Genomic DNA, 102,834 nt, shown 5'->3' with positions numbered 1-102,834 from the left:
CCTCTCCGGCAGCGACGTGGAGCTCCAGAAGTCGAATATCCTCCTGATCGGGCCGACGGGGTCCGGCAAGACCCTCCTGGCCCAGACCCTGGCGCGGATTCTCGATGTCCCGTTCACCATCGCCGATGCCACCTGCCTCACCGAGGCCGGCTACGTGGGCGAGGATGTCGAAAACATCGTCCTGCGCCTCCTGCAAAACGCCGAAATGGACGTTAAACGCGCCCAGCGCGGCATCATTTACATTGATGAGATTGATAAAATTGCCCGCAAAACCGAGAACGTCTCCATCACCCGCGACGTCTCCGGCGAAGGCGTGCAGCAGGCGCTCCTGAAAATCCTCGAAGGCACCATTTGCAACGTCCCGCCCCAGGGCGGCCGCAAGCACCCCCAACAGGAATACATCCGGGTGGACACCACCAACATCCTCTTCATCTGCGGCGGCGCCTTTGTGGGCCTGGAAAAAATCATCCAGCGCCGCCTCGGCCATCGGGTCATGGGCTTCGGCGCCCCCTCCGGCCAGGGCGACGCCGCCCCGCCCGGCTCCGAGCGCGATGCCATCCTCAAACAGGTGGAGCCGGAGGATTTGATCACCTTTGGGTTCATCCCCGAATTCACCGGCCGCCTCCCCATGGTCACGGTGTTGGAGGAGCTGACCGAGGATCAACTGGTTGCCATCCTCACCACCACCCGCAACGCCCTGATCAAGCAGTACACCAAGCTCCTCGCCATGGAAAATGTGGAGCTGGAGTTCACCCCCGACGCCCTCCGCGAGCTGGCCGCCCAGGCCATCAAAAAAGGCACCGGCGCCCGCGCCCTTCGCAGCCTCCTCGAGCGGCTGATGCTCGATGTCATGTTCGAGGTCCCCGGCAACCGCGAAATTGCCTCCGTTAAAATCAACCGCGCCGTCGTGCGGGGCGAATGTCCGCCCCTCATCCAGTCCCGCGCCAGCAAGGCCGCCGCGTAATTCCGGCCCGCCATCTCCCCCGGCGCCGCGGGGCCTCACAGCCACCGCCCCAGGCTGAGCCACACCTCCCCCGTGCTCCGCAGCCACCATCCCAGCGCGCGCAACACGCTCTGGCCCGCCAACAGCGGCAGCGCCATCAGCAGCACCAGCGCATTCCCCAGAAAAATCACCACCGCACTGAAGAAATAACCTTGCGAGGTGATGTCCGTCTGCCGCGTGTGCAGCACGTGGCCCGTCAAGGTGACATGAAAGGCGTATGCCGCGCCCAGCAGCAGGTGAAACCACGCCCGCGCCCCGCTCCAGTCCCACACCAGATGGCCGGCCGTGTACACCAGCGCCACCAGCGCGGCGTACAGAGGAAAGAAATACGGCGCCAGCACAATGAGAAAATTGTGTTTGGTCACCAGCACATGGCCCCCCTGCGCGCTGGCCTTGAACCGCTTCACCCGCCCGCCAAACAGCCACGTCCACAACGCATGCGTCAGCTCATGGCCAAACACATACAACCACATCGGCCGCGGCAGCAGCAGATAGATCACCACCCAGCAGGCCGCCCCCGCCAGCATCGGCACCCAGACCGTGTCCGCCCCGCCCGCCGCCCGCGCCACCCGCCACAACGCTGCCGCCGCCCCCCAACAAAAGGGCAGCAACAGCCACGCCAGCATGAATTTGGCCCACTTGGGCATGACCCGGTATCATCAGCCCCATCGCCCGGCCCTCACGGCTCCGCCTGCAGCCGCTCCAGCACCGCCCGCGGCACCCGCAACACCGTCCCGTGCCGGTGATCTTTGGGAAAACGCACCTTGTCCGATTCATCCGTCCACGTCCGCAAATCGGTGGATGTCACCAGCCCATAGCGGTGCTCGGTGTAACGATCAAAATACACAAACCATTTGCCCTGGATCCGCAGGATGGTGGGGCCTTCCGCCCAGTAGTTGCCCGTGATCGGCGCCGAGGCCGGCCCATACGGCCCCGTCGCCCGCTCGCTGAACGCCACCCGCAGATTCTTGGCCGGCGGATGCCGCGTCTCGTCCTTCAAAATCATCCCGTACCGCGCTCCGTCCTGAAACAACACCGCATCAATGCAGTTGAATCCCGGATCATACAACAGCCGCGTGGGCGCCAGCGTCTGAAAATCCCGCGTGGTGGTGTAATACAGCCGGTGATTGTAGCCGTCATCCCCCGCCTTCTCCGTTTGGGGAAACCGCCCCGGAATGGTGCTCGACCACACAATCAGCCACTGCTGCTGCGCCGCATCATAGAATAGCTCCGGCGCCCACACATTCCGCGTCTGCGGCTCGTGCGCCATCACATCCAACAACCGCTGCTCCGACCAGTGAATCAAATCTTTCGACGACGCATACCCCGCCCCGTGCTTGTTCCAGGCCGTTGTCCACACCAGATGAAACGTGCCGTCCGGCCCCAGCGCCAGCGAGGGATCCCGCATCAATTTGCCCCCCACCTCCGGCCGCAAAAAGGACCGGTCATTCTTGAGGGCCGTCCACGTGTAACCATCCTTGCTGTGCAGCAAGTGCAGGCCGTCCTCCCCGTTCTTGCGGAAGGAGGTGAACAACAGCTCCCCCGGCTCCTCCGCCGCCGGAATCGTCACGGCCCCCAGCAACACCGCCCCCCACACCAGGGCCAATACCCGCCACCAAATTTGCATTTTCATGGCTCACGGATTTACGCCGAAATCACCGCCCCGAAAAGCCAAATCGCCGCGCCCTCCTTCTCCTTCCCCCAAAATGTCCTCCCCTCGCCTCCGAACCACCGGTTTTGCACTTTGCACTTTGCACTTTGCACTTTGCACTTTGCACTTTGCACTTTGCATTTTGCATTTTGCATTTTGCACTTTGCACTTTGCACTTTGCACTTTGCACTTCCCAATCCCCCCTCCGCTCTTTCCCGCCAGCAGGCTGGCCTTGAACATTCCCCCTGCTGGCAACGTCCATTTAACGTGAATCCCATGCCCACATTTTCCAGCCGCCTGCGGGCGCTGGCGGGATGTCTGGTGATGGCGGCGGGCGGTTTCCTGCCCGCGGCGCCGGCGCCCTTGGTGCTTGATCCAGACGAACTCTCCCGCCCCGGCGCTGATTTGTTCACCAACGGCCCCATCCCCTTCATTCAAATTGAAGTCAGCCGCGAAGCCTACGAAAGCCTCCGGCGCAATCCCCGCCAGAACGTCACCGCCACCGTCCGCGAAGGCGGCAAAACGTATGTCAATGTGGCCCTGCACCTCAAAGGGGCGGCGGGCAGTTTCCGGCCGGTGGACAACAAACCGGGCATGATGCTGCATTTTGGCCGGCACACCCCGGATCAACGCTTCCATGGCCTCCGCAAGATCATGCTCAACAATTCCGTCCAGGACCCCAGCTACCTCAACGAAAAAATCTGCGGCTACCTCTTTCGCCTGGCCGGCGTGCCCTCCCCGCGCACCGGCCATGCCGTGGTGGAATTAAACGGCCGCAGGCTGGGCCTCTACGTGCTCAAAGAGGATTTCCATGAGGATTTTCTCAAGCGCCACTTCCGCCCCGCCACCGGCAATCTTTACGACATCAAGCCCGGCCGCGACATCAACGAGGAGCTGACCCTGGACTTCGGCGAGGGCCTGCCCGACCGGGCCGATTTGAAGGCCGCCGTGGCCGCCTGCCAGGAGCGCAACCCGGAGCTCCGCTGGCAAAAACTCCAGGCCGCACTCGATGTGGAGCGTTTCGTCTCCATGATGGCCATCGAGGCCCTGGCCTCCCACTGGGACGGCTACAGCCGCAACCGCAACAATTTCCGCATCTACGCCGCGCCGGACACCGGCCGGCTGGTGTTCATGCCCAACGACTTGGATCAGTTGTTTCGCGATCCGGGCCATTCCATCTTTGATCCGGGCGAAAACGGCCTGGTCACCAAAACCATCCTCCAAACCCCGCCCGCCCGCCAGATGTTCCTGCGCCGCTCCTGTTTCATTGCCACCAATATTTTCAATTACACCGACCTCTCCAATCGCGTGAACCAAACCGCCTTTCGCCTCAAAGAAGCCCTCAAGTCCATCAATGACACCTCCACCCTCCGCGATGTCGAAAACCGGCAGCGCGAGCTGCTGCGCGCCCTGGCTGTGCGCGCCGAAACCGCCCGCAAACAAACCCTGGAGCTGGCCCAGCGGCTGGCGCGCTTTGACCAGGACGGCGCCTGCCCCCTGCCGCAATGGATGCCCATCTACGAAGGCGGCGCGGATTTGAAAATCCAGCGCCAGCCCCACGCCCTCTACATCCGCGCCGGCCACGGCGGCGCGCCCTCTTTCCGCGCCCGTCTCATGCTCCCGGTCGGGCGTTATCGCTTCGAGGGCCGCGTGCGCACCGCCGCCGTCCAGGCCCTCAAATCCCCCCTCGGCGCCGGCGCCGGCCTCTGGGCGGTGGGCAAACCCGCGCGCGACCAGGGCATGGACGGCACCGCCGACTGGCAGGTTTTGGCTTATAATTTTGAAGTCACCCTCGACTGGGAGGAAGTCGAGCTTGTCTGCGAGCTGCGCGCCAAGGGCGGCGAAGCATGGTTTGACGTGCCCAGCCTGCGGTTGCTGAGGAAGAAATAATCACGGCACGGGGGGGAGGCTGCCGCGCCGCTCTGCGATGCCTCTGGGCCGCACCCTGCCAACCCACCCGGATGAAGCATGGCACAAAAGGAAAAGGCCCGGTTTCCCGGGCCTTTTGACCTGTTGTTGAAAGTGAAAGCCTTAGGCGGCCTTCTGGGCAGCGCGACGCCGGCGCAGGAACTCGCCCACGCCCAGCATCCCCAGCAACGCCCCGCCCATCAACCACCCCCGCGGCTCAGGGACGGCCGACATGTCAAAAACTGCAAATCCGGCACCCCCGCTATGAGAAACTGTCTTCTGAGCGCTAAGATAAAAAGTGAAAGCGCCAGTGCTTGGGGCCGTGAAGGAATATGTCTGCCATGATGTGGCTGTTGTAGTGGCACTACCGACAAGATTATCGCCCACGTCATATACTTCGATAGTGGCATTACCAGCCCTTGTACCGGGCTGGTATCCATACCAAATCTGTACGGTGTCACCCATACTCATATTGACGGTTTGAGACACAGATTGACTGCCAGTACCAGTTCCCGATGGCGCTGTAATCTGCAAAAATTTGGCATTGGGAGCCAAAGGATCGGGATACGGGTTAAATGACCCCGCCGAGGTTACCACCGTTGCGGAAGGTGCATAGGTGGTATCCCACCCGGTTAATGACCCACTTTCAAAATCCGGATTGGTGAATACATTCCGAGGCCACACTATTGCCGCTTGCACGCCGAGGGCGGCGCACAGACCAAGAGCGGTTAAAATCTTTTTCATAGGTCGTTACCCTTATGTTTGCTGGCTATTTCACTTTCAACGGCGACAACTTCGCACAAAAACTCCTGAGCGTCAACATCTTTTTTGCAAAAATTTTCGACTACCTTTCGGCCCCCAAAAACCATGAAATCTGCATAATCATGCCCATCTCCGCCGCGCGGCAGCGTCCTTCCATTATTTCATGTCTGCCCGGGTTCATTCGTGTCCCTGGATGTTCATGCGTGGTCCCCCTGCGCACCCCAGCCCCGCAAACCATTGCAATCCGGGGCCGCCTCCCCGATAATGCCCCCCGGTGAAGTTTCTGCTTATCAAACTGAATCATCTGGGCGACACGCTCCTCCTGACGCCCACGCTGCGTTTTCTGGCGCAGCGTTTCCCGGGCGCGGCCATGGATGTCCTGGTGCGTGGCGGGTGCGAGGTGATGCTGCAGGGACACCCCGCCATCCGCCACTTGCTGGCCCTCGGCCGGCCCGACCGGGAGCGGCGCCCGTGGCGCACGGTGTGGGCCGAAAACCGCCGCGCCTGGCAGGCCCTGGCCGGCCAGCGTTATGATTACGCCTTCGCGCTGTCCGTGTCCGACCGCGCCTGCCTCTGGGCCTGGCTCAGCCGGGCGCGGGTGCGCGTGGCCAACGATGCCTATGGCGAATGGGGCTGGCGGCGGCGCCTGTTTCATCAACTTTCCCCCTTCGCCTGGGCGCCGCACCATCAGGTGCTCAAAGATTTTCGCACGGTGGCCGATTGTTTCGACCCCCAGGCCCAGCCGGGGCCGCTCGAGTTTTTTCCCGGCGTGCCGCCCGCGGCCTTCGCGCAGCGTTTTCCCGGCCTGGACCAGGGCCCGCCGCTGGCCGTCATCCACGTCACCAGCCGCTGGCGTTTCAAGCAATGGCTGCCCGAGCGCTGGGCCGCCGTGGCCGATGCCCTGCAGGAGCAGCACGGCTTGCGCGTGGCCTTCACTGCCGGCCCCGGACCGGTGGAGGCCGCCGACGTGCAACAAATCCTGAGCCGCATGCAGCGCCCGGCCCTCAACCTCGCCGGGCGCACCACCATGGCCGAGCTGGCCTGCCTGCTGGGCCGCGCCCGCCTGTTTCTGGGCGTGGACACGGTGGCCATGCACCTGGCCGCCGCCATGCAAACGCCCATTGTCGCCCTGTTTGGCCCCAGCTCGGAAACCAGTTGGCGCCCCTGGCAATGCCCGCATGAGCTGGTGCTCGGAGAATGTCCCTGCAAAGTCACCCGCCAGTTTGTCTGCGACAAATCGCGCCCCTATCCCTGCATGGAGCGGATTCAGGTGCCGGCGGTGCTGGCGGCGGCGGCGCGCCTGCTGCAGACCCCCGCGGCCAAGGCCCCGCTTCAGGGCGAAGGCCGGTAAAACCAGCCCACCCGCCGCGGCGGGGTGAAACGATGCAACCACAACGGCTCCTCCGGCGGCGGTTGATACGGCAGCGCCAAAACTTCCGCGCCCGTCCACCAGACCAGCGCCGCAAAACCCAGGTTGGGGCCGTCCAGCGGCTGCCAGCGATCCGCCGCGTAATCATACATCGCATAGCGGCTCGGATCACTCACCCGCACCATCAGCAACGCCTCCGGCAGGGGCACCCATTGCGGCACCGGCCCGATCACCGAGACCGGCGCCGCCGGATTCATCGGCCGCCACTGGTCAACCGCCGGATCATAGCGCGCCGAATAACAAGCCTCCCCCGCGCCGCTCACCGAAAGGTTCACCAGGCAAAGCTCCCGCCCATTCCACAAACATTGCGTCGCCTCATGAAACAGAGGGGCGGAATCGGCAGGCAGAGCACGCCATTGGCCGCTGCCCGCCTCATAACGCAGCCCCTGCCAGCGCCCCGCCTGCGGAGCCAGCCAGTACCAATCAGCGCCGCTCCACACCGCCCGCAGGCTGCTGCTCCACGGCAGGGTGAAACCAGCGGCCTCCAGGCGTTGCCAGCCAGCCGGCTCCAAGGTGTAACGATAAAGTTGCGCCGACCCAGCCGCCTGCCCCAACGCCAGCCAGCCATTGGTCAGGGGCGCCATCTGCGCCGTGGCCCAATCCAGCGCCGGCACGCCATTGGTGGCCACAGCCACCCAATGATTGGACCGCGCATCGAACCACACGCCGCCCCACGCGGTTTCGGCGGCCGCCCAAATCAGCGGCCCTTCCGGCAGGGACAACACCCCCACCGTGGCCGGCCACGGCAGGCTCGGCAGGGACACGGGCGCATCCCACGCCCCTTGCTGCCGCCGATACCGCGCCGCCCGCCAACCCCCATCTTGGACGCCCGCCACCCACAGATCGCCCGCGCAAGTCATAAACCAAGTGCGGCCGGCTTCCAAGGCAGGTGCCGCCGGCTGGGGCAGCAGTTGCCAGCGCCCGCTGGCAGGCTCATAACGTGCCCCCTGGCCGGCCGCCCCCGGCTGGGGCCAGCGCCACAACCACAAGCTGGCGCCGTCCCATAAGTTGGTCCCCGGCGCGCTGAGAAAGGACGGCGTCAACCGCGGATCCAAATACTCCGTTTGCCAGGCCGCCTGCGCCACGGGCATGGGATAAGGCGCAAATCCCAGTTGCGCGAGGTTGCTCGCCTGCGCCAGCGAAGCCAGCACCAACGTGTTCTCCACCAGCCCGGCCGGGGCATTGGACCCGCCCAGCCGTGTCTGCAACGCCGGGGAGAAATGCTCCCAGCCGATGGACTGCGGCGGCACCCGCCCCGCCTGCAGGGCATACGGCACGGCGCCCAGCCGCAAGTCCGGCGCCAACTGCGCCCACCCATGCCGGCCATCGCTGAACCACACCCGCACCCGCACCTCCGACATTTCCTCCCACGCAGCCGGCAGCGGCGCCATGCCGGCCAGGGTGGTGTCCCCCAAACCCACGGCAAACAGGCCGTTGCTCACCCCCAACCGCAGCGGTGTGGCGGGCTGCTCCTGCGCCGCCTCCGTGCCGTCATGATGCCACCACACCCGCCCCGCCCCCATGCCGGCCACCAGCGCAAACTTGAACCAGCCCTCCCCCTGCAAAGGTTGTCCCTCCACCAGCACCCGGCCCTGGAAACACAGCCAGCCGGGCGTTTGCGCAGCAAGGGTGGCGGTAAATAGCAGGAGAGCCAGCAGGAAGACGCGGTGGATTCTAGGCATGAGGCCTCATACCACAGGACTCGAGGCCGCCGCAAATCCGATTTTTCACGCAGGCGCGCCAGACCCCGCCCCGCCGGAGAATGCCGCCGGCTTTCAGTCCCGTGGCCCCGGCTCTGCCGGCGGCTGTTGTTTGAATTGCTCCAGCACGCGCACCAGCTCGGCGTGGTGTTGCTGCAGTTGTTGCCACAACGCGGCCGCGCCGGCGCCGGCCTGTCCCTCGCGGCCCAACTTCTCCAGCTCGCTGCACAGCGCGGCCAGGCGGACCGCCCCCATGTTGCGGGCGCTGCCTTTGAGGCTGTGCGCGGCGGCCTTCAGAGCGGCGGCATCCTGGCGTTGGACGGCATCGCCAATGAGCTGCAGCCGCCGCGGCAGATCCTGCAAAAACAGGTCTATCATTTCCACCACCGGATCCGGCTGGCCGGGCTGTTGCAACTGCCGCAACCGCAGCAGGGCCTGCTGGTCCACGAGAGGCGGAGCCTCCTCCTCGCGTCCTGCCGGCGCGGGCGTTTCCGCGGCCACCGGCGGCTGGGCCGGCCGAATCTGCACCCCCGCGCGGCCGAGGGCGGCCATCAAATCCGCCAGCTCCACCGGTTTTTCCACGTAATCATCCATGCCGGCGGCCAGGCAGCGCTCGCGATCGCCCCGCAGGGCGTTGGCGGTGATGGCAATGAGATAGGGCCGCGAGCGCAACGGCGGCTGGGCCTGCGGATCCTGCAGCCGCCGTTTGATCTCCCGCGCGGCGGTGTAGCCGTCCATCTCCGGCATATTGCAATCCAACAGCACCACATCGTAGGGAATGCGCTCCAGGGCTTCGAGCGCCTCCTTGCCATTGGCCACCGCATCGGCGCGCAAACCGAGTTTGGCCAACTGCCGCAGGGCCACCTTCTGGTTGACCGGATTATCCTCCGCCACCAGCACGCGCACGGTGCGGGAGGGATCCATCGGGCGCAACACGGTTTCCGGCAGAAGCGGCCGCAGCAGGTCCTCGCGCCCGGTGGCCAGGCCGATGAGACATTCGATCAGCCGGGTCTGTTTGAGCGGTTTGAACAGGCACAACGCAATGCCCGCCCCGTGCAACACCTCCGCATCCGGCCGCTGGCCCACCTGGCTGAACAGCACCAGATGCGCATGCCCCTCCAGTTGCTCGGCCTTGATTTGCCGCGCCAGGGCCAGGCCGGAAACGTCGGGCATCTGCATGTCCAGCAGGATAAAATCAAAACCCAGCCCGGCCGCCTTGCGGGCGCGCAATTTCTCCAGCGCCTCGGCGCTGCGGGAGGCCGTCTCGACGCGCATGCCCCAGTACCCCAGCAGGTACTCCACCAGCTCGCGGGTGGCCTGATGATCATCCACCAGCAACACCGACAGGCCGGCCAGCGCCTGCACGTGCTGCAGCCGCCCCGGCATCCCGGCCTCGCCGGGCGCCTTTTCCAGCGGCACCTCAAACCAGAAGGTCGAGCCCTGCCCCGGCGTGGAATGCACCCCGATGCGCCCGCCCATGAGCTCCACCAGTTGCTTGGAGATGGCCAGGCCCAGGCCGGGGCCGCCGTAGCGCCGCGTGGTGCTGCCGTCGGCCTGCACAAAGCTCTGAAAAATGCGCCCCTGCACTTCGGGCGGAATGCCGATGCCGGTATCGCGCACTTCGCAACGCACTTTCACCTGATGCTCCGTCTCCTCCAGCTTCGCCACGTGCACCAGCACCTCCCCCCGCTCCGTGAACTTGACCGCGTTGCCCACCAGATTGAGCAGCACCTGCCGCAACCGGCCGGCATCGCCCAGCAGCCGCGGGGGCAGATCACAGTTCACCCATGACACCAGCTCGAGATTCTTCTGATGGGCGCGCTCGGCCAGCACCTCCAGCGTGGTCTCCGTCAGATCGCGCACGTTGAACGGCTCCTTCTCCAGGGCCATCCGCCCCGCCTCGATCTTGGAAAGATCCAGCAGCTCGCTGATCAGCTCCTGCAGGGCGCTGGCGCTGGAGCGGATGATTTCCACATACTCCCGCTGCTCCTCCGTAAGCTGGGTCTCCGCCAGCAGCCCGGCAATCCCCACGATCCCGTTCATCGGCGTGCGGATCTCGTGGCTCACATTGGTCAGAAACTCCGTCTTCAGCCGCGCCGATTCCACCGCCGCCCGCCGCGCGTTCTCGCTCTCCAGCTCCGCCTTCTTGCGCGCGGTGATCTCCTCCACCGTGCCCTCGTAATAAGCCACCTCCCCGTTCTCATCGTGCACCGCCCGCGCATTCTCCGAAATCCAGATCGTGCTGCCGTCCCGCCGGTACACCTCCGATTCAAACCCGGTGACCGTCCCTTTCTCCCGCATCAACCGGATGAACTCCTCCCGCCGGTGCGGGTTGACGTAAAGCTGATGCTCAATGTCCGTCAACGCCCGGATCAATTCCTCCCGCGACTCATAGCCGTACATCCGCGCCAGGGCCGGGTTGGCATCCAGATAATGCCCGTCCGGCGTGGTCTGGAAAATGCCCTCCACCGCCCGCTCGAAAATGGTGCGGTATTTTTCCTGCGCGGTGCGCAGTGCCTTCTCCGTCTCCAGCAGCCGGGTCACCTCCGTGGAAATGCCAATCAACCCCCGCAGGCTGCCGGTGGCGCTGTAGAGGGGCACCTTGTTGGTGATGACCGAGTGCGCCACCCCCTCGGCGTCCACAATCTCCTCCAGCTTGTCCAGCACCGGCTTGCCGGTGAGCAGCAGTTGTTGCTCCTCCTCATACCGCCGCTGCGCCACCTCCCGCGGCAGAAAATCAAAGTCCGTCCGCCCGATGGCCTGCTCGGGGCTGGCCAGCCCCAGCCAGCGGGCCATGCTGGCGCTGCAGCGCAATATCCGCAGCTCCACGTCCTTGAAGTAAATCAAATCCGGCGTGTTGGCCAGCAGCGCCCGCAACAAATCCCGCTCGTACGCCAGCGCCTCCTCCATCTGCTTCCGCTCGGTCACATCCCAGAAGATCCCCTGCACGCCAATCACGCGGTTGAAGGCGTCAAACACCGGCGTCTTGATCACGTGCACATACCGCTTCTGCCCGTCCTTGGTTTGATTGGCCTCAATCAAATCCAGCGGCTGGCGGCTCTCCATCACCATCTGATCATCCCGCCGGAATTTCTCCGCCATCTCCGCCGGAAAGAAATCAAAGTCCGTCCGCCCCAGAATCTCCTCCGGCTGCCGGTTGAGCATCTGGCAGAACCGCTGGTTGGCAAAGGTGAACCGCCCGGCGCTGTCCTTGCGGATGATGTGCTGCGGCAGGCTCTCCACCAGCGAATGATAAAACGCCTCCGATTCCTCCAGCGCCTGCATGGCGCGATAGTAATCCTGCGCCGTCTGCTCCAGCGCCCGTAAATTCAGCCGCAGCTCCAGATGATTCATCACCTGGTGGGCCAGAATCCGCAGCGCCTCCAACTGCTCCCACGGCAGCTCCCGCGGCACCACATCCATCACGCACAACGTCCCCAGCGCGTGCTCCTCGTGATTGATCAGCGGCGCCCCCGCGTAAAACCGGATCGCCCGCCCGTCCAGCACCGGCGCCCGCCCCCCCCGCCGCGCCTCCGCCAGGCTGTCCGTCACCATCATCACCCGCTGGCTCAAGATGGCCTCGGTGCAAAAACTGCCCTCCCGCGGCGCCTCCGTCACGTTCACCCCCACCCGCGACTTGAAATAGAGCCGCGCGGCATCCACCAGCGTGATCAGCGCGATGGGCGTGCCGGTGATCTGCGCCGCCAGCCGCGCCAGCTCGTCCAGCGCCTCCTCCGGCGGGGTGTCCAGCACTTCATACCGGCGGAGCGACTCCAGCCGTTGGGTTTCATTGGGCGGCATGGGCGTGGTCATGGTCATGCTTCTGCCTTACCGTATCGTGTTCCGCCCCGCCCGTCCAGTCCGCCCCCGCCCCCCCGGGGGGGCCGGCAGAATTTCCACTTGCGCCGGCGACCGGGATTGTTACATTCCGGGCATGGGAATGGGCCACCGGCAAGGTGGTCTTTTGTTTTGCGGGAACCCAGGAACACAGCAACCGTGAAAATTTTTAGCGGTAATTCCAATCCCAAACTGGCGCGGGCCATCTGCGACTCCATTGGCGTCGAGCTGGGCCGCTGCACCGTCAGCGCGTTTCCCGACGGCGAAACCTTCGTGAAGATCGAGGAAAACGTGCGGGGCGAGGATGTCTTCGTCGTCCAGAGCACCTCGCCGCCCACCAACCACAACCTGATGGAGATGTTCATCATGATGGACGCCCTCCGCCGGGCCAGCGCCGACCGCATCACCGCCGTGCTCCCCTTCTACGGCTACGCCCGCCAGGACCGCAAAGACCAGCCCCGCGTCCCCATCACCGCCAAACTGGTGGCCAACCTCCTGGTCGCCTCCGGCGCCAACCGCGTCCTCACCATGGACCTCCACGCCCAGCAGATCCAGGGCTTCTTTGACATCCCCGTGGACCACCTCTACGCCGCGCCGGTGATGTACAAATACCTCAAGGAAAAGGGCCTCCCCAACCTCGTCGTTGTCAGCCCCGATGTGGGCGGCATCAAAATGGCCTACGCCTACGCCCAGGTGCTCGGCGCCGAGCTTGCCATCGTCGCCAAACGCCGCAAAAGCCCCCACGAAGTCGAGTCCATGGCCGTCATCGGCCACGTCCGCAACAAAAACGTGCTGCTGGTGGATGACCTGACCGAGACCGCCGGCACCCTGACCGCCGCGGCCACCCTGCTGCGCCAGCGCGGCGCCCGGCAAATCCTGGCCTGCGTCTCCCATGCCATCCTCAACAAAACCGGCATCGAACGGCTCAAAAATTCTTGTATTGACGAATTGATAACCACTGATAGTGTATGCCGCCCTGTGATACGGGGCGTGAACATCACGACCCTGTCCGTCGCAGGACTGCTCGGCGAAGCGATCAAGCGGATAGCCAACAATCTGTCCGTCAATTCGCTGTTCGAGTTCAGAGGCGGGCGGACCAGTTGACGCGGCGTCAACCGGCCACCCGAAGGTAACTTGAATATAGATATACGATGAAAACGGTAGCTTTGACGGCTTATCCGCGCACGCTGGCCAGGCGTGGCGGCGTGAAAAAACTCCGCGATGCCGGCCGCGTGCCGGCGGTCATTTACGGGCGGCAGGCGCCCCCCCAGAACCTCGAGGTCCAGGCCAAACAAATCAAGGATTTGCTGCACCACGCGGCCTCCGAAAACCTGCTCCTCGACCTCGTCGTCGAAGGCGATGCCCGGCCCCGGCGCCTGGCCCTCCTGCGCGAGGTCCAGCACCACCCCCTCACCGGCCAGGTGCTGCATGTGGATTTCCACGAAGTCAGCGAAACCGAAAAAGTCACCGTCCAGGTGCCCATCGAGACGGTCGGCGAGGCCAAGGGCGTCAAGGAAGGCGGCGTGCTCGAGCACGTCCTCTTCAAGGTCAAGGTCCGCGCCCTGCCCAAGGATTTGCCCGAACAGGTCATCATTGACGTCAGCCATCTGGCCATCGGCCAGGCCGTGCACATTGGGGACATCCAGCCCCCGCCCGGCGTCGAAATCCTCGGCGACAAACACATCTCCGTGGTCGCCGTGGCCGCCCCGCTCACCGAAGAGCAGGAGGCCGCCGCCGCGGCCGAGGAGGCCGTGACCGCCGGCGAGGTCGAGATGATCAAGGAAAAGAAAGAGGAAGCCGGCGAAGGCGCCGCCGCCGAGAAGGACAAAGGCGAAAAAGCGGCCGCCAAGCCCGCGGCCGACAAGGCTGCGGCCAAACCGGGCGCCGAAAAAGCGGCCGAAAAAGCCCCGGCCGCCGAAAAGAAGAAGTAACCGCCGCCCGGCCCCTGCCTGCCGCTGGGTGGCCCATCCGCCCTTATGGACGCGCCTTTTCTGGTGGCTGGCCTGGGAAACCCCGGGGCCGAGTATGCCCAGACCCGGCACAACATCGGTTTTATGGTGGCCGACTGCCTCGCCCGACGCTGGGGCTGCGCGTGGGAAGAATCCCGCCGGCTGCGGGCGCGCCTGGCCCGGGCGGTGTTTGCCGGCCAGCGGGGCTGGTTGTGCCAGCCGCTGACGTTTATGAATCTCAGCGGCGAAGCGGTCGGAGCGGCACTCGAGTACTATCAAGTGCCCTTGACAAGGCTGCTGGTCATCGTGGACGATGCCGATTTGCCGCTGGGCGTCCTTCGGCTGCGCCCCGAAGGCAGCTCCGGCGGCCATCACGGGCTGGAGTCCATCCAGACCCGGGTGGGCTCCACGGCGTTTGCCCGGCTGCGGGTGGGCATCGGGCGCCAGGCCGGGCAGCCCCGCGAGCTGGCCAGCCATGTGCTGAGCCGCTTCGGGGCCGGGGAAATCAGTGTGGCGGAGCAGGCGGTCGAGCGCGCCGCCAGCCAGGTGGAATGTTGGCTCACCGCCGGCGTGCAGGCCGCCATGAATCAGTTTAACGGGCCCCTGGAACGGCCCACAAGTCAGGAGAGTGCGGAGTGAAAAAGTACGAAGGTCTGTTTATTTTGAACCTGGCCGGACGCGAGGAAGGCGTCAAGGAAGCCATTGACAAAGTCGTGGCCGAAATCACCGCCGCCGGCGGCAAGGTCGAAACCATCCAGAAGATGGACAAACGCAACTTTGCCCGCGTGCGCAACAAAAAGATGGCTTCCGGCTTCTACGTCAACATCATCTTTGACGCGCCGGAGGCCGCCATCGCCGCCCTGCGCTCCAAGTTTGCCCTCAACGAAGAGGTCTTCCGGGTCATGTTCACCGTGGCGCCCAAGGTGGCCGCCCCGGCCGCCCCGGCCACCGCCTAGTTGAGCCTCAACCGCCTCCGTCTATGGCCAGTTACAACAAAGTCCTGCTCATCGGGAACCTCACCCGGGACCCGGAGCTGAAGTACACCCCCAAAGGCACCGCCGTGGCCCGCCTCGGCCTCGCCGTCAACCGCCGCTGGCGCTCCGAAACCGGCGAGGAAAAAGAGGAGGTCACCTTCGTGGACATTGACGCCTTTGGCCGCCAGGCGGAGGTGCTGGCCCAGTACCTCAGAAAAGGCCGTCCCCTCTTTGTCGAAGGCCGCCTGCGGCTCGACACCTGGGAGGACAAAAACACCCATCAGAAACGCTCCCAACTGCGCGTCGTCCTCGAAGGCTTCAGCTTCCTGGACAGCGCCGGCGGCCGCACCGAAGCCCCGGCCAATGGCAACGCCGCCGCCCGGCCCGCCCCGGCCGCCGCGCCGGCCGCGCCGCCGCCGCCCGAGGACGCGCCGCCCCTGGACGACGACGATGTGCCCTTCTAAACCATGGCGATCGCTTCATTAACCCCTTACCATCACGGAGTCTCATTTTATGGCTAAGACAGAAGTCATCCTCACCAGCAACATCCCCGGCCTCGGCGCCGAATCCGATCAGGTCAAAGTCGCCGCCGGTTATGCCCGCAATTATCTCTTTCCGCAGGGTCTGGCGATCCCCCTGAGCGCCGGCAACAAAAAACGGCTCGAAGCCCTGCGCCGCCGCCGCGCCGAACGCGAGGCCCAGGAGTACAACACCATGACCGAGCTGGCCCGCAGCCTCCAGAAACTCATCTGCGTCATCACCGTCAAAACCGGCGAGGACGGCAAAATGTTCGGCAACGTCACCAGCGGCACCATCGCCGACGCCCTCAAAACCCAGTTCGACATCGCGCTCGACCGCAAGAAAATCCATCTCGACAAACCCATCCACACCCTGGGCGAGCACGAAGTCGAAATGCGCCTCCATCCCGAAGTCCGCGCCACCCTGAAAATCCGCGTCGAGAGCAGCACCCCGCTGCCCATCCCGGCCCCGGAGGCCGCCGCCGAGGGCGACAAACGCGATAAAAAAGCCGAACGCGGCGCCCGCAAGGACAAGGCCGAGAAAACTGAAAAAACCGACAAGGCGGAAAAAGCCGAGAAAAGCAAATAATCCGCCCCCCACCTTTTTTGGGCACAACGCGGGCCGTCAAGGCCCGCGTTTTTTTTGCGCCCCCTCCCGCGGCGGAGGCCTCCGCCAGCGCCCGCCCTGTTTTTTGCTTATGCCGGCCCCGATTTGGTGCTAGGGTACCCCTGGCATGGCTGAGGAAGCCCAACTGGTGCAACGCTGCCTGCAAGGCGATTCCCGGGCGTGGGATGAATTGTTCACCCGCCATTATGACGCCACCAGCCGCTTCATCTTCAAGCTCTCCCATGACCTGACCCGCGAGGATGTGGAGGAAATCTGCCAGGAGGTCTTCCTCTCCGTCGTCCGCCATCTGGCCGAGTTTAACGGCCGCAGCCAGTTGCAAACCTGGATTTTTCGCATCGCCGTCAATAAAACCCGCGACTTTGTGGACAAACGCCAGACCGCCAAGCGCGGCGGCGGTGTGGCCCCGCTCTCCCTCCAGGAGCCGGACCCCGAAACCGGCCTGACCCTCGACCTGCCCGCCCCCACTCCCGGCCCCGATGGTTCGCTCATGGCCGCCGAGGATGCCAGCCTGGTGGTGCAGGCCCTGCACCAGCTCGAAGACCCCTGCCGCGAAATCATTGAACTCCGTTACTTTGCTGACCTGAGCTACGAGGAAATCGCCGCCGCCCTCCGCCTCAACCCCAAAACCGTCAGCTCCCGCCTCAGCAAGTGCCTGGATAAACTGGCCGCCGTGGCCCGCAAACTTTTTCCGCAGCATTCACCCCGGAATCCCGTCCAATCCACCGAGCGGGAACGCTAGTTGTCTGTATGACGCCGGAACACACACCGCACCCGATGGAAGGCTGGCTGCGCCGGTACGCGCAATCGCGCCGGCAGCAGGCGGGCGCGCCTTTCGAGCTGTCTCCCGCCGACCGGGAGGCCCTGCTGGCGGAAGCCCGCCGGGTGCACGCGGCACAACCTGCCCCGCGGCGGCCCGTGCTCTGGGCCTGGTGGACGGCCTGGTCCGGCCCGCGCTGGGCCATGGCCGCCGCCCTGTTCGTGACCCTGGGCCTGGCCGTGTTTGCCCTCTGGCGCACCGACCGGCCCGTCACCGGCGCACCCGAGAAAACCCTCGTCCTGCATAAACCGCCGGAAGGCACCGTGGCCCGCACCGAACCGGCCCCGAACGTCGCCACCGCCCATGTCGCCTCACCCCCCTCCGCCGAGATGCAGGCCGCCCCCACCGTCGCGGCCAAAGCGGCAGACCACGCCCCGACCGCCGCAGCCCCCGAGGGCACGCCATTGACCACACGCCGCGCCACCTCTCCACCCGCCGAAACGGAAAGGCTGGCCCCCCAGCGTGAAGCCCAAAACGCCATTTTGGCGGCAATCCCCCTGGATGCCCACCAGGCCGAAGCAACAGCCACCCCTGCCCGCCGGGGCACCACGGACATCGCCGCCGTCAGAACCCTGCCCCCCTCCCGGGGAGAAGCAGGCCCGGCCCAACGTTCCACCCCGCCGCCACCACCGCAGGAAGTGCTGGGCGCGCCCCCTCCCGCCGCAGCCCTGCGCGGGGCACCCGGCGCCGTCGGCGCGACCTACGCCGCCCGCTCCGCCGCCCCGCAGGCGGTTGCCGCCCCCGCCCCGGAGGTTGCAACGGCCCCGCCAGCCCCCGAGGCCAAGCCCGCGCAAGGCCTGGCCGAGTTTTACCTGGCGCAACAAGCCGCCAGCCAGGACCGCGTTGCCATGCCGCTCACGGACGCGCGCCGTGCCTTTGAAGCCGGCCGTAGCACCGTTCCGCCCGCCGCGCCCGCCACGCCGCAAGCCACCACGCCGAAGCCGGCCCTGGCCCGGCAGGCTGCTCCTCTGGCCCCCAGCGCATTGCCCACGGCCGGCAACGTCCCGGAGGCCGGCCGGCGTTATGTCCTCCTCAGCGGCGCGCCCCAAGAACAACCGCCCGCCATCTTCTATTTCTGGTCCAGCAACCAACTGGTGCGCGTGGTGGATGCCGATGGCACGGTGTATGAAGGCCGCTTCCTTTCCACCGATGCGGCCCCACCCCCCGCCGCCAGCCCCGCCCGCCGTCAAACTTCCGAAAAAACCGGCGCGCGCGAGCTGCTCACCGCTCCTTCGCGCAAGACCGGAGGCGCCCCGGCAGCCCAGGACGGCGCGGCTCAGGCGCCACGCCGTTTTGAAGCCACCGGCCGCCATCCGCACCTCCAGCAGGAAATCCGCCTCTCAGGCGACTGGCCGCCGGACGCCGAAGGCGTCTTGCGCCTGCAGCTCCGCGTGGGCGACGGCCCCGTTCAAACCTTCCTCGCACGGCCCGCAGAGAACTGAGCCGCCAGCGCGGCAGCCGCTTCGGCCACCCAGAACGCCGCCCGCGCCTGCGCCTCTTCCGGCGGGGTCAGACTGCTCAGGGCCACGGCCGCCTCCAGCCAGCGCCGCCAGTGCCGCTCCGGCAGCGCCACCACGCCGGCCACCCCCAAACACGGCCGCCGGTGCCGCGCACACAACCGCGCCAGCTCCCCCACCCCTTTGCCCATGAGCGAAGAAGCATCGAGCGCCCCCTCCCCCGTCACCACCACCTCCGCCCACCGCACGGCCCCGGCCAGGCGGGTGTGGCGGGCCAGCAACTCAAACCCCGGCGCCAGCCGCGCCCCCAGAAAGGCCATCAAACCAAACCCCAGCCCCCCCGCCGCGCCACTGCCGGGCAGTAGATGCAATGCCCGCCCGCGCTCCCGCTGCATCACCTGCGCCAGCCGCCGCAACGCCGCCTCCGCCGGCGCAAAATCGGCCGCCGTCAGCCCTTTTTGCGGGCCGTAAATCCGCGTGCAACCCCGCGCCCCCAGCAGCCGGTTCTGCACATCCACCGCCACCGTGACGCGCAAGGGAAGACGCCGGGCGGGCGGCTCAACGCGCCGGAGCCGCGCCAGCCCGGTCCACGATGGAATGGGCCGCTCCTGCGCGTCCCAAAACGTCCATCCCAGCGCGCGCGCCAGACCAAATCCGCCATCATTGGTGGCGCTCCCGCCAATGCCCAGCACGCACCGGCGCGCCCCCTGGGCCGCCGCCGCCTCCAGGGCCGCCCCCAGCCCCCAGGTGTCCAGCTCCCGCGGATGAAACCGGCCGCGCGGCAGCAGCGCCAGCCCAATGATCCGCGCCGATTCAATGATCGCCAGCCTTTGCCGCGGCTCCCACCACCACGCGGCGCGCAACGGACGATGCGCCGCATCCACCGTCTCCACCTCCCGCGCCGCCGCCCCCAGCGCGGCGCTCAACACCTCGCCAAAACCGTCTCCGCCATCGCTGATGGGCCGGCAGCGCACCTCGTCATCGGGCCGCACCCGCCGCCAGCCCTCCGCCAGCGCAGCGGCGGCGGCGGCGGCGGTCAGCGTGCCTTTGAACTTGTCCGGGGCCATTAATACGCGCAGGGGCATGGCGCATCATGGGCGCAAAACGGCCCCGGTGTCGAATGGAAATGACCCCAACCCCGGACGGCTCCGGTTCAACCCACCACCAGGTTGACCATCTTGCGCGGGACGTAGATGACCTTGCGCACGGTCTTGCCCGCCAGAAACGGCTGCACACTTTCACACGCGCGGGCGGCCTTTTCCACCTCCTCCTGGCTGGCCTGGGCGGACACCACCACCCGGCCGCGCAACCGGCCGTTGACCTGCACCGGCACCTCGAGGGTGTCCTCCTGGAGCAGGGCCGGATCAAACTCCGGCCAGGGCGTGTAAGCCAGCGCCGGCGCCGTCCAGCCCAGGTGTTGATGCAGCCGCGCCCACAGCTCCTCGGCCAGATGCGGCGCAAACGGCTGCAGCAGCACCAGAAAATCCCGCAGCACGGCCCCCGGGCGCACCGGCCATTCCAAGGCCTCGTTCACCAGCACCATCATGGCGGAGATCGCCGTGTTGAACCGCAGGCCTTCGAGATCTTCGGTGACCTTCTTGATGCAGGCATGCAGGCTCTTGCGCTGGGCCGGCGTGGGCGGCACATCCTGGATGCTCGCCTGCAACTTCACCAGCTCCAGCAATTCCGGCCCCGGCCGGGCGGTGGTGGTGCGCGCCTGGTCCAGGGCCACCTTGCTCTCCTCGTCCACAAACAACCGCCACACCCGGCCCAGGAAACGGTACACCCCCTCCACCCCGCGCGTGCTCCACGGCTTGCTCATCTCCAGCGGCCCCATGAACATCTCATACAGCCGGAAGGCGTCCGCCCCGTATTGCGCCAGGATGTGATCGGGATTCACCACGTTGCCGCGCGATTTGGACATCTTGAAGCTGCGGGCGTCCACCTGGATGTGCGGCTGCTCCTTGAGCACAAAGGCGGCCCCCTGTTTTTCCACCGCCTCCTCGTCCACCTTTTCGCCCGTCACCTTCTCCCCGGTGCTCTTAAGATACCCCACCATGCGCGGGCCGGTGGCGGTTGCCTCTTCGCTGATGTCGCGCAAGTCGGCCGCGCTCACCAACTGCCCGGCGGCGTCGCGAAAGACGGTGTACTCCATCTCCCCCAGGATCAGCCCCTGGTTGACCAGTTTGAAGAACGGCTCCGGCGTGGACACATGGCCCAGATCATACAACACCTTGTGCCAGAACCGCGCATACAGCAGGTGCAACACTGCGTGCTCCGTGCCCCCCACATACAAATCCACCCCCGGCGTGGCCCGCTGGCCCGCCGGGCTGGCGGTGCCCATCCAGTAACGCTCGGCGGTGCGGGAGCAAAATTCGCGGTCATTCCGCGCATCCAGGTAGCGCAGGTAATACCAGCAGCTTCCCGCCCATTGCGGCATGGTGTTGGTTTCGCGCACCGCGCCATCCGGCAGATTCACCCATTCCGTGGCCCGCGCCAGCGGCGGCTGGCCGTCCTTGGTGGGCTTGAAGTCTTCCAGCGGCGGGGGCAGCACCGGCAGCGCGCTTTCCGGCAGCGCCTCGTGATGCCCCTGGCGCCAGACAATCGGAAACGGCTCGCCCCAATAACGCTGCCGGCTGAACAACCAGTCGCGCAGTTTGTAATTCACCACCTTCTTCCCCAGTCCCTTGCTCTCCAGCCACGCGATGATCTTCTGCTTGGCCTCCGGCGTCGGCAGCCCTGTGATGGACACCTCCGGCCCGGTGGAGTTGACCGAAATCCCGTCGTCCACAAACCCGCGCCAGTCGGTGGCCGGGTCCGGCGGCTGCACCACCTGCACAATGGGCAGATGGAACTTGGTGGCAAACTCCAAATCCCGCGTGTCATGCGCCGGCACCGCCATGATCGCGCCGGTGCCGTAACTGATGAGCACATAATCCGCAATCCAGATGGGGATTTTCTCCCCGTTCACCGGATTGATCGCATACGCCCCAATAAACACCCCCGTCTTCTCCTTCGCCAGCTCGGTGCGCTCCAGATCGCTCCGGGTGGCCGCGTAGGCCTGGTACGCCTCCACCGCCGCCCGCTGCGCGGGCGTGGTGAGCACGTCCACCAGCGGATGCTCCGGCGCCAGCACCATGTACGTGGCCCCAAACAACGTGTCCGGCCGGGTGGTGAACACCCGCAGTTTCCGCTGCTCCGCCGGCAGCTCCGGCGGCGGATCCGCCAGCGCAAAATCCACCTCCGCCCCTTCGCTGCGCCCGATCCAGTTGCGCTGCATTTCCTTGAGCGAATCGCTCCAGTCAATGGTGTCCAGATCGCGCAGCAGCCGCTCCGCATAGGCGGTGATGCGCAACATCCACTGGCGCATCGGTTTCCGGATCACTGGAAAGCCCCCCACCTCGCTGCGCCCGTTGATCACCTCTTCATTGGCCAGCACCGTCCCCAGTTCCGGACACCAGTTCACCGGCGCTTCGCTCACGTACGCCAGCCGCTTGGAGTCCCGATACGCCCGCCGCTCCTCCTCCGTCCGCAGCTCCGGCGGATAGGTCAGCGTGCTGATCGGCTCGGCCCGCTGCGTCTCCGGGTTGAACCAGGCATGGTAAAGCTGCAAAAAAATCCACTGCGTCCACTTCACATAGCCCGGATCCGTCGTGTCCACCTCCCGGCTCCAGTCATAACTGAACCCCAGCGCCTGAATCTGCCGCTTGAAATTCGCTATGTTCTGCTCCGTCGTCACCCGTGGATGCTGCCCGGTCTTGATCGCGTATTGCTCCGCCGGCAGCCCAAAGGCGTCCCACCCCATCGGATGCAGCACATGAAACCCCCGCGCCCGCTTGTACCGCGCCAGGATGTCCGTGGCCGTGTAGCCCTCCGGATGCCCCACATGCAGCCCCGCCCCGGAGGGATAGGGAAACATGTCCAAAATGTAAAACTTCGGCGGCAGTTGCCCGGCCGCCAGGGTGGCCGCATGCCGCTGCGCAAAGGGGTGCGTCGGCGGCACAGCCTCCCCAGGATTCCAGGCCCGGAAGGTCTCCTCCTCCAGCCACCGCCGCTGCCATTTCGGCTCAATTAAATCAAACGGATATTGCGGACGAACACTCGCCATAAGGCTGCAAATAATGCGGAAACCCGCCGGGGGTGACAATCGGGAAATTATGCCGGCCGCCCCCCCTCCCACCCCGCCCGCCGCCCCCCGGCCTGGGCCACAACTTTTTCCCCCCGCTGGTGTATATTAAGGCGGGACTGATGTATCAACCGTGAGTGCCCGGCGAACAACGATCTGGATGGCCGCCGCCCTGCTGTTGGCCGGCGGCCTGACCCTCCCGGCCGCCAACGATCCGGTCATGGACCGTTTCGCCGGCATTCCCGATCGCAACGCCTTCGGTCTGCGGCCCCCGCCCCCACCCCCGCCGCCCCCCAAGCCGGAGCCGCCGCCCCCTGCAATCAAAGTCCAAATCACCGGTTTGCTCGACTTCAAAGTGCGCAAAACCGCCATTCTGCTCGTCAGCGAACTGGGCAAAAACCCGGTGTCCATCGTCCTGGGCGAAAACGAGTCCGAGGGTCCGGTAACCGTCAAAAGCATTGACGCGGAAAATGGCAAAATCCGCATCGCCCTCAACAACACGGATACCGAGCTGGACATCGAGAAGGACGGCGTCAAACCCCTGGCCGGCAGCGGCAAGGCGGACTTCCAAATCGGCGGGCCGGTGGAGCAAACCCCGCGGCCCTCGGCCTCCCAGCTCTTCGCCGGCGTGGCCTCCGCCGGCGCCCCGGCAGTGCCCGCCGTGGACCGGAACAATCTGGCCGCTTATTTGCGGCAGGCCTCTGAAGGCGCCAGCAAAAGCGCGGCCAGCGCCCCCGCCCCCCTCTTCGGCGGCGCAGGCGGCTCGCCCTATGGCGGACTGGCCGGCTCCCACACCTTCCGTTTTGACGGCCCTCCCACCTCCGGCCCCACCCAGCCCAACTGGCCGCCCGAGCAGCCGGTCAGCTATGAGGAGTCCATCATTCACATGGAACTCCTCCGCACCATCAAGGATACCGGCAAAGTGGAGCTGCCGCCCCTGCCTCCCACCATTTTGACCCCCGGTCACGAGGAAGAAATGCCGCCCGTCCCCGGCGGCCAGCCCCAATACGGCCCCCCGGGCCTGCCGCCGCTGCCGCCCTTCCCGCGCTAATTCCTTGCTCCAGCCTGGCCGCCCCGCTCAAGCGGGGGTGGGGGGCGCCTCGGCTGTGGCCGGCAGGGCGGGCTTTTCCATAAAATGCCCAAACGCCCGGAATTTCTCGTAGCGTTTTTTCAACAGCTCGCTGGTGGGCAGTTTTAACAGCTCCTCCAGATTGGCCACCAGCCGCTCCTTCAACGCGCCGGCCGTGGCCGGCCAGTCATTGTGCGCCCCGCCCAGCGGCTCGGGCACAATTTCATCCACCAGCTTCAGCTCGTAAAGATCCTTGGCGGTGATTTTGAGCGCCTCCGCCGCCTTGGCCGCCGCCGAGCGATCCTTCCACAAGATGGCCGCGCACCCCTCCGGGCTGATCACCGAGTAATAGGCGTTTTCCAAAATCAACACCCGATCCGCCACGCCAATCCCCAGCGCCCCGCCCGAGCCCCCCTCCCCAATCACCGCCGCAATGATCGGCACTTCCAACAGCATCATCTCCCGCAAATTCACCGCAATCGCCTCCGCAATGTGCCGCTCCTCCGCCCCAATGCCGGGATAGGCGCCCGCCGTGTCAATCAACGTGATGATCGGCAGCCCAAACTTGTGCGCCAGCCGCATCAACCGCAGCGCCTTCCGGTAGCCCTCCGGGTGCGCGCAGCCAAAGTTGCGCCGGATGTTTTCCTTGGTGTCCCGCCCCTTCTGGGTGCCGATGACCATGACCCGGTGCCCCTGAATCCGCGCAAAACCGCCCACCACCGCCCGATCCTCCGCATACAGGCGATCCCCGTGCAGCTCGCTGAAGTCCGTAAAGGCCAGTTGAATGTAGTCCAGCGTGTAGGGACGCTTGGGATGCCGCGCCAGTTGCACCCGCTGCCACGGCGTCAGCGAGCTGAACACCTGCCGGCGGCTCTCCTCCAGCTTCTTCTCCATCCGCTCAATCTCCTCCTTGAAAGAGTGAGCCTCCGGATGCTGCTTGAGTTCATCCAGTTTGCGCTGCAACTCCGCGATGGGCTTCTCGAAATCGAGCTGGTGCTTCATAAAGCGACCGGCATCCTAGCCGTTTTTCCCCCCTCCGGCAATGCCGTTTTGGGCGGGCCAGAAGCATCCTCCCGCCCCCGCCCCCCTCACTTCCGGCCCGGCGGCCAGGCCAGACCCAGCACCACCGCCCACGCCTTCACAAACGCCCGCTGCTCCGCCGGCGGCATCCCGTCCAGCCGCTGCCGCCGCAGCTCGCGCCAGAACCGCTCCAGCTCGTCCTCCGGCGGCGCGGCCGCCACGGCCTCCACCGACCCCTCCACCCCCTGCCGCGCCGCCGTCAGCCGCAGCAACTGCAGCATCGCCGCGCTCGGCTCGGCCTTGCCGCGCACAATCTGATTGATGTGACTGGGCGTCACCAACAACTGCCGGGCCGTCTCCGACTGGCTCCAGCCCAGCCGGCGCATCCACTCCACAAATTCATGGGCTGCCGGACTCATGCTGTAAATAATTTAATTTTTCCCCTTGACGGGGTATTAAATAACTTATATATCTTCCCTGTAAATTAGTTAATTATGAAAACCATGACAAGCCCAAAATCCTCCAAAAACAAAACCCCCGCCGTCCCCGTCCCCCGCTCCCGCCGCGCCCTCGAGGCCCTGGTGGCGGAAATCGCCGCCCTCAAGCTCGAGGAGGTGCGGCTCGCCGCCGAGCTGGACGCCCGCCTGCGCCTGGCTCGCGAGCAGCTTGAACCGGCCCTTGCAAACCTTCGGGCGCAGCTCACCGCCCAAACCGCCGCTGTCCGCGCCTGGGCCGAGGCGCATCCCGACGCCTTCGCCGGCCGCCGCACCCTCGAGCTGCCCGTGGCGCTGCTGGGCTGGCGCGCCTCCCCGCCGGCCCTCAAGCCGTGCGCCGGCTGGACGTGGGAGCGCGTCACCGCCGCCCTCAAGGCCGCCCCCGCCTGGCAGGCCTATCTGCGCGTCCGCGAGGAGCCCAACAAAATCCGCCTGCTGGCCGATCGCGTGGCCCTGGGCGACGCGGCCCTGGCCACGGTGGGCCTGTGGGTGACGCAGGAGGAGCTGTTCTTTGTCGAGCCGCGCCTCGAAGCCACCGGCGTGCCGGCCCGGGAATCCACCGCCGCCTGAGGCCATGCACCCCGGCTCCCTCCCCGTCCGCCCCGCGCCCGCGCCCGCGCCGGCCGCGGCCCTGGCGGTGCGCCCCCTGTGGACCATCAGCGGGGCCACCGCCTGGCTGCGGCGGCATCCCGACGACATCCTGCGCATGATTGAAGACGGCCGCCTCGAATGGGCCTGGGACATCGCCGCCGGCCCCTGCCGCCGCCGCCGAGAAATCCGCATCTGGTTTGAATCGCTCGAATGGGCGCGCCGCAATCTGAGCCGGCCGGCGCAGGATCTCCTCCTGCCCCCCACTTACACGCCGGCGCAGGTCTTCGAGCGCATTGTGGGGCACCACCGCCCTTGGCTGCGCGGCAGCGAGGTGCAGGCCCTGCTCAACTGTGATCGCAACCTGGTCTTTCGTCATCTCCGCGCCGGCGCCCTCCGCCTGGCTAGCAGCCAGGCCTCCCTCACCAGCCGCACTCCGCTCATCCTGCGCACCAGTCTGGAACAATTCCTCCTCGCCCGCCGCATTCAATAACTTCCTGCCCGCCCCTCGTCCTTCAGCCCAGGCAAAGGCTTTTTTTCACTTTGCACTTTGCATTTTGCACTTTGCATTTCCCCCCTCCCCCTCAATACCCCTGCACCAGCCCTTGCACCATGTTGCGCCGGAATTTCTCGCGGTTCACCGCATCATAAAATTCCACCGGGTTGAAATCATCGGTGAGCACCCGGATCCGATGCCGGCTGGGGGGCGAGGTCACCACATTGTCCATGGCCATGCGCGTGGCGCCCAGGGCGCGGGGGTGCACCTGGGATAGATCGGGCTGCCGCACAAAGGCGAGGTTGGGCGTGTCCGAAGCCACCAGCAGCACATTGCCGCCAAACGCCGTGTGAATGCGCACGGACTTGAACACGGCCTGCAGGGTGCGCTCCAGCGAGGCGGTGAAGAAATTGTTGGCCGGGTCCAGCTCGCCAAAGCTGTTGATCACCAGCGTGCCGCCGGGGCGCAGGATTTTTTGCATGGCCACAAACGCCTCGCGGCTCATCAAGTGGGAGGGGGAAGAGTCGCCCAGGAAGGCGTCCAAAATGATCGTGTCATAACGCGGGCCGTCCGGCCGGGCGGCGGCGTTCAGGTAATGCCGGCCGTCGTCAATGAACAGCCGGACCTGGGCGGGATCAAAATCAAAATGCCGCTGCGCCACGCCGGGCATTTCGGGGTTGATTTCCACCACATCCACCTGCACCCCCTCGCGGGCCAGTTGCATCGGCACGATGCCCACCCCCAGGCCGATGCACAGGGCGCGCTCAATCCGCGGCGTGTACGCCACCGCCAGCCCGTGCAGCATCCAGGTGAACATCGAGGTGCTTTTCTTCTCCAGGGGATCGTACGTGTTCTGCGTCAGCCAGTCATTGAGATACACCCGGTGCGGCAGGTTGGTATGCTGGATCACCAGCATCTGGCCAAAGTTGGAATTGCGCCGCTCCAATTCCTCATAGCCCGGCACGTTCAGCTCCAGCTCCCGCCGCACGCCGCTGTAACCCGCCGCCAGCCCGATCAGCAACCCCGCCACCACGCTCACCTGGGCCGGCGCCCGCAGGGATTTGGGGCTTAACAGGAAAAAATACCCCAGCGCCACCGCCATCAGTGCCACCGCGGTCAGATACATGCTCAACGAATTGGGCAGATACGGAATGACCGCATAGCCGATCAACAGCGTGCCGGCCACGCTGCCCAGGGTGCTCAAGGCGGAGACCCGCCCCACCTGCCCCCCCACCGTCTGCAGGTTTTGCGTGAAGTGCCGCACCAGAAATGGCCCCACCATCGCCAGCAGGGTCAGCGGCGGGAAAAACAAAAACAGCGAGGCCAGCAGCGAGCCCACCGCCAGTTTTTGCTTGAGACAGGCAAAGGCCACCGGCGCGCACAGCGGCACCGACACCGCCAGGTACACCGCCGCCGCCAGGATGGCGGTGTACATCCGCCGCAAATCCGGCGAGCGATCCGCCAGCCAGCCCCCCGCGTAATAACCGGCGGCCAGCGACAGCAGCGTCACCGTGATCTGGGCCGTCCACACAAAATGCGACGTGCCAAAGTACGGCGAGAGCATCTTGGCGCCGAGGATTTCGACAATCAATATCGCCGCGCCCGTGCACGCCGCCGTAAAGTATAAATACCGCCGCAAACCCCTGGCCCCGCCGCCGGCGGCCGCGGCCGCCGCCGCCGGGGGTGGCCCAGGGGAAGACTCGGGAGCTGATGGATTTTTTTTCACACGAAACAACGGGGGCATGCTCGTTTCACCCTGCCTCCCTCCCCGCATGGGAAAGCCTGGCCCGGCCGCCTCATTCCGCCGGCGTGACGGTCACGGTATGGCGCACCGGCACCAGCGCCTTGCGCACCGCGGCATCCAGCGCCTCCTGCCGGGCCATCAACCGCGCCGTGACCTGGCGAAACGCCTCGGCCAGGGCCGGATCGGCCGCCGTCTCGCGGCCAAACAGCCGGTACTTGGTGACCATTTCCTTGATCATCAGCGTTTCAAAGTTTTGCTTCTGCCCCACCGCGTCCATCACCTTCCGAAACGCCTCGTCAAAGGGCGTGGCCGGAAACGCCGCCGCCAGGTTGACGCCCTCGGCCAACTGCTCGCGGGTGAACTCGACGGACGCCTCGCCCCAGGTCACGCGCGCCCGCGGCGCCGCCAGATTGCGCACCTTCAACACAAACCGGTTCAGCTCCTCATTGAACGGGAAAAACGGCACAATGCTGCGCGTGCTCGACGAGGCTTTGGGATCGGGATCGAAGCAGAACGGATACCGCGTGCTTTCAAAACTCACCGTGCCCCGCTGGCCCTCGACCACCTTGTGCCCCGCCGAGGCGGCCGGCGCGCCCTGCAGATCCACCGTCAGCTCCGCCAGCCGGCCATCGCAGCCCAGCGCGCGCAAAAAGGCATACGCCATGATCAAATGCCCGTTGGGGCCGGGATGAAAACCGTCGCGCCCGCACACATCATAATCATTCCCCAGCGCCGCCTTGGCCTTGGCCATGGCGTCGAGCATGGGCTGATGCACATCGGCAAAGGCCACGCCCAGCTCCCCCGCCAGCCGGCGGTTGATGTCCCGCAGCCGGCCCAGGTTTTGATTGTAGCCGTCCGCCCCGGACAGCGGGGCAAAATTGGGCCGCACAAAATAGCGCGTGTCCACCGCCCCGGGCGAGCCGAGCACAATATGCTGCACCCCCATGCCTTTGAGAATCTCCACGTAACGGCGGGTGTTGGCCTCGTACGCCCGGCCAATGTCGTCGGCATACGGGCGATACTGGCCGTCGTTCATCCCGTAACACGTCGTCACCACCGTGGGCTGGAAGACCCCCAAATCATTCGCCGCGCGGGCCGCAAAACCATCCGCCCGCTCGCCGCCCCACCCAAATTGAAACACCTTCATATCCGTCCGCCCGGCGCAGGCCAGGAGGTACGTCTCCATGTATTTGGAGTAAAGTTTCTGCTCGGTGATGGAGTCGCCCACAATCGCCAGCCGCGCCCCTGGCGGAAGCAAATTCGCCGCTGTCGCCACCGCCGCGCTCAGGGCCAAACCCAAAACCGCCAGTCCCAATTTCACATGCTTTTTCATGCGCCCCAGCCTAAGCCAACAGGTCCGCTTTGTCACTGGCAAATCAGGCGCCCGGCACCGTCAGCGGCTTGCCGTTGTCCCGTCCGTTGAGCTCCAGCATGAACGGCACCGCCCGCCGCGCCCATTTCTCCGGCGAGGGATACAGCGCCGCCGCATCCCCAAAACAGCTCCGCAGCATGTCCGTGTCAATGATGCCCGGATTCAGCGGCACCGCCGCCAGCCCCGGCGGCAGCTCCTGCGCCAGCGCCTGCGTCAGCCCCTCGATGGCAAACTTGCTGGCGCAGTACGGCGCCACCTCCGCATCGGTGGTGCGGCCCCACCCGGAACTGATATTGATGATCACGCCCTCCCCGCGCGCCACCATCGCCGGCACAAAATGGCGCAGCACATGAAACACCCCCTTGATGTTCACATCCACCAGGGCGGAAAATTCCTCCGCCGGCACCTTCCACAGCGGGGCCTTCCGGTTGATCAGCGCCGCGTTGTTCACCAGCAAATCCGGCGCCTTGAACCGGTGCAGCACATGCCGCGCCCAGCGCCCCACCGCGGCCTCGTCCGCCACATCCACCACGTCCACTTCATGCGACGCGCCCAACTGCGCTTTCAGCGCTTCCACGGCCTCCCGCGACCGCGCACACCCCACCACCTTGTGCCCCAGCCGCGCAAACTCCAGCGCCATGGCCCGGCCCAGGCCACGGCTCACCCCCGTCAAAACCACTGTCTTTGCTTTTGCCATACTCTTGCGCTTGGTTGCTGTTGCCCAAAACGTTGACCCATTGCTGCAGGTTAGGCAAGTGTGAACGAAGTGCCGCCCAGGTTACAGTACGATAACATCGCCCGAAGCCGCCACCGCTCCCGCGCCGCCGCCGGGCGCCCGCCTCGCGCCCCGCGCCAACAGCCTCGCCCGCCCGGGAAAACACTGTTGCACAGGGCCGCCGCGCCGCCTTAAGCTGCCCGCCGCATGAGTGACGCGGCTTTACCCCGACCCTCGGTGCTGCCTTTCCTGATTGGCGACCTGCTGTTGCTGGCCGTCGCGGGCGGCATTGTTTATCAGAGCGACTGGCCCCTGAGCACGGCCAACATGGCGCTGTGCACCGCCGCCGTCGCCGCCGGCGCGTGGCTGCTGGTCACGCCCTTCATCCTGCAACATCGCGCCGCCTTGAAACTGGCCGAGGCGGACACCCTCCGCTCGACCGTCGCCCAAATCCAGAATCTCGAGCAGATCAAACAACAAATCGCCGAGGCCACCGCCAACTGGATGAACATCCAGGGCGAGTGCGCCCGCACCGTGCAGACCGCCCGCGAAGTGGCCGACGGCATGGCGGCGGAGGCCAGGGCGTTCACGGACTTTTTGCGCCAGGCCAATGACACGGAAAAAGCCACCCTGCGGCTGGAGGCCGACAAGTTGCGGCGCCAGGAACAGGACTGGCTGCAACTGACCCTGCGCCTGTTGGACCAAATCTTTGCCCTGTACACCGCCGCCTGCCAGTCCGGCCAGCCGCATTTGGTGGAGCAAATTGGCCTGTTTCAAAATGTCTGCCGCGACCTCGCGCGCCGCGTGGGCGTGAACGCCTTTGCGCCGGAGCCGGGCGCCGCCTTCGATCCGCAAATGCACCAGGCCCATCAGGCTGCCGGCCCCGTGCCCGCGGGCGCACCCATTCAAAAAACCCTGGCCCCCGGCTACACCTACCAAGGCCGCGTGTTGCGCCCCGCGCTGGTGCAGCTCGCCACCCCTGCACCGGCAGGCCCGGCCGCCGCTGCCGAGGCCCCGGCCGCCTCCGGCCCCGAGGCCCCCACTGCCCAACCGGATCTGCCCATTTAACCATAAACACGGCAAAAACGGGCCTCCCTTTGCCGTCCGATCCGGGACACCCCCGGTTTTGCCCTTTGCCTTTTGCACTTTCCCTTCCGCCCTTCGCTTTTCCCCCTCCCGGCTCGCGCACCTCTCCGTCGAAACAGCGCCCCCGCTCCGCCTCGTTAAAAGTCGGTTTCGCGGCTTGAAAAGCGGCGGGCGGAATGTCAGGCTTGCGGGCTGAGTTGCGGCCGCCGTGCGCGGCTCCAACCGGCAATCCCCGTATGGAATATCGAGCCTGGTTTCAATGCATCAATGAGGGATGTGGCGCCACCTATCCCCTGAATCAAATCATTTACCGCTGCGAGCGTTGCCAGTCGCTGCTGGAGGTGCGGCATGATCTGGAGGCCCTGCGGCACCGCAGCGCCGCCGCCTGGATGAAGCTCTTTGATGACCGCTACCGCAGCAACCAGTGGCCCTACGGCTCGGGCATCTGGGGCAAAAAGGAGTGGGTCCTGCCCAACATCAAGGATGAAAACATCGTCTCCCTCTACGAAGGCTGCACCAATTTGTTCTGGGCCGAGCGCCTGGGCAAGCTCCTCGGCTTGAGCGAGCTGTGGGTCAAACTCTGCGGCAACACCCACAGCGGCTCCTTCAAGGACCTCGGCATGACCGTCCTGGTCTCCCAGGTCAAACAAATGATCAGCGAGGGCGCCCCCATCAAGGCCGTGGCCTGCGCCTCCACCGGCGACACCTCCGCCGCGCTGGCCACCTATTGCGCCGCCGCCGGCATCCAGTCCATCGTGCTCCTGCCCCGCGGCAAAATCTCCACCGCCCAGCTCGTCCAGCCCATCGCCAACGGCGCGCTGGTGCTCTCGCTGGACACCGACTTTGACGGCTGCATGAAGGTGGTCCAGGAAATCACCCAGGACCCCACCCTCTACCTGGCCAACTCCATGAACTCCCTCCGCGTCGAGGGCCAGAAAACCGTGGGCATCGAAATCGTGCAGCAATTCGACTGGGAAGTGCCCGATGTCTTCATCATCCCCGGCGGCAACCTCGGCAACGTCTCCGCCCTGGGCAGCGGCCTGTTGATGATGCGGGACCTGGGCCTGATCCACCGCCTGCCCCGCATCGTTGTGGCCCAGGCCCAAAAGGCCAATCCCCTCTACCGCTCGTACCAAAAAGGTTTTGCCGAGTTCACCCCCGTCCAGGCCGAAAAAACCCTGGCCAGCGCCATTCAAATTGGCAACCCCGTCAGCGTCCAGAAGGCCATCCGCGTCCTCAAGCAATTTGAAGGCGTGGTGGAAGAGGCCACCGAGGAGGAGCTGGCCGATGCCGCCGCGCTGGGCGATCGCACCGGCATGTTCAACTGCCCCCATACCGGCGTGGCCCTGGCCGCCCTCATCAAGCTCGTCCGGCGTGGCGTCATCCAAAAAAACCACCGCGTGGTGGTCATCAGCACCGCCCACGGCCTGAAGTTCACCGACTTCAAAGTGCGCTACCACGAAAAGGCGCTCGAGTTCCCCTGCCGCCACGCCAACCCGCCCATGGAACTGCCCCCGCGCGTGGACGCGGTGAAGGCCGCCCTGGACAAGGCGCTCAAAGAGCGGGTGGTCTGACACCCCATCCCCCGCTTCCATCACCCCAGCGCCCCACCCCTTCCCCGGCGCGCCCACCCGGCCGCTCCGGCGGGCATGCCTGGCTGAAAAGCTGGACAGGCGGCCTTGCAGGAATTATGACGAGGGCCATGAAACCCCTGCTCGCTGTGGCTTTGGCGCTGGCCACCCTTTCCGCGCCGCTCTGCCCGGCCGCCGCAGCCCCCGCCGCCCGCCCCAACATCCTCTGGCTGGTGGCCGAGGATATCAACCCCCACCTGGGTTGCTACGGCGACACTTACGCCCGCACGCCCCACCTCGACAAACTGGCCGCCCGGGGCACCGTCTATTGGAATGCCTGGTCCACCGCGCCCGTTTGCGCCCCGGCCCGCACCGCCCTAATCGCCGGCATGTACCCCCCCACCCTCGGCGCCGAGCACATGCGCAGCCTCGTCCCCGTGCCCCCGGCCATCCGCATGTACCCGGACTACCTGCGCGAAGCCGGCTATTACTGCTGCAACAATGCCAAAACCGATTACAACCTCCAGGGGGCCGAAAAATCCTGGCAGGAAAGCTCCAACAAGGCCCACTACCACAAACGCGCCCCAGGCCAGCCGTTCATGGCGGTGTTCAATCACGAAATCACCCACGAAAGCCGCATCCGCACCCGCCCGCACGTCCTCATCCACGATCCCGCCCGCGCGCCCATCCCCCCCTATCATCCAGACACGCCGGAGGTCAGGCAGGACTGGGCCCAGTACTACGACAACCTCACCACCATGGATGCGCAGATCGGCAAACGCCTGGCCGAGCTGGAAGAGGCCGGGCTGGCCGGGGACACCATCATTTTCTTCTACGGGGACAACGGCTCCGGCATGCCCCGCCACAAACGCTGGCTGTGGCAGAGCGGGTTGCGCGTGCCGCTCATCGTCTATATCCCGCCCAAGTTCCGCCATCTTGCCCCGCCCGATTACCAGCCCGGCGGGCGCTCGGACCGGCTGGTCAATTTCGTGGACTTCGCCCCCACCCTGCTGAGCCTGGCCGGCATCCGCCCCCCGCCGCACATGCACGGCAAGGCCTTCCTGGGCCCTTATGCCGCGCCGCCCCCGCCCTATCTCTTCGGCCTGCGCAGCCGGATGGATGAAAACCTGGATTTATCCCGTTGCGTGCGCGACTCCCGGTTTTTGTACATCCGCAATTACCTGCCCCACCTGCCCTACGGCCAGTTCCTGGACTACATGTTTCAAACCCCCACCACACGGGTGTGGTTTAATCTCTTCCAGCAGGGCCGCCTCAATGACGTTCAAGCTCATTTCTGGAAACCCAAACCCCCGGAGGAGCTTTACGATTTGGAGAATGATCCCCATCAAATCCACAACCTCGCCGGCTCCGCCGCCTACGCCTCCACCCTTCAACGGCTGCGGCAGGCCCTCCGCCAGCACCTGCTCGCCACGCGGGACCTCGGTTTCCTGCCCGAAAGCGAACTGCACCGCCGCGCCCTGGCCGCCCGGCGCACGCCTTATGAAATGGGGCAGGACGAATCCCTCTATCCCGTGGGCAAAATCCTCGCCGCCGCCGAGCTGGCCTCCAGTTTGCGGCCCGAGGCCCTGCCCGCCCTCCGCCAGGCCCTGCGCGACCAGGACAGCGCGGTGCGCTATTGGGGCGTCATGGGCCTCCTCATGCGCGGCGCGCCGGCCGTGGCCAAAACCCGAGAGGACCTCCTCCGCGCCCTCCAGGATGAGGCGCCCTGCGTGCGCATTGCCGCCGCCGAGGCCCTGGGCCGGCACAGCCACGCGGCTGATCGCCAGGCCGCCCGCGCGGTATTGCTCGACCTCGCCCCGCAACCCAAAACCGGCCCCTACGTTGCCGTGCACGCCCTCAACGCGCTCATCGCGCTGGGGCCTCCCGCCGCGGCGGATTTGGACCGCTTGAGCGGCGCCGGCGGCAAACACCCGGATTATCCCGCCCGCGCCCTGGAATACGCGCCGCGGCTGATGGAGGTGTTGACCAACCGCCTGGCCGCCCCGGCCCCTCAGTAGCGCCGGCTCCGCCGCACCTCGTACACGTTCACCCTCCCCCCGGCAAAATACTCCGTCGGCGGATAATAAAACTGCCGCTCCGTCTTGTGATACCACAGGAGAAGCGGGCGCCCGGGCATGTTGGGATCGTAGGCCTTGAAGTACACGGCCTCCGGCAACGGCTCCAGCGCGAAGGCTCCTTCCCTCACCTCCTCCGGCGTGGCGGTGGCCGTCAAAATGATTGTGTGATTGAGCGTCAGCCGCGGAAAAGTCACCACGTGCACCAGCGGCGGATAGTGGCGCGCCAGGGCCGTCTCCCAGCGCCGCGCCAGCTCCGTCTGGCCCCGGCGGCTGAAGGGAAACACCATCCGCAAGTTGCCCGTGTTCAAATAGCTCTGCCACGCCCCGCCCAGGGCCTTCTTCAACAGCGCCTCGTGCGCCAGACTGAACTCATACAGGTGGGCGTAACCGGGAATGACGATCATCTCGCCGGGCGGCGAGGGCGCGCGCGCGCTGCGGGAGAGCACCGCCTTCACCCGCCGCGCATACTCCCGCTCGTCCACCGCCGGCTGCTGCGGCTCAAACCGGGCGTGGAAGAAAAATTTGCGCGCCGCCACCGCCATGGGCACGCACCGGTGGGCAAACGCCGGCGGCGGCTCGCGCCGCTGATGCTCCATGCGGCCGGTGGCGGGGTTGTTGGTGTAGGCCCATTTCAGCTCGTTGGCGAAGGCGAACGTGTCCCGTCCCACCGTCATCGTCCGCTCCAAACGCCCCGGCAGGGAGCTGGCGCATCCCAGCGCCAGCAGCCCCAGCAGCAGCAGCAGAAGCAGCGGCCCTCCCGCGCCGGCGCCGCGCGGCCGTGCCCGCCAAAACATGCCGTTCACTCCGGCCACGCGTGAGGAATAAGGCGGGAAGGCGGGGACGCCAAGATTAAAAACCGGAATCCGCCGGGGGCCTCGGTGTCCCCCCCGTCCCCGCACCGGCGACAGCCGCATGCCGCAACGGATTATTTCTTCGGCTTCCGCGGCTGCAACTGCTTCAGCGTCTCCTTCATCCATTGCACGCTGGCGGCGGTGTTCTCGTCCGAGCCGTGGCATTCAATGGACACGGCGCCGTCCCAGCCGGTCTCCTGCAGATAGGCCAGACAACGGCGGATGTTTTCCGCATTGACGCCGCCGCCCACCGGCACGATGGAGCTGCCGATGCCGGTTTCCTCGCCGCGCACGGCGGCGGCCAGCTCGGCGCTGACATCCTTGATGTGGCAGTGCGTGCAGTACTTGCGCAAGGCCTTGAGATAATTCAGGGGATCGTGGCCGGCGATGAAGGTGTTGCCGGTGTCGAAGTTCATCTGCAGATACTCGCTCTCAAAATGCGCAAACAGCTTCTGCATGAACTCGATGTCATTGGTGTAGGGCCCGTGCGGCTCCACATTGATGATCACCCGGTAATCCTCCGCCCACGAAAGACACTGCCGGTAGTTATCGCACGTCACGCGAAACACCTCTTTGCGCGTCAGGCCCGGCGTCTCAAACGCCCCGTCCACCGTGTCCACCATCGGACAGCCCAGCTCGGCGGCAAAACGGATGCTCTGCTGCACATACTGCACGCCGTACGCCGAGCCGTTGGGGCCCATCATGGGATAGGAGCCGTCAATCTGGGAGACCGCGAGGCCCTTGCTTTCCAGAAAACGCCGCAAGGCGCGGGGATTGGATTGCAGCGACACCCCCGGATCATAGCCCAGCGCCTGAATGAAGTTTTGCCCGTGAATGACGGCAAACTCGACGTGCTTCAAACCCGTGGCGGCGATCTTCTCAATGGCGGTCTCGAAACTCGCGCTCAACGGGCGCCAATTATCCGTGTGCAGGCCCAGGTGGATCATGCCGTGGATATAAACGGCGGCGGACGGCCGGTCAAGCCGCAATCCAGACAAACCCGCGGGAGATTCAATATCCCCGCCCCCGCCGGACGCTTCAGGGAAGGCGGACTTCAGTGACCCGCAGATCATCAAAGCGGATGGGCTTGCCCGAAACCGGCGCCCCCCACACCGAGGCGCGCCCGGCCGGCGGCGGCTGGGGAAGATCAGCGCCCACGCTCCATTCCGGCGGCTCCTGCTCCCCCTCAAGCCACAACTTGCCTTCGGCGCGCCAGCCCTGCGGCGTGGCCACACAACGCAGCTTGAGCTGCGTCCACACCCCGGACTTCCAGCGCAACGGTTGCGCGACCAGCAGGCGCTCCCCCAGATGCAGCTCCAGTTGCTCGCGCCCCGGCGCCACCCACAATTTCAACCCGCCAATGCCGCCCAGCCCCACGGCGAACAGGGGATGCCGCCGGCCGGTGCTCTCCCCCCAAAGGCGGGCCTCCACACAGACGTTGGAGCTGGCGGGCGGGCCAAACAGGATGCCGTAGTTTTCCAGCGGATGCCCCGGCAGCTCGAGGAAGCGCGCGCCGTGGTCCTCCCGCACCGCAAAACCGCCGTCCACCACCATGAAGTTGGTGGACGGCTTGCCCGCCGGCGCCTGCTCGAAGTTTTCCTCGAACAACGGCGCGGGAGCGGCCGGGGCGGCAAATCCCGCCAGACAGAGAACCGCCAGCCCAAGGGTTTTCACGCGATGATTTATCCCAGAATGCGATGGCCGGTGGAGAGGAAGATGCCGCGGAAGTTCATCTCCAGCGCCTGCGGGTTGCTGGCCTTGGAGAGGGCCTCCTTCTCCGTGACGCGCCCCTCCTGCACCAGTTGCAGCAGGTGCTGGTTGAAATTCTGCATGCCGTCCTCGGTGCCGGTTTCAATGGCGGCGGGCAGGGTTTCGAGGCGGTCCTCCTCGATGAGCTTCTTCACCGTGGGGGTGTTGATGAGGATTTCCACCGCCGGGGTCATCTTGCCGTCCACGGTGTTCACCATGCGCTGGCAGATCACCGCCTTGAGGGTCGAGGCCAGTTGCCGCCGGATGGTGTCGCGCTCCTCCGGCTTGAAAAAGTCCAGCACGCGGCCCACCGACTGCGCCGCATTGGTGGTGTGCAGCGTCGAGAGCACCAGATGGCCGGTGTCGGCCGCGCTCATCGCGGCGGTGAAGCTGGTGGCGTCGCGCATTTCGCCCACCATGATGATGTCCGGGTCCTGGCGCAGCATGTGTTTGAGGCCGGTGGCAAAGGCCTTGGTGTCCAGCCCGATCTCCCGCTGCTCGATCACCGACTGGTTGTCCTCAAACACATATTCAATGGGGTCCTCCAGCGTGACGATGTGCTTTTTGAAATTCTCGTTGATGTGCTCGATCATGGCCGCCAGCGTGGTGGACTTGCCGCAACCGGTGGTGCCGGCCACCAGCACGATGCCCCGGGGCGCCTCGGCAATGCGCTTGATCACCTCCGGCAGGCCCAGCTCCGGGAAGCTGGGCACCTTGGTTTTGACATAGCGCATCGCAATGGCAAAGGTGCCGCGCTGTTGATACACATTGGTGCGGAAACGCCCCACCCCGGGCAGGTGGTAGGAAAAGTCAATTTCCCGATCCTCCTCAAACCGCGCCCGCGCATGCGGCGGCACAATGTGCCTGAGCACCTCGTCCATCCATTCCTCGGTGGGCAGCGGGCACTCAATGGGCACCAGTTGCCGGTTGATGCGGAGAATGACGGGAGATTCCAGCTTGATGTGAATATCTGAAGCCCCCGCCTCCACGGCGGCGGCGCAAATCTTCTTGAACAGTTCCATGCCCCGATCCTAGCCGGGAAGCGCGGTCAGGCCAAGGCGGAAAAGGCCATTTCCCCCAGCCGGGAGCGGGCCTGCCGGTTCATGCCGGTGAACACCAGCGCGACCGTATAACCCTGATGCCGCGACCCGTCACAGGCCACCACCACCCCCGTGCACTTCACCCGGCAGCCGTCGTGCGGAGATTCCAGCTCCACCGTCATCTCCACCCATGGCGACACCGGCACCGGGGAATGAAATTCCAGACCATTCTTGCGGAAACGCACCGTGCCCGGCGCCAGGGCCAGATGATATTGTCGGTTGGCAATAATGACCGGCTTGAAACCAGACTTGTCCAGTTTGCCAGAGCTCATAAAACAGACGGCGGCTGGTTCAGCCAGCACGCTCGTTTGAACTAATCTACCACACTCCCCGGGGCCGTCAAATGGCCCCCGCCCGCCGCTCACCATTCAATCACGGCCGCCGCCCAGGTGAAGCCCGCGCCAAACACCACCAGCAGCACCAGATCCCCGCGCTGAATGCGCCCCTGTTGCACCGCCTCATCCAGCGCAATCGCCACCGACGCCGCCGAGGTGTTGCCGTACTTGTCCAGGTTCATGAACACCTGTTCCGGCCCGGCCCCCAGCCGCTCGGCCACGGCGTCCAGGATGCGCCGGTTGGCCTGATGCGGGATGATGCACTTGATCTGCTTGATGTCCAGCTCGCAGCGGCGCAGGGCCTCCTGCCCCGCCTGCACCATGGCGGTGACGGCGTTCTTGAAGGTCTCCTTGCCGTCCATCTTCAGGTAGTGCAGCCGCGCCTGCACGCTCTCCGGCGTGGCCGGCTGGCGGCTGCCGCCGCCGGGCATGCACAAGAGGCTGCCCTTGCTGCCGTCGGCCCCCATGCAGGTGGTCAGCAACCCGTGGCTGTTGGGCCGGCTTTGCAGCACGGCCGCGCCCGCGCCATCCCCAAACAGCACGCAGGTGTTGCGATCCTGCCAGTCGGTGATGGTGGAGAGCTTTTCCGCGCCGATCACCAGCACCGTCTCGTAGGTGCGGGACATGATGAACTGCTGGCCGATCTCCAGCGCGTAGATGAATCCCGAGCAGGCCGCCTCAATGTCAAACGCCGCCGCGCGCGTCGCCCCGATCTTCTGCTGCACCAGGCAGGCCGTGTTGGGAAACGGCATGTCGGGCGTGATCGTGGCCACGATGATCAAATCCACCTGCTCCGGCCCCAGCCCGGCGTTGGCCAGCGCCCGCCGGGCGGCTTCGGCCGCCAGGTCCGAGGTGTATTGATCCGGCGCCGCGATGCGCCGCTCCTTGATGCCCGTGCGCGTGATGATCCATTCATCGGTGGTCTCCACCATCCGCATCAAATCCGCGTTGGTGAGCACCCGCTCGGGCACATAGGAGCCGACGCCGATGATGGAGCAGGGACGCCCGGCGTAATTATGCCGGGCCCGCGGATTGACAAACCGCTTCGGAGCCGGGGAATTCATGCCGTGAAACTCCCGGAATCAGCGCGGCGGGGCGGCCGGCCGGCCGCCGGCACCGCCGCCCGACCCGGGGCTGCCTCAACCCTGCACCTTCACGGTCACCACCTGGCGCCCGCGGTAGAAGCCGCACGCCGGGCACACCCGGTGGGGCACGTACGGCGCCGCGCACTGCGGGCACACGCTCAACTGCGGAAGCGTCAACACACTGTTGTAGGCGCGCCGCATTCGCTGCCGGCTGCGCGAGGGTTTGCGTTTCGGTACACCCATATTTGCCTTTCCTGCCTGGCGGCAGTCACGATTCCAATTTCAATTGATCCAGCACCGACCACGGGGAATTCACGCCCCCCGCCGCCGGCGGACTGGCTTGCATCTGTTTCCACTGCGGCAACCCGCCGCACCCCGGTTCACACAACGGATGTTGCGGAAAGATCAATAGCATATCTTCCCGCAGGACCGGCGTCAAGTCCACAACATCCTTTGCCACCGGCACCGCCTCCTCCCCGCTCAACGGCAGCAGCCGGGACCACCCGGCCAGCTCCAGCTCCAGCTCAAATTCCTTCAGGCACCGCACGCAGCAGCAGTGCAGCCGCAGCGCCAGCCGCCCGTGCGCGTACACCCCCGCCTCCACCTTCTCCACCTCCAGCTCGTACACCAGCGGCTGCCGCACCTGCACCATCGCATCCCCGGTGTCCATGTCCAGCTCCTCCACCGCCACCTCGCCCGCCAGCCGCAGGTTGCGCAACTCCAACTGGCTCAAACTGATCTGCACCGCCATGTTGCACCTCGCTTTCTGCGCCTTTATCGCCGCCGGCGCTGCCGCAGTTTGCGCGTCAACGCCGCCTTCACATGCGCCGGCACAAACGGCCCCACATCCCCCCCCAGCGTGGCAATCTCCTTCACCAGCCGGCTGCTCACAAACGTGTAGGCCTCCTTGGGCATCATGAAGATCGTTTCCACCCGCGGGTTGAGCTTGCGGTTCATCAACGCCAGTTGAAACTCAAACTCAAAGTCCGACACCGCCCGCAACCCCCGGATCACCGCCTGCCCGTTCTGCTTCTCCACATAATCAATCAGCAGGCCCGTGAACGAGTCCACCTCCACATTGGGCATCGTCATCACCGCCCGCCGGATCAGCGACACCCGCTCCTCCAGATCAAACAACGGCCCCTTCCCCTCGCTCACCGCCACCGCCACAATCACCCGGTCAAACAACCGCGCCGCCCGCTGCACAATGTCCAGATGGCCATTGGTCAACGGATCAAAACTCCCCGGATAAATCACGGTGCGCACCATGCTGCCTGGGATTGTGGTCGCCCCCGCCGCCCCCCGCCGGGGAAGGCCCGGGCGGCCGCTTACACCGCCTTGTCCCCGCTTTCCTCCGTCCGGATGCGCACCGCATTCTCCAGCGGCAGGATGAACACCTTGCCGTCCCCAATCTTGCCGGTGCGCGCCGATTTCACGATCGCCTCCACCGCCGGCTGGACCAGCGAGTCCGGCAGCACAATCTCAATTTTCACCTTCGGCAGAAAATCCACCGTGTACTCGCTGCCGCGGTAAATCTCCGTATGGCCTTTCTGCCGGCCAAAGCCTTTGACCTCGCTGACGGTCATCCCCTCAATGCCCAGGGCCGTCAAGGCTTCCTTGACGTCCTCCAGCTTGAAGGGCTTGATGATCGCTTCAATCTTTTTCATCCATGCCTGCCTTTCCGGGGCCAGACGCGCCATCTGACCCTCCGCATCCTAGCAGCCCCCCGCCCGGGGGCCAACCGGAAATTTTTACCGCCCCCGCCCGCTCCCCCTCCCCCCCGCGCCCGCGGACGGGGGCCGGACGCAAGCGGCGGGCAAAGATTGAACAAAAAACGTAAAAAACTTTTACTTGGCAAAATTGGGTTAGCTACTGCAATAATGCGCGGATTATGATTAACTTTAATAATAAGAAATTGGCTTGGACATTGGTCCTAACGGGCCTCGGCGCGGCGACTGCTGCCGCGAGCGAGGCATCACTGGTGCTGCCGGATTTGCGGACGGTGAGCTTCCCCGCGCTGGGAGGCGCCACCGGGTACAGCCTGATGCTTGCGGGCATTCTGGTCTGCGCGCTGGCAGCGGTGTTTGGCATCTGGCAATACCTGCGCACCAAGGCCCTGCCGGTGCATGACTCCATGCGCAACGTCTCCAACATCATCTGGGAGACGTGCAAGAGCTACCTGATTCAGCAGGGCAAATTCCTGGCCATCCTCTGGGTGCTGATCGGCATTTGCATCGCCTATTACTTCGGCTTCCTCACCGAGCACAAGGACGCCGCCGGCCAGGTCCACAAGGGCATGGGCGCGGGCAAGGTCATCGTCATCCTCCTGGCCTCCATCCTGGGCATCCTTGGCAGCTACGGCGTCGCCTGGTTTGGCATGCGCATCAACACCCAGGCCAACAGCCGCTCGGCCTTCGCCGCCCTCCGCGGCCTCCCCTGGGCGCCCCTGGCCATCCCCATGCGCTCGGGCATGAGCGTCGGCCTGCTGCTCATCACCGTCGAGCTGTTCTTCATGATCAGCATCCTCATCTTCCTCCCCGCCGACCTCACCGGCCCCTGCTTCATCGGGTTCGCCATCGGCGAATCCCTGGGCGCCTCCGCCCTGCGTATCTGCGGCGGCATCTTCACCAAGATCGCCGACATCGGCTCCGACCTCATGAAGATCGTCTTCAAGCTGCCCGAAGACGACCCGAAGAACCCGGGCGTGATTGCCGACTGCACCGGCGACAACGCCGGCGACTCCGTGGGGCCGACGGCCGATGGTTTCGAGACCTACGGCGTGACGGGCGTGGCGCTGATCACCTTCCTGGCGCTGACCCTGGGCCTCACCCCGGCCTGCGCCGTGCTGATCACCTGGATTTTCGTCATGCGCATCATGATGATCATCACCTCGCTGGTGGCCTACTTCATCAATGACGCCATCTTCACCAGCAAATACAGCGAATCCAAGGACTTCCACCCCGAGAAGCCGCTCACCTGGCTGGTGTGGCTCACCTCGGCCATCTCCATCGCGCTGACCTTCCTCATCAGCAAGCTCATGCTGGGCAACTTCGCCATCGAGGGCAAACCCCTGCCCGACCTCTGGTGGGTGCTCTCGGTGATCATCTCCTGCGGCACCGCCGCCGGCGCCCTGATTCCGGAGTTCACCAAGATCTTCACCAGCACCGAGGCGCGGCACACCAAGGAAATCGTCACCGCCTCCCGGCAGGGCGGCAGCTCGCTCAACATCCTCTCCGGCTTTGTGGCGGGCAATTTCTCCGCCTTCTGGGAGGGCCTGCTCATGCTGGTGCTCATGTTGATTGCCGCGGTCATCTCCGGCAACCCGGACCTCAAGGCCATCATGCCCCAGGGCATCGAGTTCGCCGGCCCCATCTTCGCCTTCGGCCTGGTGGCCTTCGGCTTCCTGGGCATGGGCCCCGTCACCATCGCCGTGGACAGCTTCGGCCCGGTGTCCGACAACGCCCAGTCCGTCTATGAGCTGAGCCAGATCGAGTCCGTCCCCAACATCGAGAAGGACATCGAGAAAAACTTCGGCTTCAAGCCCGACTTCAAGGCCGCCAAACACAACCTCGAGAAAAATGACGGCGCCGGCAACACCTTCAAGGCCACCGCCAAGCCGGTGCTCATCGGCACCGCCGTGGTGGGCGCCCTCACCATGTTGTTTGCCATCATCCTGCTGCTCGACAAGGAGTTCGGCGACGTGGTGAAAAACCTCTCCCTCGTCCAGCCCCAGGTGGTCCTCGGCTTCCTCATGGGCGGCGCGGTCATCTACTGGTTCACCGGCGCCTCCTGCCAGGCCGTGGTCACCGGCGCCTACCGCGCCGTGGTGTACATCAAGGAAAACATGGACCTGAGCGCCAAGGCCGCCTCCATCCAGGACTCCAAGGAAGTGGTCAAAATCTGCACCATCTACGCGCAGAAGGGCATGTTCAACATCTTCGTCGCCATCTTCTGCCTCTCCCTGGCCCTGGCCTTCTTTGACCCCTACTTCTTCATCGGCTACCTCATCTCCATCGCCTTCTTCGGCCTCTACCAGGCCATCTTCATGGCCAACGCCGGCGGCGCCTGGGACAACGCCAAGAAGATCGTCGAAGTGGACCTCCGCCAGAAGGGCACCGACCTCCACGCCGCCACCGTGGTGGGCGACACCGTCGGCGATCCGTTCAAGGACACCAGCTCGGTGGCCATGAACCCCATCATCAAGTTCACCACCCTCTTCGGCCTGCTGGCCACCGAAATCGCCGTGGCCATGCAGAAGGGTGGCAAGGCCAACCTCAAGCTGGGCATCGGCATCACCCTCTTCGTCATCGCCCTCATCTTCGTGTACCGCTCCTTCTACGGCATGCGGATCCCCGAGGATAAATAACCGGGCCTGACCCCCGCCCCCGGCGGCGGGGGGATCAATCAAAATCAAACGGGCCGCGTCGCCAGACGCGGCCCGTTGCTTTCTAACCTTCACCCCGCTCAGCCGCAGTAGGGCGCCAGCACGTTGCGCGCCACCCGGATGGCCGCCTGCCGCCCTTCCAGCGTCGGGCCAAAGGTGGGATCCTCCACCTCGATGCACACCGGCCCCGTATAGCCAATTTCCTGCAACTTCGCAAAAAACGCCCCCCAGTGGATATCCCCGTAGCCGGGGATGCGCGGCGTGTGCCATTCCTTGGGAAAGGCAAAGGCCCCCACTTCATTCAGGCGATCCTGCCGCACCTGCATGTCCTTGGCATGCAGATGGAACAGCTTGTCCTTGAACTCCGCCAGCGGGCTGAGCGGATCCATCCGCTGCAGGATGAAATGCGAGGGATCATAATTCAACCCGAAATAGGGCGAGGGAATGTCATTAAACATCCGGCGCCAGATCACCGGCGAGGTGGCCAGATTCTTGCCCCCCGGCCATTCGTCGCGGGTGAACAACATCGGGCAGTTCTCAATCCCAATCCGCACATCATTCTCCTCCGCATACGCAATCAACGGCTTCCACACCCGCAAAAACCGCGGCCAGTTCTCGTCCACCGTCCGCGTCCAGTCCCGCCCCACAAACGTGTTCACCTGCCGCAGCCCCAGCCGGCGGGCGGCGCGGATGACCTTTTTGAGATGCGTCACCGCCTTGCGCGAGACCTCGGGATCCGGGTCCAGGGGATTGGGATAATACCCCAGGCCGCTGATGGTGATGCCGTTCTGGGCGCACAGGGCGCGAAGGTCATCGGCCTGGCTGTCCGTCAGCGTCTCCACGTCAATATGCGTCACCCCGGCAAACTTCCGCTCCGCCTTGCCCACCGGCCAGCAGGCAATCTCCAGGCAGGTGAGCCGCTCGCGCGCGGCAAACTCGACGATTTCCTTGAGGGTTAAATCCGGCAGAATGGCCGTGAACAATCCCAGTTGTGGACAGGTTTTACTCATAATTAGTTGGCGTTGATTGCCGCGCATGTTGGCACGAGAAAAACGGAACGACAAGCGCGGAAACACCGCATTCCCCCCAGCCCGGCCCTGCCCCCGGCCGGCTCAGCCGTCGGCCAGCGCCGCAGCCACATCACGCGCAATTTGCGCCTGCAGCGCCGCCACATCCCCAAAGCGTTGCTCGCCCCGCAAATACCGGCCCAGTTGCACCTCCAGCTCCTGCCCGTACAAATCCCCCTGCCAGCCGGGCAGATGCACTTCAAATTGCGCCGCCACCGCGCCCCCGGCCACCGTGGGCCGCCGCCCCCAGTTCACCACCGCCGGATGCGGCCCGTCCGGCAGGAGGACCCGCGCCGCATACACGCCCAGGGGCGGCATCTCCAGCCCGGCCACCGCCACGTTGGCGGTGGGAAAACCCAGTTGCCGGCCCAGGCCCTGCCCGCGCTGCACCGGCCCGCACACGGCATACGGCCGCCCCAGCATGGCCGACACCTCGGCCAACTGTCCGGCCCGGATGGCGGCGCGCACCCGCGTGCTGCTGATCGGCTCGCCCCCGTGCAACACCGGCTCGGCCACGTGCACCGCAAACCCGTGCCGCCGCCCCAGCTCCTGCAACACCGCCACATTGCCGGCGCGGCCGTGCCCGAAGAAAAAATTGGCCCCCACACTCAGGCTGGCCAGCGAGCCCAAACCCTCCTGCAGCGAGCGCACAAACGCCTCCGCCGTCTGCCGGCGGAAGGCCTCGTCAAAATGAAACACCAGCGCCACCTCCGCCCCCGCCGCCGCCAGCGCGGCCAGTTTGCGGGAAAGCGGTTGAATCAGGGCCGGCGCGCGCTCCGGGTCCACCACGCTGCGCGGATGGCGGTCAAAGGTGATGGCCAGCGCCACCCCGCCCCGCTGCGCCGCCTCGCGCACCGCCTGGCCCATCACCGCCTGATGCCCGCGGTGCACGCCGTCAAACACGCCTATCGCGGCGCACACCGACCGCCCCTGGGCCGCCAATTCCGCCGGTTGATGAATGATGCGCATCGCCGCCGCAGAAAGTGCGGGCCGCCCCGCCGGCCCTTATTCCATCCGCACCAGTTTCAGGAAGGGGATGATGTGCGCCTCCAGCTCCGCGGGTGTCCAGTGGAGGATCTCCTCGAAGGGCGCGGCCTGCGCCACGTCAAACTGCCCCGAGGCCGTCCGGCGCAGATGTTTGAGATGGGCCCCGCAGCCCAGGCGCTGCCCGAAATCATGGGCCAGCGTGCGCACATAGGTGCCCTTGGTGCAGGCCACCCGGAACCACGCCAGCGGCGGCTCCACCGCCACAAAACGAAACCGGTAGATGTGCACCAGCCGCTCCTTGCGCTCCACCTCGATGCCCTTGCGCGCCAGCTTGTACAGCGGCACCCCGTCCTTCTTCACCGCGCTGACCATCGGCGGCAGTTGCATCTGATCCCCTTCAAACACGGCCGCCAGCTCGTTGAGCTGCTCCAGCGTCACCGCCGGCACCGCCGCGCGCGCCAGCACCTTCCCATCCGCATCGTAGGAATCCGTGGTCTCGCCCAGCTTGATGGCGCCCTCATACACCTTGTCCGCCGCCATGAACTTGTCCGACAGGCGCGTCGCCAGCCCCAGCACCAGCACCAGCAGCCCCGTGGCCCCGGGATCCAGCGTCCCGCAATGGCCCACCTTCTTGAGCTGGAATTGATGGCGGATCACATCCACCACGTCATGGCTGGTGGGGCCGGCGGGCTTGTCCACCAGCAGGGCCCCATCCAGAGGAGAAAATTCGCGTATCGGCATGGTTAAATCCCCGCAGCCTCCAGCGCCTTGCGCACCGCGGCCAGCACCCGCCGCTGCACCGAGAGCGGACTGCCCGCCACCCGCGCCCCGGCCGCCGCCGCGTGGCCGCCGCCGCCAAACTGCGCGGCGATCTTGTTCACGTCCACCTCCGGGCGCTTGCTGCGAAAGCTCACCCGGATCAGCTCCGGCGCCACCTCCTCAAACACCATCGCCACCACCACCGGCTCAATGGCCCGGAGGTGGTCAATCAGGCCCTCGGCGTCTTCCTTGGCCGCGCCCGTGCGGGCAAAGTCGGCCTGCTTGAGCCAGAAGTAGGCAATCTGATCCCGATGCGTCAGGCGAAACTTGTTGTACAGATGGCGCACCAGCCGCACCCGCGACAGCGAATAGGACTGGTACACCTCGTCGCAGATCTTGGCCAGGTTGGCCCCCCGCTTCACCAGCTCCGCCGCCACGTGATAGGTGCTCGGCAGCGTGGTGGGATATTGAAAAGATCCCGTGTCCGTGGAGACCGCCGTGAACAGGCAGTCGGCGATGTGCGGCGTGATGGGCCAGCCGATTTCCTTCAACAGCCGGAACACCAGCTCGCCGGTGGACGGCGCGCGGGCGGCCACCCAGTTGATGTCGCCGTAGCGGGTGTTGCTGGGATGATGATCAATGTTGAGCAGCACCCGCCGCCGCTCGATGCACTGCGCCGCGCGCCCCAGGCGCTCCACACAGGCGCAATCCAGCGCAATCACACAGTCAAACTCCCCGTTGGCCTGCGGCTTCCGCAGCAGGTGATCCGGATCCAGAAACCGCAGCTTGGAGGGCACGGCGTCCTCATTCCAGCAGACCACCTCCTTCCCCTGCGCCTGCAGCGCCAGGGTCATCGCCAGTTGCGAGCCAATGCAGTCCCCATCGGGGCGCACATGGCCCACCACGCAAAAACGCTGATGCTGCCGCAGCTCGGCGATCAGCCGTTCAAGAATCTTTGGGCGGGCTTTCACGATCCCCGGGGGGCGTTTGCTTCTCCAGCTCGTCGAGAATCCGCAGCACGCGATCGCCGCGGGCGATGGAATCATCGCGCACGAACTTCAAATGCGGCGTGTACTTCAGCACCACCGACTGGCCGAGCAGGTTTTGCAACAGCAGCCGCCGCTGCTGCAGCAGCTCCTCGCCGCGTTTCTGCTGCTCCGGCCCGCCCAGGATGCTGAAATACACCGTGGCATTCTGCAGATCGCCGGTCACCGTCACCTCGTTCACCGTGATCAGCCCGGCCTCGTCCACCGGCAACTGCCGGCGGATGAGTTCACCCAGCTCGCGCTTGAGCAGTTCGCGCACCCGTTCAACTCGCACGGACATGGCGGGAAAGTCAGGGGTTATTCCAGTTTCTGGGCCACCTTCTCGAGGATGTAGCACTCGATGGTGTCATTTTCCTGAAACTCGTTGAAACCATCCAGGCGGATGCCGCACTCCATGCCGGCCCGCACTTCGTTCACCTCGTCCTGGAAGCGGCGCAGCGAGCTGATGAGGCCCTCGTAAATGACATTGCGCCGCCGCACCACGCGCGCCTTGCCCCGCGCCACCCGGCCGTGGACCACCATGCAGCCGGCCACGTTGCCCCCCTTGGACAGGGTGAACACCTTGCGCACCTCGGCCGCGCCAATCACCGTTTCCTTGATGATCGGCTCCAGCAGGCCGGCCATGGCATCGCGCACCTGGTCAATCAGCTCGTAAATGATGGCATACAGCTTGATCTGGACCCCCTCCCGTTTGGCCGCCTCGGCCGCCTCGCTGTCCACCCGGGTGTGGAAGCCCAGGATGACCGCCTTCGCCGCCGCCGCCAGCACCACATCGTTTTCGCTGATCGTCCCCACCGCGCTGTGCACAATCTCCAGCGACACCTTGGTGGACTCGATGCGCTTGAGGGCCTCGACAATCGCCTCCACCGAGCCTTGCGTGTCCGCCTTCACCACCACCCGCAGCACCTTCTCGTTGGTGGCCTTCAGCTTGTCCATCAGGTTTTCCAACGTCATCACCTGGCGCACCTCCTGGGCGCGCGCCCGGTGCTCCATGGCCACCTTCTCGGCCGCTTCGCGGGCCTCCTTCTCGTCCTTCACCACCTGGAAGGCCAGGCCGGCCTCCGGGATGCCGTTCAACCCCAGCACCTTCACCGCGTACGACGGCCCGGCCTCCTTGAGCCGCTGGCCGTCCTCATTGATCAGGGCCCGCACCTTGCCGTAATACTGCCCGCACAGGATCACCTGCCCCACCTTCAACGTCCCCTTGCGCACCAGCACCGTCGCCGTCGGCCCGCCCGGCTCCAGCCCGGACTCGATCACGTTGCCCGAGGCCGGGCGGTTGGGATTGGCCTTGAGCTCGAGCAGATCGGCCTGCAACAAAATCATCTCCAGCAGCTTGTCCACCCCCTTGCCGGTCAGCGCCGAGCATTCCACATAAATGGTGTTGCCGCCCCATTCATCCGGCACCAGCCCCTTGTCATTAAGCTGCTGCCGCACCTTCAACGGGTTGGCGGCGGGATGATCGCACTTGTTGATGGCCACGATGATCGGCACCTTGGCCGCCTGCGCGTGGCTCAGCGCCTCCAGCGTCTGCGGCATCACCCCGTCATTGGCCGCCACCACCAGCACCACAATGTCCGTCACGTTGGCCCCGCGCGCCCGCATGGCGCTGAAGGCCGCATGGCCCGGGGTGTCCAGGAAGGTGATCTGCTGAATCCGCCGCTTGTCATCGGGATGCGGAAAAGAAATGGTGTAGGCCCCGATGTGCTGCGTGATCCCGCCCGCCTCGCCGGCGGCCACGTTGGACTTGCGGATCACGTCCAGCAGCGTCGTCTTCCCGTGATCCACATGGCCCATGATGGTGACCACCGGCGGCCGCGGCTTGAGATCCTCCGGCTTGTCCTCCGGATCCACGTCCGGCGCCTTCCGCACCACCGGATGCACCGCCTTGCTCCGATCGCGCCGCTCCAGCTCGAAACGGAAGCCGTGCTTGGCGCAAATGCGCGTCGCCACCGCCTCATCAATCGCCTGATTCACCGTGGCAAACACGCCCGACTCCATCAAATCCGCAATGATCTGGAAGGGCCGCCGGTTCATTTTCTCCGCCAGATCCCGCACGATGATCGGCGGCTTCATCGTGATCACCGGCGCGTTGGCCGGCGCCACAATCACCGGCGCCCGCGGCGCCGCGGCCGGCCGCGGCGGCTCCGGTTTCCTGGCCGGTTTCTCCTTCTCTTTCTCCTTCTCCCGCTCCGGTTTGGGCGGCGGCGCGGCCTTGGCGGCCGGACGCCCAAAGCCCAGCTTCTTCAAATCCACAAAGCCCACCTTCTCGCCAATCTGGGGTTTGGGCGGCGGCGGCGGGGCAGGCGGGGGCGGCGGCGGCGCCGGAGGCTCCGCAGGAGCCGCCGGGGCGGGGGCGGCCGGCGCAGGCGGCGGAGCCGCCACCACCGGGGCCGCCGCAGGGGCCACGGCGAGGGAGGCCGGTTCGGCCGGAGCCGGGGCGGGCGGCGGAGTCTCCACCAGAGAAACCACGGTGGGAGGCGGAGCCTCCACGGGGGCCGGCGCCTCGGCCGGCGCCGCCTTGTCAGCGGGCGGCACAATCTCCGCCGGCACCGTTTCCGGAGCCGCCGGGGTGGCGGTGGTGGTTTCCGCCGGAGGCGTCACCACCATGGCCAGCACCGGCGCCGCCGGCGGGGCCGCTTCCACCATGGCTGGCGCCTCGGGCGCCGCCGGGGTTTCCACAGGCGCCGCGGCCGGCTCCACTGCCGCCTCGGCTTCGGCGGCGGAGGCTTCGGTGACTACTTTGATCTCTTCGAGCGGCGCGGGGGCCTCCCGGGGGGGTTCGGCGGGCGCGGCGGCCGGGGTCTCCGGATGGGGCAGGTGCTGTTCGAGATACTCGGCGGTGATCTTATCGAGGGTGCTGGCGGGCACCTTGGCCGTGGTGATGCCCAGCTCCTTGGCCTTGGCCAGGACAACCTTGCTTTCGAGGCCCAGTTTGCGGGCAATTTCGTAAATCCGAACAGGCATAATTTATTCCCAACCGCCGCCGCTGTCGTGGCGTTTTCATGCGCACACTGAAGCAAGGACAGTTGTCATCCGTCTCTTTTCCCTTAGGCGGCGGTGGTTTCGCCCAGTTTGATCTGCCGCCGGGCGGCTTCCTCGCGCGCGGCCTGCATGATCGCCGCCGCGTGCTCGCCCACCCGCTCCAGACTGGCAAGATACCCCTCGCCCGCCTGCAGCACATCTTCCAGGCTGGTCAACCCGCCGTGCACCAGCGCATCGGCCATCTCCCGGTTGATGCCCGGAATGGCCGCCAACGTCTCGATGGCTTGCGCCACCTTCTCGGCAAAACCGCCAACCGGCGCCACCGCCTCCGCCTCAATATCCACTTCCCAGCCGGTCAGGCGCGAGGTCAGCCGCGCGTTCTGCCCGCGCCGGCCGATCGCCAGGGAGAGCTGATCCTCGCTGACCCAGATTTTCACCCGCCGCCGGGCCTCGTCAATCTCAAATGATTTAATCCGGGCCGGACTCAGCGCGTTGGTGATCAAATTGCGGATGTTGGGATCCCACGGGATGATGTCCACCTTTTCATTGTTCAGCTCCCGCACAATGTTCCGCACCCGCGCCCCGCGCAGCCCCACACACGCCCCCACCGGATCCACCTTCGGATCCCGCGTGTACACGGCAATCTTGGTCCGGAAACCCGGCTCCCGCGCAATGGCCTTGATCTCGATGGTGCCGTCATTGATCTCCGACACCTCCCGCTTGAACAGCTTGATCACAAACTCCGGATCCGCCCGCGAGAGAATAATCTCCGGCCCCCGGGGCGTGTCCTGCACCGCCTTCAAATAGAACAACACGCGGTCATTGGGCTGGAAATCCTCATTGGGCACCCGTTCCCGGTTGGGCAGCACCGCCTCGCATTTGCCCAAATCCACATACACATCCGACCGCTCGAACCGGCGCACCACCCCGGTGATCAAGCCCCCCACCTGATCCTTAAACTCCTCATAGACCAGGCGCTTCTCATGCCGCCGCAAAAGCTGCGTCAGAATCTGCCGCGCGTGCTGGCTGGCGATCCGCCCAAAACCCGCCGGCGTCACCTCTATCTCGACCTCCTCCCCCAGTTGCGCGTCCGGTTTGACCCGCCGGGCGTCAAATAGGGAAATTTGGTCATGTTTGGATACCACCTTCTGGACCACCACCAGACGAGCAAACGCCTTGATCTCCCCGCTCTTGGGGTCAATCGTGCAACGCAGTTCCCGGGCGGGGCCTACCGCCCGTTTCGCGGACGCCAGCAGGGAATCGTTGAGGATCTTGATCAATTCCTCACGCGAAATCCCCTTCTCGCGTTCCCAGTACTCTAATACGGATAAGATTTCGGCGTTCATAACCCATCCAGTGCTCCGTTCCCCGTGGGGAACAAAAAAGTCGGACGAAGTTGCCTTCCCGACTTTTCTCATGCCGGCTCGACGCCGGCCCGTTTTGCAATGTCAGCGTATAATTAACACCCCTGCTCCTTTAACGTCAAGCGCTTTTTTCCGATGCCAACAGCCCGGGCGGCCCCCGGCCCCACCGTGCCGCCTCCTCACCCGTCTCCGCTGAACCTTCCGCCCCTCTGACATTCAGAAAATGCCTGGCCCCAGTTTAAGTTTTACATCCGCGCCGCCGCCCGCATAATCCTGCACCATGAAATCCGCATCCCCGGGACTCTCGCGGCGCCAGTTTCTCCGGCGGCAACTGGCCCTGACCGGCGCCTGTCTCACCGCCCCCCTCTGTCTCCCCGCTCCCGTGCTGGGCCGCGGCGGCGCGCTGCCCCCCAGTGAGCGGGTGGCCATGGGCTTTATCGGTGTCGGCGGCCAGGGCGCCGGGCATTTGCTGGGCGGCGCGTGGACGTATCTGGCCGGCGGTTACACCGCCCGCAAGGATGTGCAGGTGCTCGCCGTCTGCGATGTGTGGCGGGACCGCCGCGAGCGCGCCCGAGACCGCGTGAATCAACATTACCAACAAACCTATGGCCAGACCGGCTACCGCCCCTGCGAAGCGTATGCCGACTTCCGCAACGTGCTGGACCGCGCCGACATTGACGCCGTGCTGATTGCCTCCCCGGCCCACTGGCACGCCGTCATGTCCGTCATGGCCGCCCAGGCGGGCAAGGACATTTACTGCGAAAAACCCACCGCCTGCACCGTCCGCGAAAGCCAGGCCGTGCTCCAGGCCGTGCGCCGCTACGGGCGCGTCTATCAGGCCGGCACCCAGCAGCGCAGCGAGTACAACGGCTATTTCCGCCGCGCCTGCGAGTACGTCCGCAGCGGGCGCCTCGGCCAGCTCAAGGAAATCTACGCCTACCGCGACGGCGGCGCCATCGCCTGGGGCGCCAAGTTCGGCCCCCCCAAACCCGTCCCCGAAACGCTGGACTGGGATTTGTACCTCGGCCCCGCCCCCTGGGCGCCCTACGACGGCAACACCGGCGCCCATCGTTACGACATCGGCGAGTTGAACTGGGGGCAGCATCACTACGACATCGTGCAATGGGCCGCCGGCATGGATGACTCCGGCCCGGTGGACCTCTTCATGGACGAAGGCCGCACCTCCTACCGCTACGCCAACGGCGTCGTCGTCCACGGCCGGCCCTACCCCGGCGAGCGCGTCGGCCACGATGGCGGCTGCTGCTTCGTGGGCACCCATGGCCGCCTGGCCGTGGACCGCGGCAATCTGGTGAGCTACCCCGAGGACATCATCCGCGAGCCGTTGCGCCCCAACGAAGTCCACCTCTATTATAGTGACAGCCACTCCGGCAATTTCCTGGAATGCGTCAAATCCCGGAAAAAAACCATCTGCGACGCCGACATCGCCCACCGCGCCGCCAGCGCCCTGCTGCTGGGCGGCATTGAGAAGATATTGCAACGTCCCCTCAAATGGGATCCCCATGCCGAGCTGTTTGTCGGCGATGACGAAGCCAACCGCCTCCTCTCCATCGCCCAACGCCCGCCGTGGCAGGTTTAAGTTTTTCCCTCCGCCAACCCATGCATCCCTTCCCTCCCCGATCTCCCATGAAAACCCCATTGCCGCCCCTGCTCGCGCTCCTGGGCCTGCTGGCTTGCCTGCCGGGGACCGCCCCCGCGGCCCCCGCCACCAATGAAGCCCAGCTCATTGCCGTGCTGCAAAGTGCCGCGCCGCCCGAGCAAAAAGACGCCGCCTGCGCGCAGCTCAAGCGCATCGGCACCGCCGCCGCCGTGCCGGCCCTGGCCCGCCTGCTGCTGGACCCCCAGCTTTCCCATTCGGCCCGCTATGCCCTGGAATCCCTGCCCGGCCCCCAGGCCACTGCCGCCCTGGTGGCCGCCCTGGCGGATACCCGCGATGACTTGAAAGCCGGCGTGCTCCAATCGCTTGGTGAACGGCCTGACATGCCCATCGCCCCCGTGGCCCGTTTCCTCAACAATGGCAACCCGGACATCGTCATTGCCGCCGCCCGCGCGCTCGGCAGGCGCGGCGGCGCCGAGGCCCTCAAACTCCTGCAGCCCTTGCTGGACAAAACCACCGGCCCCGTGCGCACCGCCGTTGTGGACGGCCTGCTCCTGGCCGCAGAAGCCACGGCCTATGGGCCTGACCCCGCCGCGGCCCTCAAAGTTTACCAACGCCTGACGGCGGCCCAGGAACCTCCCGCCGTCCGCCAGGCCGCCTGGTGCGGCCTGCTCCGGGCGGATAAGAAACGCCGCCTCACCCTCCTGCGCGAGGGATTGTTGGGCGCCGATGCTGTTCAGCAACGCGCCGCGCTCCAGGTGGCGCCGGAGCTGACGGCGCCCGAAATTACCCAGGAATTGTCCCGCCTCCTGCCTCAACTGCCGCCACCGGTGCAGGCCGCCGTCATCGAGATTCTGCGCCGTCATGGCTCGCGCCAGGCCGTGCCCGCCCTCGTGGCGGCCCTGCAAAGCCCCGAGAGTTACGTGCGCATCGCCGCCCTCGACGCCCTGGCCGAGCTGGGCCAGGCCGCCCAGGCCCCCGCCATGTTGCAGGCGGCCACCGCCACCGACCCCCAGGAGCAAAAGGCCGCCCGCCGGGCCCTGGCGCGGCTGCGCGAGCCGCTGGCCGATGCCCTGTTGCAACTGCTTCCCACTGCCGCCCCCGCCCTGCAAAACGAAATCATCCAGACCCTCGCCGCCCGCCAGGAAACCGCCGCCGTGCCCCAGCTCCTCCAACTGGCCCGCACCGGCCCGGACCACGCCCGCGCCGCCGCCGTGCGCGCCGTGGGACAACTGGCCCAGCCCGCCCAGCTTGGCGCGCTGGTCCAGGCCCTGCAACAAGCCCCCGACGAAGCCCGGCGCCGCGCAGCCCAGGAGGCCCTTCTTGAGGCCTGCCGCCGCCTCCAATCCCGCCCGGATTTCTCCCCCGAGCCGCTGGTGGCCGGCCTGCAAGGCGAGCCGCCCGCCCGGGCGGCCTTGTATCCCGTGCTGGCCCAGCTCCGGCATGAACGCAGCCGCGCCGCCCTCCTGGCCGGCCGGCAGGACGCCGATCCCCAGGCCCGCCTGGCCGCCCTCCGGGCCTTGTGCGACGCGGTGGATCCCGCCGTGCTGCCCGCGCTCCTCGAGCTGGCCCGCTCCGCGCCGGAAAACACTGTCCGCGTGCTTGCCGTGCGCGGCGCCACCCGCCTGATCCATGAGGAAGGCGCCGGCGGCGCCACCGCGCAGCGGGCCGCCACCCTGCGCGAGCTGCTCGGGCTGGCCGGCCGCCCCGAGGAAAAACGGCTCATCCTGGGCCGCCTGGCAGCCGTGCCGGCCCTCGAATCCCTGGACTTGGCCGCCCAGCTCACCGCCGACGCCGCCCTGCAACAGGAAGCCGCCCAGGCCGTGTCCGAGCTGGCGGCCAGCCTCGGCGGGGCGCATCCCGGCCAGTGCACGCGCGCCCTGCAGACCGCCCTGAAAAACGTGAGCGATCCCGCCCGCCAGAAGGAACTGCAAACCCGCCTCCAACAAATCGAGGCCCTGGCCGATTATATCACCCTCTGGCAGTTGGCCGGCCCCTACCAACAAACCGGCAAATCATTCCAGGAATTGTTCGAGGTGGTCTTCCCGCCCGAAACCGCCCAGGCCGCCGGCATCGCCTGGCAACCGCTGCCCGCCGGCGCCGATCCCAAACGGCCCTACGTCATGGATGTGCTCAAGGCCCTCGGCGGCGAGCAACGCGTGGCCTATCTCCGCACCCAGGTGTTCTCCGAAAAGGAGCAGCCCGCCCGCCTCGAATTTGGCAGCGATGACGGCGTGAAAATCTGGCTCAACGGCCGCCAGGTGGCCGCCCTCAACGTGGCCCGTCCCCTGACCCCCGGCTCGGACAAGGCCGACCTCACCCTCCAGGCCGGGTGGAATACGCTGCTCATCAAACTGACCCAGAACAATTTGGGCTGGGAATTTTGCGCCCGGCTCGTCAAGCCGGATGGCACCCGCCTCACCGGCTTGAAATACCGGCTGCCGGAATAATTCCCTCCTCCACAGGGCCGCCCGCCCGCGCGCAGAGGGGGCGCCAAGTCCGGGCTTGACCGCAGCAGGCGGTCTGTTTCTGCTTGAGCCTATGCAATCCATACGCGCCGTGCTTCGTACCGGAATGTTGGCTGTTCTCGCCCTGCTGGGAGCCGTTGGCCTGGGGGCCGCGCCCGCCGCCACGCCGTTCATTGCCCTGGCCGACGGCCGGGGCGGCATCAGCATCAGCCATCAGGGAGCCGATTTCCTCCGCCTGGGCCTCGCCGCCTGGGGGCCGAATTGGGCCTGGACCGGCATCAACGGCAGCACCAAGGCGGAAAACCGCACCGCCGCCGGCACCTTCACCTGCACCATCGGCCAGGCCAGATTGACGCTCCAACTGGCCGCCCGCCAGACCCAGCCCAACACCCTGCAAATCACCTATGCTTTGAGCGCCGATCGCGATACCGCCCTCACGCTTTTCATTGCCGAAGTGGCCCCCGCCGCCGCCTTCAAGGGCGGCCAGCTCGTGGCCGAGACCGCCGGCAAATCCCGCACCCTGAACCTGCCCCTGCCCCTGGGGCCGGTGGGCGACGCCGTGAGCGCCCTGCGCTTCCGCACCCCCGCCGGCGCCGAAGCCCTCCTGCGTTTGGAGCCGCCCATTGAAGTCGCCGCCGACGGCGCCGCGCGCATCGTGCTGGCCAAAGAACGCCTTGCCGCCGGCAACGCGCGGGAGCTGAACCTCACCCTCACGCTGCCCGGGCCGGTCACCTGGTATGCCAGCGCGGAGGAAATCCCCGACACCGACAACATGGCCGCCTGGTACCCGTGGCGCGGCACCGGCATGGCCACCAATTCCGTGCTGGACATGAGCGCGTGGCTCGACAAGCCGGCCGGCCGCCACGGGCGGATTGTGCGCCGCGAGCATCAGCTCCTTTACCAGGGCCAGCCCATCAAACTGTGGGGCCTTAACCTCTGTTACAACGCCTGCGCCCCCGACAAGGCGCTGGCCGAAAAACGCGCCGCCCTCTATCCCCGCTACGGCATCAACAGCGTCCGCCTGCACAAATTCGCCGACGGCACCGGCTGGGCCGGCATCCAGGCCGAGGACAGCGCGGCCGAATACGATCCCGCCGGCCTGGACCGCATGGATTACCAGATCGCCAAATTCAAGGAAGCCGGCATCTACGTCAAACTCAGCGCCCACTTCGGCACCCTCAAAATGGGCCCGGCCGATCGCCGGGACGTGCCGTTCATGGACGAGTTTGGGCAGCTCCAGGGCCGCGGCGGGCGTCTCAGCGCCCCGCACAGCGCCTTCTTTTACTCCCCGGAGCTGCAGAACCTCCACATCCGCCAGATCGTCAATCTCCTCCGCCATACCAACGCCTACACCGGCCTCGCCTACGCCAAAGATCCGGCCGTCTGGGCCGTCGAAATCATCAATGAACAAAGCATTTTCTTCTACACCTCCATGCAGCCGCTCCAAAAAAGCGCCACCTTGCGCCGCCAGGTGGGCGAGCGGTTCTCCGACTGGCTGCGCAAAAAATATGGCAGCCACGCCGGCCTCCTCAAAGCCTGGGGGGAGCGGGCCCTCGATGGCTTCCAAAATGACGGCTTCCCCGCCGGCGAGCATCTGGACAAACGCAACCTCCTCCCCCTGGGCAATCCGTGGTATTGGGACCCCGCCCAGTTGAACGGCAGCCAGGCTTTCCGCCGCCAGCGCCTGCTCGACACCCTGGAATTCCTCTACACCCTGCAAAACGAAGCCTATGATCGCTTCGTGGCCGCCGTCCGCGCCGCCGGTTTCGACGGCGAAATCCTGGGCAGCAACTGGCAGGCCGGCCGCGCCTTCAGCCACTATGCCAATCTCCACACCGACTACCGCGTGGGCCTGATTGACCGCCACAACTACTTCGGCGGCGGCAGCGGCCGCACCTTTGGCGCCGGCTCCATGCTGGCGCGTCCCGGCTCGGGCATGCTGAGCAGCGGCCTGCAACAGGTGGCTGACCGCCCCTTCATGCTTTCCGAGTGGATTCACGTCTTCCCCAACGAGTGGGGCGTGGAAGGCCCCGCCCTCCTCGGCGCCTACGGCATGGGCCTCCAGGGGTGGGACGCCTCCTACATGTTCCAGAACGGCGACCAGGCCACCTTCAGCCGCCAGTTGGGCGGCAGCGAATGGGACGTCATGGCCCCGCAAATCCTGGGCGTTTTCCCCGCCGTGGCCCGCCAGGTGCTGCGCGGCGACGTGCAGGAGGCGCCGCCCCTGGCCGTCCGCCATGTCCACCTCCCCTCCCTCTTCCAGGGCAAACTGGGCTTCGAAGATTCCGTGGCGCAGGGCTATGATGACAAGGAGCTTGACAGCGCCCAGGTGCCCGCCGGCGCGCTGGCCGTGGCCCGCTGCGTGGTGCAGTTCACCCCCCAATGGCGCGACACCCCCGTGTTTGACCTCAAACCCCACCTCCAAAATGATTTCCTCGTCTCCACCACCCGCCAGCTCCGCTGGAAGCCGGGCAACCAGCCCACCAGCGGCTTCTTTCTCATGGACACCCCCGGCACCAAGGCCGTGGTGGGCTTCGCCGCCGGGCAGCCGGCGCGCCTGGGCGAGGTGACCCTCACGCCGCAATCCAGATTTGCGGCCCTCTATGTCACCGCCGTGGAGCGCAACGCCACCCTGGCCAATGCCCGCCGCGTGCTGGTGGTGGCCCTGGCCCGCGCCCGCAACACCGGCATGAAGTTCAGCCCCGCGGGCAACGAATTGCTTCACAAGGGCGCCGCCCCCATCCTCATGGAGCCGGTCCGCGCTGAGCTGCAATGGAGCGGCCGCCCCATCCAGCGCGTGCATGTGCTCGACCATAACGGCGTGCGCACCGGCCAGACCCTGCCCGTCCAAAACAACCGCGTCATCCTGAACGGCGAAGCCGAACACACACCCTACTACGAAATCGAGTTCTGACGCCCCCGCCCGCAGCCCCGTCCGCCGGCCGGACCGGCGCATGCCGGCCCTCGCTTGCATCGGCGGACTCCCGGGGCTTTATTGGGGGGATGAAAAGTGTCGCAGTCATTGGCGCCTCGAACAACCGCCAAAAATTCGGCAACAAGGCGGTGCGCGCCTTCCGGCAACAGGGTTACACGGTGTATCCCGTCAACCCCCACGAGCCCACCATCGAGGGCCTGCGCGCCTACCCCACCCTCGGGGAGGTGCCGGTGCGGCCGGAGATTATTTCTGTTTATGTCCCGCCGCCCGTTTTGTTAAAATTGCTGCCTGACATCGCCGCCAAGGGCTGCGACGAGCTGTGGCTTAATCCGGGCACCGAGTCGGACGAAGTGCTTGCCGAGGCCGCGCGCTTGAAACTCAACGTGGTGCAGGCCTGCAGCATCCTGGCGGTGGGCATGTCGCCGGAAAGCATGTGATGCCCGGCCAACCGCCGGCCTTCATGACCGTCACCGCCCCGCAAAACATCGAAGTGCTCGGGGTGCCCTACGAATGGCGATCGCTGGGCGCCGCGGGCGATCTTTTTCTCACCGAGCTGGGCCGCCCGTGGGCGGCGCATTTGCAGCCGGAAAACTGGTTTGCCCATGAGTGGTTCATCACCCACCGCCAGCGGCTCCTGGGCACCAGCACCATCTGCCGCGTGGTCACCCGCCCCGTGGCGGGCAAATCCCTGCAGGTGGTGGTGCGCTACAACCGCTTCGGCACGCGCGTGCCCCTGGATACGGATGTCTTGTGCGCCTACCCCAACGCGGACTTCAACAGCCCCTTTGAGGAGGTGGCCCATGTGCTGGCCCTGCGGGCGGCGCGGCCGGCCGGCGGCGGACGCCGCATCATCACCAAACGGCCCCTGGGCATTTTTTCACCGCCGCACCGGCTCGAGCCGTGGCAACTGGGGCGCAGCGAGGACAAAATCGCCGCCGTCCTCCAGCGTCATCCCGGCGCCCCGCTGGATCCCTGCCGCCAATACCTCCTGTTGTACGCCTGGATTCGCGGCCAGGATGCCGAGCAAGCCGCCGAGGCGCTGGGCTGGCCCATGCCCGAGCGGGTGCGGTTCTTTGAAGAGATTCTCGCGCTGGCCGCCGAGGAATTGCGCCGCTGCGGCTTTCAGATGCTTGACATTAAGCCGGCGCACTGCATATTGCGCGGGCGCGACAACGGGCAGGTATTGCGGGACCGCCAGGGCCGCCCGGTGTATGCGCTGGTGGACTACGAGCTGTTGCAGCCCATGCGGCCGGTGGGGGGGCTGCCGCGCTCCCAACAATAACGGAACTGGGACGGAGCCGCCAGGCGCTGGATGGCGCCCGGTGTCACCGCCCACCATGAACATCGAACCAGACCTGAAATAACATGAGTGCAACCAACCAACCCTCCCTCCCCTTCCCCATGCCCGCGGAGCTGGCCGAGGTGCTCAACGCCTGTCCCGGTTATGTGGTCGCCAGCTCAGTGGAGCAACTGGTGGACCTGGCTGCGCCGCCCCCGGGGCAGGACTGGCATGAAGTGGCCTACGATGTGCCCGGCAAGGGACGCATCGTCGAAGCCACGGTGTGCCGCGTGCGCAACGGCATCAGCGCCAACTATCCCGATCCCTACATGCGCCGGCGCGACCCCGATTGCATGGTGATCGGCGACAACAAGCCCACCAACAAACCCACCTTCCGCGAACGCTTCGGCAAGGATTTCGCCGGGCTGCGCCAGGAAACCTTTGCCTGGCTCAAAACCCAGAAGCTGGCCGTGTTTGCCTTCGTCGCCGGCCCGGAGGGCAAGGGGGTGGATGCCGTGGCCGTGGCCCCGGCCAACGCCGGCTTTTTCGCGCTCGGGCTGGCCCTGCTGCAGGGCATCCTGGATGTCTCCAAACTGGAGCGCCCCTTCGCGCCGCGCGCCGTCATCTACGTGGCGCCGCCCTTCCGGCACACCCACTTTGAAGGCCGGCAGGTGGTCGTGCACAACCGCCTGGAGCATCTGCATGAAATGTTCAGTTACAACCTCTATCCTGGTCCCAGCGCCAAGAAAGGGGTCTATGGCATGTTGCTGGCCCTCGGCGAACAGGAGGGCTGGGTGGCCGCCCATTGCTCCACCGTCCAGGTCATCACCCCTTACGACAACAAGATCACCATCATGCACGAGGGCGCCAGCGGCGGCGGCAAGAGCGAAATGCTCGAACACGTCCACCGCCAGCGCGACGGCACCCTCCTGCTCGGGCGCAATGTGCTCACCGGCGAGGACCGCCGCCTGGTCCTGCCCCGCGCCTGCGAATTGCGGCCCGTGACCGATGACATGGCCCTCTGCCATCCCAGCCTGCGCCATGAGCGCAACAAGGATAAACTGGCCCTCATGGACGCCGAGCAGGCCTGGTTCGTGCGCATCAACCACATCACCCGCTACGGCGTGGACCCCCACCTGGAGGAGCTGACCATTCACCCGCCCCGCCCGCTGCTCTTCCTCAACGTGGACGCCGTCCCCAACTCCACCGCCCTGATCTGGGAGCACATTCAGGACGCCCCCGGCGTCCCCTGCCCCAACCCCCGCGTCATTCTGCCGCGCTCCATCGTCCCGGGCATCGTCAACGGCCCGGTCACCGTGGACGTGCGCAGTTTCGGCGTGCGCACTCCACCCTGCACCCAGGAGAAACCCACCTACGGCATCTTCGGCCTCTTCCACATCCTGCCGCCCGCCCTGGCCTGGGTCTGGCGCCTGGTCGCCCCGCGCGGCCATGCCAACCCCAGCATCGTGGCCCAGGAAGGCATGAGCAGCGAGGGCGTCGGCTCCTACTGGCCTTTTGCCACCGGGCGCCGCGTGGACCAGGCCAACCTGCTCCTGCAGCAAATCCTGTCCTCGCCCAAGGTGCGCTACATCCTCGTCCCCAACCAGCACGTCGGCTGCTGGCAGGTGGGCTTCATGCCCCAGTGGATCGCCCGCGAATACCTCGCCCGCCGCGGCCACTTCCGCTTCAGCAAGGACCAGATCCGGCCCGCCCGCTGCCCGCTCGCCGGCTACGCCCTGACCTCGCTCGTCCTCGAAGGCCAAAGCATCGCCGCCATCTTCCTGCGCGTCGAAAAGCAAATCGAGGTCGGCCCGGAGGCGTACGACAAAGGCGCCGCCATGCTGCGGGAGTTCTTCCAGAAACAATGCCGCGAGTTCCTTGAGCCGGATCTGCACCCGCTCGGACGCCAGATCATCCAGTGCGTCCTCGACAACGGCTCCGTGGAAGACTACGAACGCCTCATCCCGCACGGCACCGTGGAAGAAGCCGAATAGTCCCGATCCTCACCGTGGCTGTCAACCGGCGCCGCGCCCCCGCGCGGCGCCGGCCCGTTTTAACACCCCGGCGAACTCGCGCCCGCCGCCGCTCCCCGGCATTGCGGCGCCGGCACCGGCCGGCTAATGTCCCTCTGTGCCAAATGCCGGTGCATCTGCCGAAATCGTCCGCGCCCGCGTCATGTTGCGGGGCGCGGTGCAGGGCGTGGGCTTCCGCCCCTTTGTGCACCGGCTGGCCACCACCCTGGGCCTGTGCGGGTGGGTCCACAACTCCCTCCAGGGCCTGACGGCCGAGGTGGAGGGTCCCGCCCCCGCCGTCCAGCAATTCCTCCTGCGGCTGGCCCCCGAATGTCCGCCCGCCGCGCGCATCCACAGTTGCGAAAGCGTGTTGCTGGCCCCCGCCGGCTACACCGGCTTTGAAATCCGCCCTTCCGACACGGCCGGCGAACCGCTTGCCCTGATCCTTCCGGACCTCGCCACCTGCGCCGAGTGCCGCCGCGAGTTGCTGGATCCGGCCAACCGCCGTTATCGTTATCCGTTCATCAACTGCACGCACTGCGGCCCGCGCTTCTCCATCATCGAGGACATGCCCTATGACCGGCCGCGCACCACCATGCGGCATTTCCGCATGTGCCCCGCCTGCCAGGCGGAATACGAGAATCCCGCCGACCGCCGTTTCCACGCGCAGCCCAATGCCTGCCCCGTGTGCGGCCCGGAGCTCGCCCTCTGGTCCCCCGCCGGCGCCGTCCTCGCCGAAAAAGAGGCGGCGCTCCAGCAGGCTGAAGCCGCCCTCCGCGCCGGTCAAATCCTGGCCCTTAAAGGACTGGGCGGCTTTCATCTGCTGGTGGATGCGCGCAACCCGGAGGCCGTGGCCCGGCTGCGCCAGCGCAAGCACCGCGAGGAAAAACCGCTGGCGCTCATGTTTCCCGCCCTCGCCCAGGTGGAGCAGCTTTGCGAGGTCCATCCCCTCGAGGCCCGCCTGCTCCAATCTGCGGAGGCCCCCATCGTCCTGCTGCGCCGCCGCGCCCGCGGAGAGGTGGCCGAGAATGTGGCTCCGGGCAATCCCTGGCTGGGCATCATGCTGCCCTACACGCCCCTCCATCATCTCCTCCTGGCCGATCTCCAATTCCCCCTCGTCGCCACCAGCGGCAATCTCTCGGATGAACCGATTTGCACGGATGAGCACGAGGCCCTGCGCCGCCTGGCGGGCCTGGCCGATCTCTTCCTCGTCCACAACCGGCCCATCGCCCGGCATGTGGACGATTCGATTGTCCGCGTCATGCTCGGCCGCGAGCTGGTCCTGCGCCGCGCCCGGGGTTATGCGCCGCTGCCGATGACTCTGCGCACCCCTCTGCCGCCGCTGCTGGCCTTCGGCGCTCATTTGAAAACCACCGTGGCCGTGGCCGCCGGCCGCCACGTGTTTCTGAGCCAGCACCTGGGCGACCTCGAAACCGCCGAGGCCCGCGCCGCCTACCAGCGGGCCGTGGCCGACCTGCCGCGCCTGCTGCGCCAGCCGCCTCAACTGGCCGTGTGCGATCTGCACCCGGATTACGTCTCCACCCAACTGGCCCGCCAGTCCGGCCTCCCGTGCCGGGCGGTTCAGCACCATGTGGCCCACGTCGCCGCCTGTGTCGCCGAAAATGAAGTGGAGGCCCCCGTGCTCGGCGTCTCCTGGGACGGCACCGGCTACGGCCCGGATCAAACCATTTGGGGCGGCGAGTTCATTCATCTCCACGCCGGCCGGTGGCGGCGTGTGGGACACCTGCGCCCCTTCCCCCTGCCGGGCGGCGAGGCCGCCGTGCGCGAACCCCGCCGCGCCGCCCTAGGCGTGCTCTTTGCCCTGTGGGGCGATGCGGTGTTTGAGCGGGCCGCGGATCCCCTGCGCGCCGCCTTTCAACCCGCGGAATGGCCCGTGCTGCGCGCCATGCTCGCCCGCGGCCTCAACTGCCCCCGCACCACCAGTGCCGGCCGCCTGTTTGACGCCGTGGCCGCGCTGATCGGCCTGCGCCAGCGCGCGCATTTCGAGGGCCAGGCCGCCATGGAGCTGGAATGGGCCGCCGCGCCCTGGACCGGCCAGGCCGCCTATCCCCTGGCCCTGCACGAAGAGGATGGTCTGCTGCTGGCGGACTGGGGGCCGATGGTGGAGGCCATCTTGCAGGCCGTGCGCGCGGGATTGCCAACCGCCCAAATCGCAGGCACATTTCATCAGTCGCTGGTGAATCTCATCGTGGCCGTGGCGCAGCGCGCCGGCCTGGAGCACGTGGCGCTCACCGGCGGCTGTTTCCAGAACCAGCGCCTCACCGAAGGCGCGGTTCAGGCGTTGCGGGCCGCGGGCTTCCGCCCCCTGTGGCATCAGCGCGTGCCGCCCAATGACGGCGGGCTGGCGCTGGGCCAGGCGGTCCTGGGCGCGCAAACTGAAAATCAATGACCTATGTGTCTGGCGGTGCCAGGTAAAATTGTCAGCGTGGCCGAGTCCGATACCGGCGCGCGCATGGGCAAAGTGGACTTCGGCGGCATTGCCCGGGAAGTCAGCCTCGACTTCGTGCCCGAGGCCGGCGTGGGCGATTACGTCATCGTCCATGTCGGCTTCGCCCTGAGCAAGGTGGATCCCGAAGAAGCCCGGCAGGTTTTCGAGTATCTCCAACAAATGGGCGAGCTGGCCGAGCTGCACGAAACGCCGCCGCCGCCCTCCTCCTCTTCCACCGGCGGGCCTTGATATGCGTTTCATGGATGAATACCGCGATGCCGCCGCGGTGCAGCAATTCGCCCGCGCCCTGGCCGCCCTGGTCACCCGCCCCTGGACCCTCATGGAGGTCTGCGGCGGCCAGACCCATGCCATCATCAAGTTTGGTGTGGATGAACTGCTGCCCCGGCAGATCACCCTCGTGCATGGCCCCGGCTGTCCCGTCTGCGTCACGCCCGTCGAGATCATTGATCAGGCCATCGCCATCGCCGCCCAGCCCGGCGTCATCTTCTGCTCCTTTGGCGACATGCTCCGCGTCCCCGGCACCCGGAAGGATTTGTTCTCCGTCAAGGCCGAGGGCGCCGACGTCCGCATGGTGTATTCGCCCCTGGACGCCGTCAAACTGGCCCGGGCGCATCCGGAGCGGCAGGTGGTGTTCTTTGCCGTGGGCTTCGAAACCACCGCTCCGGCCAACGCCATGGCCGTGGCCCAGGCCCGCCGCCTGGGCCTCAAGAACTTTTCCGTGCTCGTCTCCCATGTGCTCGTGCCCCCGGCCATGGAGGCCATCCTGGCCTCGCCCAACAACCGCGTGCAGGGATTTCTGGCCGCGGGCCACGTGTGCGCAGTGATGGGCTACCATGAATATCCCCCGCTGGCCGCCCGCTACCGTGTGCCCATTGTCGTCACCGGCTTCGAGCCGCTGGACATCATGCAGGGCATCTTCATGTGCGTGAAACAGCTCGAGGAGGGCCGCCACGAGGTGGAGAATCAATACGCCCGCTCCGTGCGCTACGAAGGCAACCGCCCCGCCCAGCAGTTGATGCAGGAGGTCTTTGAGGTCATCCCCCGCCAGTGGCGCGGCATCGGCCTCATCCCCCGCAGCGGGCTGGGCTTGCGGCCGGCTTATCAGGAGTTTGACGCCGCCCGGCGCTTCCAGGTGGATCAGCTCACCGCCGCCGAAGCGCCCGAATGCATCAGCGGCCTCGTCCTGCAGGGCGTGAAGAAACCCTCCGAATGTCCCGCCTTCGGCACGCGCTGCACGCCGGAACATCCGCTGGGCGCCACCATGGTTTCCAGCGAAGGCGCCTGCGCGGCGTATTACCGTTACCGCCGTCCCGCCCGGCCCCCCGCGGCGGCGGCTTCCTGAACCCCCATGAGCGCGCCCCTGGATTTCTCCCCCCAATGCCCCCTCCCCCTGACCCAGTATCCCCACGTGCTCCTGGCGCATGGCGGCGGCGGGCGGCTCTCCCACCAGCTCATCGAGTCCCTTTTCCTGCCCGCCTTTCGCAACCCCGCCCTCGAGGCGCGCCATGACGGCGCCGTCCTGGAAATCGGCGGCCTGCGGCTGGCCTTCTCCACCGATTCCTACGTCGTCCGCCCCATGTTCTTTCCCGGGGGCGACATCGGCTCGCTGGCCGTCCACGGCACGGTGAATGACCTGGCCATGTGCGGCGCGCGCCCCTTGTACCTCAGCGTTGCCGCCATCCTCGAGGAAGGCGTGCCCATGGACACCCTGCGGCGCGTCGTTGCCTCCATGCAAACCGCCGCCGCCCGCGCCGGGGTGCAACTGGTCACCGGCGACACCAAGGTGGTGGATCGCGGCAAGGGGGACGGCATTTATCTGAACACCACCGGCCTGGGCCTCCTCGAGCACCCTCTGCGCATCGGCCCAGCCAGCGTCCGCCCCGGCGACGCCATCCTCCTCAACGGCGATATTGGCCGCCACGGCATGGCCATCATGGCCGTGCGCGAAGGCCTGGCCTTTGAAAGCGCCATCGAAAGCGACTCCGCCCCCCTGGCCGCGCTCGTTTTGGCGCTGCTCGAGGCCGGCATCGAAATCCATTGCCTGCGCGACCTGACCCGCGGCGGCCTGGCCAGCGCCCTCATTGAAATCGCCGAAGCCGCCCGGCTGGACATGCTCATCGAGGAGGCGGCCATCCCCGTCCGCGAAGATGTGCGCGCCGCCTGCGAAATCCTTGGGTTGGATCCCCTCTACGTCGCCAACGAAGGGCGTCTCGCCGTCTTGGTGCCGGAGGCGCAGGCCGAGCAGGCCCTGGCCCTCATGCGCGCCCAGCCCCACGGCGAGGGCAGTTGCCGCATCGGCCGCGTGCAGGCCGCCGGCGAGGGCCTCCTGCAGCTCCGCAGCCGCATCGGCGCCCTGCGCATTGTGGACATGCTCTCCGGCGAGCAACTGCCCCGCATTTGCTGAACCCGCCGTCCCTCCCGCAAAACACGCCTGCCTTCCCCTTCGCATTTCTCACTTTGCCTTTTGCCTTTCCCCTCCTCGTTCTCCCCGGCAAGGTTCGCATTGAATCGGGGCGCTGGCTGGCGCATAATCCGCGGCCATGTCACCACACTCCATGATCTCTCGCTGCATCCCCGCCAGCCTGTGGGTGCTGGCGGCCTTCTGGCTGAGCGGCCACCTCGCCGCCAGCGCCATCGAGCGCCTCAATTTGGCGGGCACCTGGCGGTTTGAACTGGACCGGCAGGACCAGGGCACCAACGCAGGCTGGCACCGCCGCACGCTGCAACAGAAACTGCGCCTGCCCGGCTCCCTGCAGGAGCAGGGTTTTGGCGATCCGGTCACGGTGGACACCCGCTGGACGGGCGACATCGTGGACCGCTCCTGGTTTCATGATCCCCGCTATGCCCCCTACCGCCAGCCGGGCCACATCAAGGTGCCCTTCTGGCTCCAACCGGAGCGGCATTACGTGGGCGTGGCCTGGTATCAGCGCGACATCGAAATCCCGCCCGCCTGGGCCGGCAAGCGCGTCGTCCTGCATCTGGAACGCGCCCACTGGGAAACCACCGTTTGGGTGGATGACCGCCGCATCGGCTCCTGCAACAGCCTGGGCACGCCCCACGAGTACGACCTGGGCACGGCCCTCACCCCGGGCAAACACCGCCTGACGGTGCGGGTGGACAACCGCGTCCACATCCAGGTGGGCGTCAACGCCCACAGTGTTTCCGATCACACCCAGGGCAATTGGAACGGCATCGTGGGCGCCCTGGAATTGCGCGCCACTGCGCCGGTCTGGGTGGATGACGTGCAGGTCTATCCCGATGTCGCCCGGCGCTGTGTCACCATCAAAACCCGCCTGGGCAACCTCACCGGCCGCCCCGGCAGCGGCCTGCTCACTTTCGCGGCCCAAAGCTACAACAGCCCCCGCTCCCACCGCCCGCCCCCGCAAACCGTGCCCGTTTCCTGGACGCCGGAAGGGGCCGTGGTGGAGTGCGAATACCCGCTGGGCCCGGAGGCGCTGTTGTGGGATGAGTTTGCGCCCGCCCTCTACCGGCTCACCGCCACTCTGGAAACCGCGGCGGCGCCGCGCGCGGCGGCCGACAGCCGCACCGTTTCCTTTGGCCTGCGCGAAGTGCGGCGCCAGGGCACGCAAATCGCCCTCAACGGCCGCAAACTGTTTCTGCGCGGCACGCTCGAGTGCAACATCTTTCCCCTGACCGGCTATCCCCCCACGGACGTGGAGGCCTGGAAACGCATCATTCGCATCTGCCAGGCGCACGGCTTGAATCACATCCGCTTTCATTCCCACACCCCGCCGGCGGCGGCCTTTCAGGCGGCGGATGAGCTGGGCTTCTTGTACTACGTGGAGGCCGGCTCCTGGGCCAACCAGGGCAGCAGCGTGGGCGATGGCCGCAACGTGGACGCCTGGCTGCATGAGGAGGCGGCCCGCATCTTTCGCGCCCTGGGCAATCATCCCTCGTTCATCATGTTCTCCTACGGCAACGAACCGGCCGGTAAAAATCAACAACGCTGGCTGGGCGAGTTCATCCGTTATTGCAAAAGCCTGGACTCGCGCCGCTTGTACACCAGCGGCGCCGGCTGGCCCATGATCCCGGAAAATGATTTTCATGTGGTGCCCGAGCCGCGCATTCACGCCTGGGGCGGCGGCCTCAACTCGCGCATCAACGCCCGCCCGCCGGAAACGGTCACCGATTACCGCGATTTCATCGCCCGCGCCTCGGCGCCGGTTGTCAGCCATGAGATCGGGCAGTGGTGTGTGTTTCCCAACTTTGCGGAGATGTCCAAATACAAGGGCTGGCTGAAGCCCAAAAACTTCGAGATTTTCCGCGATTTCCTCGTCCAGAACGGCCTGGGCGACAAGGCCCGCGCCTTCCTGCTCGCCTCCGGCAAGCTGCAGGCGCTCTGTTACAAGGAGGAGATTGAGTCGGCCCTGCGCACGCCCGGCATGGCGGGATTTGAGCTGCTGGATTTGCATGATTTCCCCGGCCAGGGCACCGCCCTGGTGGGCGTGCTGGACCCGTTCTGGGAAAGCAAGGGTTACATCACCGCCGCCGAGTATCGCCGGTTCTCCGGCCCGGTGGTGCCCATCGCCCGGCTGCCCAAACGCATTTTCACCACCGCCGACACGCTTCAGGCGCAACTGGAACTGGCCTGGTTTGCGCCGCAGGATTTGCCCCAGGGCGTCCTGCGCTGGACGTTGCGCCACAACCGCCGCGCGCTGGCCACCGGCAAACTCTTCACCGGCCCCCTTCCCACCGGCATCTGCAGCCCGGTGGGCACGATCCAGGTGCCGCTCCAGGGAATGCCCGCCCCGGCCAAACTCAATCTTGAGCTGGCCGTGGAAGGCACCCCGTACGCCAACGACTGGGATCTCTGGGTGTACCCCGCCCAGGTCAACACCGCCCCGCCGCCGGACATTCACTGGGCCACCGAGCTGGACGCCGCCACCCTGGCCGTGCTGGAGCGCGGCGGCAAGGTGTTGTTCAACCCCCCGCCCCAGACCATCCGCGGCGACGCCCTCGGCCGGGTCCAGATTGGCTTTTCCAGCATCTTTTGGAATACGGCCTGGACACGCCGCCAGGCGCCCCACACCCTGGGCATTTATTGCGATCCCAAACATCCGGCCCTGGCCCAATTCCCCACCGAATACCATTCCAACTGGCAATGGTGGGAGCTGGTCTCGCGGGCGCATCCATTCATTTTGACGGGCACGCCGCCCGAGTTCCGCCCGGTGGTGCATGCCATTGACGACTGGTTCACCTCGCGCAAACTCGGGCTGATCATCGAAGCCCAGGTGGGCCGGGGCCGCCTGCTGGCCTGCGCCATGGATTTAAGCACGGATTTGGCGCAGCGCCCCGTGGCCCGCCAGCTCCGGCGCAGCCTGCTCGATTACATGGCCGGCCCCCATTTCAAGCCCGCGCACCGCTGGACGCCCGCGCAGGTGCAGGCGCTGCTGGCGCCGCCCTCCCTCATGCAAAAGCTCGGCGCCCGGGTGCTCCGGGCCAGCAGTGAACATCCGGACCATCCCGCCCGCCATGTGGTGGACGATGACCCCAACACGCTGTGGCATACCCCCTGGGGCGAGGGCGCGCCCGGTTTCCCCCATTCCCTGGTGCTCGAGTTCAAACAACCCGCCAGCCTGCGCGGCGTCACCCTCACCCCGCGCCAGGACAACAATAAAAACGGCTGGATCCGCGAATTCGCCCTTTACGTGAGCGCCGACGGCCAGCAATGGGGCCTGCCCATCCTGCGCGCCGAATTGCCCGCCTCGGCCAGCCCCAAGGAGCTGCAGTTTCCGCAGACGGCCCATGGCCGTTTTCTCAAACTCGAGATCCTGAGCGGTTTTGACCGGCAGCCGTTTGCCTCCCTGGCCGAACTTACCGTCTGGTAGGTACGCCCGGCGCCGGACGGCCCGCCCCGCATCTTTTTTTTCCAGAAAACCGTTGCGTTTGTAACCTCCGGGGGGTACAAGCCCGTCTTTATTTTTGCATGGGTTGCAGGCAGGGGTATAGCGTCCCAGAGGACGGGTGTTCATCAAAGCCGACGGTCAACGGGTTTCTTTTTCGGCGGGGAGGGGGACTTCTTGGTTGGGGTCCGAAAAATGATGGGACCCGCCTGCAGCCGCCAGCAGGGAGGCTTTTATGAAAATCAAAGGGCGCCCACCCGCGGCCCGTCCCGCCCGACAAAACGGCGCGGTGCGGCAGCGGCACTTGTTGCACACTCTCCTGTGGGTGCTGGCCGGGGTGCTCATCACCCTGGCGGCCCAATATGTGGGGCGCTCCTTGTGGCCCCCCCCTCCCGGCGGCCTGGACCCGGCGAAACTCGAGGCCCTGGAGGAATCGGCCACCAACCGCTGGGGCATCCTGGAAACCGTGCCCATCTGGCTGGAGCGGCCGGTGGAGTATTTTGAATATGACCCGCCGCCGCCCGCCACCAACACCTGGTTTTTCGCCGGCTACACCCCGGCGCGGCTGCAGGAGTTCTTTCGGAGCTGCAATCTGCCGGCGGCCCTGGAGGCCAGTCTGTTAGACACCAACCGCTGGCAGATCACGCCCGCGGGCGTCTTCCTCGAGCCGGCGCTCGAAGTCATCCGCGACCTGCCCCCCGAACCCCGCGCCCGCATTTATGCCGTGCTGGCCGAACACGAGTTCAACGTGCCCTACTGTTATCCCTTTGCCGTGCGGGCCGAGTTTGACGAATGGTTCGCGCATCACAATCTCTCGGACAACGCCGTGCGCATCCTCGAGCGCATGATGTACCAAAAAGACGGTTTGTTGTGTTTTGCCGACCGGCAGGCGCTGGCCCGGTTATTCACTGCCGAGGATTACCTGCAGGCCAGCCGCACCATTGCCCGCGTGCGCACGCTGATGGTGAATCTGCGCGTCACCCCCCGCAGTGATGTGGACGAACTGATGCACTACTGGGGCCTGCCCAATCGCATGGTGCAGGCGCGCCCCCTGCTCGAATCCCTCAAGCGCCTCCCCCAGGGCGGCAGCGTGAATGTGGCCTGGTTTTTTCCGCCCGTGCCGCGCCTGTTGCTCTATTCCTACCCGCATCCCACCAACACCATCGCCGGACGCTGGCCCGATTGTTTCTGGTCCTCCTACAACTTCCTCAAGGACCAGCCCGACGATCGTTTCATTGATTCACGCTTCCAGGAGCAGGCGTTGCGCAAGGAATATCGCATGGTGCCCCAGGCGGATTTGTTCGGAGATCTGATTTTGCTCTACGAGCCGATGGGGCCGGACATCCGCACCGTGCACATGTGCGTGTATGTGGCTGATGACATTGTGTTCACCAAAAACGGCTATGCCCCGCGCGAGCCGTGGGTGCTCATGCGGCTGCAGGACATGATGGTGTATTACTCGCCCAAAAAGCCGCTCTCGCGCCTGGTTTTCCGGCACCACAGCCGCATGCCGCAGAAGTCCGCCCCGGCCGCTCCGGCCGCCCCGGGGGCTACACCAGGCGCGCCAGTTTTGCCAAAGCGCGGGTGACCCCCAGCGCCGGCCAGGTTTCCTCGTAATACCAGAACTGACCCCATTGCAACCCCAGCGGCGCCGGCGTGGTCCAGTTGCCGCCCTCAAGGTGTTGCACCAGCCAGTTGGCCCCCCACGCCAGCGCGTTGCGCACCTGCTCCCGCGTCTCCAGCAGCAGCGGTCCCGGCTGCTGCAGCGCCTCCGCCAGCGCCTCCAGCGCCAGGGCGGTCTCCTCCACCGACGGCGGCCCGCCGTGGCCCCCGCCCCAACTGCCGTCGGTGTTTTGATGCTTCACCAGCCACAACACCCCGCTGTTGAGCGGTTCCACCAGCTCGAAATAAGACCGGGCCACCAGCTCCGGCAGCGCCAGCAGCACCCCCGCAGTGCCCATCGTCAGGTTCTCCTCCGTATGCGCGTACTGGTTGCCATAATGCCGCGAGCGCCACGCGCCATCCTGCCGCTGCTCATCCATGAGGAAGCGGATGGCATGATGCACCGCCGCCTGCACGCGATGTTGCTGATCGGGGGGCAGCACATGCAGCCACGCCAGCCACGCCCGCAACGCCAGCGCCGTCTCCTCCGCGCCACTGTCCTCCAGCGCCGGCTGGCGCCAGCCCCGCCGCCGGGGCGGCAGGCCGCCATCGCGATTCTGCACGTTCAACAGCCAGGCCACCCCGCCCAGCACAGCCTGAATCACCTCCGGCCCCGGATCCCCCAGCGAACGCAGGGCCAGCAGGGCCTCCGCCGTGGCCGGCGTCTCCGCCCACGCCCCGGGATGGGCACTGGCCGGCCAGCCGGCCGCCGCCGGGCGCAGGCCCTCCGCCCCCTGCCGCTGCTGCTGGCTCAGCAGCCAGCGGCGCAGGGCATTGAGTTCATTCAACGCCGGCAGCCGGTGCGGACTCAACGCCGGCGCCGTGCATGCCTGCACCGCCTGCGCCGTCAGCCAGACATCCGGGCTGCTGAAGATCGGCCAGCTCCCGTCCGCCCGCGCCGCGGCCACCAGATAATCCACCCCCTTCTCGGTCACGGCATGGCGGCCGTAACCGGCGGCCAGCAGGCCGATGGTGGTTAATGCGGTCAACAGGGGCGAAGCCTGAAAACTGCCATCCTCCGCCTGCAGGGCCGTCAGCCGGTTGAGGGTGGAGGTGCGAAACAGCTCGCGCATCAGGCGGGTGAAAAAGCAGCCGCCGGCCAGGTTGTGGTGCCGCGCCTGCCCGGCGGCCAGCAACAACGGCATGGCCCACGCCGCCGCCGGCGGCCGGGCCATGGCCCACCAGTCCGGCGGCAACGCCCCCCGCTCAAAGGGCAGCTCCGGCACATGCCGCCAGGCGCGTATGTCACTCCCCAGCCGCCCCGCCAGCACGCACGTCATCAACACGCCGGCCGCCAAAGCCAGATCCCCCCGAAACCGGTTGCGAATCATGGGCGCCAGAATGGCCGGCGCCGTGTTGCCCACCTTCTGGCAAAGCCAGCGTTCCGCCGCCCGGCCGGCTTCACCCAACGCCTCGTCCGCGCCCGGCGCCAGCCCCAGCGCCGCCCAGGCCAGCGCCGTGGCGCCGGCATTGCTGAAGCTGCGCAGGGTGTCGCCCCAGCCGCCGTCGCCATTGGCGTGATGGCTCAACCATTCCGCCCCCTGCCGCGCCAGCCGGCGCAGCGTGTCCTCGGCGCTTTTCCATTCCGTGTCGGCCAGGCTCAGGGCGCACACCACCGCCGCCGTGGCGGTGGGACTGCCGGGAAGATGACCCTGCCAGGGGGCGGCCGGTGGACGGCATTGGGCCAGCGCCGTGGCGGCCGTGTGCAAGGCCGCCTGCAGCCGCTGCGCGTCAAACCTGACCATGCGCACCTCCCCCAGGCCCGCAGCGCGGCCCGTCGGTTGAATCCGGCGATGATGGAGCGCGGTCCATTGCGATGCCCTCCCAAGATACCCCCGGCCCCCCCGCAAAACAATGCAAAAAGGCGCGCCCCAGCCCGCGGCAGCGAGGTCTCGCGGCTTGCGGCCGCCCTCCCGGGCAGTCCCGCCACCGTGCCCGCTCCACAATCCCGGCTTTACCCGCGGCGCGGATCTCCTTAAGGTGCCGGCATACCATGAAATCATTCCCCTTCTTTGTCGCGTTGGGGATCGCCGCGCTGTGCGCCGGGATGCCCGCCCCCGCTCAACCCGGCCCCGAAGCCAGTTACCTGGCCCTCACCGCCCGGAACCGCCAGCCGGTCACGTTGGAAAGCCTGCGCCTCAGCCGCGGGCCGGCGGAGCGCCTCGGCCGGCGCACCGCCACCTGGTGGCAGATGGAGCTGCGCCCGCGCGCGCGCTACGAGGAGCCGCCCTTGTGCGTGGTGCGCTGGCTGACGGCCGATGACCCCTGGCCGCGCTCCAACCAGTGCGTGATCCTGCGCTACCAACTGCGCCTGCCGCCCACCGGCGAATGTTATGAGTATGTGGAGCGCTTCAGCGGCCTGGCCCTCCTGCCTGCGTGGGCTGATTTCCAGCGTCATTTCCTGCCCCACGCCGCCCCCGGCAGCGGCCGCCAAAGCCAGTTGCCCGAATCCGTGGAGCTGCTGGGCCACGTGTGGACTTTGCACTACAGCCGCACCAACGCCCCCTGGGCCTCCTGGCCCGACGCCAAACGGCTCGTCCTCGATCGCGAGCTGCTGGTGGGCAACAGCCGCCCCTTCAAGGACAAGGAAGGCGTGCGCCTGCCGCAGTCGCCCCAACGCCAGGATTACCACTACGTCCCCTACACCGCGGCGGACCTCCGGGAGATGATCCAGGCGGGCTTCAACCTGTTCACCCTCATGCCCGGGCAGGTGCCCTGGGTGCGCGGCGAGCCGGTCTTCTACCACTGCCCCGCCGACGGCCCCGTTCCCCTCCAATTTCCGGCCGATTTATACCGCGCCAATTACCTGGGGCCGGTCATGTTCATGGACGAGCCTTCCATCCTGATGGTGGGCGACACCAACGTGCACCGCACCCTGCGCTACTTTGCCGACGCCGCCGCCCTCATCGAAAAACGTACCCGCGCCACGTACGAGAGCGCCGGCCCCTACGGCTCCTGGCATCTCCACCACGCGCTGGAGCAGGCCGGCATCAATCTGGGCGATCTGCGCGTGCAACAGGTGGATTACCCCTCCTGGGAAACCCTGCATGAAACCACCTTTTACCAGATGCGCGGCGGGGGCGCCGGCCTGGTCCATGAGGGACGCTACCAGTTGGCCGAGTTTGACCGCGCCGTCCAGAAGTTCACCGGCCGCCCCCGCGCCCACACCGCGCGCGAGCTGCTCGAATACCATTACGCCTTCCTGCGCGGCGGCACCCTGCCCCTGGGCAAACACTGGGGCACGGCCATTTACGGGCAATGCGATCCCCAGATTGCGTCGCTCGCCCTCACGCTCGCCTATGACCGCGGCGCCCGCTACCTCTGGTTCTGGTCCTCCGATCACGAGCATCATGTCCCCTGGCCCGAGCAACTGGCCCTGGCCCGCCATCTCCGCGCCCATGCGCAGCAGCACCCGCGCGGCAGCCTCTGGCACCGTCCCCCGCCCGCCCGCGCCGCCATTGTCATTCCCGACGGCTGCTTCCTCTCCCTTGAGCATCTCTGGTGGGTGCGCGTCCTCGATCGCGACGGCAAAAACGCGGCCTCCCAGCGTTATCAACGCCTGATGCGCCGCGCCCTCCTGGCCATGCAGGACTGCTGGGACCGCGGCTGGACTTTTGATGTGGTGGTGGACGACGGCCGCGCCCCCCGGCTTTATCCCAGGGTCATCCGCGTGCATGACGCTCCCTAGCGGCTCCGCCCCAGTTTTTCCTTTTCACCACGGACGGCCCGCGTAATGTCGGGCCGGGCGAGATCTTTTTATGAATACCAAGTTGCTGCTCAAAACCCTGTTTCTCATCCTGGTGCTGCTGGCGCTGGTGCTGATGGGCATGGAAAACCGCCAGACGGTGGAGTTCTCCATGCCGCCCGTGCTTTCCAGCAAAATCAAACAGCCGGCCGCCATCATGTACTATGTCTTTTTTGCCATCGGCGTGCTGACCGGCACCATCCTGACCGCCGGCAGCAAGGGCGGCGGGCGCTCCCAAAAGTCCGAGAAATAAGCATGCACCGGCCGCCGCGCCGAGGCCGGGGAAGCCGGCCGTGGAGCTGGGGCGCAGTCCTGCTGGGCCTCCTGCCGCTCCTGCTCTGTCCGGCTGCCGCCCCGGACGCCCCCGCCGGGGATGCCTGGGTGGAGGGGACGCCGGTTTATCCGCAGCCCGGCATGGTGCCCGCCACCAACGGCTTTGACACGCTGCGCTGCGAGGGCATCGCCGGCAAGCTCAAGGTCTCCTGGAGCGAGGCCGCCCTCCCCACCAACGCCACGGTGGTGTTGTGGCACAGTCTCGATGCGCCCGGCCACTGGCCAGCCCGGGCCTGGCGCACCACCCCGCTCACCCGCCGGCCCGACACCTGGGACGTTTCCGTCCCCGTGCCGCACCTCGACGTGCCCCTGGTTTATTTTCTGGCTGTCACCGCGCCCGGACAGCCCACGCGCTTTTCCCCCATGCGCGTGTGCCATCCGCGCGCGGCGGGGCTGGAGGAGATTGCCCGGCCCTTCTGGCCGTTTCTGGAGGGCTTTGAGGAGGGTTTGGACAACTGGCGCTGGCACAGCCACGTGCCGGCGGGACATGCCCTGTCCCTCCACACCAACGCCTACAACGGCTATGCCGCGCTCTGTGTCGCCCTGCCCCCGCAGCGCCGGCGCGTGGCGGTGGCCACCACCGTGGTGCGGGGCTGGCATCTGGACTTGTTCAACGCCCGCGGCCTGGGCCTCTGGGCGCGCACCCTCGAGGGCCGGGCCACCCTCCGCTGGGCCTTCATTGCCGACGGCGGCACCACCAACCAGCAGGTGTTCACCGTCGAAACCGCCCATCCGCTGGATTCCCGTTGGACCAAAATCGAAACGTTGTTTGATGTCATCCCGCCCGAGCACCGCGGCCGGCTGGACACCGTGACGCTGGAAATGGAGTCCGACGCCCCGCGCGCCGTGCTGCTGGACAATCTCCACCTGCTGGGCCGCTGGCGGCTGGAGCTGGAATAAAAAAAACGCCGTCCGGCAGCCCGGACGGCGGAGCGGGAAAACCCGGAGTCCTTACACCGTGTACGTGCTCGCGGAGGTGCTGCCGCCGCGGCCGGTCCAGTTGGTGTGGAAGAACTGCCCGCGCGGTTGATCCACGCGCTCGTAGGTGTGCGCGCCAAAGTAGTCGCGCTGGGCCTGCAGGAGGTTGGCCGGCAGGCGCTCGCTGCGCAGCGCGTCGAAGAACGCCAGCGCCGTGCTGAAGGCCGGGACCGGGATCCCCTTGCGGACGGCCGTGGCCACCACCTTGCGCCAGCTCGAGGCGCAGCGCTTGATTTCCTTCTTGAAGAACGGATCCAGCAGCAGGTTGGTCAGGGCCGGATTCTTGTCAAAGGCCTCCTTGATCTTGCCCAGAAACACGCTGCGGATGATGCAGCCGCCGCGCCACATCAGCGCGATGCCGCCGTAGTTGAGATTCCACTTGTACTCCTGCGCCGCCGCGCGCAACAGCATGTAGCCCTGGGTGTAACTGACGATCTTCGAGGCATACAGCGCCTTGCGAATGTCCTGGATGAACGTGGCGCGATCGCCGGCAATGCGCGGTTTGGGCCCGGAGAAATGCTGCGCGGCAATGACCCGCTCCTCCTTCATGGCCGAGATGCAGCGCGAGTACACCGCCTCGGCAATCAAGGTGATGGGAATGCCCATCTCCTGCGAGGCGATCACCGTCCACTTGCCCGTGCCCTTCTGGCCGGCGGTGTCCAGGATCTTGTCCACCAGCGGCGTGCCATCGGTGTCCTTGTAGGCCAGGATGTCCCGCGTGATTTCAATCAGATACGAATCCAGCTCGCCCCGGTTCCACTCGGCAAAGACTTCATGCATTTCGTCCGCCGTCATGCCCAGGCCGTCTTTCATCAGATGATAGGCCTCGCAAATGAGCTGCATGTCGCCGTACTCGATCCCGTTGTGGGTCATCTTCACGAAATGGCCGGCGCCGTTTTCGCCCACCCAGTCGCAGCACGGCGAGCCATCGGCCACTTTGGCCGCGATGGCCTGAAAGATCGGTTTGACGTGCGGCCACGCCGCCGGCGAGCCGCCCGGCATGATGCTCGGCCCGCGCCGCGCCCCCTCCTCGCCGCCCGACACGCCCGTGCCGATGTAGAGCAGGCCCTTGGATTCCACGTACGCCGTCCGGCGCATGGTGTCCTGATAAAGCGAATTGCCCCCGTCAATGAGGATGTCCCCCGGCTCCAAATGCGGCAGGAGCTGCTCGATGAATTCATCCACCGCCTTGCCCGCCTTGACCATCAGCATCCCCCGCCGCGGACGTTTCAACAACGCCACCATCTCCGGAATGCTGTGGGCGCCCAGCACGCGCGTGCCTTTCGCCTCGTGGGCCAGAAATTCATCCACCTTGGACACGGTGCGGTTGTAGGCCACGACCGTGAAGCCGTGGTCATTCATGTTCAGAATCAGGTTCTGGCCCATCACGGCCAGACCGATGACGGCAATATCAGCTTTGGGTTCCATATATGCATTCTATTCCTTGCCACGGCCCCCAGCAGGCCCTGCTGCTGACGGGCATGAGACCTCCACCTTAACCGTTCTGACAATGCCAGCCAGAATTTTTTTGGCGAACGCCAGCCTTATTTTGCCTCGCGGACCCCGCCGCGGTCCCGCCGGCGCCGCCGGGCCGGCGGCCTTCCGCATTGGCAAAGCCGGGGAAAAAATGCTAGGGTTTCTCCCAGAACAATTAACGCCTATGGCGCAAAGCAAAGCGTTGGCTTTTTCCTGGCCGTGGGCGGTCCGGCGCTTTCGCATCGCCACCACGCGCCTGGCCGCGGCGGCGCTGCTGGCCGTGGCCGCCGTCTCCCAGCACGCCTGGCCCGAAGATGGGTGGCTGGATTTTGTGCTCGAGATCAGCGGCATGGTGCTGGTGCTGGCCGCCCTCGTCGGCCGCTCCTGGTGCACCCTCTACATCGCCGGTCGCAAGGACCGCGTCCTCGTCACCGAAGGCCCCTACGCCCTCTGCCGCAACCCGCTTTATTTCTTCAGCGCCCTGGGCGCCGTGGGCGTGGCCGCCGCCACCGAAACCTTCACCTTCGTGGGCCTCACGGCCGCGCTGTTTGCGCTGTATTACCCCTGGGTCATCCGCGAGGAGGAAAAGAAGCTCCTCGCCCTGCACGGGGAGCGCTTTGCGGCATACCGCCGCGCTGTGCCCGCCTTCTTCCCGCGCTGGCAGGCCATCCGCGATTACCGGGAAAGCAATGAATTGGTGGTCAACCCGCGGCTCTTCCGCAAACATCTCTTCAGCGTGGTCTGGTTTGTCGTGGCCTACCTCGTGGTTCATTCCCTGGAATTGCTGCACGAAAAACAGGTGCTGCCAGTCTTCTTCCACTTGTACTAGGCGGCCGCCGGCGGGGCCCCAATTTGCAGCAGAAGGGAAATCAAACAGGGGGGGAATAAAAAATGGTCGGGGCGGTGCGATTTGAACGCACGACCTCTTGTACCCGAAACAAGCGCGCTAGCCAGGCTACGCTACGCCCCGAACCACAGGGCTAATCTGGCCTTCTCCGCCAAAAATTGCAATGCCAATTTTTCGCGCCCGCTCAGGCTCCCCCTGCAGGCGGAGCCGCCGCCGCCGGGGGAAGCTCCATAAAGGCGTAGCACAGCATGTGCAGAATCCCCATCTGCGCGTCCTCCACCCGCCCGTAATGGGTGTCCGGGATGACGATGACCTGCTCGGCCAGTCCGGCCATGGGGCCGCGTTTGGCCCCCACCAGCGCCACGGTGCGACAACCATGCTCCCGGGCCCACGCCAGGGCCTTCACGCAGTTGGGCGAGCTGCCGCTCACGCTCACCCCAATCACCACATCCCCCGGCCGCGCATAATTTTGCAGTTGGCGGACAAATACCTCCTCGTAGGCATAATCGTTACCCAGGGCGGTCAGCCAGCTTACATTGTCCGTCAACGACATCACCCGAAACCGCCGGCCCAGCTTGTCCGAGGCCCCCTTGCCCAAGTCCGTGGCGAAGTGAGAACAATTTGCCGCGCTGCCGCCATTCCCAAAGGCGAAAATTTGCCGGTCTGCGGCCCACGCTTCGCGCAGAAGCTCGATCAGCCCCGCCACGGCGTCCGGCGGAATCGCCGCCAGCGCCGCCTGCTGCGCGCGTAAATAGTTGATAATCCAATCTTTCATGCCACACCCTCGCCACCTTAACACCGCTGCAAAAGCGCGGACAGCAGAAAAAAAGCCGCTGCCCGCCCTTATTTCTGACTTTGGCACGATCCTAGCTTAACCATTTAATGAAGCTGGTTAGTGTGACGATAAGAAAACTGAAACCTTTAACTGAAAATGCCCTATGAAAACGAAGAATCAACGCAAGACCAATGCCCGGCGGTCAACGCCCGTTTTCAGCGGGGGCATTCAAAAGTTCCTCGTCCCGCCTGCCGTGTTGCTGTATCGCGAATTGCGGCGGCTGGAGCTGCAGGATCGGCTGCCTCCCCCGCTGAATTTGCATCACATTGACTGATCGGGTTTTGCGCGGGCGCACCGCCTGCCCCGCGCTCGCTGCCTGGCGCAAGCCGTCCCCGGCCAACCCTCCAAATCCGGGGAAGAGGTTTTCGCCCGGCCTTTTGCTTTTCCGCTCTTCCTGCTCCGTCTCTCCTTCCACTGCCCCAGGCTCGCCGCCGCCCGCTGCCTGGCTTCGCAAAAAAAACAAAAGTTGCAGACGCCGCACAGTGTTCATTTTTCGCCACCCCCCTGTGTCATTGTGTCACGACGCGGGCCGCGCATTGACTCAGCCCTGGCCCTCCCCCGTTTTCCCCGGGCTGTTTCTGTTGTTTTGCTTCTTCCGTTGGGGCAGCGTATGATGCGCGCATGCGCAAAACCCCGGTGACCCGGCACAAGCCGCCCCCCACGGCCCCAGCCGCGCCTGTGCGGCGGCGGCGGCCGTGGCTGCGGTGGGTGATCTTCGCCCTGCCCTGGTTGCTGCTGCTGGCCGTGGAGCTGGGGTTGCGCGTGGGCGGTTATGGCTATCCCACCGCGTTCTTCCTGAGGACCCAAACGGAGGAGGGCCGCGTATGGGAGACCAATCCCCGGTTTGGCTGGCGCTATTTCCCGCCCGCTGTCGCCCGCACGCCCCAGCCGATGCGGATCGCCGCCCCCAAACCGCCCGGCACCCTCCGCCTGGTGGTGCTGGGAGAGTCCGCCGCCATGGGCGATCCCGAGCCGGCCTATGGCCTGCCGCGGGTCCTGGAGGTGATGTTGCAGGAGTGCCGGCCCACCCAGAAGGTGGAGGTCATCAATGCCGCCGCCACGGCCATCAATTCGCACGTCATCCGGGACATCGCGCGGGATGCCCTGCCGCTGCAGGCCGATGCCTGGCTGCTGTTCATGGGCAACAATGAAGTGGTGGGGCCTTTCGGCGCCGGCACCGTCTTTGGCCGCCGCGCCCCCGGCCTCGCCCTGATTCGCGCCTCCCTGGCCGCCAAAAAATTCAAGCTCGGCCAGGCGCTGGACGATTGCCGCCGCGCCCTGGCGGGCGGCGAGCCGCCCACCTGGGAGGGCATGGAATTATTCCTGGAGCACCGCGTCCCCGCCGATGCGCCCCAGCTTGAGCGAGTGTACGCCCATTTCGAGCAAAACCTGCGGGACATCCTGGCCACGGCCCGGCGCGCCCGCATCCCGGTCTATTTATGCACCATTCCTGTCAACCTGCGCGATTGTGCCCCGCTGGCCGCCGTCCATCGCCCCGCCCTGCCCCCGGAGACTGCGGCGCGGTTTGACCGCCTGCTGCGCGAGGCCGCCGCGGCGATGCACCAGCAGCATCCCGCCGACGCCCTGGAGAAACTGGAGGAAGCCTTGAGCCTCAGCCCGCATCACGCGGGGGCGCTCTTCCTGCGCGGCCATTGCCGAAGGGCGCTGGGCCAGGAGGCGCCCGCCCGGGCCGACTGGGCCGCCGCGCTGCAGGAGGATGCCCTGCGCTTCCGCGCCGATGCCCGGATCAACCAGATCATTCGCCGCGTGGCCGCCGAATTTCACGACGCCGGCGTCGTCCTGGTGGATGCGGAGGCGCAACTGGCCCAGGCCAGCCCGCACCAGACCCCCGGCCGTGAGTTCTTTTGGGAGCATGTGCACCTCAATTTCGCAGGCAATTATGCCGTCGCCGCCGCCGTGGCCGCGGCCCTGGGCCAGGCCGCGTCCCTGCCTTCCACCAACCTGGTGGCGGCCCGCCTGGCCCTGACGGACTTTGACCAGCACCAGGTCACCGAGCAGGTCCTGCGCCGGCTGGAGCAGCCCCCCTTCACCGGGCAATGGGACAACGCCGCGCAACGCCTGCAGCTCAAGGCGCAGTTGGACCAGTGGCGCCCCCGCCTCACGCCCGCCGCCCTGCGCGAGCAGGCTGCCGTGCACGACGCCGCCCTCGCCCGCCGGCCCGGCGATTGGGTCCTGTACGCCCGGCGGGCCGAACTCTGGGAGGCCGCCGGCGAGCTGCAGCGCGCGCAACAGGATTGGGAGCAGGTCCGCAAACTCATGCCCGCCCACGTCGAGGCCCTCTACCGGCTGGGCAATCTGGCCGACAAACAGGGACTCCCCGACCTGGCGGAGCAGCACTTCCGCGCCGCCCTCCGCCTGCGCCCGCTCTCGGCCGAGGCCTGGAACGGCCTGGGCCTGAGCCTCATGGCCCAACAACGCTGGAGCGAGGCCGAAGCCGCCTTCCAACAGGCCCTGCGCTGGCGCCCCCGCTTTGTGGCCGCCGCCGCCAACTGGGCCTTGACGTTGCAACGCGCCCAGCGGATGGAGGAGGCCCTCGAACGCTTTTATGCCGCCCTGCAACTGGACCCCCTTCACGCCGCCACCCATGTCAACCTGGGCAAGTGCCTCAAGGAAATGGGCCGTCCCCAAACCGCCCTCGTCCATTACCGCCGCGCCGTCGAGCTGAACCCCGACGATGCCATTGCCCGCTTCAACCTCGCCAACACCCTGGCCGAGCTTCGCCAGACCGAGGAAGCCCTGGCGCACTATGCCGCTTTGCTCGAGGCCGCGCCCGACTTTCTGGAAGCCCGCCTCAACTACGGCCTCGAGCTGGCCCGCGCCGGCCGGGAAACCGAGGCCTTCGAGCAGCTTCAAACGGCCGCCCGCCAGGCGCCGCAAAGCTACGAGGCGCGGCTCAATTTCGGTGTGGCCCTGGCCCGCCGCCGCCAATACGTGGAAGCCCGTGAGGAATTCGCCGCCGCGGCCGCCCTGCGCCCCAAAGAGCCGGCGCCGTGGGTCAATCTGGGGATGGTGCTCCTCCGCCTGAATATGCGCCAGGCCGCCCGCGAGGCGTTTGAGGCGGCCCTGCTCGCCGATCCGCAGAACGCCGCCGCCCGCCAGCAACTCGAGCTGTTACAAAACCGGCCCTAAGCCTGCGCCCGGGGCGCCTGCCGGCGTCAAAACACCTCCACCGGCAGCTCGGTGGCGCAGCGCACAATCTGGGCAATGCGGCTGAGGGATTTGAGCGGCAGATGACTGCACGCCGGCTGATGCGTGGGCCGCGTGGCCGAATAGATTTGCACCAGGGCAATTTGGGCGCCGGCCTGTTTCAATTCCTTCAGGCGCTGGGCGTACTGCTCGATCTGCCGGGCCGGCGGCTCCTCCCCGTCCACCGCCACAAACAAACTTTGAATCACCACCGGCCGCTGGCGCCCAATCAGCAGGATGTTGTGCAAAATCTTGTCGTAGGCCACCGGCGTGCGGTTGATCTGCAAAAAATATTCCGGCGTGCCCGCATCCAGTTTGATCCAGATCTCATCGCTGGCCATGAAGTACTTCAGCCCGGACTGCACATTCGGCTGATCCAACTGGCTCCCATTGGTCACCAGCACCAGATGAAAATACGGCCGCCGCCCCAGCACCCGCAGATGTGCCAGCGTCTGCACCACGTCCACAAAATTCGGACACAGCGTCGGCTCCCCCAACCCGCTCAGCGAGACATGCCGGAATTGCACAAACTCCCGCGGCAGCGTCCCCAGCACCGGATGCTGGCGCAGCCGCTCCGATTGCACATACTCCAGCGTCTGCTCCACCTCCCGCGCCATCACCTCCACGTCCACCGGCACATTGCCGCCCGGCAGGGGACGCGGCACCTCGCAGTAAAGACAGTCAAAATTACAGCGCCGCTCCGGATTCAGATTCACCCCCACCGACAACCCCCGCGCCCGCGCCGACACGATGATGTACACATACTGATTGCGCAAAAAATCATACGCGCTGGCCATCGGCGGCAGCACCCGCTCCAAGCTCGCGTGCCCCCGTCCCTGGGCCTCAGAGACAGTCGCTACCGGCCCGTGCCCGTCCATGGAATGACTCCCGCTCATGCGCAACCTTTGCCGCCACGCCAACCCCGCCTGTGCAACCGTCGGCGCCACCGAGAAGGCACAGGCTGGTCATGCAGCATCGCATAAACACACTAAAAAGGCGGCCCGCCACTTGCTACACCGGCTTTGGCAAGGTTTGGCCATATTTTGCGAGCGATTTTGTTCATCTCGTGAACCACGGAGGGACGGTGCTTCGCCCCGGCCGTGGCGGAAGGACATGCCGATTTCCTCCGCGCGAAAGCGCCGAGTTTTCAACCTCCGCCCCTCACTGGAATCTTGCCATGGGCCGATGACTCAGGGCCTGAATCCGGCTCAACCTCCTGTGCCGCTCAGGCTCCAAGGCCCCGAGCCAGGGGCTCCATTGGCTGTTAAGCAGCCGTGGCTACGTCCGAAAGATGATATAACTCATCGAGATAATCTGGGTTTGTCTAATTTGACATTATACAATTCTAAGACAGTTTATCATCAGCTATTAGTCAACTGCGCCCGTTGACCTGGCAAATAAACGGCAGCTCAACTACATAAACAAAAAGTACCATGAAAACGACTCGCATCCTTCCTGTGGCCATGTTGACGGTGGCCTTCACCCTCACCCCGGCCCTGCGCGCCGATAATTGCTCGGCCTCCCAGGCCACCTCCTCCCCGGCAGCCTCCACCGCCGCCCGTGATTTGGTGGCGGTGGCGGCGGGGGCGGACAATTTCAAGACGCTGGTGGCCGCCATCAAGGCCGCTGGGCTGGTGGAAACGCTCCAGGGCAAAGGCCCCTTCACCGTGTTTGCGCCCACCGACGAGGCCTTTGCCAAGCTGCCCCCGGGCACGGTGGAAAACCTGCTGAAGCCGGAGAACCGTGACAAGCTCATCGCGGTGCTGAAATACCACGTGGTGCCCGGCAAGGTAACGGCCGCGGACGTTAAAACCATGGAGGCCAAAACCGCCCAGGGCCAGCCGGTGCAAATCAAAGTCACCAGCGACGGCGTCATGGTGGACAACGCCCGCGTGGTCAAGACCGACATCCTCGCGGACAACGGCGTCATTCACGTCATTGACTCGGTCATTCTGCCGAAGTCCTGAGCAAATCACCCGCTCCCACGTCTGGCGGAGGTCCTTGCGGCCTCCGCCTTTTTTATTGCCCCGGAGCCGGCGCCGGCGGGGGTGAGACATCCTGCAACTGCCGCAGAAAGCGGCGGATCTCGCCCAGCCGCCCGGTGGCGCTGCGCTTCTGCAGGCGGGGAAACTTGCCGCCAAACTGAAGGAAATCACCCCCCCGCCGGATTTTCAGCCGGGCGCCGTCAGTCTCCAGCGCTTCAATGCCCTTGCGCGCGGCCAGCAGTTTGATTTCCTGGAGCAACAACAGGCGTTGCACCGGCTCGGGCAGCGGGCCGAAACGATCGCGCCATTCGCCCTTGAGCTGCTCCAGTCCCTCGGGGCTGTCGGTGGCGGCCAGGCGCCGGTAGGCCTCGAGGCGCAAGGCCGGCTCGGCGATGTACGCTTCCGGCAGGTAACAGGCCTCGCGGCCAATCCGGCCCTCGTCCTCGCTCTCGAGACTTTCGTCCACCTCGTCCAGCGGCACGTACACGGCCACCTCCCGCGGGATGTGCACCGCGGGCTCCCGGGCGCGCCGCCGCGGCGGCGCGGGCGGCGGGGGTGTTTCCTCGCCGGGGTGGAGCGCGAGGAAGTCCAGCCGCACCTCGGCCTCCGGCCAGGCGCGGATTTCCTCGCCCTTGAGCCGGGCGATGCTCTGGCGCAGCAGGCGGCAATACAAATCAAACCCCACGGCGTTGATGTGCCCGCTTTGCTCCGTGCCCAGCAGGTTGCCGGCGCCGCGGATTTCCAGGTCGCGCATGGCCACCTTGAAGCCGCTGCCGGGGGCGGAGTATTGGCGGATGGCGCTGATGCGTTTGCGGGCATCGTTCAACAGGGCGGCATGGCGCGGGATGAGGAGGTAGGCGTAGGCCTGGTGTTTGTAGCGGCCCACGCGCCCGCGCAACTGATACAAATCGCTCAGGCCATAGCGATCGGCGCGGTCAATGATGATGGTGTTGGCGTTGGGGATGTCCAGCCCGCTCTCGATGATGGTGGTGGAAACCAGCACATCCGCCTCGCCGTTGACGAACTGGGTCATGACCCGCTCCAGCTCGCGGGCGGGCATCTGGCCGTGGCCCATGACCACGCGCGCCCGGGGCACCAGCAGCTTGACGCGCTGCGCCACCGCCTCGAGGTCCTCGATGCGGTTGTGCAGGTAATACACCTGGCCCTGGCGGTTCAGCTCGCGCTGGATGGCCTCCTGAATGAGCCGCTCGTCAAATTCGGCCACGTGCGTTTCAATGGGCAGGCGGTCCGGCGGCGGGGTCTCGATGAGGCTCATGTCCCGCGCGCCCATGAGCGCCAGGTGCAGCGTGCGCGGGATGGGCGTGGCGCTGAGCGTGAGCACGTCCACCAGCGCCCGCAGGCGCTTGAGCTGCTCCTTGTGCTCGACGCCAAAACGCTGCTCCTCGTCAATGATGACCAGCCCCAAATCTTTGAACGCCACGTCCGCCTGCAGGAGCCGGTGCGTGCCAATCACCACGTCCACCCCGCCCCCCGCCAGCCGGCGCAGGATGTCGGCCTGCTCGCTCCGGCGGCGGAAGCGCGAGAGCACCTCCACCTTCACCGGATAGGCGGCCATGCGCTCGGTGAAGGTGCGATAATGCTGCTGCGCCAGCACGGTGGTGGGCGCCAGCAGGGCCACCTGCTTGCCGCCCATGACCACCTTGAAGGCGGCGCGGATGGCCACTTCCGTCTTGCCAAAACCCACATCCCCGCAAATCAAACGGTCCATGGGCCGGGGCTGTTCCAGATCCTTTTTTGTCTCGTGAATGGCCTTCCATTGATCCGGGGTTTCTTCAAAGGGGAAGGCGTTTTCAAACTCCATCTGCCAGGGGCCGTCCGGCGGGAAGGCATGGCCCGGCTGCGTGGCGCGCAGGGCCTGCACCTGCAACAACTCCGCCGCCAGCGCCTGCGCGGCGGCCTCCGCCTCGGCCCGGGTTTTGGCCCAGCGGCGGCTGCCCAGCACGCTGAGCTTGGGGCGGCCCTTGCCGGCCCCGACGTAGCGGCTGACCAGATGCGCCTCGCTGATGGGCACATATAATTTGGGCGGCGGTTGGCCCTCGCGCGCCGGGGCGTATTCGATCACCAGGCATTCCTGACCGCCGGCGGGCGGGGCGGCCTCGCCCGGCCGCCGCGCGGGGGTGAGCCGCTCCAGGCCCACGTACCGCCCGATGCCGTGCCGCACATGCACCACCAAATCCCCCGGCGCCATTTCCGAAAAATCCAGCGCCCACGCGGCGCGGGCGGCCTGGGCCTGCGGCGATTTGAGCCGGCGCGGGCGGGCCGCCTTGTAGCGGCCAAAGATTTCGGCATCGGTGGCCACCACCCAGCGCGCGCCCGGGCAGAGAAAGCCCTGCTGCAGGGCGGCCAAATCCACCCGCGGCTCCAGGGGCCTGCCTTCCGGGCCTTCCGCCAGGCGCAGCTCCTGCCACAGCTCCTTGAAGCGGCGGCACTGGCTTTCTTCATGGCACAAAACCCAAACGGCAAAGCCCTGGCGCAGCCAGCGGTGCAACTGCTGCAAAAACTCGCGCCGCTGCCGGTCCGCCACGGCCGGATCCGGCTCCGCCGGCGCGGCGGGCCGGAAGGCCTCCAGCGATTGCACCGTCAATTCCCCGCCCGGCTCCGTCAACACGCCGAGCACGTCCGAGATTTCCAGCACGGCGCGCCGTCCGCCGGCCAGCCGCTCGCGCGCCGCCGGCCAGTCCAGCAGCAGCGATTCGTCCGGGGGCGCCTGCTGCCGCCAGGCCATGGCCTGCGCCACCAGCCGCGGGGGGTCGTGCAGCAGCACCAGCGCATCCGCCGGCCAGTGCTCCATCCACGCCGCCGCGGCCAGCCGCCCCTGCCGCAACAATCCCAGCTCGCCCGCCGGCGCCAGGGTCACCTGCTCCACCGTCTCGCGGGAGATCTGCGTGGCGGGATCAAAAAAACGCAGCGACTCGATTTGATCGCCAAAAAACTCAAGGCGCACCGGCCACGGGCTGGCGGGCGGATAAACATCCAGGATGCCCCCGCGCAGGGCCAGCGTGCCGGGCAGGGTGGCTTTGGCCTCCGGCTCGTAGCCCTCGTCTTCAAGCCACTCCACCAAATCCAGCGGATGCAGGGCATCCCCCCGCCGCAACGTCCGCGTGTGGGCGCGCAGGGCCTCGGGCGCGATAGTTTTTTGCAGCAACGCCTGCACCTGCGTCACCACCACCGGCACCCCCGCCGCCGGGGAGTTTTGCAAAGCCACCAGCGCCGCCAGCCGCTCGCTCAAGGTTTCGATGGATGGCAGCCGGCCCTCATGGGGAAAGCTCTCCCAGGCCGGATAATTGAGCACCGGCCGCGGCCCTCCGCCGGTGGGCGCCAGCGCCAGCCAGGTGGTGATGTCCTGCAGGCGTTCCTCCTGGGCCTTGCTGCCCTCCTCGACGACGACAAGCAGCCGCCGGGGAAACCGGGAGGCCAGCCAGGCCGCCAGCAATCCCACGCCGGCCGGCGCAATCCGGGGCAAAGACAACACGCCCCCCTGCTCCAACGCGGCGAGGAGGGCCTGTGCCGCGGGAGTGTTCTCAAAGGCGGCCCAGCCACCCTTTGCCTCAGCCGCCGACATTCAATTTCACCCGGCCTTTCAATCGGTTGGACGGAGCCGGGCCGGGCCATCGGCCACGCCGGCCGCTGCCCGCCCTGGCGCCCGCCGCCCGCCGGACGACCGGACGAGGGTATTATAATGGAGCGGGAGGGGTTGTGCCACCCGGACCTGTGCCAGCCCCCGGCCCCGGGCCGGCAGGCGGTCATCGCGGCCGGGCCGGCTCATTCCACCAGCCGATGCTGCATGGCGTAGCGCGTGATGCCCACCGTGGTGGAAAGGCCGGTCTTGGCGGCGATGCGCGAGCGGTAGGTGGCAATGGTCTTGGCGCTCAGATGCAGCTCGGCGGCAATTTCCTTGGTGGTCCGCCCCTGCGCCACCAGCCGCAGCACCTGCAGCTCCCGCTCCGTCAGGCTCTCGTGCGGCGCCACGGGCGTTTCCGTGCTCAAGGCCGAGGTGAGCTGCTCGGCCAGCGTGGTGGTGATGTATTTGCCCCCGGACAACACCTTGTTCACCGCCGCCAGCAATTCCTCCGCGGCGGTCTGCTTGTTCAAGTACGCCTGCGCCCCCAGCTTGATGGCGCGCAGGGCAAACTCGGCCTCGGGATACACCGTGAGCACGATGACGGGCGTTTTGGGGCAATGCCGCCGCGCCATGTCCAGCACCTCCAGCCCGTTGCGCCCGGGCAGATTCAGGTCCAGCAGGATCAAATCCCAGCGGCCCTGAAAGATTTTGGCCTCGGCCTCCGCCGAGGTGGCCGCCTCCTCAAAGCGCGTGCCCGGCATTTTTTCCGCGAGCAAGGCGCGCAGCCCGCGCCGCACGATCTCATGGTCATCCACGATGAGAATGTTTCTCATGCTGGCCTCCTTCCGCCTCCTCTTTGGGGCGGGGAATAAAAACTTGCACCTGCGTGCCGCCCGCCGGCGGACGCCGCAAAGCCATGCAGCCCCGCCACGGCAGCAACCGCTCGCGCATGCCCAGCAAACCCAGGGCGTTGGGATGCTCCATTTCCTCGTCGCGGATGCCGCGGCCGTTGTCGGTGATCTCCAGCTCCCAGCCCTCCGCGGTCTCCCGGAAGGCCACCGCCACCCGCGTGGCCTGCGCGTGGCGGGCCACGTTGGTGAGCGCCTCCTGGGTGATGCGGAAGAGCGCCATGGCAATGTCCGTGGGCACGGCCGGTTCCTCCTCGGGCAGGGCGCTGGTCACGGCCAGCCCGGAGCGCTCGCCAAACTGGCGGAGCTCCTGCCGCAGGGCGGCGCACAACCCCAGTTTGTCCAGGGCGCTGGGGCGCAGCTCGGCCGCCAGCCGCTGCACGCATTTGATGGTGTCATCCGTAATGGCCAGGGCATCCTGCAGGCGGCGGGCGATGGCCTCGGGCGAGCGTTTCTCCGGGGGGCTTTGGCACTGGCGCAGCAGCCAGTGCAAATCCATCTTCAAGCCGGTGAGCAACTGGCCCAGCTCATCATGGATTTCCCGCGCCATCTGCGCGCGCTCGGCCTCGCGCACATGGATCAGCCGCGCCGCCAGCGCATGCAGTTGCTGTTCGGACTGCCGCAGCCGCGCCTCGCTTTCCTGCAGGGCCTGCGTGCGCTGGGCCACCAGCTCCTCCAGGTTCTCCTGATAGGCGCGGTTGGCCGCCTCCAGCCGCCGCCGTTCATCCTCCAAATGTTTGAGCCGCGCCGCCTGGGCCACCGTGCGCAAAAGCTGGGCCTTGCCCACCGGCTTGGCCAGATACTCGAAGGCGCGCGCCCGCACGGCCTCCACGGCCGATTCCAGCGAAGGCTCGCCGGTGATGACAATCGTGGGAATCTCCTGATGCGCGTCCTGCAGATGGCGCAGCAGCTCCAGGCCCGAGGCCCCGGGCAGCCGGATGTCCGTCACCACCACGTCCACCGCCTGCTCCTGCAAAATTCGCAGCGCCTGCGGAATGTCCATGGCGCTGAAAGTCTCGTGCCCTTCAGACCGAAGCATCCGCTCCAACGTCCGCAAGACCGACGGATCATCTTCCACCACCAATACTCTGGCCATGTCACGCTCCTGGCGCTGCCGACAGAAGAGGCGCCCGGCGGGCGCGGCGGGATTCGCTACTGGCCGCGTGGCGTGCGCCCGCCACCCCCTGACGCCGGCGGGCCGGGCTACCCGGTTGTTTTCTGGAATCCGCACCCTCAGAGCCGCCCCTCGCCCTGGCCTGCACCCCACCAAACACCAAGCCACCATCGAGTTACCGCGAGGGAATTGCCATGTGCACCCTAATCTAACCCCGCCCGCCCCCTTTCACAAGTTCAAAAAACCCAGGCCCATCAGGAAAGGCTGGTTAGACCGTGACTCCCCCTATGGTTAGCTCAAAGTGATAAGCGCCAACCGCCTCTGCGCGTAGAGATCGGAATCAGCAAAGGCGTAGGCCGTGAGCTGATACTTCAGGAAGTCCCCAATAATGTTTTCGATGAACAATTGGGTTTTAGCATTACTCAGATTGCCCGGGCTGGTAGCCGAGCAGCAGAGGCTCGAAAAGAGAAAATGGCACTTCAATTAACGATGCTGAGCGGAGCCGGTTTAAGACATCCTGCGCGGCCTCGTCCTTGAGCCAACGGTCGATGAACTCCCGTTCCTGCAAGTCAAGGGGCAGGCACTGCTGGAAAAAAGTCTGCTCAGGTCCCCCAACAAAGTGCCGTTTGGCCTCAGCAAGCAACTGGGCTGTGGATGCCGGGATTTTGCGAAAGTCCAAGCGCGTCGAGGACTCGACTGCCAGAGCGCAGTCAAGGGGCTTGCCAGCCCCCATAAAGCTCGAAATTACTTTATTGAGAAAGGCACCACCGAAGGTGAAATAAATAAAGCCTCGTGGCGTGCGAGCATAAGGGAGCGACTCCGGCTTGCAGGCTGCCCGTATCGAATCAACGAAGCGTTTTACCAGCTCCCAAGTGCTCTTGGGCATGTCGCAGTTACTTTGCTCGATGTTGAACAGCCGTGCCCAAAGGTGGTTACTGATGAAACTGTTCATCCCTCCTGCCGCGTTTCCACCATAGACCGGCGTCATTTCGTCGCGACGGAAGCCAGAAGTTGGTTCAACCACGATCCCATCGCGCGCAGCAGCCAGCACGCGCCACGATTTTCCGGCGAACCTGATGATGGTTCCCTTGGTTATCTTTATCAAGTTGATCTGGGGGATGGTCCCAATGAGCCGTTGGCCATGCCGGATGTCCACGGTCTGAGAGCCGATGGGGAAGTTGCCATACAACATGCCTTTGTCAGCAAGTTCCCAGAGGCCATCCGCAGCTCCATAACGGTTCTGGAAGCCATGCCGTTGCGTTAGGCCGTGTTCCGCCATGCCTGCCAAAACCCGCTCAACCGCCGGGCGATCCAGGTGGACAAACGCGCCCAGGTCGTCAACAAGATCGGCAATCCGGGTGAATGCGCCGTCTTTGGCGAACAAAATCGAGGCGATTTGCTGCCCCACTGCGCCATAGAGTTGAAGGGGCGCCATGACCGGCATTTTTCCCTGCCGTGCCAGATAGGTTAGGGTCGAAAAGACCAGTGCCTCCTTCAAGGCATCAGGCCCAGGGGGCACCAGGCAAATCGCGTTAGTCTTGTTGGCTCGTCGGTTGCCACGCCCGATACGCTGCAAGAAGGATTCGATCCCAGGCGGTACACCCCACAAAACCACTGCGTCGATGTCGCCAATGTCGATCCCAAGCTCCAAGGTGCTGGTAGCCACGCAAATGGCGCGAGCCGATCCAGCAAAGGTCCGCTCCGTGGACTCACGGAGGTCCTGCGAGAGCGAGGAGTGGTGCGTCATGGTGCATTCCCGCAACTGGGGCACTCCCTGGAGCACCTTGGCGATCTCCTCGCACGCGCAACGCGAGTCCGCAAAGACCAGGAGCTTACGGCGCGGGCAGTCCATCAAGCGCACAAACGTCGTCCCCAGGTCTTCGGTGCGCTTGAACACAATAATCTGGGCGTCGAGGGCGCGAACGGCTGGAAACTCGGCGATCACACAATCCTCACTCGGCCCAAACAGGAAGTCACGCACATCGGTCAACCGGGAGATTGTCGCAGAGAGCGCCGCCCATTGTAGGGGGCGACCGGCCAGCTTCCTGAGCCGATTGAGCAACAGGGCCAACTGCAAGCCGCGTTGGGTATTGTAGAGGAGATGCACTTCATCGACGACCACGGCCTGTATGTCTGGCAACCGCTCCTCGCCTTTCATGAGCAGTATGTTCAAGGACTCCGGCGTCGTGATGATTACGTGCGCCGCTCCTGCCCCCAGTTGGTCACGGTCTCCGTGGCGCACAGCCACGCGCAGTCCCAAGTTTTCCAATGGTGGACCCAACCGTTTGCTAAGGTCGTTGATTAGGGCCTTGGTCGGCGTCACGTACAGCAGAAACGTCTTCTCAAACCGCTTTGCATCCAACCAATAGCGACTGACCAGCGGGGCCACGACCGCCTCGGTCTTTCCTGAACCCGTCCCTGCTGCCAGGACCAGATTTTTTCCGTTCGTGAGGGGTGGAATAGCAGCTTGTTGAAGCGGACGAAGTTCGGTGAACCGCCCGAAAAAAGCGGCTCCTACTCTGGGATCGAACTGCGCCATGTCGTTCAGCAAAAATTCATCAACGAATCCAGTTTAGCGACGACCTCCCGAATCGTGTGACGGGCGCGATTCTGGACGGGTGACTGCGCCGCCCGTTCAACAACCTGGCGAACTGCCGCAACAGTGTCTGGCCCCGCTTCATACCCGTAGGCTAGAGCATGTGCGGCTATGATCCGCCTTGCCAGTTCTTGGAGTTCGCGTTCGGACAGCGGACTCATGGCGAAGGTTGGCAAGTGGTCGAAACGACTGTAGTCGAAATCGAACCTGTGCCTTTCAATAAGCCGCTCCTTACATTTTTGGACAAAGCCAGGCGTGACCGCATAAAAGCTCATGCCCTCAAACTTCTTCCCGGAAAAGAATCGGAACAGGTTCCAGAAAGCGGCTTCCTGGTGGTCAATCCTCATGTTCGGAGCCGTAAGCACGTCCTCAAACTCGTCGAACAAGAGAATGAACCCCTTGAGACCCGCTCTCCGGAGCAGTAGATGCGTGTCCTGCAAGGCATCCCAGCTCTGACGGTAGCCGTCGTGGAAGAAGATGAAGACCCCATCCTGATAAAATTGGTAATCGGGGCGTGGGTCGCGGAAATGCCCACGCAAGCCTGAAACCAACGTCTCATAAAGCCGCCTCCGTTGTGTCCGGTAATTAGCCGGGTTCTGCAGCCAGTCCACCACGGTCTCCTGGGCTTCCGTGTCCCCGGTCATCCAAGCCCGTATGGCCACGTAAAGCCCCTCGGATTTGAGAGCTTCGGAAAAGTCCCATTTTCCGTTGCTCGATAACTCGTCCCAGAACTCCGCGTCATCGCTGGTGCGGGCATTCTCGATGGTCTCGCACAAGAAATTCATCAGCCCACGAACCCCTATTGACGCGCCGCGAATCGGGAGTTCCACCTGGCGCAGGATGGCCCCCATGATCTGGTCCATGCGATTGAAGCGCACCCCCGACCGCGCATCGAGTTGCACATAGCTTACCGCGTATCCCATCCGCAGCGCCCGCTCGCGGACCAAACGCAGCAGGTGTGACTTCCCGCTCCCCCAGTTCGCCCGCAGCAGCAAGACGGTCGTGTTCCCGTTGTCGAGATGCCCCTGTAAAGCGTCAATGTCGGACTGACGCCCGACGGTGAAATGTTCGACATATCCAACGGGCGGAATCCCCTTTCGCAACTCCTCGACCACCCTGAGTGCGTCTCGCTGGTTCATACGTCACGACTCCTTGAGTATCTCCATGACATCCCTGTGGATTTGCTCCGCGGACTTCACTTCGCCTTCCATCGCATCGTCAAAGTGCCGGACGCAGCCCGAAGTCAGCACGCGCCAAAAGCGCACTTGGGACAAACTCGGATGCAGGTCAAACAACTGCTTTACGAACAGGTCGGTGTCCGCATCAGTTGGAAGCTGGGCTTCGCTTCCAGGATACGCCGAGGCGTATATCCCGCGAATCTTTCGGCCAACCTCCTGGTATTGCGCGAGGTTGAACTCAATGGCATCGAGATTCCAGATCACATCCAAGGCGCGTGGCGGCTTGTCTTCGGGTTTCCCGATGCGGGTCTGGAGCATCCCGCTGATGACGATCCCGTGCTTGGGATCGGTGTAAAAATCAGGAGTCGTGGCGTAGATGAGAAACAGACCGGTCAGGGCCTCAACATTGTTGATCAGGTGCAGCAGATTGTTGTGAGCGTCGCGCAAGGCGCTTTTCCGCATCACGGAGTAAGACATCTCCGCCTCGTCAAAGAGGATGACCAACCCCTGATATCCAGCCAGTTTCACAAAGGCCGACAGGGACTGCATCATCACATTAGCGTTCTCCTTGCTGACCATTTTGTTAATGTCGTATTTCTTGCGGTAGCTGCCCAACGTCCCTTCGCCGCTGAACCACTGCAAAATCTCGTCCCTGGTCTGCTTGATGATCACGGGGTCGGGATTGTCTGGCAGGAACGTCTCCCAGTATTTTTTCACGATCTTGCGGAAATCAATATCGAGCGCCTCACACGCCATCAGTTTTTCCGCCGCCTTGGTATAGTTCTCATGGGTCGCTGTTTCCGTCAGCGCGTGCTGTCCGGTCGCCAAGAACGTCAAGGCTTCCTGCAACACGATGCCAAAGGGCGCGGCTTGTGGCTGGCCGTATTCGCGGAAGAACGTCGGGGTGATGATGTTTCTAAGAATTCCATAGAAGACTCTCTCGAAGCGGTTCAGCGGCGCTTCGTTCACGTTCAGCTCGACGTTGGAGACAAGGCAGCCCTGGTCGAAGGAGAGTTCACGCATGAGCCGGAAGAAATGCGTTTTACCGGCACCCCACGAGCCGCTGATGAACCGGATAATCCCCTTGTCCTCGATCCCGGTCAGGTGGAACCGCTTGATGCCCTCCATCAATTTTTCGTGGCCCACAGCATACAAATGCGTGCCTCGCTGAGGAGGAAGACCTTTTCTCAGGGCCTCAATCACTGGAACGGCGAGTTTGTTCGTTGTCATGGCATCACTTTTCCTTTCTAAATATCAGCAAGTTGACCATCCCGCGCCCGGCTGGACCGTAGAGCAACATCCCCTGTTCGGTATCCTTAGTCTGCTGCAAATCGAACCTCATGCCATCAACCTCCGCTGGGCCTTCCACCACGAGGCGTGAAAGATCAATCAGAAACTCGTCCCGCCTAAAATGCCGCTTTTTGTCCGCCATACGGCGGGCGATATGCCGAAGCGGGACGGGATCACCATCCGCCTGTTTGTTCTTCTTCAGAATGGCAAGGTAATGTTTCCGCAAGCACGCCAGAAATTCCGCCCCATCAAAACGCCGCCCAAAAAGCCGGTGGTCCTCCCGCTTCAAAACTTCGGCGATGGCCTCGGTGTCGGGCGGCAATTCAGCCAATCGCTCCTCGTAGTCCTTGATGCGGGCCAAGCGCTTCAGCTCGTCAATCTCGACCGTGATGAAGCCATCTCGAAACTTATAACGCGGATGGCGACTTTGGGATCGGTCCAAGGGCAGTTGGTGGTTTGCCGCCATTCGTTCCATGTCCCGTGGCAATTGGAGTAGCAATTCCTCAGTTTGTTTTTTCGCCTCCTCATAAAGCCCTTCCAGATGGGGTGCCACATTGTTGGCGGTCTCGCGCAACTGATGGAAGAACGCCGCTTCCTGCTCGAGGATGGCCCGGATGTGGAACCACCATTTCTTTTCGACGTTGCTGGCGAGCTTTTCCCAAATGGCCTGGGCACGGGCAGCCGCTTCGGCCTCGGTTTTAGCTCGTGCGGCTCGTTCCCGCGCCTGGCTTCTGGTTTCAGCGAGCCAATCCGCGGGCTGCGATGTGATAGGTAGTTGAGCCTGATTCATAAAGGGATTTGTCTCCTGTTAAATACCGTGACGTACCCGGTGAAAAATATCGGGTTGAGCATGCCGTGATTTCCGGTGCCTCGCACTGAACGGGGGGGCACAGCCAAGGCGGAGCTTGCCGCCGGAGCGCCAGCCCCCTGACGTTTGCGCCGCAGCTTTCGGCGAGCCACAAGGAGGTTACGCTAATAAAGGGGCCGAGGCGGCCGGCCCACCAGCCCCACCAGACAGCCAGCCCCCGCTGGAAGCACCGGGCTGTGCGGCGGAAAACCAGCCCTCCGCTGGCCTTCATCGCGCAGCGGGCTACAAAGGAGGCCGGGGTAACAATTCGCCCCATCCTCAGTTTTTGTAAAAAATTGGCGCTCGTAAAACCGTCCGGCAATGACAAAATCATACATAGCCCCGTCATTGAGCCGCAAGCCAGTTTTTCAATTCAGCAATTCCGGGGCTGCTTAATACTTGCTCTGTAATAGCTGAATCACTGCCCGGCGTACGGGCTGGGCCAAAGACTGTAATTGCCGCCATAGGACTACCCCGCCAGGCTTACTAAAGCGGCCACGCCCCGCCCGCCCCCTTTCACAAGTTCAAAAAACCCAGGCCCGGGCGGGCTGTGCCCGCGCCGCGCATGGGAGGGCCGAGGCCGCCGGGGCGGGGGCTGCCGCCGGGGTTGCTTTATCATCGGGTTAACATTAGAGTGCCGCCGGCAACATGAATTGGCACGACAGCGTCGTTCTCATCACCGGGGGCACGGGTTCTTTTGGCCGCAAGTTTGTGGAGATATTGCTGCGCGAGCACCGGCCCAAGAAATTGATCATCTTCAGCCGCGACGAGCTGAAGCAGCACGAGCTGCAGCAGCTTTACCCCCACGGCGATGATTCGCCCCTGCGCTTTTTCCTGGGCGACGTGCGGGACCGGGAGCGGCTGGAGCGCGCCTTTCATGGGGTGGATGTGGTGGTGCACGCGGCGGCGCTCAAGCAGGTGCCGGCCTGCGAGTACAACCCCTTCGAGGCCATCCTCACCAATGTGATGGGGGCCAAAAACATCATTGACGCCGCGATTGATCAGGGGGTGAAAAAAGTGCTCGCCCTGAGCACTGACAAGGCCGTCAATCCGGTCAATCTCTACGGCGCCACCAAGTTGTGCGCCGAAAAATTGTTCATCCACGGCAACGCCTACGCCGGCGAATCGCCGGTGCGTTTCAGTTGCGTGCGCTACGGCAACGTGGTGGGCAGCCGCGGCAGTGTGATCCCGCTGTTCCGGCAGCAGCGCGCCACCGGGCGGATCACCCTCACGGATGCGCGGATGACCCGCTTCTGGATCACGCTCGAGCAGGGCGTGCGCTTTGTCATCCGCTGCGTCGAGGAAATGCACGGCGGCGAGGTGTTCATCCCCAAAATCCCGAGCATGCGCATCACCGATCTCGCCCAGGCCATCGCCCCCGGCTGCGCCGTGGAGACCATCGGCATCCGGCCCGGGGAAAAGCTGCACGAGGTGCTGCTGAGCGAGGACGAGGCCCGCCATGCGGTGGAGCTGCCGGACAAATATGTGGTGTTGCAGCCGTACGTGCCGGGCTTCGAGGCGCGCCACTGGCAGCACGGCGTGAAACTGCCGGACGGCTTCCGCTACGCCAGCGACACCAACACCCAGTGGCTCACCGTGCCTGAGCTGCAGCGCCTGGCCGGCGAGTGAACCCGGAGAGCGGCCTGATGAGCGAACAGCATCCCATCGAGATTCCCTACGGGCATCAGTTCATTGATGCAGCCGACATTGCCGCGGTGGAGGCCGTCCTGCGCTCCGATTATCTGACGCAGGGGCCGGCGATTGAACGCTTCGAGCGCAAGGTGGCCGAGTATTGCGGGGCGCGCCACGCCGTGGCGGTGTCCAGCGCCACCGCCGCCCTGCATCTGGGCGCGCTGGCGCTGGGGGTCAAGCCGGGGGATTACGTGCTGACCAGCGCCATCACCTTTGTGGCCAGCGCGAATTGCGCCCGCTACTGCGGGGCCAACGTGCTGTTTGTGGACATTGAGCCCGGCACGGCCAACCTGTGCCCGTTTGACCTGGAGCAAAAGCTGACGTACGCCTGGCTGGGGGAATGGCCGGTGCGGGTCATCGTGCCGGTGCATCTGGCCGGTCAATCCTGCAACATGCAGGCCATTCACGCGCTGGCCCGGTATTATAATGTGGCCGTGATGGAGGATGCCGCCCATGCCCTGGGCGGGCGTTATCAGGGGCGGCCGGTGGGCGGCTGCCAGTATTCGGATCTCGCCGTGTTCAGCTTTCACCCCGTCAAAATCATCACCACCGGCGAGGGCGGGGTCATCACCACCAACCGGGAGGATTTGTACGAGCAGCTCCTGCGCCTGCGCAGCCACGGCATCACGCGCGATCCCCGCCATCTGCAAAATCCCGTGCCGGGGCCGTGGTACTACGAGCAGATTGAGCTGGGTTACAACTATCGCATGACCGACCTGCAGGCCGCCCTGGGCGCGAGCCAGATGGACAAGCTGGACACCTTTGTGCGCCGCCGCCGCGAGCTGGCTGATCGCTATGAGCAACTGCTCCGCGGTCTGCCCGTCACGCCCCTGGCCCGGGCGCCCGAGGCGGAAAGCTCGTGGCATCTGTACATCATCCGCCTGAACCTCAAGGAGATTAAAAAACCGCACGCGGAGGTTTTCCGCCAGATGCGCCGCCAGGGCATCGGGGTGCAGTTGCATTACATTCCGGTCTTCCTGCAACCTTATTACAAAAGTTTGAATGCCATCCCCTGCCCCCAGGCCCTCGAGTATTACCAGGAAGCCATGACGCTGCCGCTGTACTATGGCATGACCGAGGCCCAACAAGATCGCGTGGTGGAGGCCCTCAAACGGGCCCTGCAATCCTGAGGCTGTGAGGTGTGCCCCTGCAACACCGCGCGCACTGAACCTGAAGCCACTGCCCATTTGAAACGGTCAACCCACGGTTAACCTGCGGAAAAACCCGGATGCTCAAACCCCGGTCATTGCTGTTGCGTGCGGATGCTTCTCCGGCCATGGGCACCGGCCACGTGATGCGCTGCCTGGCCCTGGCCGAGGCCTGGCAGGCCGGCGGCGGCCGCGCGCTGCTGCTCAGCCGCGCGCTGCCTCCCGCCCTGGTCCGCCGCGCCGAAGCGCAGGGCGTGGCCGTGCTGGAGCTGCCCGCCGCCGCCCAGGAAGGGGAGGACATTCGCCTCACCGCCCAGACCGCCGCCCGGCAGGATGCCCATTGGGTGGTGGTGGATGGCTATCATCTGCCGCCCGCGCTTTGCCCCATGCTGCAGGCGGCCGGCCTGCGGGTGCTGTGGGTGGATGACTTTGGCACCCCGGAGAGTTTTGCTCCGGACTTGTTGCTCAATCAGAACCTGGGCGCGGCGGCCGCGTGGTATCCCCACCTGGCGCCCTCCACCGAGCTGCTGCTGGGGCCGCGGTTTGCGCTGTTGCGCCGGGAGTTTGCCGGCTGGCACACCTGGGCACGCCCCATTCCCCCGCGCGCCGGCCGGTTGCTCGTGACGCTGGGCGGCAGCGATCCCGCCAATGTCACCGCCCGGGTCATTGAGGCCCTGCGGCGGCTGGGGGAGCGCGCGCCCACGGCCCTGATCCTGGCCGGGGCGGCCAATCCCCATGCCGAGGCCCTGGCCCGGGCCGTGGAGGGGCTGCCGCATCAACTCGTGCGCCAGGCCGACGACATGCCCCGGCTCATGGCGGAGGCGGATCTGGCCCTTGCCGCCGGCGGCACCACCGTCTGGGAGCTGGCTGTCATGGGCCTGCCCGCCCTGCTGCTCTGCCTGGCCGACAACCAGCGACGGAATTGCGAGGCCCTTGCCGCCGCCGGCGCGGCGCTGAATCTGGGCTGGCATGCGGAGGCCACTCCTGAGGCCATCGCCCAGGCCCTCGAGGCCCTCGCCGCCGACGCCCCCCGCCGCGGCGCCATGTCCGCCGCGGGGCGCCAATTGGTGGATGGCCGCGGCGCCGGGCGCGTCTGCCTGCACCTGCGCGAGGAGGACGTTCTGCTGCGCCCGGCCACGCTCAATGACGCGCGCCTGTTGTTTGAATGGTTCAACGAACCGGCGGTGCGGGCGGTCTCCTTTTCCAGCGAAAAGGTGTCGTGGGAACACCATCTGGCCTGGCTGCAAGCCCGCCTGGCCGATCCGCACCATGTGCTTTGGATGGCGGAGGCGGCCCCCGGGCGGCCGATCGGGCAGGCCCGCTTTGCGCTGGCGGGCGCGACGGCCACGCTGTCCATCAGTCTGGCGGCGGAGACCCGCGGGCAGGGCTGGGGCCCGCTGCTCATCTGGGCGGCCTGCCGGAAACTCTGCCGCCAGCATCCGGAGGTGGCCCGCGTGGAGGCCTGGATCAAGCCGGACAATGCGGCCTCGCGGCGGGCCTTTGAGAAAGCCGATTTCCTCCCCTGGGCGGAAAAAGACGTGCACGGCCAGCCCGCGCTGGTTTATGAATGGAAACGCCCCCTATGAGCCAGGAAGTGCATATTGCCGGACGCCCCATCGGGCCGGGGCACCCGGTCTATGTTGTGGCCGAGCTTTCCGCCAATCACGGCGGGAGTTTTGAACAGGCCGCCCAGACCCTTCGCGCCATGAAGGAGGCCGGGGCGGATGCGGTGAAGGTCCAGACCTACACCGCCGACACCCTGACGCTGGCCTCCGACCAGCCCTGGTTTCGCATCCAGGGCGGCACCCTCTGGGACGGCCGCACCCTGCACGAGCTGTACCAGCAGGCCGCCATGCCGTGGGAATGGACACCCCGCCTGCAGGCCCTCGCCGCGGAGCTGGGGCTGCACTTTTTCTCGACTCCCTTTGATTTTTCCGCCGTGGATTATCTCCAGCAACTGGAGGTCCCCGCCTACAAGATTGCCTCCTTCGAGCTGGTGGACCTGCCGCTGCTGCGCAAGGTGGCCGCCACCGGCAAGCCGGTGATTGCGTCCACCGGCATGG

At 65.9% G+C, this 102,834-nt stretch carries 81 protein-coding genes, 1 tRNA gene and 1 pseudogene (1 of these 83 cut by a window edge); 41 read left to right on the top strand and 42 right to left on the bottom strand.

The features are described from left to right. On the top strand, window positions 1–964 hold a 964-nt coding region (gene clpX / locus N3J91_06915), incomplete at its 5' end, for an ATP-dependent Clp protease ATP-binding subunit ClpX (GenBank protein ID MCX8156159.1). Between the two features lie 35 nt (window positions 965–999). Here the strand turns inward: clpX and N3J91_06910 are convergent. Both N3J91_06910 and N3J91_06905 read right to left on the bottom strand, forming a co-directional pair. Continuing rightward, window positions 1,000–1,650 carry a hypothetical protein gene (locus N3J91_06910; protein ID MCX8156158.1) on the bottom strand — a complete coding sequence of 217 codons (651 nt, stop codon included), beginning with the start codon at window positions 1,648–1,650 and terminating at the stop codon, window positions 1,000–1,002. Between the two features lie 32 nt (window positions 1,651–1,682). After that, entirely contained in the window at window positions 1,683–2,636 is a 954-nt protein-coding gene (locus N3J91_06905; GenBank protein ID MCX8156157.1) for a glycoside hydrolase family 43 protein, read from the bottom strand. Between the two features lie 294 nt (window positions 2,637–2,930). Here N3J91_06905 and N3J91_06900 point away from each other — a divergent pair, with 294 nt between their 5' ends. Next, window positions 2,931–4,544 (top strand): CotH kinase family protein, encoded by a 1,614-nt coding sequence (locus tag N3J91_06900; protein MCX8156156.1) that lies wholly within the window; start codon window positions 2,931–2,933, stop codon window positions 4,542–4,544. Window positions 4,545–4,685: 141 nt separating this feature from the next. On the opposite strand, the gene N3J91_06895 is transcribed toward N3J91_06900, so the two are convergent. After that, entirely contained in the window at window positions 4,686–5,306 is a 621-nt protein-coding gene (locus N3J91_06895; GenBank protein ID MCX8156155.1) for a hypothetical protein, read from the bottom strand. Between the two features lie 292 nt (window positions 5,307–5,598). Between N3J91_06895 and rfaQ the strand changes: the two genes are divergently transcribed. Beyond that, the gene (gene rfaQ / locus N3J91_06890; GenBank protein ID MCX8156154.1) at window positions 5,599–6,675 is read left to right on the top strand and encodes a putative lipopolysaccharide heptosyltransferase III; all 1,077 of its coding nucleotides are present in this window, start codon (window positions 5,599–5,601) and stop codon (window positions 6,673–6,675) included. On the opposite strand, the gene N3J91_06885 is transcribed toward rfaQ, so the two are convergent. Both N3J91_06885 and N3J91_06880 read right to left on the bottom strand, forming a co-directional pair. Next, on the bottom strand, window positions 6,657–8,435 hold the full coding sequence (locus N3J91_06885; protein ID MCX8156153.1) for a hypothetical protein: 1,779 nt from the start codon (window positions 8,433–8,435) through the stop codon (window positions 6,657–6,659). The two genes, rfaQ and N3J91_06885, sit on opposite strands and share 19 nt — an antisense overlap. Window positions 8,436–8,528: 93 nt before the next feature. After that, window positions 8,529–12,272 (bottom strand): PAS domain S-box protein, encoded by a 3,744-nt coding sequence (locus N3J91_06880; GenBank protein MCX8156152.1) that lies wholly within the window; start codon window positions 12,270–12,272, stop codon window positions 8,529–8,531. Window positions 12,273–12,449: 177 nt separating this feature from the next. Here N3J91_06880 and N3J91_06875 point away from each other — a divergent pair, with 177 nt between their 5' ends. The 8 genes from N3J91_06875 to N3J91_06840 all read left to right on the top strand — a co-directional run bounded on the left by N3J91_06875 (window position 12,450) and on the right by N3J91_06840 (window position 18,618). After that, window positions 12,450–13,394 (top strand): ribose-phosphate pyrophosphokinase, encoded by a 945-nt coding sequence (locus N3J91_06875; protein MCX8156151.1) that lies wholly within the window; start codon window positions 12,450–12,452, stop codon window positions 13,392–13,394. A 47-nt stretch (window positions 13,395–13,441) separates the two neighbouring features. Further along, window positions 13,442–14,221 carry a 50S ribosomal protein L25 gene (locus tag N3J91_06870; GenBank protein ID MCX8156150.1) on the top strand — a complete coding sequence of 260 codons (780 nt, stop codon included), beginning with the start codon at window positions 13,442–13,444 and terminating at the stop codon, window positions 14,219–14,221. 45 nt (window positions 14,222–14,266) lie between these two features. Further along, window positions 14,267–14,878 (top strand): aminoacyl-tRNA hydrolase, encoded by a 612-nt coding sequence (pth, locus tag N3J91_06865; GenBank protein MCX8156149.1) that lies wholly within the window; start codon window positions 14,267–14,269, stop codon window positions 14,876–14,878. Further along, window positions 14,875–15,195 (top strand): 30S ribosomal protein S6, encoded by a 321-nt coding sequence (gene rpsF, locus N3J91_06860; GenBank protein MCX8156148.1) that lies wholly within the window; start codon window positions 14,875–14,877, stop codon window positions 15,193–15,195. The genes pth and rpsF overlap by 4 nt, the downstream gene beginning before the upstream one ends. 23 nt (window positions 15,196–15,218) lie before the next feature. Beyond that, entirely contained in the window at window positions 15,219–15,677 is a 459-nt protein-coding gene (gene ssb, locus N3J91_06855) for a single-stranded DNA-binding protein (GenBank protein MCX8156147.1), read from the top strand. Between the two features lie 49 nt (window positions 15,678–15,726). After that, window positions 15,727–16,320, top strand: coding sequence for a 50S ribosomal protein L9 (gene rplI / locus N3J91_06850; protein MCX8156146.1), 594 nt, complete (start codon window positions 15,727–15,729; stop codon window positions 16,318–16,320). A 145-nt stretch (window positions 16,321–16,465) separates the two neighbouring features. Continuing rightward, complete coding sequence (locus N3J91_06845; protein MCX8156145.1) at window positions 16,466–17,098, top strand: RNA polymerase sigma factor; 633 nt, start codon at window positions 16,466–16,468, stop codon at window positions 17,096–17,098. A gap of 8 nt (window positions 17,099–17,106) precedes the next feature. Continuing rightward, on the top strand, window positions 17,107–18,618 hold the full coding sequence (locus N3J91_06840; GenBank protein ID MCX8156144.1) for a hypothetical protein: 1,512 nt from the start codon (window positions 17,107–17,109) through the stop codon (window positions 18,616–18,618). On the opposite strand, the gene N3J91_06835 is transcribed toward N3J91_06840, so the two are convergent. Further along, entirely contained in the window at window positions 18,585–19,718 is a 1,134-nt protein-coding gene (locus tag N3J91_06835; protein MCX8156143.1) for a glycerate kinase, read from the bottom strand. The genes N3J91_06840 and N3J91_06835 overlap by 34 nt on opposite strands. Before the next feature lie 68 nt (window positions 19,719–19,786). Continuing rightward, entirely contained in the window at window positions 19,787–22,741 is a 2,955-nt protein-coding gene (gene leuS, locus N3J91_06830; protein MCX8156142.1) for a leucine--tRNA ligase, read from the bottom strand. A gap of 151 nt (window positions 22,742–22,892) precedes the next feature. On the opposite strand from leuS, the gene N3J91_06825 reads away from it, so the two are divergent. Next, window positions 22,893–23,810: a hypothetical protein gene (locus tag N3J91_06825; protein MCX8156141.1), complete on the top strand. Its 918-nt coding sequence runs from the start codon at window positions 22,893–22,895 to the stop codon at window positions 23,808–23,810. A gap of 27 nt (window positions 23,811–23,837) precedes the next feature. On the opposite strand, the gene N3J91_06820 is transcribed toward N3J91_06825, so the two are convergent. Both N3J91_06820 and N3J91_06815 read right to left on the bottom strand, forming a co-directional pair. Next, the gene (locus N3J91_06820) at window positions 23,838–24,830 is read right to left on the bottom strand and encodes an acetyl-CoA carboxylase carboxyltransferase subunit alpha (GenBank protein ID MCX8156140.1); all 993 of its coding nucleotides are present in this window, start codon (window positions 24,828–24,830) and stop codon (window positions 23,838–23,840) included. Window positions 24,831–24,916: 86 nt separating this feature from the next. Next, window positions 24,917–25,267, bottom strand: a complete 351-nt coding sequence (locus tag N3J91_06815) for a helix-turn-helix transcriptional regulator (protein MCX8156139.1) — start codon at window positions 25,265–25,267, stop codon at window positions 24,917–24,919. A 75-nt stretch (window positions 25,268–25,342) separates the two neighbouring features. Between N3J91_06815 and N3J91_06810 the strand changes: the two genes are divergently transcribed. Further along, entirely contained in the window at window positions 25,343–25,912 is a 570-nt protein-coding gene (locus N3J91_06810) for a host-nuclease inhibitor Gam family protein (GenBank protein ID MCX8156138.1), read from the top strand. 4 nt (window positions 25,913–25,916) lie between these two features. Then, window positions 25,917–26,423, top strand: a complete 507-nt coding sequence (locus N3J91_06805; protein ID MCX8156137.1) for a hypothetical protein — start codon at window positions 25,917–25,919, stop codon at window positions 26,421–26,423. A gap of 91 nt (window positions 26,424–26,514) precedes the next feature. Here N3J91_06805 and N3J91_06800 read toward each other — a convergent pair whose 3' ends face one another. The 3 genes from N3J91_06800 to N3J91_06790 all read right to left on the bottom strand — a co-directional run bounded on the left by N3J91_06800 (window position 26,515) and on the right by N3J91_06790 (window position 30,239). Continuing rightward, the gene (locus N3J91_06800; protein ID MCX8156136.1) at window positions 26,515–28,152 is read right to left on the bottom strand and encodes a fused MFS/spermidine synthase; all 1,638 of its coding nucleotides are present in this window, start codon (window positions 28,150–28,152) and stop codon (window positions 26,515–26,517) included. Between the two features lie 70 nt (window positions 28,153–28,222). Continuing rightward, window positions 28,223–29,503, bottom strand: a complete 1,281-nt coding sequence (locus tag N3J91_06795; protein MCX8156135.1) for an SGNH/GDSL hydrolase family protein — start codon at window positions 29,501–29,503, stop codon at window positions 28,223–28,225. 43 nt (window positions 29,504–29,546) lie between these two features. Further along, window positions 29,547–30,239, bottom strand: a complete 693-nt coding sequence (locus tag N3J91_06790) for an SDR family NAD(P)-dependent oxidoreductase (GenBank protein ID MCX8156134.1) — start codon at window positions 30,237–30,239, stop codon at window positions 29,547–29,549. Between the two features lie 225 nt (window positions 30,240–30,464). On the opposite strand from N3J91_06790, the gene N3J91_06785 reads away from it, so the two are divergent. The 3 genes from N3J91_06785 to N3J91_06775 all read left to right on the top strand — a co-directional run bounded on the left by N3J91_06785 (window position 30,465) and on the right by N3J91_06775 (window position 34,932). Further along, a complete protein-coding gene (locus N3J91_06785; protein MCX8156133.1) occupies window positions 30,465–31,325 on the top strand; it encodes a nucleotide exchange factor GrpE in 861 nt (286 codons plus the stop codon). Between the two features lie 254 nt (window positions 31,326–31,579). After that, window positions 31,580–32,917, top strand: coding sequence for a threonine synthase (gene thrC, locus N3J91_06780; protein ID MCX8156132.1), 1,338 nt, complete (start codon window positions 31,580–31,582; stop codon window positions 32,915–32,917). 128 nt (window positions 32,918–33,045) lie between these two features. Then, entirely contained in the window at window positions 33,046–34,932 is a 1,887-nt protein-coding gene (locus N3J91_06775; GenBank protein ID MCX8156131.1) for a sulfatase-like hydrolase/transferase, read from the top strand. On the opposite strand, the gene N3J91_06770 is transcribed toward N3J91_06775, so the two are convergent. From N3J91_06770 to N3J91_06725, 10 genes are all read right to left on the bottom strand, one after another. Continuing rightward, window positions 34,926–35,795 (bottom strand): hypothetical protein, encoded by an 870-nt coding sequence (locus N3J91_06770; GenBank protein ID MCX8156130.1) that lies wholly within the window; start codon window positions 35,793–35,795, stop codon window positions 34,926–34,928. The genes N3J91_06775 and N3J91_06770 overlap by 7 nt on opposite strands. 122 nt (window positions 35,796–35,917) lie before the next feature. Further along, window positions 35,918–36,790: a sugar phosphate isomerase/epimerase gene (locus N3J91_06765; protein MCX8156129.1), complete on the bottom strand. Its 873-nt coding sequence runs from the start codon at window positions 36,788–36,790 to the stop codon at window positions 35,918–35,920. 91 nt (window positions 36,791–36,881) lie between these two features. Next, window positions 36,882–37,517, bottom strand: a complete 636-nt coding sequence (locus N3J91_06760) for a hypothetical protein (GenBank protein ID MCX8156128.1) — start codon at window positions 37,515–37,517, stop codon at window positions 36,882–36,884. 8 nt (window positions 37,518–37,525) lie between these two features. Beyond that, complete coding sequence (locus tag N3J91_06755) at window positions 37,526–38,614, bottom strand: type IV pilus twitching motility protein PilT (GenBank protein ID MCX8156127.1); 1,089 nt, start codon at window positions 38,612–38,614, stop codon at window positions 37,526–37,528. A gap of 26 nt (window positions 38,615–38,640) precedes the next feature. Continuing rightward, complete coding sequence (locus tag N3J91_06750; protein ID MCX8156126.1) at window positions 38,641–38,964, bottom strand: hypothetical protein; 324 nt, start codon at window positions 38,962–38,964, stop codon at window positions 38,641–38,643. 89 nt (window positions 38,965–39,053) lie between these two features. Then, window positions 39,054–40,091: a ketoacyl-ACP synthase III gene (locus tag N3J91_06745; protein ID MCX8156125.1), complete on the bottom strand. Its 1,038-nt coding sequence runs from the start codon at window positions 40,089–40,091 to the stop codon at window positions 39,054–39,056. A gap of 75 nt (window positions 40,092–40,166) precedes the next feature. Further along, window positions 40,167–40,355, bottom strand: coding sequence for a 50S ribosomal protein L32 (rpmF, locus tag N3J91_06740; protein MCX8156124.1), 189 nt, complete (start codon window positions 40,353–40,355; stop codon window positions 40,167–40,169). Between the two features lie 25 nt (window positions 40,356–40,380). Further along, window positions 40,381–40,863 (bottom strand): YceD family protein, encoded by a 483-nt coding sequence (locus N3J91_06735; GenBank protein ID MCX8156123.1) that lies wholly within the window; start codon window positions 40,861–40,863, stop codon window positions 40,381–40,383. A 23-nt stretch (window positions 40,864–40,886) separates the two neighbouring features. Then, window positions 40,887–41,381, bottom strand: coding sequence for a pantetheine-phosphate adenylyltransferase (gene coaD / locus N3J91_06730; protein MCX8156122.1), 495 nt, complete (start codon window positions 41,379–41,381; stop codon window positions 40,887–40,889). Between the two features lie 59 nt (window positions 41,382–41,440). Then, window positions 41,441–41,779: a P-II family nitrogen regulator gene (locus N3J91_06725; protein ID MCX8156121.1), complete on the bottom strand. Its 339-nt coding sequence runs from the start codon at window positions 41,777–41,779 to the stop codon at window positions 41,441–41,443. A gap of 224 nt (window positions 41,780–42,003) precedes the next feature. Here N3J91_06725 and N3J91_06720 point away from each other — a divergent pair, with 224 nt between their 5' ends. Continuing rightward, window positions 42,004–44,478 carry a sodium-translocating pyrophosphatase gene (locus tag N3J91_06720; protein ID MCX8156120.1) on the top strand — a complete coding sequence of 825 codons (2,475 nt, stop codon included), beginning with the start codon at window positions 42,004–42,006 and terminating at the stop codon, window positions 44,476–44,478. Between the two features lie 98 nt (window positions 44,479–44,576). Here the strand turns inward: N3J91_06720 and N3J91_06715 are convergent, their stop codons facing one another. The 8 genes and pseudogenes from N3J91_06715 to nusA form a co-directional block, all read right to left on the bottom strand. Beyond that, window positions 44,577–45,506, bottom strand: a complete 930-nt coding sequence (locus N3J91_06715; GenBank protein MCX8156119.1) for a sugar phosphate isomerase/epimerase — start codon at window positions 45,504–45,506, stop codon at window positions 44,577–44,579. A 102-nt stretch (window positions 45,507–45,608) separates the two neighbouring features. Then, the gene (gene ribF / locus N3J91_06710; GenBank protein MCX8156118.1) at window positions 45,609–46,532 is read right to left on the bottom strand and encodes a riboflavin biosynthesis protein RibF; all 924 of its coding nucleotides are present in this window, start codon (window positions 46,530–46,532) and stop codon (window positions 45,609–45,611) included. 36 nt (window positions 46,533–46,568) lie between these two features. Then, on the bottom strand, window positions 46,569–47,291 hold the full coding sequence (gene truB / locus N3J91_06705) for a tRNA pseudouridine(55) synthase TruB (GenBank protein ID MCX8156117.1): 723 nt from the start codon (window positions 47,289–47,291) through the stop codon (window positions 46,569–46,571). A gap of 2 nt (window positions 47,292–47,293) precedes the next feature. Continuing rightward, window positions 47,294–48,280, bottom strand: a complete 987-nt coding sequence (locus N3J91_06700; protein ID MCX8156116.1) for a bifunctional oligoribonuclease/PAP phosphatase NrnA — start codon at window positions 48,278–48,280, stop codon at window positions 47,294–47,296. Continuing rightward, window positions 48,255–48,635 (bottom strand): 30S ribosome-binding factor RbfA, encoded by a 381-nt coding sequence (rbfA, locus tag N3J91_06695; GenBank protein ID MCX8156115.1) that lies wholly within the window; start codon window positions 48,633–48,635, stop codon window positions 48,255–48,257. Before rbfA ends, N3J91_06700 begins: the two co-directional genes overlap by 26 nt. A 17-nt stretch (window positions 48,636–48,652) precedes the next feature. Beyond that, window positions 48,653–50,431 (bottom strand): translation initiation factor IF-2, encoded by a 1,779-nt coding sequence (infB, locus tag N3J91_06690; GenBank protein MCX8156114.1) that lies wholly within the window; start codon window positions 50,429–50,431, stop codon window positions 48,653–48,655. Window positions 50,432–51,184: 753 nt separating this feature from the next. Further along, window positions 51,185–51,322: pseudogene (locus N3J91_06685) on the bottom strand (translation initiation factor IF-2 N-terminal domain-containing protein). 83 nt (window positions 51,323–51,405) lie between these two features. After that, window positions 51,406–52,686 carry a transcription termination factor NusA gene (gene nusA, locus N3J91_06680; protein MCX8156113.1) on the bottom strand — a complete coding sequence of 427 codons (1,281 nt, stop codon included), beginning with the start codon at window positions 52,684–52,686 and terminating at the stop codon, window positions 51,406–51,408. A gap of 298 nt (window positions 52,687–52,984) precedes the next feature. Between nusA and N3J91_06675 the strand changes: the two genes are divergently transcribed. From N3J91_06675 to N3J91_06620, 12 genes are all read left to right on the top strand, one after another. Continuing rightward, the gene (locus N3J91_06675) at window positions 52,985–54,301 is read left to right on the top strand and encodes a Gfo/Idh/MocA family oxidoreductase (GenBank protein ID MCX8156112.1); all 1,317 of its coding nucleotides are present in this window, start codon (window positions 52,985–52,987) and stop codon (window positions 54,299–54,301) included. 47 nt (window positions 54,302–54,348) lie between these two features. Beyond that, window positions 54,349–56,769, top strand: coding sequence for a HEAT repeat domain-containing protein (locus tag N3J91_06670; protein ID MCX8156111.1), 2,421 nt, complete (start codon window positions 54,349–54,351; stop codon window positions 56,767–56,769). Window positions 56,770–56,860: 91 nt separating this feature from the next. Beyond that, entirely contained in the window at window positions 56,861–59,701 is a 2,841-nt protein-coding gene (locus N3J91_06665) for a beta-galactosidase (GenBank protein MCX8156110.1), read from the top strand. Between the two features lie 89 nt (window positions 59,702–59,790). After that, a complete protein-coding gene (locus tag N3J91_06660; protein MCX8156109.1) occupies window positions 59,791–60,159 on the top strand; it encodes a CoA-binding protein in 369 nt (122 codons plus the stop codon). Beyond that, on the top strand, window positions 60,156–61,004 hold the full coding sequence (locus tag N3J91_06655) for a hypothetical protein (GenBank protein ID MCX8156108.1): 849 nt from the start codon (window positions 60,156–60,158) through the stop codon (window positions 61,002–61,004). The genes N3J91_06660 and N3J91_06655 overlap by 4 nt, the downstream gene beginning before the upstream one ends. Before the next feature lie 83 nt (window positions 61,005–61,087). After that, entirely contained in the window at window positions 61,088–62,995 is a 1,908-nt protein-coding gene (locus N3J91_06650; GenBank protein ID MCX8156107.1) for a DUF4914 family protein, read from the top strand. A 181-nt stretch (window positions 62,996–63,176) separates the two neighbouring features. After that, window positions 63,177–65,423, top strand: coding sequence for a carbamoyltransferase HypF (hypF, locus tag N3J91_06645; protein MCX8156106.1), 2,247 nt, complete (start codon window positions 63,177–63,179; stop codon window positions 65,421–65,423). A gap of 3 nt (window positions 65,424–65,426) precedes the next feature. Continuing rightward, entirely contained in the window at window positions 65,427–65,711 is a 285-nt protein-coding gene (locus N3J91_06640) for a HypC/HybG/HupF family hydrogenase formation chaperone (protein ID MCX8156105.1), read from the top strand. A gap of 1 nt (window position 65,712) precedes the next feature. After that, on the top strand, window positions 65,713–66,825 hold the full coding sequence (gene hypD, locus N3J91_06635; GenBank protein MCX8156104.1) for a hydrogenase formation protein HypD: 1,113 nt from the start codon (window positions 65,713–65,715) through the stop codon (window positions 66,823–66,825). Between the two features lie 6 nt (window positions 66,826–66,831). Next, window positions 66,832–67,887, top strand: a complete 1,056-nt coding sequence (gene hypE / locus N3J91_06630) for a hydrogenase expression/formation protein HypE (GenBank protein MCX8156103.1) — start codon at window positions 66,832–66,834, stop codon at window positions 67,885–67,887. Between the two features lie 136 nt (window positions 67,888–68,023). Then, a complete protein-coding gene (locus N3J91_06625; GenBank protein ID MCX8156102.1) occupies window positions 68,024–71,332 on the top strand; it encodes a discoidin domain-containing protein in 3,309 nt (1,102 codons plus the stop codon). Between the two features lie 250 nt (window positions 71,333–71,582). After that, window positions 71,583–72,935 carry a hypothetical protein gene (locus N3J91_06620; protein MCX8156101.1) on the top strand — a complete coding sequence of 451 codons (1,353 nt, stop codon included), beginning with the start codon at window positions 71,583–71,585 and terminating at the stop codon, window positions 72,933–72,935. On the opposite strand, the gene N3J91_06615 is transcribed toward N3J91_06620, so the two are convergent. After that, window positions 72,898–74,754: a hypothetical protein gene (locus N3J91_06615; protein ID MCX8156100.1), complete on the bottom strand. Its 1,857-nt coding sequence runs from the start codon at window positions 74,752–74,754 to the stop codon at window positions 72,898–72,900. The genes N3J91_06620 and N3J91_06615 overlap by 38 nt on opposite strands. A gap of 248 nt (window positions 74,755–75,002) precedes the next feature. Here N3J91_06615 and N3J91_06610 point away from each other — a divergent pair, with 248 nt between their 5' ends. From N3J91_06610 to N3J91_06600, 3 genes are all read left to right on the top strand, one after another. After that, on the top strand, window positions 75,003–76,697 hold the full coding sequence (locus tag N3J91_06610) for a hypothetical protein (GenBank protein MCX8156099.1): 1,695 nt from the start codon (window positions 75,003–75,005) through the stop codon (window positions 76,695–76,697). Between the two features lie 70 nt (window positions 76,698–76,767). Continuing rightward, entirely contained in the window at window positions 76,768–77,007 is a 240-nt protein-coding gene (locus N3J91_06605) for a hypothetical protein (protein MCX8156098.1), read from the top strand. Between the two features lie 2 nt (window positions 77,008–77,009). Further along, the gene (locus N3J91_06600; GenBank protein ID MCX8156097.1) at window positions 77,010–77,987 is read left to right on the top strand and encodes a hypothetical protein; all 978 of its coding nucleotides are present in this window, start codon (window positions 77,010–77,012) and stop codon (window positions 77,985–77,987) included. A 51-nt stretch (window positions 77,988–78,038) separates the two neighbouring features. Here N3J91_06600 and gnd read toward each other — a convergent pair whose 3' ends face one another. Continuing rightward, complete coding sequence (gene gnd, locus N3J91_06595; protein ID MCX8156096.1) at window positions 78,039–79,493, bottom strand: decarboxylating NADP(+)-dependent phosphogluconate dehydrogenase; 1,455 nt, start codon at window positions 79,491–79,493, stop codon at window positions 78,039–78,041. Window positions 79,494–79,725: 232 nt separating this feature from the next. On the opposite strand from gnd, the gene N3J91_06590 reads away from it, so the two are divergent. Continuing rightward, complete coding sequence (locus N3J91_06590) at window positions 79,726–80,370, top strand: isoprenylcysteine carboxylmethyltransferase family protein (protein ID MCX8156095.1); 645 nt, start codon at window positions 79,726–79,728, stop codon at window positions 80,368–80,370. 63 nt (window positions 80,371–80,433) lie between these two features. Here the strand turns inward: N3J91_06590 and N3J91_06585 are convergent. Beyond that, window positions 80,434–80,511, bottom strand: a tRNA-Pro gene (locus N3J91_06585). Between the two features lie 61 nt (window positions 80,512–80,572). After that, window positions 80,573–81,163, bottom strand: a complete 591-nt coding sequence (locus N3J91_06580; GenBank protein ID MCX8156094.1) for an SIS domain-containing protein — start codon at window positions 81,161–81,163, stop codon at window positions 80,573–80,575. A 163-nt stretch (window positions 81,164–81,326) separates the two neighbouring features. Here N3J91_06580 and N3J91_06575 point away from each other — a divergent pair, with 163 nt between their 5' ends. Then, window positions 81,327–81,497, top strand: a complete 171-nt coding sequence (locus tag N3J91_06575) for a hypothetical protein (GenBank protein ID MCX8156093.1) — start codon at window positions 81,327–81,329, stop codon at window positions 81,495–81,497. Window positions 81,498–81,844: 347 nt separating this feature from the next. Then, the gene (locus tag N3J91_06570; GenBank protein MCX8156092.1) at window positions 81,845–84,373 is read left to right on the top strand and encodes a tetratricopeptide repeat protein; all 2,529 of its coding nucleotides are present in this window, start codon (window positions 81,845–81,847) and stop codon (window positions 84,371–84,373) included. A 26-nt stretch (window positions 84,374–84,399) separates the two neighbouring features. On the opposite strand, the gene N3J91_06565 is transcribed toward N3J91_06570, so the two are convergent. Then, window positions 84,400–85,326, bottom strand: a complete 927-nt coding sequence (locus tag N3J91_06565) for a radical SAM protein (GenBank protein ID MCX8156091.1) — start codon at window positions 85,324–85,326, stop codon at window positions 84,400–84,402. Between the two features lie 537 nt (window positions 85,327–85,863). On the opposite strand from N3J91_06565, the gene N3J91_06560 reads away from it, so the two are divergent. After that, window positions 85,864–86,397 (top strand): fasciclin domain-containing protein, encoded by a 534-nt coding sequence (locus N3J91_06560; protein ID MCX8156090.1) that lies wholly within the window; start codon window positions 85,864–85,866, stop codon window positions 86,395–86,397. Window positions 86,398–86,449: 52 nt separating this feature from the next. Here N3J91_06560 and mfd read toward each other — a convergent pair whose 3' ends face one another. From mfd to N3J91_06525, 7 genes are all read right to left on the bottom strand, one after another. Then, complete coding sequence (gene mfd / locus N3J91_06555; protein ID MCX8156089.1) at window positions 86,450–89,998, bottom strand: transcription-repair coupling factor; 3,549 nt, start codon at window positions 89,996–89,998, stop codon at window positions 86,450–86,452. A gap of 200 nt (window positions 89,999–90,198) precedes the next feature. Then, window positions 90,199–90,831 carry a response regulator transcription factor gene (locus N3J91_06550; GenBank protein MCX8156088.1) on the bottom strand — a complete coding sequence of 211 codons (633 nt, stop codon included), beginning with the start codon at window positions 90,829–90,831 and terminating at the stop codon, window positions 90,199–90,201. Next, entirely contained in the window at window positions 90,806–92,002 is a 1,197-nt protein-coding gene (locus tag N3J91_06545) for a response regulator (protein ID MCX8156087.1), read from the bottom strand. The genes N3J91_06550 and N3J91_06545 overlap by 26 nt, the downstream gene beginning before the upstream one ends. 436 nt (window positions 92,003–92,438) lie before the next feature. After that, a complete protein-coding gene (locus N3J91_06540) occupies window positions 92,439–94,559 on the bottom strand; it encodes a DEAD/DEAH box helicase (GenBank protein MCX8156086.1) in 2,121 nt (706 codons plus the stop codon). Between the two features lie 5 nt (window positions 94,560–94,564). Further along, window positions 94,565–95,755: an ATP-binding protein gene (locus N3J91_06535; protein MCX8156085.1), complete on the bottom strand. Its 1,191-nt coding sequence runs from the start codon at window positions 95,753–95,755 to the stop codon at window positions 94,565–94,567. Between the two features lie 3 nt (window positions 95,756–95,758). After that, window positions 95,759–97,024, bottom strand: coding sequence for an ATP-binding protein (locus tag N3J91_06530; protein MCX8156084.1), 1,266 nt, complete (start codon window positions 97,022–97,024; stop codon window positions 95,759–95,761). 4 nt (window positions 97,025–97,028) lie between these two features. Beyond that, window positions 97,029–97,874, bottom strand: coding sequence for a hypothetical protein (locus N3J91_06525; GenBank protein ID MCX8156083.1), 846 nt, complete (start codon window positions 97,872–97,874; stop codon window positions 97,029–97,031). 705 nt (window positions 97,875–98,579) lie between these two features. Here N3J91_06525 and pseB point away from each other — a divergent pair. From pseB to pseI, 4 genes are all read left to right on the top strand, one after another. Then, the gene (gene pseB, locus N3J91_06520; GenBank protein MCX8156082.1) at window positions 98,580–99,560 is read left to right on the top strand and encodes a UDP-N-acetylglucosamine 4,6-dehydratase (inverting); all 981 of its coding nucleotides are present in this window, start codon (window positions 98,580–98,582) and stop codon (window positions 99,558–99,560) included. 17 nt (window positions 99,561–99,577) lie between these two features. Beyond that, on the top strand, window positions 99,578–100,753 hold the full coding sequence (gene pseC, locus N3J91_06515) for a UDP-4-amino-4,6-dideoxy-N-acetyl-beta-L-altrosamine transaminase (protein ID MCX8156081.1): 1,176 nt from the start codon (window positions 99,578–99,580) through the stop codon (window positions 100,751–100,753). Between the two features lie 98 nt (window positions 100,754–100,851). Beyond that, window positions 100,852–102,357 carry a UDP-2,4-diacetamido-2,4,6-trideoxy-beta-L-altropyranose hydrolase gene (pseG, locus tag N3J91_06510; GenBank protein MCX8156080.1) on the top strand — a complete coding sequence of 502 codons (1,506 nt, stop codon included), beginning with the start codon at window positions 100,852–100,854 and terminating at the stop codon, window positions 102,355–102,357. Further along, window positions 102,354–102,834, top strand: partial view of a pseudaminic acid synthase gene (gene pseI / locus N3J91_06505; protein ID MCX8156079.1) — the 5' end (the start) only. The gene runs 584 nt beyond the window's last position; the window shows 481 of its 1,065 coding nt (coding positions 1–481); it begins with the start codon at window positions 102,354–102,356; the stop codon falls past the right edge of the window. Before pseG ends, pseI begins: the two co-directional genes overlap by 4 nt.

It is taken from the genome of Verrucomicrobiia bacterium, assembly GCA_026414565.1.
In the GTDB taxonomy this organism is placed as follows: domain Bacteria; phylum Verrucomicrobiota; class Verrucomicrobiia; order Limisphaerales; family Fontisphaeraceae; genus Fontisphaera.
This window is presented reverse-complemented; position numbering and strand designations above follow the sequence as displayed.

What these genes read in the sequence shown, in the direction of transcription:
- N3J91_06650 (MCX8156107.1), top strand. Translation starts at nt 61,088, where the DNA reads ATGAGTGCAACCAACCAACCCTCCCTCCCCTTCCCCATGCCCGCGGAG.
- N3J91_06550 (MCX8156088.1), bottom strand. Translation starts at nt 90,831, where the DNA reads ATGAGAAACATTCTCATCGTGGATGACCATGAGATCGTGCGGCGCGGG.
- N3J91_06765 (MCX8156129.1), bottom strand. Translation starts at nt 36,790, where the DNA reads ATGATCCACCTGGGCCTGCACACGGATAATTGGCGCCCGTTGAGCGCG.
- rbfA (MCX8156115.1), bottom strand. Translation starts at nt 48,635, where the DNA reads ATGTCCGTGCGAGTTGAACGGGTGCGCGAACTGCTCAAGCGCGAGCTG.
- infB (MCX8156114.1), bottom strand. Translation starts at nt 50,431, where the DNA reads ATGAAGCCGCCGATCATCGTGCGGGATCTGGCGGAGAAAATGAACCGG.
- N3J91_06835 (MCX8156143.1), bottom strand. Translation starts at nt 19,718, where the DNA reads ATGCCCCTGCGCGTATTAATGGCCCCGGACAAGTTCAAAGGCACGCTG.
- gnd (MCX8156096.1), bottom strand. Translation starts at nt 79,493, where the DNA reads ATGGAACCCAAAGCTGATATTGCCGTCATCGGTCTGGCCGTGATGGGC.
- nusA (MCX8156113.1), bottom strand. Translation starts at nt 52,686, where the DNA reads ATGAACGCCGAAATCTTATCCGTATTAGAGTACTGGGAACGCGAGAAG.
- N3J91_06560 (MCX8156090.1), top strand. Translation starts at nt 85,864, where the DNA reads ATGAAAACGACTCGCATCCTTCCTGTGGCCATGTTGACGGTGGCCTTC.
- N3J91_06900 (MCX8156156.1), top strand. Translation starts at nt 2,931, where the DNA reads ATGCCCACATTTTCCAGCCGCCTGCGGGCGCTGGCGGGATGTCTGGTG.
- hypD (MCX8156104.1), top strand. Translation starts at nt 65,713, where the DNA reads ATGCGTTTCATGGATGAATACCGCGATGCCGCCGCGGTGCAGCAATTC.
- ribF (MCX8156118.1), bottom strand. Translation starts at nt 46,532, where the DNA reads ATGCGCATCATTCATCAACCGGCGGAATTGGCGGCCCAGGGGCGGTCG.
- N3J91_06720 (MCX8156120.1), top strand. Translation starts at nt 42,004, where the DNA reads ATGATTAACTTTAATAATAAGAAATTGGCTTGGACATTGGTCCTAACG.
- pseC (MCX8156081.1), top strand. Translation starts at nt 99,578, where the DNA reads ATGAGCGAACAGCATCCCATCGAGATTCCCTACGGGCATCAGTTCATT.
- ssb (MCX8156147.1), top strand. Translation starts at nt 15,219, where the DNA reads ATGGCCAGTTACAACAAAGTCCTGCTCATCGGGAACCTCACCCGGGAC.
- N3J91_06610 (MCX8156099.1), top strand. Translation starts at nt 75,003, where the DNA reads ATGAAATCATTCCCCTTCTTTGTCGCGTTGGGGATCGCCGCGCTGTGC.
- pth (MCX8156149.1), top strand. Translation starts at nt 14,267, where the DNA reads ATGGACGCGCCTTTTCTGGTGGCTGGCCTGGGAAACCCCGGGGCCGAG.
- N3J91_06745 (MCX8156125.1), bottom strand. Translation starts at nt 40,091, where the DNA reads ATGAATTCCCCGGCTCCGAAGCGGTTTGTCAATCCGCGGGCCCGGCAT.
- N3J91_06535 (MCX8156085.1), bottom strand. Translation starts at nt 95,755, where the DNA reads ATGAACCAGCGAGACGCACTCAGGGTGGTCGAGGAGTTGCGAAAGGGG.
- N3J91_06790 (MCX8156134.1), bottom strand. Translation starts at nt 30,239, where the DNA reads ATGGCAAAAGCAAAGACAGTGGTTTTGACGGGGGTGAGCCGTGGCCTG.
- N3J91_06625 (MCX8156102.1), top strand. Translation starts at nt 68,024, where the DNA reads ATGTCACCACACTCCATGATCTCTCGCTGCATCCCCGCCAGCCTGTGG.
- N3J91_06540 (MCX8156086.1), bottom strand. Translation starts at nt 94,559, where the DNA reads ATGGCGCAGTTCGATCCCAGAGTAGGAGCCGCTTTTTTCGGGCGGTTC.
- N3J91_06575 (MCX8156093.1), top strand. Translation starts at nt 81,327, where the DNA reads ATGAAAACGAAGAATCAACGCAAGACCAATGCCCGGCGGTCAACGCCC.
- coaD (MCX8156122.1), bottom strand. Translation starts at nt 41,381, where the DNA reads ATGGTGCGCACCGTGATTTATCCGGGGAGTTTTGATCCGTTGACCAAT.
- N3J91_06570 (MCX8156092.1), top strand. Translation starts at nt 81,845, where the DNA reads ATGCGCAAAACCCCGGTGACCCGGCACAAGCCGCCCCCCACGGCCCCA.
- N3J91_06880 (MCX8156152.1), bottom strand. Translation starts at nt 12,272, where the DNA reads ATGACCATGACCACGCCCATGCCGCCCAATGAAACCCAACGGCTGGAG.
- hypF (MCX8156106.1), top strand. Translation starts at nt 63,177, where the DNA reads ATGTTGCGGGGCGCGGTGCAGGGCGTGGGCTTCCGCCCCTTTGTGCAC.
- N3J91_06885 (MCX8156153.1), bottom strand. Translation starts at nt 8,435, where the DNA reads ATGCCTAGAATCCACCGCGTCTTCCTGCTGGCTCTCCTGCTATTTACC.
- N3J91_06620 (MCX8156101.1), top strand. Translation starts at nt 71,583, where the DNA reads ATGAAAATCAAAGGGCGCCCACCCGCGGCCCGTCCCGCCCGACAAAAC.
- truB (MCX8156117.1), bottom strand. Translation starts at nt 47,291, where the DNA reads ATGCCGATACGCGAATTTTCTCCTCTGGATGGGGCCCTGCTGGTGGAC.
- N3J91_06810 (MCX8156138.1), top strand. Translation starts at nt 25,343, where the DNA reads ATGAAAACCATGACAAGCCCAAAATCCTCCAAAAACAAAACCCCCGCC.
- N3J91_06590 (MCX8156095.1), top strand. Translation starts at nt 79,726, where the DNA reads ATGGCGCAAAGCAAAGCGTTGGCTTTTTCCTGGCCGTGGGCGGTCCGG.
- N3J91_06815 (MCX8156139.1), bottom strand. Translation starts at nt 25,267, where the DNA reads ATGAGTCCGGCAGCCCATGAATTTGTGGAGTGGATGCGCCGGCTGGGC.
- N3J91_06895 (MCX8156155.1), bottom strand. Translation starts at nt 5,306, where the DNA reads ATGAAAAAGATTTTAACCGCTCTTGGTCTGTGCGCCGCCCTCGGCGTG.
- N3J91_06580 (MCX8156094.1), bottom strand. Translation starts at nt 81,163, where the DNA reads ATGAAAGATTGGATTATCAACTATTTACGCGCGCAGCAGGCGGCGCTG.
- thrC (MCX8156132.1), top strand. Translation starts at nt 31,580, where the DNA reads ATGGAATATCGAGCCTGGTTTCAATGCATCAATGAGGGATGTGGCGCC.
- N3J91_06640 (MCX8156105.1), top strand. Translation starts at nt 65,427, where the DNA reads ATGTGTCTGGCGGTGCCAGGTAAAATTGTCAGCGTGGCCGAGTCCGAT.
- N3J91_06905 (MCX8156157.1), bottom strand. Translation starts at nt 2,636, where the DNA reads ATGAAAATGCAAATTTGGTGGCGGGTATTGGCCCTGGTGTGGGGGGCG.
- N3J91_06615 (MCX8156100.1), bottom strand. Translation starts at nt 74,754, where the DNA reads ATGGTCAGGTTTGACGCGCAGCGGCTGCAGGCGGCCTTGCACACGGCC.
- N3J91_06785 (MCX8156133.1), top strand. Translation starts at nt 30,465, where the DNA reads ATGAGTGACGCGGCTTTACCCCGACCCTCGGTGCTGCCTTTCCTGATT.
- pseB (MCX8156082.1), top strand. Translation starts at nt 98,580, where the DNA reads ATGAATTGGCACGACAGCGTCGTTCTCATCACCGGGGGCACGGGTTCT.
- N3J91_06670 (MCX8156111.1), top strand. Translation starts at nt 54,349, where the DNA reads ATGAAAACCCCATTGCCGCCCCTGCTCGCGCTCCTGGGCCTGCTGGCT.
- N3J91_06735 (MCX8156123.1), bottom strand. Translation starts at nt 40,863, where the DNA reads ATGGCGGTGCAGATCAGTTTGAGCCAGTTGGAGTTGCGCAACCTGCGG.
- N3J91_06845 (MCX8156145.1), top strand. Translation starts at nt 16,466, where the DNA reads ATGGCTGAGGAAGCCCAACTGGTGCAACGCTGCCTGCAAGGCGATTCC.
- N3J91_06870 (MCX8156150.1), top strand. Translation starts at nt 13,442, where the DNA reads ATGAAAACGGTAGCTTTGACGGCTTATCCGCGCACGCTGGCCAGGCGT.
- pseG (MCX8156080.1), top strand. Translation starts at nt 100,852, where the DNA reads ATGCTCAAACCCCGGTCATTGCTGTTGCGTGCGGATGCTTCTCCGGCC.
- N3J91_06795 (MCX8156135.1), bottom strand. Translation starts at nt 29,503, where the DNA reads ATGAAAAAGCATGTGAAATTGGGACTGGCGGTTTTGGGTTTGGCCCTG.
- N3J91_06820 (MCX8156140.1), bottom strand. Translation starts at nt 24,830, where the DNA reads ATGAAGCACCAGCTCGATTTCGAGAAGCCCATCGCGGAGTTGCAGCGC.
- N3J91_06750 (MCX8156126.1), bottom strand. Translation starts at nt 38,964, where the DNA reads ATGAGCTCTGGCAAACTGGACAAGTCTGGTTTCAAGCCGGTCATTATT.
- N3J91_06725 (MCX8156121.1), bottom strand. Translation starts at nt 41,779, where the DNA reads ATGAAAAAGATTGAAGCGATCATCAAGCCCTTCAAGCTGGAGGACGTC.
- hypE (MCX8156103.1), top strand. Translation starts at nt 66,832, where the DNA reads ATGAGCGCGCCCCTGGATTTCTCCCCCCAATGCCCCCTCCCCCTGACC.
- N3J91_06715 (MCX8156119.1), bottom strand. Translation starts at nt 45,506, where the DNA reads ATGAGTAAAACCTGTCCACAACTGGGATTGTTCACGGCCATTCTGCCG.
- N3J91_06840 (MCX8156144.1), top strand. Translation starts at nt 17,107, where the DNA reads ATGACGCCGGAACACACACCGCACCCGATGGAAGGCTGGCTGCGCCGG.
- N3J91_06530 (MCX8156084.1), bottom strand. Translation starts at nt 97,024, where the DNA reads ATGACAACGAACAAACTCGCCGTTCCAGTGATTGAGGCCCTGAGAAAA.
- N3J91_06660 (MCX8156109.1), top strand. Translation starts at nt 59,791, where the DNA reads ATGAAAAGTGTCGCAGTCATTGGCGCCTCGAACAACCGCCAAAAATTC.
- N3J91_06605 (MCX8156098.1), top strand. Translation starts at nt 76,768, where the DNA reads ATGAATACCAAGTTGCTGCTCAAAACCCTGTTTCTCATCCTGGTGCTG.
- N3J91_06910 (MCX8156158.1), bottom strand. Translation starts at nt 1,650, where the DNA reads ATGCCCAAGTGGGCCAAATTCATGCTGGCGTGGCTGTTGCTGCCCTTT.
- rpmF (MCX8156124.1), bottom strand. Translation starts at nt 40,355, where the DNA reads ATGGGTGTACCGAAACGCAAACCCTCGCGCAGCCGGCAGCGAATGCGG.
- leuS (MCX8156142.1), bottom strand. Translation starts at nt 22,741, where the DNA reads ATGGCGAGTGTTCGTCCGCAATATCCGTTTGATTTAATTGAGCCGAAA.
- mfd (MCX8156089.1), bottom strand. Translation starts at nt 89,998, where the DNA reads ATGTCGGCGGCTGAGGCAAAGGGTGGCTGGGCCGCCTTTGAGAACACT.
- N3J91_06775 (MCX8156131.1), top strand. Translation starts at nt 33,046, where the DNA reads ATGAAACCCCTGCTCGCTGTGGCTTTGGCGCTGGCCACCCTTTCCGCG.
- N3J91_06665 (MCX8156110.1), top strand. Translation starts at nt 56,861, where the DNA reads ATGCAATCCATACGCGCCGTGCTTCGTACCGGAATGTTGGCTGTTCTC.
- N3J91_06545 (MCX8156087.1), bottom strand. Translation starts at nt 92,002, where the DNA reads ATGGCCAGAGTATTGGTGGTGGAAGATGATCCGTCGGTCTTGCGGACG.
- N3J91_06755 (MCX8156127.1), bottom strand. Translation starts at nt 38,614, where the DNA reads ATGGAACTGTTCAAGAAGATTTGCGCCGCCGCCGTGGAGGCGGGGGCT.
- rplI (MCX8156146.1), top strand. Translation starts at nt 15,727, where the DNA reads ATGGCTAAGACAGAAGTCATCCTCACCAGCAACATCCCCGGCCTCGGC.
- N3J91_06525 (MCX8156083.1), bottom strand. Translation starts at nt 97,874, where the DNA reads ATGAATCAGGCTCAACTACCTATCACATCGCAGCCCGCGGATTGGCTC.
- N3J91_06805 (MCX8156137.1), top strand. Translation starts at nt 25,917, where the DNA reads ATGCACCCCGGCTCCCTCCCCGTCCGCCCCGCGCCCGCGCCCGCGCCG.
- N3J91_06675 (MCX8156112.1), top strand. Translation starts at nt 52,985, where the DNA reads ATGAAATCCGCATCCCCGGGACTCTCGCGGCGCCAGTTTCTCCGGCGG.
- N3J91_06565 (MCX8156091.1), bottom strand. Translation starts at nt 85,326, where the DNA reads ATGAGCGGGAGTCATTCCATGGACGGGCACGGGCCGGTAGCGACTGTC.
- N3J91_06600 (MCX8156097.1), top strand. Translation starts at nt 77,010, where the DNA reads ATGCACCGGCCGCCGCGCCGAGGCCGGGGAAGCCGGCCGTGGAGCTGG.